We start from the raw sequence: 115,343 nt of genomic DNA, 5'->3' as shown, positions 1-115,343 counted from the left end.
GTCGCTGTCCGGCACGCTCGGCTCACCGGGTCAGGCCAACTACGCGGCGGCGAACGCGTTCCTGGACGCGCTGGCGTGCCACCGGCGGGCCAGGGGGCTTCCGGCGGTGTCGCTCGCGTGGGGGCTGTGGGGCCAGGACGGCGGGATGACCGGCGGGCTGGAGGAGGGCGACCGGCGGCGGATGAGCCGGGCCGGTCTCACCACGCTGACGGCCGGGCAGGGGCTCGCCCTGTTCGACGCGGCACACCGGGCGGACCGGGCCCTGTTGGTGCCCGCCCGGCTGGATCTGCCGGCCGTGTACCAGGAGGCCCGGGTGCGGCCGGTGCCACCGCTGCTGCGCGGTCTGGTGCGGACGGTGACCCGGCGGACGGCGGACCGGGGCGGGGCGTTGGAGCACGGCGGTTCCGCGTTTGTGCGGAGGCTGGCCGCGATGTCGCCCGAGGAGCGGGCCCATACCCTGCTGGAGCTGGTCACCGGGCAGACGGCGGCCGTGGCGGGCCATGGCTCGGCTGGTGCGGTGGCGGCCGAACGCACCTTCCGCGAGATCGGTTTCGACTCGCTCAGCGCGCTGGAGCTGCGCAACCAGCTCGGCGCGGCCACTGGTCTGCGGCTGCCGCCCACCCTGGTCTTCGACCACCCCACGCCGGACGCGCTCGCCCGCCATCTGGACATGGAGGTCATGGGCGCCCCGGTGGCCCCCGTGGCCACCATGGCGGCCGCGGTCGACGAGCCGATCGCCATCATCGGGATGAGCTGCCGCTATCCGGGTGGTGTCGGATCCCCGGAGGAGCTGTGGCGGCTGGTGGACGGCGGGGTCGACGCGATCGGCGGGTTCCCCGAGGACCGGGGCTGGGACGTGGCGAACCTGTACGACCCCGATCCCGACCGGCCGGGCACCTCCACCGTGCGGGAGGGCGGATTCCTGTACGACGCCGCCGACTTCGATCCGGGGTTCTTCGGCATCACCCCGCGTGAGGCGCTGGCGATCGATCCACAGCAGCGGCTGCTGCTGGAGACCACGTGGGAGGCGTTCGAGCGGGCGGGGATCGACCCGGCCGGGATGCGCGGCAGCCGGACCGGTGTGTTCGTCGGTGTGATGTACCACGACTACGCGTCCCGGCTGCACCACCGGATGCCCGAGGGGTTCGAGGGCCATCTCGGGGTCGGCAGCGCCGGCAGTGTGGCGTCCGGCCGGGTGTCCTACACCTTCGGTCTTGAGGGCCCCGCCGTCACGGTCGACACCGCGTGTTCGTCGTCACTGGTGGCACTGCATCTGGCGGCGCAGGCGCTGCGCCGTGGCGAGTGCTCGCTCGCGCTGGCGGGCGGGGTGGCGGTGATGGCGGGCCCGGCTCCGTTCATCGAGTTCAGCAGACAGCGCGGGCTGGCGCCGGACGGCCGGTGCAAGGCGTTCTCCGACGGCGCGGACGGCACCGGCTGGAGCGAGGGCGCCGGAATACTGCTGGTGGAGCGGCTGTCCGACGCGCGCCGCCATGGCCATCCGGTGCTGGCCGTGGTCCGGGGCAGCGCGGTCAACCAGGACGGTACGTCCAACGGTCTGACCGCGCCGAACGGCCCGTCGCAAGCGCGGGTGATCCGGCAGGCGCTCGCCGACGCGGGGCTCACCGAGCACGAGGTGGACGCGGTCGAAGCACACGGCACTGGCACCCGGCTGGGCGATCCCGTCGAGGCCGAGGCGCTGCTGGCCACCTACGGTCGGGAGCGCGATCGCGAACGGCCGCTGTGGCTGGGCTCGTTGAAGTCCAATGTGGGCCATACCCAGGCAGCGGCGGGGGTCGGCGGGATCATCAAGATGGTGATGGCGATGCGGCACGGTGTCCTGCCGCCGACCCTGCACGCCCAGGAGCCGTCATCGCTGGTGGACTGGTCCGCCGGGACGGTGCGGCTGCTGTCCGAGGGGCGGCCGTGGCCTAAGACTTCGCGCCCGCGCCGGGCCGGGGTGTCCTCGTTCGGGGTAAGCGGTACCAACGCCCATGTCGTCGTGGAGCAGGACGCACCGGCCGAACCGGTGCGGTCCGCCGCGCCGCTGCCACCGGCGCCATGGGTGCTTTCCGGGCACTCGGCTGCCGCGCTGCGCGGCCAGGCCGAACGGCTCCATGCGCATCTGCTGGCCCGGCCCGGACTCGACACGGCCGAGGTGGGCCATGCGCTGATCACCGGCCGGGCCACCCTGAACCACCGGGCCGTGGTGGTGGCCGACGGCCGTGAGGCGATGCTGGGCGGACTGGCCGCGCTGGCGCGGGACGAGCAGCTGCCGTCCGTGGTGCGCGGGGTGGCGGGGCCGGATCCACGACCGGTGTTCGTCTTCCCCGGCCAAGGCTCCCAATGGGTCGGCATGGGCCGTGAACTCCTCGACACCGAACCTGTGTTCGCCACGCGAATGGCGGAGTGCGCCGCCGCGCTGGCACCCCATACGGACTGGTCGCTGCTCGATGTGGTGCGGGGCGCGCCCGGCGCTCCGGGGCTGGACCGAGTGGATGTGGTGCAGCCCGCTCTGTGGGCGGTGATGGTGTCGCTGGCCGAGGTGTGGCGTGCCCACGGTGTCACCCCGACCGCGGTGGTGGGCCACTCCCAGGGGGAGATCGCCGCCGCGTGTGTGGCCGGTGCGCTGTCGCTCCAGGACGCCGCTCTGGTGGTGGCGCTGCGCTCCCGCGCCCTGCGCGTCCTTGCCGGGCACGGCGGGATGGTCTCGCTGGTGGCGTCCGCGGAGGACACCGCGCGCCGGATCGCCCGCTGGGCCGACCGGCTGTCGGTCGCGGCCGTCAACGGACCGCGGACCGTGGTGGTGTCCGGGGAACCGGCAGCGCTGGAGGAGTTGTTGGCCTCGGCCGAACAGGATGGGGTGCGGGCCCGCCGGGTGGCGGTCGACTACGCCTCCCACTCGGCGCAGGTGGCGGCGGTCGAGGACGACCTCACCGAGGCGCTGGGCGGTATCCGGCCGCGGGTGCCGCGGGTGCCGTACTACTCGGCGCTGACGGGCGAACGGGTGGACACCGCCGGTCTGGACGCCGGTTACTGGTACCGCAGTCTGCGGCACACCGTCGACTTCGAGCGTGCCACCCGGGCTCTGGCGGATGCCGGACACCGGGTGTTCATCGAGGTCAGTCCGCATCCGACACTGTCCCTGCCGATGCAGGACACACTGCGGGACACCGATGGCGTGACCCTGGGCACACTGCGCCGCGACGACGGAGGCCGCGGACGGTTCCGGCTGTCGCTGGCCGAGGCGTATGTCCGGGGCGTGGCGGTGGTCTGGGCGGAGCCTGTGTCCGGGGACCGGCCGGTGGTGGAGTTGCCCACGTATGCCTTCCAGCGGCAGCGCTACTGGCTGGAGGCGCCCCGGGTGGCGGTCGGCGAGGCCGCCGTGACGGAGCTGGGGCTCACCGCCGCCGCGCATCCGCTGCTCGGCGCCGCGCTGGAACTGGCCGACGGGCAGGGACTGGTCTGCACCGCCCGGCTGTCGACGGCCGACCACCCCTGGCTCGCCGATCACACGGTCGGTGACAGCACGCTGCTGCCGGGTACCGCGTTTGTGGAACTGACGCTGACCGCAGGTGAGTTGACCGGCTGTGACACTTTGGAGGAGCTGACGCTCACCGCGCCGCTGGTGCTGCCCGAGCACGGCGGGGTGCGGTTGCGGCTCACCGTGGCCGGGGACGATGGTTCCGGGCGCCGCACGGTCACCGTGGACTCACGCCCGGACGGCCCGGAGAGCCCGTCCGACGAGGACGGGGCGGACGGCATGGACGGCGCCGAGGAGTGGACCCGGCACGCGGTCGGTGTGCTCACCGTGGGCGGCGGTACGGCACCGGACTCCGTTCCGGTCTGGCCACCGGCCGGGGCGGAGCCGCTGGACGTGGCCGGGGTGTACCGGACGATGGCCGCCGCGGGGCTCGGTTACGGCCCGGCGTTCCAGGGGCTGCGCGCGGCGTGGCGGCACGGGGACGAGGTGCTGGCCGAGGTGGAACTCGCCGAGGAGCAGCGGACCGAGGCCGACGCCTACGGGGTGCATCCCGCGCTGCTCGATGCCTGTCTGCACGCGATCGACCTCGGCGGACTCCTGGACGACGCGGGCCGGGCCCGGCTGCCGTTCTCCTGGCGCGGGGTGCGGCGCCATGCCGTCGGCGCCGCCGTGGTGCGGGTGCGGCTGAGCCCGGCCGGACCGGACGCGGTCGCCCTGTCGCTGACGGACCCCGCGGGTGAACCGGTGGCCACCGTCGAGTCGCTGGTGCTGCGGCCGGTCGATACCGACCGGCTCGGAACGGACCATGGCGCACACGCCGATGCGCTCTTCCGGCTGGACTGGGTGGCCCGGCCGCGGCCATCCGCCCCGGCCACGGCTCTCCGCTGGGTGGTGGCCGGTCCCGACCACCTCGGGCTGGGGGCCGCGTGCGCGGCCGGGGGCGGCAGTGTCACCCACCGCGCCGATCTGGCCTCGGCCCTCGGCGCGGCGGACGGACCACCCGACGCGGTGCTGGTGTCATTCGGCGATGTGTCCGGCGCTGATCCGGCGGACAACGCCGGACAGGCCACGCTGGAGGCGCTGCGCCATGCCCAGGAGTGGCTGTCCGACGAGCGGTTCGCGGGCGTTCCGCTGGTGCTGGTCACCCGGCGAGCGGTGGCGACCGGTGAGGAGGAGGACGTTTCCGATCTGGCGCGAAGCGCGGTGTGGGGGCTGATCCGCTCCGCGCAGACCGAGAACCCGGGCCGGCTCGTCCTGCTCGACCTCGACGGATCCGCCGCCTCGTACACGACCCTGCCGACGGCGCTGGCCGAAGCGGTGGCCGGTGGCGAACCCCAACTCGCCCTGCGCGAGGGCGAGGTACGGGTGCCACGGCTCACCCGGGCCGGTGCCGCCCGCACCACCGGCGCCGACGTGGTCCGCTTCGCGCCCGGTGGCACCGTACTGGTCACCGGCGCCACCGGAACCCTCGGTGCCCTCGTCGCCCGCCATTTGGTGACCGCCTACGGAGTGGACCGGTTGCTGCTGGTCAGCCGGAGCGGGCCGGCGGCACCGGGCGCCGAGGAGCTGTGCGCCGAACTGATCGCGCTGGGTGCGGAGGTGACGCTCACCGCCTGCGATGTGTCCGACCGTGCCGCGCTGGCCGCGCTGCTGGCCGCCGTGCCCGCGGCGCATCCGCTCACCGGGGTCGTGCACACGGCCGGGCTGCTCGACGACGGGGTGATCGGCGCCCTCGACGCGGAGCGGGTGCGACGGGTGCTGCGACCCAAGGCCGATGCGGCCTGGCTGCTGCATGAACTCACCCTCGACCGGGAGCTGTCGGCCTTTGTGCTGTTCTCGTCGGCGGCGGGTACGCTCGGCGGCCCCGGCCAGGGCAACTACGCGGCGGCCAATGCCTTCCTGGACGGGCTGGCCCGGCACCGCCGGGCGGCGGGCCTGTCCGCGGTGTCCCTGGCCTGGGGGCTGTGGGCGGACAGCAGCGGTATGACGAGAGGGATGTCGGCAGCCGATGTGTCCCGGCTCTCCCGGTCGGGTGTGGCCGCGCTGTCCGCGGCCGAGGGGCTGGCCCTGTTCGACCTGGGCCTGGAGTCACCGACGTCGGTGGTGGTGCCGATGCGGCTGAACACCGGTGCGCTGCGCGCCGCCCCGGACGCCGTGCCGGTGATGCTCCGCGGGTTGGTGCGGGCACCGGTGAAGCGGGCGGCTCGGGCGGCGGCGACGGCCATGGGTGAGGACACCGCCACCCGGCTGGCCGGACTGCCGGAGGGCGAGCGCGAGCGGGTGCTGAGGGAGGTGGTGCGCGACCACGCGGCCGCCGTCCTCGGCTACGCCTCGCCCGACGAGTTCGATATGACCGACGTCCGGGGGCAGTGGAGCTTCGACTCGCTGACCGCGCTGGAGCTGCGCAACCGGCTGGCGGAGGCCACCGGGCTGAGCCTGGCCGCCACCATCGCCTTCGACCACCCCAGCGGAGAGGCGTTGTGCGCCCATCTGTGCGCCGAACTCGCCCTCGGCGACGAGGCTTCGGCCATCGCCCCCGAGGACACCCTGCGCGGGCTGTATCTCCAGGCGTGTCGCCTCGGTCTGTGGGTGGAGAGTGTGGAACTGCTGCGGGCGGCCGCGGTTCTGCGGCCCACGTTCACCGCGGCGGCCGAGGTGGCCACCCCTCCGCCACCGGTGCGGCTGGCCACTGGCAGCGCCCCCGAACTGCTCTGCTTCCCCCCGCTGGTGGCGCCGTCCGGTCCGCACTTCTACACCCGCTTCGCCACGGTGTTCGGCGGCCACCGGAAGGTGACCGTACTGCCCTATCCAGGCTTCCGCACCGGGGAGCCGCTGCCCGCCGGGGTGGAGCAGGCGGTGGACTTCCAGGCGGAGGCGGTGCGCGCCCACACCGGCGGCGCTCCGTTCGCCCTGGCCGGTTACTCCTCGGGCGGTCTGATGGCCAACGCGGTGGCGGCGCGCCTGGAACAGTGGGGTGTCCCGGTGAGCGCGGTGGTGTTGCTGGACACCTACCCGGTGACCGACAGGTTTGACGACCAGCTGTGGCCCGAGATCGTGGCTCGGGTCAATGCCGCGTCCCCGGAGGAGCTCGAGCTGCTGACCGGCGCCCAACTCACCGCCGAAGGCTGCTACTTGCGCGCGTTCGAGAACTGGAGTCCGGTGCCGGTCACCGCGCCCACCCTGCTGGTGCGCGCGGCCTATCCACCCGGCGGATCCACCGCCGCGACCCCCGTCGAGGCGGCCGAGGGCGCCTGGCAGGCGACATGGCCGCTGCCGCATGTCCCCGTCGATGTGTCAGGAGACCACTTCACCATCATGGAGGACCACTCCGAGGCGACCGGCCGGGCCGTCCAGGAATGGCTTGTCGCACACGGGGACACGCTCCGGTGACCACGATCACAACGCGGCCTCCCTCCGCGCGGCCGCCGGCAGGCGATGATCGGGCCATGACCGAAGTTGTCCTGATGTCAGATCCGAGAGTCACATCCATCCCCGTGGTGGACTGCGGTGAACCGCTCCTCGACGTCCGGCTCCATGCGTCGTTGGCCACCGCCCCCGACAGAGCGGACGCCGAGGGAGCGTTCGCCTGGCTGCGGGAAGGGGTGCTGACCCGGCTGTTGGAGGCGCGGGCGCTGCTGCCGGACGGCATCGGCCTGCTCATCATCGAGGGCTACCGGACGCCCGCCCTGCAACGGCAGTACTTCCAGAGTTACGCCGACGAACTGCGCGCGTCCCATCCCGGCTGGTCCGCCGAGGAGGTCCACCGCGCCGCGAGCCGCTATGTGTCCCCGCCCGAGATCGCTCCGCACAGCGCCGGCGCCGCGGTCGACCTCACCCTCGCCACCACGGCCGACGGGCGGGAACTCGACATGGGGACACCGATGAACGCCAGCCCGGAGGAGAGCGACGGCGCCTGCTACACCGACGCTCCCGGTATCAGCGCACAGGCCCGCGCCAACCGGCGGTTGCTCGCCGACGCGCTGACGGCGGTGGGGATGGTCAACTACCCCACCGAATGGTGGCACTGGTCCTACGGCGACCGGTACTGGGCCCTGGCCACCGGCCAGGACCAGGCGCTCTACGGGCCCCGGGAGCGGACACCCGGCTGAACGCGCGCCTCGCGGTCGGCACCGTTCGGGGCCGGTCCTGTTCCCGTCACGGAAACGCGGACCGGCCCCGTCCTTCGGGGCCCCGACGGGGCGCTGAACCGCCGTGCCACAATGCTCCGATGCAGAGCTGGCCGCGGCGCGGCGTACCGGAACGGCCGTGCACCCTCGTTGTCTGCCGGGACTGTTGCTGCGGCGACGCGGCCAAGCACCCGCGTACGGATCACCAGGGTCAGCTGGACCGGCTGCGGGCGGCGGTGGACGCCGCACCGGGGTGTCTGGCGGTCCGGACGACCGACTGTCTGGGCCCGTGCGGTCAGGCCAATGTGGTGGTGGTCCAGCCCTCCGCCACCGGACGCCGCTCCGGTGGCCGGCCGACCTGGGTCGGCTGGGCGCTGGACGACGAGAGCACCGACGATCTGCTCGCCTGGGCGCTCGCGGGCGGGCCGGGTGTGGCAGAGCCACCGGCCACACTGGAGCTACAGTTCATCCGCCCGCCCGGCGAGGCGCGGGCACGGGCACGAGCGGCCGGGACCGACGGCTGAGCGTCGGCCCCGGCCGGTGTGCACGGGTGCCGTGTGCGGTGCCCGTTGGCGGCCGGGCGCCGCGGGGCGAAGTGGCCGAGTGGGTCAGCGGGCGGTGGCGAAGTCCTGGGTCCAGTAGTGGCCGGGCTGCGCGTGGCCGACGCCGATCTCCTTGAAGTTGCAGTTCAGGATGTTGGCCTTGTGGCCGGAGCTGTTCATCCAGCCCTGCATGACGCTCTCGGGCGAGCTGTAGCCGTAGGCCACGTTCTCGCCGTAGGTGCTCCAGGAGTATCCGGCCCGCTCGATGCGGTCGTCGGGGGATGATCCGTCGGACCCGGTGTGCGACATGTTGCTGTGTGCCGCCATGTCCTCACTGTGAGCCTGGGCGGCCTTGGTCAGCTTGGCGTCGACGGTCACCGGCTTGCAGCCGACCTTGGCGCGCTCCTTGTTGACCAGCGCGACGATCTGGTCCTGGAGGGACGAGCCGGAGCTCTTGGTGGCGGTGCTCGACGCGGGGGCCTTGGAGGACGGCGAGGCGGCCTTGGTGGTGGCCTTGGCCGGAGCGGTGCGGGTGGAGGCGGCGGTGGACGGTGCCGCGGAGGAGGGGCGAGCGGACGGGGTGTGACGCGGCGAGGCCGACCGCGATGCGCTCGGGGTGGGCTTGGACCGGTCGGCGCGGTGCTTCCACCGGTGGTCTTTCTCCTTGTCCGAGTCGCTGTGGCCACGGTGGCGGGCGGTCGTGGTCCATTCGCCACGGGCCTCGGAGCCCTTGTTGTCCTGCCCGTCCAGACAGGCCATGGCAACGGAAGGCACACCCACGGCGGCGACGGCCACGGCCGCCACGGCTATCTTCCGGTGGTGCGTCTTGTTGCTGCGGTGCTTGCTCATACATGACCTCACTCGGTAATCGCGGCACGCCCTCTCCCCCCTGGTCCGGCGGGGTTCCGCACGATGTCGCGCATGAGCCGCCGGGGCGCCTTGCGGGCCGCCATTCTTAGATCCGCCGGAGGTGCGGGGCAACAAGTGTTCGGTCCTATGCGGCTTCGTAGTGGTACACGTGGCTTGCACTCCTCGGCGATGCGTGCTGGTGCGGCTTCACAGCTTCGCCACCGCACTGCCACACCGTCAGAACACCTGGTTCCGGCACGACTGTGCACCATGACGCTCCGGCCCGGACGGCATCGCGCGCCGGAGCACACATGTCCACCAGAGCGGAAAAACCCTCTTATGTCGCCTAGGAGATATCGACCTTCGCGTACCTTTTGCTCCACGGATTGTTGTGACAGATCTCATGGCATCTCATGGCATGGTGCGGTGCCGTCGCCACGGATTTGCTCCCGCCCAGGGGCGGTGTGCCAGAGTGGTCGGCCGCCTCCCCCATACCCCCTCCCCGTGGCTCCTCAGCCGTCCTTCCTTGTCCTTCCTCATGTCTTCGTGTGAGTAGCGATGCAGGCAACGACTGTCCTCCCCCGCCCCGCGGACCTGTTCGACCAGGGCCTGGAACAACGGCCCGGCTCCGCCCTGCTGAGATTCGGCGCCGCACGACAACGCCCGACCGACCGGATCAGCTGGACCGCCGACGGCGCCGCGGCCTGGCTGGACGACACCCGTGGCCATGTGTGGAGCGTCGGTGAGCCGGTGGCCGCCGCAGCCCTCGTGCTGCGGGCGGCGCAGCGCCATCCCGACCGGGTGCGTGAGTTCACCGGGCCACGTGGGACCGACACCCTGGTGGCCCGCCATCTGCCGGTGACCGATGTGGTCGAGTGGATCTTCCGCTGGACACTGGAGGAGCCACCGGTCCAGCGCGGCGAGGAGCGGGTGGTCGAGTTCGGCGAGCGTCACCACGACGAGTTGCTGGCGTTCCTCAACGAGCACAGCCCGGCCCACTCCACCGGCCCCGGGTCCGCCGGTGTCAGCCTGTGGGCAGGGATCCGGGACGACGACGGCAGGATGGTGGCGTGCGGCGCCCTGAGCACGCTGCGGGACAGCGGGGCGCCGCTGATGGCGTCGGTGGCCACCGACGCCCGGATGCGCGGCCAGGGCCTCGGCGCGGCGCTGACCTCGTGGCTGACCCGGTACGCGGTACGCCGCCACGGGTTCTGCACCCTGTGGCAGCTGGCCGACAACGCCCCCGCGGACCGGCTGTACAACCGTCTCGGCTACCGCAACGAGGACCCCTGCGTGGCCGCGCGGATCCCGGCCCGCTGACGTAAACCGCGACTGCCCCGCGCCACCCGTGGCGGAGCACCCGCGCCTGCACCGAGGATGCCCGCGCGGAGTTCCGCGACATCGCCGACCACCGCCCAGCGGCGCCGCCGCAGGAACTGACCGGCTGAGCGGCTGACCGCCTCCTCGGCGGAGCTGCGGAATCCCCTCCGACCGGGCATCGTGGAGGTCGACCGTCGGCACGGTGCACACCGTGCCGACGCCGGACCGGACCGGAATCAGGGGTGAGGTGGCGTTCGTGGCGGACACCGGTGGCGGGGCCGAGCCCGTGCCCGTGAGGCGGCGGGACTCCGTGCCCGACCGGGCCCTGCTGTGGGAGCCCAGCGAGCGCTGGGTGCGTGGCACCAAGGGCGGGATCACAGTGGTGGACAGCCACCGTCCGATCCTGGTGTGGGAACCGGGGCACCCGGTCCCGCTGTACGCGTTTCCCCGTGCGGACGTCCGGATGGATCTGCTGCGCGAGAGCGCACCGCCCGCCAACTCGACACCAGGGGCTACCCACTACGACCTGGACACCGGCGAGGGGATCGTCCCGGACGCGGCCTGGACCTACCCCGGTGAGGAGTTGGCGGGATACCTCTCCTTCGCCTGGTTCGGGCGGGAGGTGCTGGACCACTGGTACGAAGAGGAGGAGGAGATCTTCGTGCATCCCCGCGACCCCCACAAGCGCGTGGACGCACTGCCCAGCACCCGCCATGTCCAGGTCTCGATCGAGGGGACGGTGGTGGCGGACTCGCACTCCCCGGTGCTGCTCTTCGAGACCCATCTGCCCGTCCGCTACTACCTCCCGCGCGAGGACGTCCGGCTGGATCTGCTCACCCCGGCCGAGCTGACCACCCGCTGCCCGTACAAGGGGGTGGCCACCGCGTACTGGTCCTGGGCGGGCGGCGGCGAGGTGCCACCCGGCATCGCCTGGAGCTATCCGGATCCGCTGGCGGCCGTGGCGGTCATCAGGGACCGGGTGGCGTTTTACAACGAGGCGGTCGACATCACGGTGGACGGTGTACGCCAAGAGCGCCCGGTCACCGGTTTCCTCACGCCTCCGGAGCGGTGAGCCTCCCCTCCCCCGGCATCCCCTTCCCCGGCATCCCCTTCCCCGGCTCGTGGCCCGCCGTGGGACGATCCGCCTCAAGGCCGTCCAGACCCGTCGGCAGCGGTCCGGTGTGCACCACGCCCAGCCGCTGGGTGGCCCGGGTGAGCGCCACGTAGAGGTCGCTCGTCCCGAACTCCGCCGGTTCGGCCACGATCACGGTGTCGAACTCCAGCCCCTTGGCCTGCCGTGGGTCGAGCAGGACCACCGGGCGGGTCAGGTCCGGAGTGCGTCCGGCGGAGGCATCCGGCAGGGCGGCGCGGAGGGCAGCCAGGCGGTCGCGCGGCGCGATCACCGCGATCCGGCCCTCCTCCCGCGTCTCCCGTGCCACGGCCCCGGCCACCGCGCCCGGCAGATCGGCGGTGTGCCGGGCCCAGGGGCGTACTCCGGTGGCGCGGACGGAGCTGGGCGGTTCGAAGGCGGGGTCCGCGGACCGGGCCACCTCCGCGGCGATGGCCATGATCTCGGCCGGGGTGCGGTAGTTGACACCGAGCCGGGTGTGCTCGAAGCGGTCCTCGACATACGGGGCGAGGATCTCCGACCAGGAGCCGCAGCCACCGGGCTCCGCGGTCTGCGCGGGGTCGCCCACCAGGGTCATCGAACGGGTCGGGCTGCGCCGCATCAGCAGCCGCCACGCCATCGTGGACAGCTCCTGCGCCTCGTCCACGATGATGTGGCCGAAGGCCCAGGTGCGGTCGGCCGCGGCGCGCTCGGCGGCGCTGCGGTGGTCGGCCTCCTCGTTCCGCTCCGCCAGCCGCTCGGCGTCGATCAGGTCATGGGCGGCCAGCACCTCCGAGTCCTCGTCTTCGCGGTCCTCGAACTCCAGGGTGCGGGAGCCGTAGGAGAGGTCGAGCACACCCTGCGCATAGGCGATGCGCTGCTGTCGTCGGCCCTCGGCGGCGGCGCGGGCGGCGGAGTCGTCCTCGCCGAGGAGCTCGGCGGCCTCGTCGAGCAGCGGAACGTCGGCGGGGGTCCACGCACCGCCGGTGCGGCGGATCGCCTCAGCGTCGGCCTCGGGGAGGTGGACCGGCTCGCTGAGGAAGTCCGCGACCAACTGCCGCGGGGTGAGGTGGGGCCACAGCTCCTCGATGGCGGCGTGCACCTCGGAACTGGTGGCGATCGCCTTGCCGAGCTGCGCGATGTCATCGGGGCCCAGCAGATTGGGGCCGCCGTAGGGGTCGGCGCCGATGCGGTCGGTCAACTGGTCGGTCAGCGCGTCGATGACGGAGAACGCGAAATGCGGACGGGCGAGGTTGTGCGGCAGCCGCGTGCCACGCGCCAGCCAGCGGGCGTCGGACGCGATGTCCGCGTCCAGCACCAGGTCACCGTCCTCATGGGCGATGACGATCGCCGGGTCGGGCAGGGACTGCTTGTCCCGTACGAACTGGGCCAGCGCGTCGGCCATCGTGGCGCGGCCCTTGGCCTCCGCGGCGGCGGGGGTGTCGATACCGGTGGCGGTCACCCCGGGGAACAGTTCACCGAGGGTGGCGAGCATGACCCCCGTCTCGCCGAGCGAGGGCAGCACCTCCCCGATGTACCCGAGGAACGCCGGGTTGGGGCCGACGATCAGCACCGCGCGGCGGGCCAGCAACTCCCGCTGCGCGTAGAGCAGATACGCGGCACGGTGCAGGGCGACGGCAGTCTTCCCGGTGCCGGGGCCGCCCTCGACGACCAGGACACCGGTGTGCGGGGCGCGGATGATCCGGTCCTGTTCGGCCTGGATGGTCTGCACGATGTCGTGCATCCGGCCGGTGCGGGCGGTGTCCAGGGCGGCGAGCAGCACGGCGTCCGCGTCGCTGCCCTCATGACCGGTCCGTATGGTGTCGGACAGGTCCAGGATCTCGTCGTGGAGGGCGGTGACCCGTGGGCCTTCGGTGCTGATGTGCCGTCTGCGGCGCAGCCCCATGGGGGTGTGTCCGGTGGCGAGGTAGAACGGGCGCGCCACCTCGGCCCGCCAGTCGACGACCAGCGGGGTGCGCTCGGCGTCGTCGCGCCGCATACCGATGCGCCCGATGTGGTGGTCACGGCCGTCGCGGAACATCAGCCGGCCGAAACACAGCCCGCGCTCCCCCGCGTCGAACGCGGCGAGGAGACCGGACCGCTCGGCGACCAGTACATCCCGCTCCAGCCGCCCCTGGGCGGTGGTGTCGCCCAGGGTCAGGGCCTCGGACACGGCCCGCTCCGCTTCATCTCTCAGCTCGGCGAGACGTCCGTAGAGCATGTCAAGAAATTGTTGCTCTCGGCGCAATTCCTCGTTTGACAATTCGACTCCCGCCGGGTATTATCACTGCATCGGACTTAACCATGCCTGGAATTCATGAGGGCATGCAAATCCCCAATATACGCAGAGAAACACCCCGGCCTCAAGGCGACCGGGGTGTTTCCGCTTTTCCGACGACTACGGAAGAGCGGCCGCGCGACGGCGGCCCGCACGGCGGATCAACACCGCCGCGACAATCATCAACAACCCCGCCCCCGCAGCACCGAGACCAATGGTGAGCACTTCGGTCTCCATCGGCGGATGCTCCGTTTTGGGGGTGCCGTCCGGTTCCGCGAGGAATTTCTTGCCTGTGTACTTCACCGGCACCGTCCCATCGGCGGGCGGCTTCGCCGAGGACCGTACCGCCGCGGCGGCATTGATCGGGCCGTATCCGACCAGGGCGTTGCGCCCGCCGGACGGATGCGTGGCCGTCTTGGTCAGCACCGCGCGCACCTGCGCCGGTGTCAGCTTGTTGTTGTGGGAGAGCATCAGCGCCACCACACCGGAGGTCAACGCCGCGGCGGGTGAGGTGCCGTCGACCGGTGCATAGCCACCGGTGTGCTTCGCGCTCATGATGCCCACGCCCGGCGCGGCCACCGCGTTGTAGGTCCGCACCGTGGAGAATTCGGCGCGGGTGCCGCCCTTCTGGGTCGCGGCGACGGCGACCACTCCCGGATAACCGGCGGGGAAAGAGGCTTCGTTGAACATGTCCCCCTCATTACCCGCGGACGCGATCACCGGAATGCCCTTCTGCGCGGCCCGGGCCAGGGCGTTGACCTCGGTGTCGTCGTAACTGTCGCCCCACATCTCACCGCCGAGCGACATCGAGATCACATCGGCGCCGTGGTCGACCGCGTAGTCGATGCCCTGACCGACCGGACTGGGCCCGGACGGACCCTCGTCGAAGTCGTGCTCATGCTTGTCGTCGATCACCCGCACCGACAGGATGTCCGCCTTCGGGGCCACTTTGAGCACATCCGAGGCCATCGCCGTACCGTGCCGTCCCCAGCGCGGATTGCCGGGCTGGAGCCCGTCGCGGTAGAAGTCGGGGCCCGTGGTCACCTTGCCGCGGAGCGCCGGATGGTTTGTCATCACCCCGCTGTCCAGCACGGCGACCTTGATGCCCGCGCCCTGGGCGATCCGCTGTGCCGCGGGCAGGCCGAGCGCCTGGGACTCCCAGCTTGCCGGGGTGGGGACGGGGGCGGCGGACGCGGACGTGGCGGGCAGCACGGCCAGCAGCGCGCCGAGCGCGGCCGCGGTCACCGCCGTGGCGTTGCGCCGGACACTCATGAGGTCTCCTCCAACAGCAGAGCACCGAGGTGCTGGTCGAGTGCGCCCGCCAGGCTGTCGGCGGCGCCCCGCCACGGCGCGCGGTCCTGCTTCGCGTCAATACTGGAACCGCCCCACTGACCGGGCAGCGGACCCGCCTTGCGGCCGTCGACCGCACCCGCGGAGGCCACGAGGGCGTAGGGAATGCTGAGTTCGGTGACCGACCTCCCGGCTGAGCCGTTACTGCGCTGATCGCTCCACCGGGCGCCGGCGGTGCCCGGCACCGCGTACGCCTTCACTCCCGGCGATGGGTTGCGCTTCTCCTTCTCGGCGTCGAAGAACGTGCTCATCGCCGTCTTCACGGCATCGCCCTTGGGGAAGACGATCAGGCCGGCGGTGGCCACGGTGTTACCGGTCGGATCGACATAGGTGGCGCGCAGCACGGCCTTGCAGCCCAGCTTCTTCGCCTCGGCCGCGGTGGCGCCCGCCAACCCCTCGTCGCAGCCGGTCTGTTCGGAGATGCCGATCCGGTGCCACATGGCCCGGGTACGGTCGGTGGACTGGGACTGGGCGTTCTCGCGGACGGCGAGGGTCTCCGGGAACAGCGTGTCCGCCGGTTCGTTCCGCCACATCGTGGGGCCGTACGCGGTGCGGTTGGGGGTGGTCTGGCTGTGGTTGGAGAAGGCGTGGGCGGTCAGCCCGCCACCGCCGAGCAGCGCCAGCACACCGACGACGCTGAGGCCGACGGTGAGACAGGTGCGCCCCGCGTTCTTCTGCGCGGCCGGGTGCTGGGGCGGAACGGGCATACCGCCGGGCGGCATTCCCTGCGACGCCCACGGACCGGCGGGCGGCTGACCCGGGTGGCCGGGGTGGCCCGGGTGAGGGGATATCGGGCCCGGCTGCTGGGGTGCGCCCTGCCATCCCGGCGGTGCCTGGGACGGTGGTGGCGGTGGTGGCGGTGGCATGGGCGATGGCATCGGTGGTGGCGCGGCCCCGCCCTGGCCCTGGCCCGGTGGCTGACCCTGGCCCTGCGGCCAAGCCCCCTGCGGCTGTTGGCCGTAGGCCCCGGCGTTGCCCGGATACTCGGGCGGCCCTGGGTACGACATGGCTCCCCTCCTCGGTGTCGGCGTCCAATGAGCGGGCGCAGAACAGCAGGAAGACAGCACTCCTCCAGCACACGCCCCCGCACGTGCGAGCCACGACACTATCGATCACCTCGGACAACGTGCCACCGGGCCCCCTTCCTGCCACTCCGCGACCCGACGTCGCGTCATCCGCCGTCGTCCACCGGCGCGGAGGGTGGAATGGTCGGCGGGCGATCCGGGTCCGGGATCCGGTCGGTAAAGCCGCCGGGCACCGTACGGCCCTGCTGCTCACGGAAGCGGACCGGTGCCGTGCCCACCCGGCGGGCGAACAGCCTGCTGAAGTAGGCGGGGTCGTCGTAGCCGACACGGCGGGCGACGGCGGCCACTGGCAGTTCGGTGCCGACGAGAAGCTCCTTGGCACGGCCCAGCCGGATCCCGAGCAGGTAGTCCTTGGGGCTGCACCCCGCGCCGCGCCGTACCGCGGTGCGCAGTTCGGCCGGTGTCATGCCGTGCCGGGCGGCGTGCTCGGCCACCGACAGCGGCTGGAAGGCGTCCCGCGCCAGCGCCTGGAGCACCGGATGTCCGTCGGCGCCGGTGTCGGCGCGCACGCGGCGCAGGGCGACGAGGAGTTCATGGACGGCGGCGGCGGTCTCGACCTCCAGGAACGGATTGCCCTGGCGGGCGGCGCGGACGATCCGGCCGATGGCCGTACGGGCGGTGGCGGTGTCGATGAGCGCGACCACCGGCTCGTCCGGGTCGATATAGCCCAGGTCGGTGTAGGCGGCGGTGGCCGGTCCGGTGAAGTCGACGAACGCCTCGTCCCATCCGGTGTCCGGGTCCGGGGCGTAGTGATGGGTGACACCGGGCGTGAGCCAGAGCAGTGCGGGCGCGGTGACGGTACGGCGCCGGCCGTCCGCACCGCGGAACCACCCGCCGCCCGCGCTGATGACCACCGCCACATGGTGGCCGAGGACGCGCGGGCCGACGACGGGCAGGGCGCCGTGCTGGAGGCCGACGCCCAGGCACACCAGGCCGAGCCGGTGATGGACCGGGCTGGGCGTGAAGTACCGCATCCAGGTGTGATACATCCGCGCTCCCGTCCTGCCGGTGGTGTGGTCCGGGGTGCGGTGGCGCCGGTGCCGCCACCGCACCCCGTCGGCTGCGTCACAGCCGCGTCTCAGCTACGTCCAATCAATCGCCGATCTTTGTCCATGGACCGCCCGCCCGCCAGGGGGAAAGGGTGACCCGGTCGGAGCGGATGGACGAGAGCGGACGCACGAGAGGCGGGGCCGGGCTGTGCCGGAGTTCGTGGTCGGGGCTGAGCATTTCGAGCTGGACGGGCGGCCGGTCCGGCTGCTGTCGGGGGCGTTGCACTACTTCCGGGTGGCCGAGGACCACTGGGAACACCGGCTCGCGATGCTGCGCGCGATGGGGCTGAACTGTGTGGAGACCTATGTGCCGTGGAATCTGCACCAACCCTCACCGGGCCGGTTCGAGGATGTGGAAGCGCTCGGGCGGTTCCTGGACACGGTGCGGGAGGCCGGGCTGTGGGCGATCGTGCGCCCCGGGCCGTACATCTGCGCGGAGTGGGAGAACGGCGGACTGCCGCACTGGCTGACCGGACCGGTGGGCCGCCGGGTACGGACCTCGGACGCGGAGTATCTGGCGGCGGTGGAGAGGTGGTTCGAGCGGCTGATGGCCGAGGTGGTGCCACGCCAGATCACGGCCCCGGTGACGCCGGGATCCGGGTCCGGACACGGCGGTCCGGTGCTCATGGTGCAGGTGGAGAACGAGTACGGCTCCTACGGTTCGGACCGGGGATATCTGCGACGGCTGGCCCGGTGCTTGCGGCAACTGGGCGTCACCATACCGCTGTTCACCTCCGACGGACCGGAGGACCATATGCTCACCGGTGGTTCTCTGCCGGGCGTCCTGGCCACCGTCAACTTCGGATCCGGGGCGCGGGACGCCTTCGCCGCGCTGCGTCGCCACCGGCCCTCGGGGCCGCTGATGTGCATGGAGTTCTGGTGCGGCTGGTTCGGCCACTGGGGTGCGGAAAGTCCGGTCCGGGACGCGGCGGACGCCGCGGCGGCGCTGCGCGAGATCCTGGAGTGCGGCGCGTCGGTCAACGTCTACATGGCACACGGCGGAACGAACACCGGCGGCTGGGCGGGGGCGAACCGCGCCGGTGAGGACCACCTCGGCGCGCTGCGGCCGGTGGTGACCTCGTACGACTACGACGCCCCGGTGGACGAACGAGGCCGGCCCACGGAGAAGTTCTGGCGGTTCCGCGAGGTGCTGGCGGAGTACGCGGACCTGCCGCTGCCGGATGTGCCGCCACCGCCTCCCGTCCTCCCGGCGGCGGTGCGGATCGCCCTGACGCAGTGGGCGCCGCTAAGCGATGTGCTGGGGACGCTGGGCGATGAGGAGGTGGTGGCGCCGATGCCACCGACCTTCGAGGAACTGGATGTGGACCGGGGTGTGGTCCGCTACCGCCTCGACGTACCGGGCCCGCGCGGCCCGTATCCGCTGCGGGTGACCGGCCTGCGGGACCGCGCGGTGTGCTCGGTGGACGGGGAGCGCCGCGCCGTGCTGGACGAGACGGACGCGGTGGTCGAGGGGGTGACCGGGCCGGCCGCGGTGGAGCTGTGGGTGGAGTCGCTGGGCCGGGTCGGCTACGGGCCGCGGCTGGCCGAGCCGAAGGGCATCACCGGCGGGGTGCTCCACGAGCGCCAGTATCTGCACGGGGTACGGGCGCGGCCACTGCGGCTCGGCGCGCTGGCGGACATGGACGCGGTGGCCCGGGTGCCGTTCCGGGACTTGGCGGAGGAGGGCCCGGAAGGCCCGGGTGAGGGGCTTTACCGGGGGTGGTTCACGGTGTCCGCCGTGGGGGACGCGACCCTCGAACTGCCCGGCTGGACCCGTGGTTTTGTCCTCGTCAACGGCCACTGTCTGGGCCGCTACTGGTCGGTGGGCCCGCAGCGAACCTTGTACGTCCCCGGCCCGTTGCTGCGGGCCGGGGACAACACGGTGCTGGTGCTGGAGCTGGAGGGCGCGGGTGAGCGGGAGGTGTTCCTGCGCTGACGCCCCCGCTCCCCCTTCTCAGTCCAGCTCCTCCACGGTGAAGGAGTCGAGGGTGAACTCCGCGGTTCCGCTGTCACCGGTCTTCCGCAGCCCGACCCACATCTCGCCGTCCGCGGGCGCGGTGACGGTGTAGGTGTGGGTGGCCCGTCCGGTGGCGGCGGGCAGCGGGGTGCGCTCCAGCTCCCGTGCCGAGGGCTCGTCCACGGCGGTGATCCACGCGTACTGACCGGCCGCCTCGTTGGCGTAGGTCAGGCTCACCCGGTAACGCCGTCCGGGGCGGAAGCGGGTGGTATGCGGCACTGTGCGGTAGACCAGCCCGGCGTTCTCACCGCGTGACTTCAGCGACTGGCCGCCCTCGAGCACATCGTCGATCACCTTGCCGTTCCATCCGGCCTGGGTGAACGGGGCGTGCCGCTGGGCGATATGGGTGCGGGGGTCGGTGACACCGCCCGCGTCGCCCTTGACGAACGGGCCCCAGCCCTGCGGCACCCGCTCGAAGTCCTCGTACACCAGAGTGCCGGGCTTCTCGGTGCGCTGAGCGCGTACCACCCGCAGCCGGTCGAAGCGGACCCTGGCCCGGCCCTCGGCCACCGCCAGGGTGAGGGTGACCGGTCCGCCGCCGTCGGGGACGGTGAAGAAGGTGAACATCCGCTGGAAACGGGTGCCGTGCTTGCGGTCGGCGGCCATGTGGTTGGCGGCCGTCGAGGTCTCGGTCCAGTTCTCCGCGGTGACACCGTCGGAGGTGTGCACCCGCAGCGCTGCCCGCCGTCGTTCACCGGCCTTCGCTCCCACTTCCACCTGTACGGAGGCGACATAGCCGCCGGGGGCGAGCCGGCCGAGCCGCTGGCCGACGGTGGCGGCCGCGCCCTCGCCGATGACCAGTTCGTAGTCGCCCAGTTCACTGCGTTCGACGGTCGCCGGACCGGTGGTCTGCCATCCGCGCAGCGAGCCGGAGTGGAATGCCGGGTCGTACAGCGGGGTGCCCTCGCCCCAGCCGGGTGCCGCCTGAGCACGGCCGCGGGAGCGCAGCACCACATAGGGGACACCGGCGTCGGCGGTGATGCTGACGCCGCCGTCGCGCACCGGCAGGGTGACGGGCTCGGCGCGCCCCTGGTCGGTCAGTCGGTGGAGCACCACGGAGCGCTGCCCCGACCAGCCGCGGGGCACTCGCCAACGGGTGGTGCCGCCCTCCGGGTTGTAGTGGTAGAGCTTGGTCGGGTCGGTGGCCTCGCGCGGTTCCCAGGGGAGCAGATAGCCGCCGCCGTCGTAGACCAGCTGTCCGTCGGTGGTGATACGGCGGATGCCCCCGGTGTCGGTGACCGCGGTGCGGCCGGGCCCCTCGAAGGTGATCTCGTGGTCGCCCCAGGTGCGGATGGGGTACGCCTGGAGGTATTTGGCCGGGAGGCTGTGGGTCCAGATGAGCTCGTAGAAGGCGGTCCAGTCGGTCTTGCCGGTCCAGCCCTCGAAGTTGCCCATCCGGGGGATGCCGAGCAGAGTGGGCCACTTGTCGGCGAAGACGTCCTTCTGGTGGTTGCGGATGAAGCGGATGAGCCGGGAGTTGATACCGCGCGAGGAGTCCGGACCGTAGTCGGTCTCGGTGGCCCAGTGCGACCACAGTGAGGAACGCTCCAGGCCGTGGCCCCATTCGGTGGTGATGTGCCAGCCCTGGTCGCGCAGGGCCCGCTGGAGCCGGTCGGAGTTCCAGCCGGACTCGCGGAACACATCGATGTAGAGGGCGCTGAGGGCCGGGTCGGTGTCGTTCCGCAGGTCCTGGAAGCGCCGGATGATGTCACCGGAGACCAGGTCGCGCCGGGGGTCGATGCGGTAGGACTGGTCGAGCCAGTCCCACTGCTTGTCGTTTTTGTCGACGAGCGTCTCGGAGAAGGCGTTGGCCACCGGATAGGACTCGGTGGCGTTGACGTGCACCGCGAAGTCGCTGTTCCAGCGGCGTCCGGCGCGCAGCAGGGTGTTGAGGTCGGCCAGGCCGCCGGCGCGGGTGTTGTAGTTGCCCGCGTAGTCGGGGTGGGCGGAGTCATGGCCTTCCGACTGATAGCCCTTGAGCAGGGTGTACTGCCGCAGCCCGTCAGTGGCCAGCGCGATGCGCTTGACGTTGTCGAGGGTGTCGAGGAAGGGGTTGGTGGCCTGGCTCGCGAAGTTGAACGGGATATGCGGGACGACCCGCAGATGCTGCTCATCGGCGCCGAGCGGATTGACCATGATGTCGCGGAAGGCGATGGCGGCGTCCTGCCAGTCGACCACACCGTCACCGTTGCGGTCCCGGGTGAGGACCACGGTGGCCCAGGGCAGCGGCTCGGTGGCGCCGACGGTGGCGGTGGCGGCCCGGTGGGTCCACTCACCGCAGGTGAGGCGGACGGTGATCTGGCCGTCCTCCCGCACGGTCTGCCGACGGAGCCGTCCGTTCTCCCAGGCGGTGCCCGGGGCGGAAGAGGGCTTGTCCCACACCGTGTTGGTCTCGACGGCGGCGGCCAGCCGGTCGGTATGGACAACGGCGTAGGCGCAGCCGACCGGTTCGCTGTCGGTGGGGGTGTCGGCCGCGGGGCGGACGACGGTGTCACCGCTCGTGGCCTGGTCGAGTTCGATCCGGGCGGCCAGCAGGGTGGCGCCCGGCTGGTCGGCGCGGACGCTGAGGAACGCCAGACCGGGGATGCGCAGGGTGCCCACGCGCAGCGCCTTGGTGTCCGCGATCCGGGTGACCCGCCACTCGGCCTGCCATCCGCTGACCCGGATCCGGATGTCGATCTCGGCGTCCGGGGCGGAGGTGTCCGCGCCGAAGGCGAGGGTGTAGGTGATGTGGTCCGGGCCGCCGGTGACGGCGGTGGTGCGGGGGGTGCGTTCGGTGCCGTCGATGAGCACCGACCGCACCGGCTCCCGCTGTCCGTACAGCACCGCGCCGCTGTCGCGGTCGGTGTAGGCGATGATGCGCGGGAAGTCGGGGTCCACCCGGACCTCCAGCCGCTTCGACCGCAGGGTGCGCTCGGCGGCGCGGGCGTGTGCGGTGTCACGGGCGTGTGCGGTGCCGCCGCCCGCGCCGATGGCCGTTCCGATTCCGGCCAGTGTGGTGGTGACCACGACCGCTCTGCGGCCGGGACGCCCCTCCTCGGGCCGCCTCTCCTCTGTGTGAGTCAACGCGCCGGCTCCTCCGCCTCGCTGGTGGGAACAGTGCTCCACCCTGGAACCGCGGCGGGCCGGGCGCCCATGGACAAGTGCGCGGGAGTGTTGGACTAACGGGCCGAGTCTCCCGCGCCGGTCACCACAGGCGGTCGATCTCGCCGGGGTACAGCTCGATGCGGGCGGACACGAAGTCGGCGCGGTGGCGCCGGGCCGCGGCGGAGAAGAAGTCCGCCATGGTGACCTTGTCGAAGGAGGGCCGGTCGCTGGGGAAGGGGGTCTCGGGGGTGCCTCCGATGAGCACCGTACCGGGCAGCGGCTGCCATCCCGCGCCCGTGTAGAAGTCTTGCAGCTCCCGGTCGCAGGTGAAGACGCCCAGGTCAAGACCGGAGGCGGCCATGGCCCGGTGGGCGGCGGCGACGAGGCGGGCGCCGTGTCCCCGGCCGCGTACCGCCCGCCGGGTCACCACGGTGCTCAGGCCCCCGGCCCGGTAGGAACGGCCCGCGTGGGTGATCGTCTTGGTGAGGATGTCCAGGGCGGCCAGCACCGTGCCGCCCTCCGCGCCACCGCTCTGTTCGCCACCGCTCTGTTCGCCACCGCTCTGTTCGCCACCGTCGCGGGTGTCGTAGGTACCGTCGCCGCTGTCCACGAGCAGCATCGTCAGCGGTCGCAGGGCGGGGTCGTGGACGGGCCGGGGTTCGCCCTCGGCACCGGGTTCCACCGGGGGCCACGCCTCCTGCTGGAGCTCCCACACCTGGGCGCGGAGCAAGGGCGGGGTCTCGGCCTCGGGGAAGGACAGGATCTGCACCCGACGATTGTCGCCCATGGCGGTGAGGCCCAGGGCCTAAGAGGGTTCTAAGAGCGCGTTCTGCCAGGGTAGGGACTGACCTGTGCCCATCGGAAAGGCCCTGTGATGTCCGCTGCCGCGTCCTCCCCGTCCGGCCGGGGAAAGCCCACCGACCCCCGGACGGCGGCCGTGCTGGTGGTGGACGACGATCCGGAGGTGCGCGCCGCCCTCGTGGACGGGCTGGCCGTGGAGGGGTACGAGGTGCGGGTGGCCGGGGACGGTCTGGCGGCGCTCAGCGCGGTCGCCGCCGAACCGCCGGACGCCATCGTGCTGGACCTGGGCATGCCGGTGATGGACGGGCTGGCGGTGTGCCGCAGACTGCGCGGGCTCGGCGACCGTACGCCCGTCCTGGTGCTCACCGCCCGGGACGAGATCAGCGAGCGGGTGGCGGGCCTGGACGCGGGTGCCGACGACTATCTGGTCAAGCCGTTCGCGCTGGACGAGCTGCTGGCCCGGCTGCGGGCGCTGCTGCGCCGTGCCGCACCCGCCGGGCCCCTCGACGAGAACGTGTCCGGGGCGCTGTCCTTCGCCGATCTGACCGTCGATCCGGAGAGCCGCACCGGAGTGCGCGGCGGACGGCGGATGGAGTTCACCCGTACCGAGTTCGCGCTGCTGGAGGTGTTCCTCCGCCATCCGGGCCAGGTGCTGCCGCGGGAGCTGATCCAGGAGCTGGTGTGGGGCACCGAGTTCGCCTCGGACTCCAACTCGCTGGCGGTGTACATCGGTTATCTGCGCCGCAAACTGGAGGGGGACGGCGCCCCGCGGCTGGTCCACACGGTGCACGGCACCGGCTACGAACTGGCCGAGCGATGAGCGCCGCCCACCGGACCGGAGGCCGTCCGGCGGGCCGTCTGACGGGCCGTCTGCCACTGCGCGCCCGGATGGCGCTGATCACCTCGGTCGCGGTGGCGCTGGTCACGGTCGGGGTGTGCACGGCCGCGTACGTGGTCATCCGCTACGAGCTGGTGCGTCAGCTCGACCTCCAGCTCACCCAGCAGGCCACCCTGCTGGCCCAGGACCGGCGCGACGAGGGCACCGGGACGCTGTACGGGGAATGCCACTGGCTCGCCGCGCCCGCCTGCGCGCAGGTCGTCACCCAGAAGACCGGCACCCCGGGACACCCGGTGGGCAAGGACCTGGTGGTCCCGGTCACCGACGCCACCCGGCAGGTGGCCGCGGGCTCCCGCGGCGCGTACCACAGCGACGTCACCGTGCGCGGACACCGGATGCGGACGCTGACCACCCCGCTGCGCGGTCATCGCGCACTCCAGCTCGCCCTGCGCTCCGACACCGTGGAGCAGGGCGAACGCCAGGCCGCGCGGCTGCTCGCCGCTATCGGCGCGGCGGGCGCGCTGCTCGCCGCCGGGCTCGGCTATCTGGCCTCGCGCCGGGCGCTGGCGCCCGTCACCCGGCTCACCGCCACCGCCGAACGGATCGCCGCCACCCGCGACCCGGCCCATCGCATCGAGCTGCCGCCGGAGGAGTTGCGGCGCGGGGACGAGATCACCCGGCTGGCCGGGAGCTTCAACACCATGCTCGGGGAGCTCGAGGAGTCGGTGGCCGCCCAGCGCCGTCTGGTGGCCGACGCCTCCCACGAGCTGCGCACCCCGCTGACCGCACTGCGTACCAATGCCGAGCTGCTGGCCCGTGCCGACCGGCTCTCGCCCGCCCAGCGGGACCGGGCCGCGTCGGCGCTCGGCGGCCAGTTGCGCGAAGTGACCGGCCTGGTCAACGATCTGATCGAGCTGGCGCGGGACGAGGAACCGCAGCCGCTGGTGGAGCCGGTGCGGCTGGATCTGCTGGCCGCGCGCTGTGTCGCGGAGGCGCGCTCGCACTGGGCACACACCGCGTTCACCGCGGAGCTTGCCGAGGTCACCGTGGACGGGGTGCCCGCGCGGCTGGCCCGGCTGCTGACCAATCTGCTGGACAACGCGGCCAAGTTCAGCCCGCCCGGCGCCGAGGTGGAGGTGCGGCTCACCTCGGGCGAACACGCCATCGACCTCATCGTCCGTGACCACGGGCCCGGTATCGCAGCCGAGGACCTGCCGTATGTCTTCGACCGCTTCTACCGCTCCCGACAGGCCCGTGCCCTGCCCGGTTCGGGGCTGGGGCTCGCCATGGCCCGGCAGATCGCCCGAGCCCATGGCGCCGCGCTCACCGCGGAGGCGGCCGACGGCGGCGGTGCGCTCTTCCGGCTGCGTATCCCGCGCCACCGGTCCGGCCGTGCGGACCCGGAGGTTTAAGAACCGGCCCTTCCAGGAGCCGGTTTCGGCGGTCCGCCGGAGCCGTTCTTAGAAGCCCTCTTATATCGGCTCGTTATCAACGTCCCATGAAACGCACGCACTTCACCCGGTCGCGGGTGACCGTCGCAGTGGCGCTGGCGGGCGCGGTGTCCTGTCTCGCCCTCGCCACGACCACCCTCGCCTCCACCACCCACTCCGGGAAGCAGGACGCGCCACGCCCGGTCGTGGTCGGTGGCCATCGTGTGGAAGTCCCGGTGCGAGGCGGCACCGCCACCGTGGACACCACCTCGCTGCGGGTCACGGCCCGTACCGGCCAGGGCACCGTGGAGCTGTCCGCGCCCGCCGCGACCGCTCCGGGGAAGCCTGGCTCCGTGACCACCTCGCCGGGCACCGCCCGCTGGAGCTATCCGGACACCGGTCTGGACGTCACCGCCCGCGCCGGTGACAACGGCCGTCTGGTGCTGTCGGTCACGGCCACCGGCAAGGCCGCCGACCAGCCCGCCCGGCAACTGTCGTGGCCGGTGACCGGCACCGACCGGCGCGCCTCGGCCGTACAACTGCCGCGTGGTGAAGGGCTGTCACTGCCGGTGGCTGACCGATTCTGGAACTCCTCCCGGGCCGATCTGGTCGGCACCGACATCGCCATGGAGTCGGATCTGTCGATGCCGCTGTGGGGCTATACGCTCGGCGACCGGCAGGGGGTGAGCTATCTCGTACCCAGCGACATCGGAACCGCGCTGCGGGTCACCTCCGACGGGGGCAAGCTGCGCACCGCCGCCACCCACCGCTTCTCGCGCGCCGACGGCACCACGCGGTACACCGTGGCCTTCTCGCTCACCGACGGCTCGCCCGTGGCCGCTGCCCGCGACTACCGCTCCTGGCTCGGTGAGCACGGGCAGCTGAGGAGCCTGCGGGAGAAGATCCGGGAGACACCGGCCACCAGGAAACTACTCGGCGCCTTCCACGCCTATCTGTGGGGCGACGCCCGCAAGGCCGACTTCATGGGCAAGCTGCGCGGCCTCGGCGTGGACCGTATGTGGCTCGGCTACGACGCCGACGACCGGCCCATGGACGCCGCCGCCACCGCGGCCGCGAAGAAGGCGGGTTATCTCGTCGGCCCGTACGACTCGTTCGCCAACGGCCAGGACCCGGCCACTTCCGACGCGCCGACGTCCACCTGGCCGGGCGGGGTGTACCCGGACTTCTGTGTCCGGAACGCCGACGGCAAGCCCGTCCCCGGTTTCCACGACCGCGGCTGCTACCTCAGCTCCGAGGCGTTCGAGAAGGCCGAGCCGCGCCACCACTACCTCGCCGACCGCACCCGCGAGATGACCAAGGCGGGCGCCGACAGCTACTTCCTCGACGTGGACGCGGCCGGTGAGCTGTTCCGCGACCACAGCACCGCCCACCCCATGACCAAGGCGAAGGACCGTGCCAACCGGCTGGCCCGGATGAAGCGGCTGTCCGACCATGGCCTGGTGCTGGGCTCGGAGTCCGCGGGGGCCTGGGCCAACAAGGAGCTGGCCTTCGACCACGGCTCGGGCACCCCGGTGGCGGGCGGTCTGTGGACGGCGCAGCGGGACAGGGAGACATGGGGCGGCTACGCGCCCGCCGACGCCCCGGGCATCTTCTTCAAGCCCGCGGAGCTGCCGACCGATGTGGCGAAGGCGATGTACGACCCGGTCTACCGGGTACCGCTGTACGAGACCGCGCTGCATGACTCCCTGGTGAACACCGAGCGCTGGGAGCTGTCGTACTCCAAGCTGCCGCGGCAGAAGACCGACCGCGCGCTGCTCGCCATGCTCTACAACACCCCGCTCAACTTCGTGCTCACCGGTGACTCGCTGGAGAAGAACGGCGGTGAACTCGCGGCCCTCCAGAAGTACTTCGCGCCCCTGCACAAGGCGGCTGGTACCGAGCCGCTGACCGACTTCCGTGCGCTGACCGCCGATCGCACCGTCCAGCGGACCGTCTTCGGGGGCGGGACCCTCACCGTCACCGCCAACTTCGGCAGCGCACCGCACAAGGGCCTGCCCGGTGGATGTGTGGACGCCAAGCTCCGCGGCGACAACGCGCCACGGCGGCTGTGTCCGGCCACGGTGGCAGGCGGGTCCTGAGAACGTCCCGAGACGTCCTGAGACGTCCTGAGACGTCCTGAGAATGCGCACACCCCGCCCGGTCACCGGCGGTAAAGGGTGATGGAGTGGCCGACCTCGTCGACCGGTGTGCTGCTGTCGAGGAGGTCGGCCAGCCGTCCCCGGGCCAGGGCGGCCGAGGAGTCCGACACCGCGAGCAGACCGTGGACCCGGTCCGGGTCCACCCTGCGCGGGTCGGACGCCTCGATGCCGTACGCGGACGGCACCCCGGCGCCCTTGTAGACCAGCCAGACCCTTTCCCGCGGATAGCGGGTGCGGAGCCGGTCGGCGAGCCGTCCCAGGTCCTGGCCCCAGTCGACATTGGAGTCATGGAGATAGCGGTGGGTGCGCGCCGGTCCGCCGAACGCCTCGTTGGCGTACGGCAGATAGCAGGGGTACGTCCGCAGTGAGCTGACCGCGACCCACACCACGAGCGCCGCCGCCACGGCGTGACTCCAGCGCCATCGCACGGCCGTCACACAGCTGGCCCCGACCGCCAGGAACATCGGCAGGAAGACCACGTAGCGGACCCCGAAGTCACGGGCCCCGTCCATGGCCGCGAGCAGCAGCACGGCCGACGGCACGAGGACGTACGGCGCCGCGGGGCGGAAACGGCGGACCGCCACCAGTGTCACGGCCCCGGCCGCCCACAGGGCCAGCATGCCCAGCGGTGTCTTCACCAGCAGCGCCACGGGCAGGTAGTACCAGAGCGAGCCGACATAGTGGCGGCCGAAGAGAAAGCCGTGGTAGCGCTGGTACTCAAAGCCGAACTGGATGCGCATACCGTCCCGATAGGGCTCGGGGAACGGCAGCCACTCGATGGCGAGTTCACGCAGGCCCCGGAGGTCCGGCACCTGCGGCGGAGTGGTCCAGCGCAGCCGAGGATCGACGGCGAGGTAGCTCGCCCACACCACGGCCAGCGCTACGAGCGCCACCCCCGCCGCCGCCATGAGACCGCGCACCAGCAGCCGCGCCACCCCACGGACATCGAGAGGTTCGGGGTTCCGCGCCCGGCGGGCACACCAGACCGACAGCACCGCCAGCGGCAGCAGAACGGGCACCGCGGCCAGCGCGCTCATCTTGGTGGCCACCGCGGCGCCGAGCGCCGCCCCGGCGAGGGGGAGATGGCGGCGCGGGCGCCGCCTGGCCCGCCACAGCAGCCACACCGACGTCAGCAGAAATCCGGCCATGGGGACGTCGAGAGTGGCCAGTGAGCCGTGGGCGATGACATCGGGTGAGAACGTGTACAGGGCGAGCGCGGTCAACGCGCCCGCGCGGCCCGTGAGATCGCGGGTGAACGCCAGCACCACAAGACCGAACAACAGCGTCAGCACGATCACCGGCAGCCGGGCGCAGAGCATCAGCCGCCAGGGGTCGTTGCCCGACTCGTACAGCAGATGCCGCCCCAGCGCCGTCTGGTCACCGGAGAAACCGGGGTCCGGCCGGACATCGGTGAACAGCGTCCCGGCCCCGATGACCAGCTTGCCCAGGGGTGGATGTTCGGGGTTGTACCGCAGGCTGTGCTCCCGCACGTTGACCACCCCGGCGCCCACGTACACCGGCTCGTCGATGGTCGGGGTCTGCTCCACCGCCGTGGTGACCATCGCCACCGCCATCTGGACCAGCAGCGCCACCACGGCGAGCGCGAACAGCGGACGGCGGTGCCGTCTCAGCGTCCGGAGCGCGGCCCGCGTCCGGGGCCGGTCCGGTCGCCCTCCGGTGACGGCCCGGGTCGCACCGCCGATGACACCAGCCCATTGCATAGCGACAGACGCTAACCCGTCCTCCCGCCGGTCCAGGGCCCGCCATCAGAAACTGATCAGGAGTTGCGCACTTCGGAGCAGTGGCGGTGCTGATCCCCCAAGGAGCCGTTCGCCCAGGACCGGCCGTCGGCGTCCGCTACTGACAGTGGGCGCCGGGGTTGGTTCAATGCCACAAGCGCTTTCCATCCGAATCCTCGCGAGCGTTGGAGCGTATCCCGTGTCTCTCTCACGTCGTGATCTGCTGTCCCTGGCCCCCGCCGTGTCCCTGGTGGCACTCGCCCAGCCACCGCGCGCACGGGCGGCGGGGCGTCCGGCCGCCTCAGCCCGCAACGCGTCCGCCGCCCACGCCAGACTGATCGACAACACGATCGCCGTCCTCGCCGGTACCCCCGACTCCAACGCCCGGCCCGAAGTCGCCGCCAGGCTCACGGCCATCGCCACCACCGCCCGCTCCCGGCTCACCGCGATGGACGGCGCCGGGGACGGTGAACTCTTCGAGGGGCTGCCGCTGGGCACCAGTGACCCCCATCTGATGACCTCGTACCAGTACCTGTACGAGATCGCCCTCGCCACCCGCGTGCCCGGCGGTCCGCCGTCCGGGCTCCGCGGCGACACGACCGTCCAGCGACGGGTCATCGACGGTCTGATGTGGCTTCATGAGCACTACTACGGCGACCAGTCGAAGGGTTACTACGGCAACTGGTTCACCTGGGAGATCGGTATCTCCTCCCACGTCAGCAGGACACTGGCGCTGCTCCGGGACGAGCTCGCGTCCCACCGGCCGGACCTCACCGCCACCTACATCGCCTCGATGGACGCCTATCTACGCAACGGCAAGGACGGGGACGTCGATCTCGACTCCCGCTTCCACACCGGCGCCAACCTCGCGGACATCACCACCAACCGGATGCTCCAGGGCGCGGTACTGAAGGACGACGCCCGGGTGAGCAAGGCCGTCGCCGACCAGCTGACCGTGCTGGCCACCATCGATCCCTACCATCTGCGGCACGGTGTCACCGACGGCTTCTACGCGGACGGTTCCTTCCTCCAGCACGCGTCCGTGGCCTACACCGGCTCCTACGGCAAGGGGCTGCTCACCCGGGTGGTGCAGACCGTCAAGATGCTCGACGGCACCGGATATGTGAGCGGTGAGGATCTCGTGCGCACCGCGCACCGGTGGGTCGTGGACGGCTTCGCCCCGCTGATCTTCGAGGGCTGGATGATGGAGATCGTCAAGGGGCGCGGGGTGTCCCGGACCACCACCGGCTACACCGATGTCACCCAGGTCGTCGAGGCCGTCGTCGACCTCTCCGGCCATGCCACCGGTGCGGACGCCACGGCGCTCAAGGGCTATGTGGCGTTCGTCCGCAAGACCTCCAAGGCCGCCCTCGACCCGTCGGCGTTCGTCTCCCCGATGAGCATCGCCCGCTACGCGGATATCCTCGCCGATCCGTCGGCCCCGGCGAAGGACCTCACTCCGGCCGCACACCACATCGCGTTCAACGCCATGGACAAGACGGTCCACCGGCGCCCCGGGTACGCCTTCGCCCTGGCCCGGAGCTCGGCCAGGGTCAGCAAGTACGAGTACATGAGCGGCGAGAACCTGATGCCGTGGTTCCAGGGCGATGGCGCCCACTATCTCTATCTCTCCGGTCAGGACCAGACCCGGTCGTTCGGCGTCGACTACTTCACCACGGTCCCGCCCTACCGCCTGGCCGGTGTCACCGCCCCCGTGCAGACCCGGCGTACCGTCCCCGAGCTGTACGGAACGCTGTGGTACGACAACCCCGAGCGTGGCTTCACCTCCTCGTCCGAGGCGCAGAACACCTATGTGTACTTCCCGCGCGGCACCCATGCGTTCTCCGGTGGCGCCACCCTCGGCGCGTACGGTGCGGCCGGGCTGGTGCAGTCGGCCGATGTGGCCTACGCGGCGAAGCGGGACGGCGAACTGCCGGACGACTTCGTGGTGTACCGCAACGCCGACGCCACCAAGTCGTGGTTCATGTTCGACGACGAGATCGTTGTTCTCGCCGCCGGGGTGGGTGACTCCGCCGGGCGCGCGGTGACCACGACCGTCGACAGCCGGATCGCCCCTCCCGCCGACAGCCTCACCGTGACCGGGCAGCTCCGTGACGGCACCCCGTGGTCCGGCACCGGCACGGCCCCGCTGGCCTGGCTGCGCTACGCCAACACCACCCGCTCCGCCTCCGTCGGCTATGTCTTCCTCGACACACCACGGCCCACCGTCGCCCTCGACACCGTCACCCGCAGCCGCCGCGCGGTACGTCTGTCCAACCCCGACACCCCGGTGACCACTCGGGTCTTCTCGGTCTCGGTGGAGCAGCGGGCCGGTGTACCGCATCGCTCGATGGCCTACGCCCTCGTGCCGCACGCCTCGGCGCAACGGCTGCGGTCCTACCCGGACGGGCCGCTGTCGGTCCTGGTCAACACCACCCGCGCGCAGGCCGTCCGCCACCAGGGCCTGGGTCTTGTCGCCCTCAACACCTTCACCCGGGGCACCCACCGCACTGGGCCGCTGTCGATCGACGGACCGGGCTCGGTGATCCTGCGCACGGCACACGGCGACGCACCGCACGACCGCACGGTGTCACTCGCCGTGGCGGACCCGACCACCGCGCGGGACACGGTCTCGGTGCTGGTCAGGGGACGGAGGATGCGGGCGATCACGGCGGACGAGGGGGTCCGGGTCACCCGCGTGCCCGGCGGCACCCGGATCGACGTCACCACCCGCCACGCCTACGGGCGCAGCTTCACCGCGAAGCTGCGCTGAGCTTCAGACGTCGCGTCGGCGTACCGCTCCCCAGCCGGCCAGGAGCGCAGCCGCCGTCCACAGTGCCGTCACCGCGAGACCCGTCCAGGGGCCGACGGCTCCCTCCGGGTCCTGGTGCAGTACTTGCTGTCCGGCATGATCCGGCAGATAGTCGGCGGCTGCCCCCGCGATGTCCCCGATCATGAAAGACATGATCAGGATGAACGGGATGAGCAGGCTCAGCACCGCGGTGGCGCTGCGCAGCAGGAAAGTGAGTCCCGCGGCGAACAAGGCCATCAGGGCGAGATAGATCCCGGCGCCCACGCAGGCCCGCAACCCTCCCGGTTCGCCGAGGCCGATGGCTTCCCCGCCCAGGAGCGCCTGGCCCGCGAAGAAGGTGGCGAAGGCGGTCGTGAGCCCCACGCAGAGAGCGGTGACGGCCACGACCGCCGTCTTGGCCGCGTAGAACAGACCCCGTCGCGGCACGGCCGACAGCGAGATCCGCAGGGCACCGCCCGCGTACTCGGACGAGACGGCGGTGGCCCCGAAGGCGATGGCGGCGATCTGCGCGAAGTTGATCGCGTAGAAGGCTCCGAAGACGGGGTCCCCGTGGTTGTACACCTCCGCTCGGTCGACGGTGGCGAAGACCAGGAGGGTGATGGTCAGCATGGTGGCGAAGACCGCGAGCAGCGATCCGAGGCTCGCCCGGACGGACCTCACCTTGATCCACTCTGAGTGCAGCACCGCGGTGACGGACATGGTCAGACCTCCTGCGAGGGGTTCGGGGATGCTGGGACGGCGGCCGCGAACTCCGCCTTGTCCGCGGTGAGAGCGAGATACGCCTGCTCCAGGGAGGCACGTTCATCGGCGAGTTCAAGAACGGGAATGCCCTCGCGGGCGGCGACGGCTCCGATCTGCTCGGCGCTTGCCCCTTCGACCACACAACGGCCGTCATCACCTCCCGTCACGGCATATCCGTGGACCAGCAGGGTGGTCCGCAGCCGGTCGGGGTCGCCCGTGCGGACGCGTACCCGCGCCTGGCTGTGCTGTGCGATGAATTCACCCATGGCGACATCGGCGAGGAGTCGGCCCCCGGCAAGGACGACGAGGTGGTCGGCGAAGGTCGCGGTCTCGTTCATCAGGTGGCTGGAGACCAGGACGGTGCGACCCTCGCGGGCGAGTCGGCGCAGCAACTGGCGGATCCAGACGATCCCTTCCGGGTCGAGGCCGTTGGCGGGCTCGTCCAGCAGGAGAACGGACGGGTCCCCGAGAAGTGCCGCGGCGATACCGAGCCGCTGGCGCATGCCGAGCGAGAAGGTCTTGATGCGGCGGTGTGCCACGGTGACGAGACCGGTGTCCTGAAGAACCTCGTCCACACGGCGGCCCGGAATGCGATTGCTGACGGCGAGGCAGCGCAGATGGTCACGGGCGGTGCGGGAACCGTGGGCCGCCTGCGGGTCCAGCAGGGCGCCCACGGTGCGCAGGGGTTCGCGCAGCGTCGGGTAGGGGCGGCCGCCGATCGTGGCGGTACCGGAGGTGGGGTGGTCGAGGCCGAGAACGAGGCGCATGGTGGTGGATTTGCCGACACCGTTGGGCCCCAGGAACCCGGTGACCCGGCCCGGTTCGATGCGGCAGGTCAGACGGTCGACGGCCCGGGTCGTCCGGTATTCCTTGGTGAGGTCTGTGACCTGGATGCTGGTCATGGCTTCAGCCTGGCTGGAGCGGCGGGGGCGGACATCCCCCGTCGGAGGAGACCGTCTCCCCCGCGCGGGGGAGACACTGGTCGCGCCCGTCCTGACAGGATGACGGGATGCCAGGTCTTCTGTCGCCGCTGGCCCGTGCGGTCACGTACACCCGCTGGCTACACCTGCTGATGGGGTCGATCGTGCCGTTCGTCTGCGGCGCGATCTATCCGAGCCTGACCCGCCCCTCTCCGGCCGACTGGGGGCTGATCGCGGTGCTGCCGGTCCCCCTGGTCCTGGCCGCGGCCATGGTGCCCGAGGTGCGCCGTGCCGAGGGGTTGCAGGCGCGGCTGATGCTGTTTCCCGGTCCGCAGGCACGTGTGCGGAGTGACGAGGATCCGGGTGTCTCCGCCGTTCCGTCCGCTTCGTGGAGCGATCGGGCCAGAACCGGTGTCTGGCTGGTGCTCCGTCTGGAAGTGGGGCTGGCCGTCGTGCTGGTGTCGGGGCAGCTGGCGGCACTGGCGCTGGTGTTCGCCGGGGTACCCGTCGGCAATCTCGGCGTGATCGAGCCGCTGGTGCGGATGTCCGGTGCGGGCGGGGCGTACGCCCTGCTGGCACCGGTGCGTGGTGGTGATGATCGCGGTCACCGCTGGGGCGAGCGACCTCATGGTGGCGGCGGCTCGGCGACTGCTCGGGCCTTCGGCCAAGGAGCGGCTGGCCGAGTTGGAGGAGCGCTCCGAGCGGTTGCTGGAACGCGACCGCATCGCCCGGGAGTTGCACGACTCCCTCGGTCACGCTCTGACGCTGGCTGTGGTGCAGGCGGGAGCCGCCCGGGCGGCCGCCGACCCGGACTTCACCGATCAGGCGTTGGAGACCATCGAGGAGACGGGGCGGGCAGCGCTGGAGGACCTGGACCGGGTCCTGATGGTGCTGCGTGAACCGGGGCGACCGGCCGCCACCCGACCGGGGCTCGGCGAGGCGGACCGGCTGCTGGACTCCGCCCGGTCCTCGGGGGCGCGGATCGACGCCGAGGTGACCGGCCCGTTGGAGGATGTTCCGGGTCCGGTGTCCCGCGAGGGGTACCGGATGCTCCAGGAGGCGCTGACCAACGTGCTGCGGCATGCGGGTCCCGTCCCGGTCCGGGTACGCATCGCCGTGGAGGAGGCGCGGCTGCGGCTCGAGGTGCGCAATCCACTGTCCCTCGCGGCCACGGTGACCGCCATGGGCGGTGGCAGCGGCCTGCGTGGCATCCGTGAGCGTGCCGCGCTGCTGGGAGGCGAGGCCCGGGCGGGGCGGGACGGCGGGCAGTGGCTGATCCAAGTCGACCTGCCGCTGCGGTGATCTAAGCTGGTCCGATGCCGCTCACCGTTCTCCTGGTCGACGACGAGCCGATGGTACGGGCGGGCCTGCGCGCCGTGCTGGAGGCCCAGCCGGACATCGAGGTGGTGGGCGAGGCGGCCGACGGAGCCGCCGTGATCCCCCTCGTACGGCAACTGCGCCCCGATGTCGTGGCCATGGATGTACGGATGCCGCTCATGGACGGCATCGAGGCCACCCGGGCCGTAATACGGACGGTGCCGGACCCACCGAAGATCGTCGTGGTGACGACCTTCGAGAACGACGAGTATGTGTACGGGGCACTGCGCGCGGGCGCCGATGGGTTCCTGCTCAAGCGGGCCCGTCCGGCCGAGATCGTGCACGCCGTGCGGCTGGTGGCGGAAGGCGACTCACTGCTGTTTCCGGCCGCGGTACGGAAGTTGGCCGCCTCGTACGGTGAGGACCACGGCGGCGCCGCGGGCCGGGCGGCGCCGGCGTGCGCCGCGCTGACCGAGCGGGAGGGGGAAGTGCTGCGTCTGATGGCACGCGGCCTGTTGAACGCGGAGATCGCCACGCATCTGGTGGTGGGTACCGAGACCGTCAAATCCCACGTGAGTGCCGTCCTGGCGAAACTCGGGGCACGGGATCGCACACAGGCGGTCATTACGGCGTACGAGTCCGGCTTTGTCTCTCCAGGCTGATCACTGGTGGCGGGCGGCGACGGACGGCGGTGCCGCGCCCGCGGGGGCGTGAGGCGGCCGACCCGCCAGGAGGGCGGCGCCGTGCTTGAGTATGTCCGGCTCCCGGACCACGCTGGGGCTCCATGCCTCCGCGACGATGGACCGGTTGCGCACCGCCCTGCGCACCCTCGCCGAAGTCGACCTGGCACCCGAGGAGTTGCTGACCCAGCTGGACGACCTGGTGGCGCGGCGGGACGACGCCCCGGAGCTGGAGTCGGGCGAGGCTACGCCGGGTGAGTTCGGCGCCACCTGCCTGTACGCCGTGTACGACCCGGTGTCGGGCCGGTGCAGTCTCGCCCGCGCCGGACATCCGGCCCCCGCGGTGGTCCGGCCGGACAGCCCCGCGGCCTATCTCGACCTGCCGGCGGGGCCTCCGCTGGAGCTGGGCGGGCTGCCCTTCGAGGCGCTGGAGGTGGAGTTGCCGGAGGGCAGTCTGCTCGCGTTCTACACCAACGGGCTGGTGGACTCCCGCAGCCGCGGTATGGACGCCGGGCTGGACACCCTGTGCCACGCTCTGACGCTGCCCGCCCAGGGGCTGGAGGCGCTGTGCGACCGGGTCGTCGGGACGATGCTGCCCGGCCGTCACGGCGACGACGCGGCACTGCTGCTGGCCCGGCTCCGACGGCTGGAGGCGGACCGGGTCGAGGTCTGGGACGTGCCCGCGGACCCCGCCGCGGTGGGCGAGGTGCGGGCGGACGCGGTGCGCTGGCTGACGGAACGGGGCCTGGAGGAGACGGCCGTGGTCACCGAACTGGTCGTCAGCGAACTGGTCAAGAACGCGATCCGGTACGGCGCCGCCCCCATCCGGCTGCGGCTCATCCACGACCGCGCGCTGGTCTGCGAGGTGTCCGACGCCAGCCGCACCGCCCCGCACGCGCGCCGGGCCCAGGTCCTCGATGAGGGCGGCCGGGGCCTGCTGCTCGTCGCACAGCTCACCCAGCGCTGGGGCACCCGGCCCACCGCGACCGGCAAGGTCATCTGGTGCGAACAGACACTCCCGGTGCGCTGATTGCGGAGGGTCGTCTAGATTGGGCGGTATGCGGGGGCGCAACGGCTGTATCAGCGACGCTATTTGATGGAAGGCTCGGGTGTGACCGACTACGAGGCAACCTACGACTCCGCCGCACAGGTCGCCGACCGGATCGACACGACAAAACCGCATACCGCCAGGATCTGGAACTACTGGCTCGGCGGTAAGGACAACTACGTCGTCGACCAGCAGGCGGGCGACCAGATCCGCCGACTGCACCCCGGAATCGGCGACTACGCCCAGGCCGACCGGGGGTTCCTGGGCCGTGCGGTGCGGTATCTGACCGCCGAGCGGGGGATCCGTCAGTTCCTGGACATCGGGACGGGGTTACCCACCGCCGACAACACCCATGAGGTCGCGCAGCGCATCGCACCCGAGTCCCGGGTGGTCTACGTCGACAACGACCCCCTGGTGCTGGCCCATGCGCGCACCCTGCTGACCAGCGCTCCCGAGGGGGTCACCGACTATCTCGACGCGGATCTGCGGGATGTCGGCACCATCCTCGAACGCGCCCGGAAGACCCTGGACTTCACCCGGCCCATCGCGCTGATGCTGCTCGGTGTGGTGATCTTCATCGGTGATGACGAGGACCCGTACGGCATCGTCCGCCGGCTGGTGGACGCCCTGCCCTCCGGCAGCCACCTCGTGCTGTCCCACACCATCTCCAGCCCGTCGATGCCGGATGTGGACGAGGCGGTCGCGTTCTGGAACGAGAACGGCATCCCGAAGCTGGTCCAGCGCACCCCGGACGGGGTCGCCCGGTTCTTCGACGGTACGGAGCTGCTGGAGCCGGGCGTGGTCTCGTGCTCGCGGTGGCGGCTGGAGGACACCTCCGGCGACGAGCCCGACGAGGTGGCGATGTTCGGCGGCGTCGGCCGGAAGCCGTAAGGCTCCGGACTACAGGTCCTCGCAGAGGTCACGCGCCTGGCCCAGGTCCTTCTTCACCTTCGCGGTGAACCCCAGCTCCTGGGCGTAGCGGTTCTGTGTGCGGTTGATGGCCTCGGCGAGGGGCTTGTAGCGCTTGTCGCCCGCGGCGGCCGCGTTGGCGAGGATGCCCGCGGCGGAGAAACGGTTGATGGCGATGTCGCCTTCCTTGCCCTCGGTTCCCCACTTCGTCTCGTCGAATCCGTCGAAGGCCGCGCAGGCGGCGTGTGCGTCGCCCGCCGGGCCGGATCCGGGGGTGTCGGTGTCCTCGCCGGTGAGAGCCCAGGGCGCGCCCACTCCCCCGGCGCCGAGCAGCAGCCCGGCCACGAGCGCGGCGGCCCGGGGGCCGAAGGGGCGGCGGGACGGCGGCGCGGACGGTGTGCACATCCGCGTCCCGCCGCGTGCCGCTCCGGACAACTCGCGGACGACGCTGAACGGCTCGTGGATCACGTTCGTACTGTCGTTACGTGGACGAGTGCGTGACGCCCGGCCCCGCGCCCGGCTGGGCGTCGCGCGAACTGTTGACCCTGGTGAGGGCGATGGCGCCGCATCCAGCCGCCGTGGTGGACCGGCGCTGGGACCTGCTGGCGTGGAACGACGCCTACACGGCGCTGTTCACCGACCCCGCGTGGCTTCTGCCCGAGCAGCGCAATCTGCTCTGGCTGCTCTTCCGCTGGCCTCCGTCCCGCCTTCTGCTGGCCGACTGGGAGTGGGAGGCCCGCGCGCTGCTGGCCGCGTTCCACGACCGGGCCGCGGAGCATCCGGGGGACCCCCGGATCGTGGCGCTGGTGGACGAGTTGATGGCCGATCCGTACGCGGCCCAGTGGTACGGGCGGCCGGAGGCGGCCGCTTCGCCGCCCCCGCTGCGCCGCCTTCACCACCCGGTCGCCGGTGAGCTGCGGCTGCGGCCGGTGACCCTGGCCGTGGTCGGCGAGCCCGGCCACCAGGTCGTGGCCCAGGTGCCGGACGACCGGGTGTCGCAGGAGGCGCTGCGGCAGCTGTGTGCTCCGGAGCACGGCAGCATCCGGTGACGGAATCCTCAGCGCATCCGCTGACGGCGCGCTCAGCGCATCTGCCGCCGCACCAACTCGTAGAGCTTTCCGCCCGGGTTGGCCATCAGCTCGACGGGTGCGCCCTGTTCGACGATCCGCCCGTCCTCCATCACCAGCACCCGGTCGGCGTCCATGACGGTCGACAGCCGGTGTGCGATGACCAGGCGGCTGGCGTTGAGGCGGCGGGTGCTGTCGATGACCACCCGCTGGGTCTCGTTGTCCAGGGCGCTGGTGGCCTCGTCGAAGAAGAGGATGCGCGGACGGCGGATCAGGGCCTGGGCGATCATCAGCCGCTGCCGCTGACCGCCGGAGATGGCACCGCTGCCGGAGATCATCGTGTGCAGCCCCATGGGCATCCGGCGGATGTCCTCGGCCAGACCCGCCAGTTCGGCGGCGGCCATGGCCTCCTCGGGGGTGTACGGCTCGGCGCCGCGGATGCAGTCGAGCACGGTGCCGTTGAGGGGCTGGGCGTTCTGGAGAACCACCCCGCACTGGCGGCGTACGGCGGCCTGGTCGAGGGCGGCGAGGTCCTGGCCGTCGTAGAGCACACTGCCGGACACCGGCCGTTCGAAGCCGATGAGCAGCCGCAGCAGCGTGGACTTGCCACAACCGCTGGGCCCGACGACGGCCACGAACTCCCCCGGCCAGATCTCCAGCGAGACATCATCGAGGACCAGCGGTGCGTCGTCGGCGTAGCGGAAGGTGAGGTTGCGGGCGCGCAGATCGCCGGTGAGCGCCCCGGGCTGGGCGCTGCCGCCACGGACCTCGGGCGACTCGTCCAGGATCGGTTTGACCTGCTCGAACATCGGCAGTACCGCCACCACCGAGACCAGGGCGTTGGTGAGCTGGGTGACCGAGGTGAGCAGCATGGTGACGGAGGTGTTGAACGTCAGGAACGCCCCCGCCGACATGCTCCCCCGCGCCGGACCGGCCAGCAGCATGAACACGATGAGCGAGCACAGCGGGAGGTAGACCGCGTCGAGCACCTGTGTGAGGTTCTTGATCCGGCCAGTGCGCTGATGGAGTTCGCGGGAGTGGGCGAAGCCACGGGCCCAGGCCGCGTAGGCGAAGTTCTCGGCCGCGGCGACACGCAGTTTGGGCAGTCCGCGCAGGGTCTGGAACGCCTGGTTGTTGAGCTTGTTCTCGCTCTCCACCAGCCGCCGCTGCCAGCGCACCTGCCACAGTCCCATCCCGAGGAACACCCCGGAGATGACCACCAGCATGGCCATCACGGCGAGCGCCAGCTTCGCGCTGAAGTACAGCAGGAGCGCGAGGTTCATCGCGCCGACGGTGCCGGCCTGGAGGACCACCGGCGCGACACCGGACAGCACCCGGCGCATGGTGCTGACGCCCATCGCCGCACTGGCCAGTTCGCCGGTGGAGCGTTCGGCGAAGAAGCGGGTCGGCAGCCGCAGCAACCGGTCCCAGACCGCGGGCTGGAGCGTGCTCTCCAGCCGCCCCTCAAGACGCAGCAGGGTCAGGTTCTGGAGCAGCATGAAGGCCGCCGAGACCACGCTCGCCACCATCAGGGCCAGGGAGATCTGGACGATGGGGCTCTTCTCGGCCCGGGGGACGAAACCACCGAGCACCTGACCGGTCGCCACCGGCACCAGGGCACCCAGAGCCACCGTCACCAGCCCACCGACCACGAGGTTGCGCAGATCGGGCGCCACCCCGCGGGCGCTGAACCGCAGCAGCCGCCACGCCGTCATCGGGCGGTCGGGCAGGGGCCGGTAGAACATCACGGCGCGTGGTTCGAACTCGTCGGCGTTGCCCCCGCCGATCCGCAGCCGCAGCCCGGAGGCGGGATTGACCGCCTCGTAGCGGCCACGCCGCCACAGCAGCGCCACCGGGGCGCCGGACAGGGCGCGGTAGCCCACCAGCGGTCCGGCGTCCTCACGCCACCACTCGCCCTCCAGCCGGACGGCGCGGGTGCGGATCCGGGAGGCGACGGCGATCCGCTCCACCGGGCTGACGCGGTCGTCCGCGGCGGCGCCCCGCGGCGGATCGGCCAGGGTGATTCCGGCGGCCTCGGCCACCGTGCGGCACACCGCGTGAACGGTGTCGTCGGTGGTGTCCTCCGCCGCCCGCGACGCCTGCCGCGGGCCGCCGATGGAAGCGATCAGCGCTTGGTCGGCGCGGGAGCGGACGGCCTCACCGGCCCGGATCCCGGCCGCCGTGCGATCGGCGTGGGTGCGTTCCAGCGCCTCGATCCAACGGTCCACGGCAGTGCCCAACCGGTACTGCTGATTGACCATCCGCTGCCACAGCGCACCGTCGATCAGCAGGTCCCCGGCGGCTTGGGCGCTGTACTCGGCGCCGTAGCGGACACTTCCGGGGGGCACCGGGAGCCAGAGCAGATCCTCGTCGGCCGCCTCGCCCTCGGCCGCCGGTCCGCCGCCGTCCAGCGGGGCCTGGAACAGCACGCCCAGACTGCGGCTGACCCCGAGCGCCACCGCGTGTTCCAGCGGGGTGGGCGGGACGTCGCCGTACGGTTCACCGTCCCAGCCGGTGGCGTAGGTGTCGAACTGCTCGGGCCGGTACAGCTCGCGCAGCGGGATCCGGCGCATCGCGCAGTCCTGCGAGGGCCTGCCGACCAGGGTGTGGCGCGGTCCCTCGACGGGGCCGGGTAGTGCGGCGCCCGGCTCCAGCCGACCGAGGAAGTGCCAGTGTCCCTCCTCGGCGGCGTCGACCGCGAAGAGGTCCAGGGCGCCGCCAGTGACGAGCCAGAGCACCTGCGGACCTGCCAGCGGAAGGCTGCGCAGCCCGGTGCGGTCGACGGGGGTGCCGAGGGCGCCCAGCGCCTGGATCACCGCGTCGCCGCCGTCCGCGGCCACGTCGGCGGCCACGTCGGCGGACGGGTGAACGGAGGCCATCTCAGTGCTCCTTCATCAGCTGGGCGTACGGTCCCCCGGCCGCGGCGAGGTCCTCGTGGCGGCCGCGTTCCACGACCGTGCCCTGGTTCAGGACGAGGATCTCGTCGCTGTCCCGCACGGTGCTGAGCCGGTGTGCGATCACCACGCACGCACAGCCGCGGCGGCGCAGGTTGTCCATGACGGTGCGTTCGGTCCGCGCGTCCAGGGCGCTGGTGACCTCGTCCAGCACCAGCACACTGGGGCGGCGGACCAGGGCGCGGGCGATCTCCAGCCGCTGCCGCTGGCCGCCGGAGAAGTTGCGGCCGTCCTGCTCCACGCGGCCGTGGATGCCTTCGGGGCGGCGGGCGATGACGTCGTCGTAGAGGGCGGCGTCCTTCAGCGCGGCCACCACCGCCTCGTCCGGGATCGAGGGGTCCCACAGCGCCACGTTGTCCCGCACGGTTCCCTCGAAGAGGAACACGTCCTGGTCGACGAAGGACACCGAGGCGGCGAGCGCGCCGCGGGGGATGTCCTCCAGGCGCTGTCCGTCGATGCGGATGGCCCCCTCCCACGGGCTGTAGAGGCCGGAGACGAGCCGCGACACGGTGGACTTGCCACTGCCGGAGCCACCGACCAGCGCCACTTGGCGGCCGGGGCCGACGGAGAGCGAGATGCCGCGCAGCAGCGGTTCGTCCAGCGGGTTGTAGCCGAAGGTGACGTTCTCCAGCGTCACATGGCCGGTGAGCCGACGGGTGTCGGGCTCCGGCTGGTCGCGGGTGTAGAGGGTGTCCAGCGGGAAGTTCTCCACGTCCTTCAGCCGCGCCACGTCGGCGGAGAAGTCCTGGATGCGCCCGGCCACACCATTGAGCCGGGTGATGGGCGCGGTGAACCGGGCCACCAGCGCCTGGAAGGCCACCAGAAGTCCGACCGACACATGGCCCTCGACGGCGCGCAGTCCGCCGATCCACAGGATGAGCGCGCTGTTGAGGGTGGCGAGGGTGGGCGCCACCACGGCCAGGGCCGCGCTCGGCACCCCAAGGCGCTGCTGTTCCTCGAGGGTGATGGCGTGCTGGCCCGCCCAGCGGCGGAAGTATCCGTTCTCGCCGCCGGTGGCCTTCATCGTCTCGATGAGCTGGAGCCCGGTGTACGAGGTGGTGGTCAGCCGTGCGGTGTCGGCCCGCAGCTTCTGGGTGCGGGTGGCGCGCAGCCGCACCACGATCCGCATGGCGACCACGTTGAGCAGCGCGAGGCCCACACCGACCAGGGTGAGTTGGGGGTCGTAGGTCCACAGCAGCAGTGCGTAGAGCACCACCACGACCCCGTCGACCGCGGCGGCGGCCAGGTCGCGGGCGAGGGTTTCCGCCACGGTGTCGTTGGACCGCAGCCGCTGGACGAGGTCGGCCGGGCTGCGCTGGGCGAAGAACGTGACGGGCAGCCGCAGCAGATGGCGCAGGAAACGGGCGCTGCTGAGGGTGGAGGAGATGATCCGGCCGCGCAGCAGATTGGCCTGCTGCACTCCGGTGAGCACGGCGGTCAGCAGCACCGCCACGGCCATCGAGGCGAACAGCGGCCCGAGGGTGGAGGTTTCCCCGCCGATCAGGAAGGTGTCGATGAAGGTGCGGCTGAGCGCGGGGACCGCGGCGCCCACCGCCACCAGCAGCAGACTGGCGAGCAGGGAGGCCAGCAGGGTGCCGGTGGTCCCGCGCATCCGGGCGGGCAGGGCGCCCAGCACCCCGGGGCGGCGTCCGCCGCGGCGGAAGGACGCCTCGGGTTCGAAGACCAGGACCACTCCGGTGAAGCTGGTGTCGAACTCCTCTGCGGGGACGAACCGGCGCCCCTTGTCCGGGTCGTTGATGTACACCCCGCGCTTGCCGAACCGGCGCCCCATGCCGTCGTAGACGACGTAGTGGTTGAACTCCCAGAAGAGGATGGCCGGTGCCCGGAGCTCGGCCAGGCTCTCCGGCTCCATCTGCATGCCCTTGGCGCTCAGCCCGTAACTGCGCGCGGCGCGCAGCAGATTGCTCGCTCGGGAGCCGTCCCGGGAGACTCCGCAGGCGATCCGCAGCTCCTCCAGCGGCACATGGCGTCCGTAGTGTGCGAGCACCATCGCGAGGGAGGCGGCGCCGCACTCCAGCGCCTCCATCTGGAGCACGGTGGGGGTGCGCACGGTGCGGCGCCGCGGCCGCTGGGGCCCGGCCGCGCGCCGCGGGGCCCGCCGCCGTCCCCGGGTGGGCTCGGGGCGGCGGCGTCCGCTGCTTCCGGCGGGTGCCGGGCGGGGCGGTCCGCCGTCGTGGGTGGTGGTCACGGGAGCAGCCATTCGATCGGGTGCCGGTCGGCCAGACGGACCGTGCCGGTGGCCAGGGTCATGGAGTCGGGGGTGAACGGCGGGCCCTTCGGGGAGGACCAGCGGTAGCCGGAGCGGGTGGTGGCGGAGCGGTCCAGCCGGACCAGCACCGCCACCGGCGGGCCGTGCCGGGAGAACTCCTCGCCGAGTTGGTCGCTGCCGAGCTGGGAGCCGATCTGCTGGCGCGACTGGGCGGTCCGGCCGACCGCCCGGACATGGCCGCGCAGAGTTCCGTAGGTCTGGCTGGGCACCGACTGCACACCGAGGTCGACCGGTGCGCCGACCGGTACCGACGCGGCCCGTCCGGCCGGTACGTAGAGGGTGGCGGTCAGCGGGTCGCCGGAGTGGCGGACGCGTTCGACGGAGGCGACGTCGGCGCCGGTGGTGAGGACGGAGCCGATCGAGACGGCCAAGGTGGTGAGCCGGCCCGCGGCGAGGGTGCGGACGACGCTGCTGCCGCGCGGGGTGCGGATCTTCAGCAGCGGGGCGCCCGCGCGCAGGGGGCTGCCTTCCTTGGCGAGTACGGCGGTGACCTGTCCGGCGACGGGGCTCTGGAGGATGTAACTGCCCTGTCCGTGGCTGAGGATGCCGGGGGCGGCCAGCGTGCTGGACACGGTGCCGGTCACGGACCAGACGGCGGCCGCGGCCATGACGACGAGGGTGACCGCCAGGGCGAGCCACCCTTGCGGGCGGGCGTAGCGCACCGGCAGATCGATGTCCTCTGCCGACTGCGCCTTGGTAAGGGCCTGCTGGCGGAACTGCACGAGAGTCTTTCCTCAACCGCGGGAACGGATGGAGTGCGCGGCTTCGCATGGTGGCGCCGCGGCGGTCCGGGCGCCGGGCCCCATGGACCGCCGAATGCCCCGGACCAGGCGGGCCCGGGGCACGGGGCCGGTCGTACGGCGGGGCCGTCCGACCGGTGGTGCCGCGCTCGGCGGCACCGGGAGGCGAAGTGAGATCGCCTCAGAGGTGAGATCGCCTCAGGGTGAGGGGTGCCTCAGAGGGCACCGACGGTGCCGATGACACCGGAGGTGTTCAGGCCGGTGGCGCCGTCCACCGTGCCGGTGGCGGTGCCGACAACGCCCGTGACCGGGGCGGCAACGGCGTCGACGGTGCCGAGGGTGTCGGTGACCGTCGCACCCAGCCCGCCGGCCACGTTGTCCAGTTCAGCGTCGGAGATCTCCTGGGTCGCGACCTTGGGTGCGTTGTTCATTATTGCGTCTCCCTTGGATAAATATCTCGAATGAGGCTTCACCGCCCGCGGTTGCCGAATGGACCAACACCCGCAGAACAAACGCAGGATTCGGGGGGACCGGATCCTGAGAACGCCTCAGTGGGAAAGGATGTAATCACGCCAACTCGGTGGGCTGCGAATCAGACATCGCGCGGAACGGCGCATTCCGTCACCTTCCGATCACCGGGCACGCACATATGGCCACGCGATGCCCGGATCCTCTTCACAAGCCCGTCACTCTTGCCCCGCGCACTCGCGTCGACCTTGTCGGACAACCCCGCGATCACGGGCGAAGCCCCCATGCGCGGGCCCGATCCGGCGCCCGGTCCGGGCCGCACACACGGCGCCTGTGGAATAGGTGTGCCGATCGCTTGAAGACTGGACGACTGGTACTCGAATTCCCCATCCCGCACACATCGGGAATGCGACATGTACGACCGGGCACCGATAACGCTGCCGAATTCAGTCCATCCCGCCGATCGGCGTGCGCTATGACAACTGCGCCATCGGGCCGTTGCTCAGCTGAAAGGCCGGGAATTCCCCCGGAATGGACATAGAGCGCATGAGTACGACAGAGGTCATGACTTCGGACGGGGCGTGAAGGCACGCCCCGCCACGGCTCGGTGGTGGGTCAGTCCGCCGTCGAGGCGTTGTGGGCCAGGGAGTTGACCACATCGGACGCGGTCAGCAGACGCACCGCCGCCGCGTCCAGCCCGGCAGGGTGGAGCGCGTACACCGGGCAGCCGGCGGGCAGCGGGAGATCCCCGCGGACGAGGAACGCCGCGCCGATCCGGGCGGGATCCCGAATCCCCCTTGTCCGACGGCCACCGCCGACGGGCACCCGAGGCGGGGAACGGGGACCCGGGGCGGGCCTGTCGGTGCCGGTGGTCACCATGGTGCGTATGGACACCCCTGAGAACACCGCTCCCGATGCCCTGCACACACTGGCCCGCACCCACCTGCCCCCCGACATGGCCGACCGCTGGACGGGGCTGCTGCGCCCCGCGGCCCACCTCCGGGCGGCCGGTCCGGGCGATCCCGTGGTCGGCCGGCTCGGCGGTCTGCCCCGGCTGCCGGAGCACATCGAGTGGCCCGTCTGGGAAGGCTACGGCCCGCTGTCGTTCGTGGCCGAGGTCGACTGTACCGCGCTCCCCGTCGACGAGCTGGACATCCCGCTGCGTCCCGAGGGCCGGCTGGCCTTCTTCTATCTCGAGGACGAGGAGTGCGAGGCGGTGGTGGACACCTGCGATCCGGACACCTGGGCCGGTGCGCGGCTGCTGCATCTGCCGCCCGAGTCCGCCGATGTGCCCGAGCGGCCCGCGCCCGAAGGGCTCACCCCGTACCCGGCCGTACCGCTGACCGCCCGGGTGGCGCCGAGCGCTCCGGACGCCGAATCGACCGTGCTGAGCGCCGAGTTCGGGCTCGGCTCACTGTCCGTCATGGAGCGCTACGCCCATCCGGTGCGGTGTGACACCTTCATGGAGGCACTGTGGGACCACCAGAGGGGCGCCGCGCACCAGATCGGCGGACACGCGCAGTGTGTCCAGGACGCCGTGGAGATCACGGTCGCCAAGGCGGTGCTGGGCGACGACGTCGACTGGGAGGATCCGCGCATCGAGGAAGAGGCGGCACGGTGGGTGCTGCTGGCCCAGTTCGACTCCGACGAGGACACCGGGATGATGTGGGCCGACGCGGGTGTCCTGTACTGGCTCATCCGCCCCGAGGACCTCGCCGCGGGCCGTTTCGACAAGGCCATGTTCACCTGGCAGTGCGGCTGACACTCCCCTGGGCCGCGGTGGCGCCCCGCTGACGTGCGCGGTCGTTACGCCGGGGCCACCTTACCGGACACGGGGTGCCCCCGCGGGGGCTGAGATCACACCCGTCGTAGCCGAAGCGATTCGAGGCCCCGGTATGTCACCGAGCGGGCGGCGACCTCATGAGCGGCTCACTGAGCCCCTCGCCCGGGGCACGGCCGGTGGATCTGTCGGTGTATCCGGTCACCGACACCGCCCCGTGTGCCGCCCGCGCGGCCGGAACGTGGCCGAGACCGTGGCCCGCGCCGTGGCCAGGCGCGTCACCGCGGTGCAGGTACGGGAGAAGAACGCGGGCGGACCGGACTTCCCGTACACGGTGCTGGAGGTGGCTGCGGTCCTTCCGGAGCCGGTGGCGCTGATCGTCAACGACCGTCTCGATGTGTTCCTGGCCGCGCGGCCCGCCGGAGCACGGGTGACGGGTGTCCATGCGGGACGGTCGGACCAGCCCGCTTCCGCCGTACGGGAGTTCACCGGCGAGGAGGCGGTGCCCGGGCTCAGCGCGGCCACGCGACACAAGGTGCGGACGGCCGCCGAGGACACCGCCTGTACCGACCACGTGGGCATCGGGGGCCCGCACGCCACCCGTGCCAAGGCGGACGGGCCACCCGCACTCGGCCACGACGGCTTCGTCCGGCTCGTGCGGCTCAACCCGCTGCCCGCCGTCGTCATCGGCGTCACCCCGCCGATCTGCCCCCGGCTGCGGGCCGCCGGTGCGGCGGGCACGGCGTGGTCTCCGGAGTGTGTGTGGCCGAAGACCCCCATTCGGCCGCCGCGGCGCCCACGCGTGGCGGAACACCACATCGATTGGGCCACAGGGGGTACGGGGGCGACACCACATCGATTGGGCCAAAGGGGTACGGGGGCGACACGGACACCGCGTGAGCGGGCATCTCTCCTGATGCGACGGGTCGTCGGACAGTACTCCGTCGAAGGTGTCGCATGTGGCGGACCGCCTGATACGGCTGCCGCCACCGGGCCGCGTCAGGAGAGGAACCACCATGCACCGCACCGCGGGAGAACGGAGCCAGGCCGCCGCCGAGGACTCGGAGGTGCCCGCGCCCGGAAGCGGCGGCCGATGAGGACAGTCAGCGGACGCACCGACCATGTCGTGGTGGTCGGCGCGGGCCTGTCCGGGCTCGCGGCCGCACTCCATCTGCTGGGCGCCGGACGCCGGGTGACCGTCGTGGAACAGGCCGCCCTGCCCGGCGGGCGGGCCGGACGGGCCGAACGCGGCGGCTACCGCATGGACACCGGCCCGACCGTGCTGACCATGCCGCATCTGATCGAGGAGGCGCTCGCCGCCGTCGGCGACCGGCTCCGCGACCGGCTGGACCTGATCGCGCTGCACCCGGCCTACCGCGCCCGCTTCGCCGACGGTGAGCACCTCGACGTCCACACCCGCGCCGCTGCGATGGAGGAGGAGGTCCGCCGGTTCGCGGGCGCCGGCGAGGCGCTGGGCTACCGGCGGCTGCGGGCCTGGCTGGAGCGGCTCTACACGGTCCAGATGCGCCGTTTCATCGACACCAACTACGACTCCCCGTTCCAGCTCCTCCACCCCGATCTGGCACGGCTCGCCGCCCTCGGCGGTTTCGGACGGCTCGACGCACGGCTCGGCCGCTTCCTCGGCGACGAGCGGGTGCGCCGCGTGTTCAGCTTCCAGGCACTGTACGTCGGGGTGCCGCCCGCGCGGGCGCTGGCCGCGTACGCCGTCATCGCGTACATGGACACCGTGGCCGGGGTGTACTTCCCGCGCGGCGGAATGCACGCCCTGCCGCACGCGCTGGCCGACGCGGCCGCCGACGCCGGTGCCGAACTGCGCTACCGGCACCGGGTCACCCGGCTGGAACGCACCGGGGACCGCATCACCGCCGTCCTCACCGACCAGGGCCGCGTCCCCTGCGACGCGGTGGTCCTCACTCCCGATCTGCCGGTCTCCTACCGGCTGTTGGGACGGCGGCCGCGCCGCCCGCTGCGGCTGCGCCACGCACCGTCGGCAGTGGTGCTGCACGCGGGGACCGACCGCACCTGGCCCCAGCTGTCGCACCACACCCTCTCCTTCGGCGCGGCCTGGCGGAGCACGTTCGACGAACTCACCCGCGCCGGGCGGCCGATGACCGACCCGTCCCTGTTGATCACCCGCCCGACCACGCACGATCCCGGGCTCGCCCCGCCCGGCCGCCATCTGCACTACATCCTCGCGCCCTGCCCCAACACCGATATCGGGCCCGGTCCGCGCGCGTGGCGGGAGCTGGCACCCCGGTACCGCGACGGTCTGCTGACCGAGCTGGAGCGCCGGGGCCTTGCCGGGCTCGGCGCCGCCATCGAGGAGGAGTGCCTGGTCACCCCGGCCGACTGGGCGGCCGAGGGGCATGCGGCGGGCACCCCGTTCTCCGCAGCGCACACCTTCGCGCAGACCGGCCCGTTCCGGCCCCGCAATCTGGTGCGCGGAGTGGCCAACGCGGTGCTGGCCGGATGCGGCACCACACCCGGTGTCGGGGTGCCCACGGTGCTGCTCTCCGGAAAGCTGGCCGCGCTCCGGATCACCGGGCAGCCGTCGGGCACCAGGAGGCCGCCATCGTGTGCCGTCGCGCGGCCGCCCGCCCTGACGGGAGCGCACATCACCGGGAAGGGCGGCGGCGCATGACCGGCCGGGAGCTGAACGCCGCGGGCATCACCGACCCGGCGCTGCGCACCGCGTACACCCGGTGCCGGGCGCTCAACGCACGCCATGGCAAGACATATTTCCTGGCCACCCGGCTGCTGCCGGTGGCCCGCAGACCCGCGGTGCATGCCCTGTACGGCTTCGCCCGCTGGGCCGACGACATCGTGGACGACCTGGTGAGCGACGCCGGTCCCACCGAGCGGGGCGCGGCGCTCGACGCGCTCCAGACCCGACTGACCACCGGGCTGCGCACCGGCACCAGCGACGATCCCGTGGTACGGGCACTGGCGCACACCGCCGCCGTGTACGGCATCGACCACCAGCACTTCACCGACTTCATGGCCTCCATGCGCAGCGATCTGGAGGTCACCGACTACCCCACCTACGACGATCTGCGCGCCTATATGCACGGCTCCGCGGCCGTCATCGGGTTGCAGATGCTGCCGGTGCTCGGCACCGTCGTACCGCGCGCGGAAGCCGCACCGCATGCCGCCAGCCTCGGTGTCGCCTTCCAGCTCACCAACTTCCTGCGGGACGTGGGCGAGGACCTGGAGCGCGGCCGGGTCTATCTGCCCGGCGACCTGCTGGCCGCGCACGGTGTGGACCGGGCGCTGCTGGAGTGGAGCCACGCCACCGGTGTCCACGATCCGCGGATCGTGGCCGCGCTGCGGGCCGCCGCCGATCTCACGCGCGGGGTGTACCGCGAGGCGGCGCCCGGTCTGGCGATACTCGATCCGGTGTCCCGGCCGTGCATCCGCACCGCCTATGTGCTCTACGGCGGCATCCTGGACGCCATCGCCGAGGACGGCTACCGCGTGGTGCACCGGCGCTCCGTCGTCCCGCGCCGCCGCCGTGCCGCGGTCGCGCTGGACGGCCTGGGGCGGGTCACGGCCGCCCGGCTGCGGGCCCGCACCGGCCGGACCGGGGGCCAGACGCCCGGAGCGCCACCTTCGACGTATGGGCGGGAGGACGTCGTATGACCTTCGTTCACGCACGGCGCGGGCGCTACGCCCTGCGGCTGCGCCGCAGCCCCGTGCCGTGGGAACGGCAGCCGCCCACCTGGCGCGAGGCCCGCCCCGCGCTCATCGCCGACGCGCTGGAGCGCGCCCGGGGCAGACCCAGCGGCAACTGGTTCGTTCTGGCCGCCGCGCGTGACGTCCGGCCGGGGCGACCGTTCGGCCGGACTGTCGCCGGTGTCGAGGTGGTGGCGTGGCGGGGCGCCGACGGGAGCTTGCGGGCCGGGCCCGGGACGTGTCCGCACCTCGGCGCCCCGCTCAAGGACAGCCCGGTGCGCTGCGGCATCCTGATCTGCCGCTGGCACGGACTCGCCCTCGACGGCGGGGCGTTCGCGGGCTGGAAGCCCTTCCCGGTGTACGACGACGGTGTGCTGGCCTGGGTGCGGCTGGACCAGGCCGGTGGCGAAAACCCGCTGGAGCGGCCGGTCATCCCGGTCAGACCGCATCCCGCCCGCGCAGTGAGCGCCGTCTACACCGGTGTCGGCCGCTGCGAACCGCAGGACGTGGTGGCCAACCGGCTCGACCCGTGGCACGGCGCGTGGCTCCACCCATACTCGTTCGTCGATCTGACGGTGGTGAAGACACCCGCCGGGGACCACTCGGCGGACCCGGACGGCGACGGATTCACGGTCGAGGTCGCGTTCAAGGTGGCCGGGCGGGCCACCGTCCCGGTCCGGGCGGTGTTCACCGCGCCTGGTCCCCGTACGGTCGTGATGCGCATCGTGGCCGGCAAAGGGCAGGGCTCCGTCGTGGAAACACATGCCACACCCCTGGGGCCCGACGCGGCGGGACGGCCCCGGACGGCGGTGATCGAGGCGGTGGTCGCGGTCTCGGACCGGCCGGGCTTCGCCGTGGCGCGCGCCGCGGCTCCCGTGCTCCGCCCGCTGATCCGTGCGGCGGCAGCCCGGCTGTGGCGTGACGATCTGGCGTACGCGGAACGGCGCTGGGCGCTGCGCGGCACGGGCAGGTTCCCGGGCTGACGCTCAGACGGACTGCCGCCCGTCGGACGCCGCCAGCCCGGCCAGCGCGCGCAGGGCGGCCGAACGGCCCTTCCGCGGCACCGTCCACAGGGTCTGGCCCCGCACACCCCAGCGTTCCAGCAGGGCGTTCGCGGCAAGGAAACCAGTGGTCGCCGCGCGTTCCATGAGCGCCACCGGCAGGGTGGTACGCACCAGGTCGCCCGCGAGCACCACGGCCGGATCGGGGGTGCGCACCGCCGGACGCGCACCGAACTCACCGACCGGGAACAGCGGGCAGTCCGCCCGCCACTCATGGCGGTGGCCGACGATCCGCGCGTCCCGTGTCTCCGGATAGACACGGTGCAACTGCGCCAGCAGCCCTGCCTGTTCGGCCTCGTGGTCGGCGCCCGCAGCGACCGCGTAGGCGTGCAGTTCGACCACCGAGCCGCCGGTGCGGGCGGCCCAGCGGGTGGCCTCGCCCTCCCACCGCTCCAGCACACTGACGTTGTCCAGCGGTCCGTAGCCGCTTGTACCGAGGAATGCGGGACGGTCCGTGCGCACCGGCCGGTCCAGCCACAGCCGGGACACCAGGAACGGCGGCGCGGTGCGCAGCCGGTCGATCCCGGCCCGCCACCGGCCGGTGCCCAGGCGCGGCGAGTCCGCCACCACCCGGCGCAGCCCGTCGGTGTCCAGCGCCAGTACGGCCGCGTCGTGGTGGCGGGTGACACCGCCCGCCGTGAACCGCACCCCGCCGTCGGGGCGAGGCTCCAGGCTCTCCACCGGGCTCGCCGTCCGCAGTCGCACACCGTGGCCCGTCAGATAGCGGCCCAGCGGCTCCCACAGGGCCCGCGGGAACGGCTCCCGGGGCACATCGAAGAGCAGGCCCTCGGCGGAGCCGAGGAAGTAGATGTGGAACATCAACGCCAGCTCAGCGGCGGAGAGTTCACGCGGGTCGGCGAAGAAGCTGCGTGAGAACACCTCGAAGGCGAGATGCCGCGCGGCCTCGGGGAAGCGGATCCGGTTGAGGAAGTCCTGTGCGCTGATGCCGTCCAGCCGCTCGTACACCTCCGGCACCCGGACGTCCAGCAGCGGCAGCGCCGCGGCCGGACGCATCCTCAGCAGGTCCCGCAGCCCGAAGCTGGGGCTGAGCGCCACAAAGCCCAGGGCGCTGAACGGCGGGGTGCGGGGCACCCGGGCGAAGCTGTCGTACAGCCCGCGGCTGTGCCGCAGCGGGTAGTCCGGCAGCCCGGTGAGCATGCGCAGCCCGGGGTCGGTGCGCCGCAGCAGACCGCGGAGGTTGTAGTACTGCCGGAAGAAGGCGTGGAAGCCACGGCTCATGGTGACCTGTGAACCGTCCTCCAGCCGCACCGGCCAGCCCGCGAGCCGCCCGCCGAGTTGTGCCTCCCGCTCGTACAGCGTGACGTGTACGCCCCGTTCGGCCAGGCAGGTGGCCGCCGCGAGTCCGGCGATCCCGCCACCGGCAACCGCCACGCTCGGCGCGGGCCCGGTGATACGAGGCCGTCCGGCCGGTGGCGGCAGCACCCGGGCGCGGCGGTCGCGGCCCCGCCGGGGTACGGCGGCGTCCACCGCTCCGGGCCGCCCGGCGGCCGTCACCGGATGACCCGCCGGTCCGGTGCGGCGGTGGCCGCGCTGCCCAGGACGGTGTGCACCACACCGGTCTGCCAGCCGGGCATGGGCAACACCCTCACCTGGGTGAAGCCCGCCCGCCGCATCCGATCGCGGAAGGTGTCCGCGGTGTCGAACTCCTCGACGCTGCGGCGGAGACGGCGGTAGCGGGCCCGGTCCCCGGCGAGTGTCCCGGCGGGCTGGACGATGGCACTGCACACCGCCGTCCACACCGCCCGGTGCAGGCGGTTGCCACTGAGGAGGTAGTCGTGCACCGCCAGCCGCCCGTGGGGCACGAGCACCCCGCGGACGGTGGTGAGCAGCGCGTCCGGATCGGTCACCTTACGAAAGAGATAGGCGGCGAAGACCGCGTCGAACGACCCCGCGCCCCAGGTGGCGGACAGGCGTTCCGCCGGTGCGTGTACAAAACGCACCCGGGGCGGCCAGCGCTTGGCGGTGGCCCGCTCCAGCATGCCCCACGACGCGTCCAGGGCCACGATCTCCGCCTCTGGCGCCACTCTGAGCAGTGCGGCGGTGGACGCACCGGTGCCGCAGCCGAGGTCGAGCAGCCGCAGCCCGGCCCCGTGTGCGGGCAGCCCCAGGCGCCGGGCGGAGCGGCGCAGATGGGCGTGGTAGCCGGGGTTGAGTGCCACCAGCCGGTCGTAGCCGGTCGCGGCGTGGTCGAAGGCGGCGGCCAGCTCCGCGTCGCGCAGTAGGGTCATCCGCGGATCCCTTCGCCGGGTGTTCTGACGCGATGCCTGAGGTGATGTCATACCGCCTCCGCAGGGGCCGGGCTGCGCCGTCGGAGCCAGGGCAGCTCGGCGACGGTGCGCAGCATGGCGGGTACGGGGGTGCGCAGTCCGATGGCGATGTCCTCGGCCACCCGGGTGCGTCCGTCGAGGAAGCGCAGCAGCCGCTCCATCGGCACCTGGCGGAACAGGCCGGTGAAGAACGCCGCGCCGTCCACCCGCCCGGCCGCCAGCGCCCGCAGGAGCACCGCGTCCATCGCCCGCGCACGCACCGGATGCGGCCGGGGCGGCACCGGGGGCCGCCCGCACCGCCATGCCTCCGCGACCGCCCGGCTCTGCCGTTGCACGGCGGCGAAGGTGTAGCCGGTGGACGGGCGGGTGGCGCCACCGGCCGTGCCGATGCAGCACACCGCGGCACCGGTCCGCCGGGGGAAGCGGGCGTCGGTCATCGGGATCACACCCTGCTCGACGGCCGTCACCTCCCAGCGCTCCAGGCCGAGCACCTGGCGTGCGTAGTGGGTGAGCGCCCGGTTGTATCCGGTGTCGTCGAGCACCGCCGGGGAGAACTCGGTGTACTCCACGAGCGCTTCGCGGGAGCTGAACGGCAGGACGTAGCCGAAGGACAGTCCGCGCGACGGCTGTGGGGTGCGGAAGTCCATGAGGTCCGCCACGGCCGGGTCGAAGTGTGGCCGCGGGGTGCGGACGAACCAGCCGCGGAAGTGCTGGAGGAGGGTGGTGCGGGCCGGTGGCAGCGGCCGTGGCGGCCGGGAGTCGAACGCCCAGCGGGCCCGCAGCACGACGGGCTCGCCCGTGGGATCCGCTCCCCGTACCTCGGCACCGCCCGGCGCATCGCCCACGGTGTGCACGGTGGCCGCCACCCGCCGGAATCCGGAACACCGCTCGGTGCACCGGGCCACGAACGCCTCGAAGTCACCGGATCGGAGCATCTTGTACCGCAGGCCGACCGGCAGTCCCACCACCGGCTCCCCGCCGGGGCCGCGTACCCGCAACCGGTCCCAGGAAGCGGTGAGCACCTCGTCGAACTCACCGCCCGGCGGCTCCCAGTAGCACCAGGTGCGCTCCGGCGGGCGCAGCGGACCGGGCGGGGCGTCGACCAGGGTGACACGAGGCGGCCGCGCGTTCGGTGGTCCCGTGCACAGCCGGTAGGCGAGCGAGAGCCCGGCCGCGCCCGCGCCCACGATGACGATGTCCTCGTCCCGCACGGCGGTGCCTCCTTCCGCGCCCAGGGGCCTGGACCGCGGCGTTCCGGGGCGTTCGCCCCGCATCACCGCGGGTCCACTGTTCCCTATGCGCGGCCGGTACGGAGGTACGGCGGTGGACGTGTCGCCGGGTCCACCGCAGGCACCGCCCCATCAGCGGGTCACCGTCCCGCCTCACGAGGCGTCAGAGCAGGCCGACGATGCGTGGTGGCGCGAAGAGATGGCGCGCCCGGTGCTCGAGGACCAGCAGCTCCGGAAGGTGCCGTCGCACATCGGACATGCACCGCTCGCACGCCTCGTCGGCGTCGGGAAGGAACTCCTCGTGCTCGACGGCGATATGCCGGGCCAGCCGGATCTGCGTCGTCACCACACTGTCACTGGGATCGCAGTCCACCCCCGGCCCGAATTCCTCCAGCGCCGCCTCCACGACCTCGGGAGCCAGCTTCATCGCCTTGTACAGCTCGATGCACTCCCCGCAGCCCCACATCCAGGAAGGAGGGAGGGGCCATTCGTCATCGGGGTGCTCGTTCCCGGCATCCATGGGCCTCACAGTAGCGACAGTCGGGAGGCACCGAGGGCATAACGGCCACATCCGTCTGTTCCACCGGTAATCAGCCGATGGCGCCCCGGCGGATCCGGTCCCCGGTCACCGGCCTCGGCGTCCGAACTCCCCCGCGCCGCACCCATGTCTGCGAGGATGGCGGAGTGGCAGGCATGGACAACACCGGCCGTCCGTCCGACGGTTTCGAGGCGGCCACCGGCGACGGAGGGATCCCGGCCGACAGCGGCCGGGAAGCCGCGGTCCGGGTCGCGTTCGAGGGACTGTTGCAGATCCGCCGGCTGATGAACACCGGGGCCACCGACCCCGAAGCGGTGCCCGCCGCCTGGGAGGGACACCAGCCGGTGCGCGCCGTGTCGCTCGCCCTCGAGGCCGCCGGTGTCCGGCCGTCGGCGGTGGACACGGAGGGACACCGCGTCGCGACCGGGTACCGCGTGAGCGCGGCCGACCGGTCCGGAGTGGTGCGGGTCGAGTGGCTGGGCCCACCGGGGAGCGGGGCCGGGCACGCCGCCCAGGAGGCCCTGCGCGAGTGCGCCGCGGTCCTGGGGCGGCTGGGCTGGGAGGCCCTGGAGTACCGGGGGCCGCGTGGCCGCCGGTTTCTCGAGGTCGAAGCCCTGCCCTGACCCATCCCGGCCCCGGGCCACGGGCCCGTGGTTTGCATGGCCACGGCCACCGTCGCACGCTGGACACATGGCCGAGCATCCACCCTTCGCTGTCCTTCCGGCCTCCCCGCACGGTAGGCGGCCGGCACTGGGGAGCCGTCCATGACCACACCTCGAGACCTGCTGATCATCGCCATGGACACGGCGGCCACGCACTCCGTCGACCGCGGCGATCTGTCGCTCGCGCTGGCCGGCGCCGAGGCCATCGATCTCCTGGACGCCGAGGTCATCGAGCTGGACGGCGAGCGCATCGTGCCGGGCCCGCCACTGCCCCTGGCCGACCGGTTGCTGGACCAGGCCGCGTCGTCCGTCACCCGTGAGCCGCCGTACGAACCGGTCGGCGACTGGCTCTGGCGCCGGGGCCGCGGGCTGCCCGGGGCCTATCTGGACACCCTGGAGGCGGAGGGGGACGCCGTCCGGGAACGCCACCGCCGATGGCTGCTGTTCCACACCAGTGAGCTGGTGCTCGTCGACTCCTCCGCGCGCCGCCGCGCGGCGTACCGGCTGCGCTCGGACGAGCCCGTCCTCGCGACGCTCGCCGCGGCGGTCGGGATCAGCGCCCCGGGCGCACCGGAGTCGCCCACGGTGACCCGGGTGGACGACGTGGCGACGGCCACCGTGCTCACCGCCGTGGACGACGCGCTGGGCGAGCTGGCGGTCGAACGGCAGCGCCGGGCGCAGCGACGCGACGACGCCACCGCCGACAACGTGCGGCGCGGCTACTGACACCGCCGGACAGGTCCTATGTCCGGTCCGGCGCCGCGAGCAGCTCGCCCACCTCCTCCGCGGTGGTGTCCTGGAGCTCCTCCCCGAGGAGCAGCCAGCGGGTGATGCCCACAGACTCCAGGAAGGGCAGGTCGTGGGAGGCGATGAGCAGGGCGCCCCGGTAGGCGTCGAGTGCGCTGGTCAGCCGACGCACCGTGGCCATGTCGAGATTGTTGGTGGGCTCGTCCAGCATCAGCAGCTGCGGGGCCGGGGTGGCGAGCATGGTGGCCGCGAGGGCGGCACGGAAGCGTTCCCCGCCGGACAGGGTGCCCGCGGGCTGTTCGGCCCGCGCCCCTTTGAACAGGAACCGCGCCAGCTGGGCCCGGATGTGCTGGTCCGTCGCCCCGGGCGCCGCCTCGGCCACATTGGCCGCCACGCTCAGCTCCTCGTCCAGGACATCGAGGCGCTGCGGCAGGAAGCGCACCGGCACCCACGTCCTGGCCTCGCCGGACAGCGGGGCGAGCTCCCCGGTGAGGGTGCGCAGCAGGGTGGTCTTGCCCGCTCCGTTGCGTCCGACCAGGGCGATGCGTTCGGGGCCGTGCACCTGGAGGGTGGCCTCGCGCAGCCGGCCGAAGCGGGGGCGCATATCGCGCAGGCTCAGCACGGTGCGTCCGGCGGGTACGGCGGTGTGCGGCAGGGAGACCCGGATCTCGGCGTCGTCGCGAATCGCGTCCGCGGCCTCCTCACGGCGCTCGTACGCCTCGCCCAGCCGGTCCTCCTGGAGTCCGCGGAGTTTGGCGCCCGACTCCTGCGCCGACCGCTTGCGTTCACCGGCCACGATCCTCGAGGCCCTGCGCTGGGCGTCCATCTTCTTGTTGTGGCGCTGACGGCGGGCCAGTTTGATCTGGGTCTCCTCCAGTTCGCGCTTCTGGCGCCGTACATCGGCCTCGGCGGCGCGCAGGGTGCGGGCGGCCGCCTCCTGCTGGGTGGCCAGCGCCTCCTGGTAGGCGGACCAGCCGCCGCCGTACCAGCTCACCGCGCCGGACCGCAGTTCGGCGACGCGGTCCACCCGCTCCAGCAGTTCGCGGTCGTGGCTGACCACCACCAGCACACCGGAGCGCCAGGAGCCGACGGCCTCGTGGAGGCGGCGGCGCGCGAACAGGTCGAGGTTGTTGGTCGGTTCGTCGAGCAGCAGCACATCGGGGCGCTCCAGCAGCAGCGCCGCCAGGCGCAGCAGTACGGTCTCCCCGCCGGACATCTCGCCGACGGCGCGGTCGAGTCCGAGGCCGTCGAGCCCGAGGGAGCTCAGTGTCGCGAGGGCGCGTTCCTCGACGTCCCAGTCGTCGCCGACGGTGTCGAAGTGTTCCTCGTCCACCTCCCCGGCCTCGATGGCGCGCAGCGCGGCGCGCCGCCGGTCGATGCCGAGGGCCTGGTCGACGCGGAGTGCGGTGTCGAGGGTGAGGTTCTGCGGGAGGTAGGCGAGGGTGCCGCCGACGGTCACCGACCCCTGCGCGGGCCGCAGCCGCCCCGCGAGCAGCCGTAGCAGGGTGGACTTGCCGGTGCCGTTGTGGCCGACGAGTCCGGTGCGGCCGCGGCCGATGGTGAGGGAGAGATCGTCGAAGACGGGGGTGCCGTCCGGCCAGTGGAAGCTCAGTCCGGAGCAGGTCACGGAGGTGCCGGGCACGGTGGAATGGGCCATGAATGGTTCTCGCAAGTCTCGGCGCAAGGGATGGGGGCTTCGTATGCGAGCACCACGCGGCTGCCGAGCCGTGGGAAGGTTGCTGCTCCGCGGAGGTGCTGCTCCGCGGAGGGCGGGGACGGCTCATGCATCGAGGTCGGATCCACGCGTAGGTCACGGGCCGGAAGAACCGGCCGCGGGGTGACGGGCGTACGGCCGATGCCGTACCGCGCGGTGATCGCGGACCTCAGATGCGCAACGTCCACCTCTATCGGAGACAACAGGACCCGGCCACTGTACCGCAGCCGGACTCACGGTGAGGTGCGGTGTGCGGTCCGGAAGCGCGGCCAGCGCCGCGCCGCGGGGCGTGCGCGGCGGGGCGCCCGGTGCAGCCGGGCCAGGACCAGCACGGTGTCGTCGGCCGGATCCCCGGGCACCAGGTGGTTCAGGATGCGGTCGGCGGCGGCTTCCAACGCCTCGGGCGCGAGGTGCAGTTCGGAGCGGAGCGCGTCGATGCCCTTCTCGACGTCGTGGGTGCGGCCCTCGATCAGCCCGTCGGTGTACAGGACGAGGACGGAGTCCTCGGGCAGCTCGGCGTCGGCCGTACGGAAGCGGCAGCCACCGATGCCCAGCGGTACGCCCAGCACCTCGTCCAGCGGCTCGACCCGGCCGTCCGGGCAGAGCACCAGCGGCGGGGGGTGTCCGGCGCTGGCGATGCGGAGGTGTCCGGTGGTGGGGTCGTAGACCGCGTACAGACAGGTGGCCAGTTCGATGCCGGAGTCACGGGCGAACTGGTCGAGTTCGTCCAGGAGTTCGTCCGGTTCCGGGTCGTGCCGGGCGAGCGCGCTGGCGGTGATGCGCAGCCGCCCCATGGCGGTGGCGGCAGGGATGCCGTGGCCCATGACATCGCCCACCACGAGGGCGATGCGATGGGCGGGCAGACCGATCACGTCGTACCAGTCGCCGCCCACCTCGGTGATACGCCCGCCGGGCAGATAGCGGTGGGCGAGCTGCATATACGGGCTGCCGGCCAGGGAGTTGGGCAGCAGCGCGCGCTGGAGTCTGAGGGCGATGTCCCGCTCCTGGTTGTACAGCCGGGCGTTGTCCAGACACAGCGCGGCCCGGGAGGCCAGTTCCCCGCCGAGACCGCGGTCCTGCTCGGTGAAGACCGGCCGGGCCGCGGACCGCCCGAACACCGCGATGCCCTGGACGGTCTTGCGGGCGATGAGGGGCGCGAACAGCAGACTGGTCAGGCCGCTGGCGCTCAGCAACCGGGCGCGCTCCTCGACGAGCACGGTGTGGGTCAGGAAGTCCTCGTCCACCCGGGCCAGCGTGGCCCGTCCGGTCCGCAGCACCTCATGGATGATGGAGCCGGGCGGATACGTCACCACCTCCTTCCCGCCGACGAGTTCGGTGGCGGGCGGCGGCAGGATGGTCTCGGCGGCGATCCGGCGGGTGACCAGGGGCCGGTCCGGGTCGAAGGTCAGCCCCTCCTCCGGGGACCGCATCACCTCCACCACGGCGCCGTCGCAGAAGTCCGGGACGGTGACGTCGACCACCTCCTGCGCGGTGATCGTGGTGTCCAGGGTGGTGCCGATCCGGGCGGTCGCCCGGTCGAGCAGGGCCAGTCGCTGACGGGCGGCGGACGCCTCGACGAGAGCCTGCTCCCGGTCCGTCACATCGACCATCACCCCGCCGACGCCGAAGAAGCGGATACCACCGGGGCGCGAGAGGGGGAACAGGCTCACCGACCACACCTGGTCGGTATCGGGGTGCCCCTTGGTACGCACCCCGACCAGCGTGCCCACGATGGGCCGCCCCACCTCGGCCACGGCGCTCAGCATGGCCGCGTACTCACCGTTGTCCGACGCGATGACCACCTCGTCGACATGGCGTCCGAGGTGGGCTTCGACGGAAAGTCCGTCCATGTCGGCGAGGGTCTGGTTGACATGGGCGTAGCGCAGGTCCTCGTCGAACATGACCAGGCCGATCGGGCAGCTCTGGAAGAGCACGTCGAGGAAGGCCAGATTGGTCTTCACCCGGTCCAGTTCATCGCCCCGGCTGCCGAGGACCAGCACCACCACCCGGCCACCGACCCCGACCACCGGGAAGACCCGGAACGCCGCGTCGAGCGAGCTGCCGTCCCGGTGGCGGGCCCGCGCCCGGCCGCGCCAGTACCCCTCGACGCGGCCCCGCTCCACCAGCCGGGACCACGCTCCCGCGGATCCGTCGTCCGGGCCGACGAAGAGCATCTCGCCGGGCTGGGACAGCGCCTCCCGGGAGCGGTAGCCGAAGAGGTCCTGCGCACCGGGCCCCCAGTAGCAGATCCGGTCGGTCTCGTCGACGGCGAACACGGCGACCGCCACGCGCTCCAGCAGCGTCCCCGGCTCTGACCAGAGCGGCCCTGGCCCCGCCTCGTCGCTCCGCCGGTCTGCTGGCACCGGTCATCCCTCCGCGCTCACGAAACGCAGTGACCTGGTCGCCCTCGAAGAGGGGTCCTCCCGATCCAGTCTGCACTTTTCGGCCACGCGCCGAAAGGGATCACGGAAGGTGCCCGGACGCCTACGCGCTGGCGCCAATAGCTGGGCCGATGGACCTCGTACACGCCCTCGTGTCCGGCGGGCAAGGAGACGGCGTCGTCTGCCGGGCCCCGGCTGGTGCACCGGCCCTGGCTACGGCCGCCGCTCCTCCGCCGCGCGGCCGTGCCGAGCGCCGCCAGGAACAGGCGCTCGCGGCGGCCGATGTGCTGAGCGCCCTGGAACGCGGACGTGTTCAGCGGGCCCCGGCCGGAAGCGGGGTGGTCAGGACGCGGTGGCGGACGGCTCCGCATGACATCTCGGCACCGGGGTACGCGGACCGTTGCCCGACATGGTCGACAGGAAGGACCGCAACGTGCTGATGGCCCACCCCGTCGTGCTTCACCGGCTCATCGAGAGTTACGAAACCCTCCGGGTGCTGCACGCCGAACACGGCGGCGCCGAAGTGCGTCAGCGGATGGACGACCTCGCGTACACCCTGTGTGTCTCCACCGGCACCCGGGACGTGGACACCGCACTGATCGCGGCCCGCCACCAATTGCCCGGGGCCCGGGCGGAGGACGACTCCGCCGTCGACTCCGCGGTCGTCATCTAGGTCCTGTCCTGTCGATCTTCGTGGATCAGCCCGCGGCGTCTGATGAGGGGGCACCTCCCAGCGGTAGCTGGGGGAGGATCGCAGGAGGGTCGTCCGCGTACTGGGCGTACTCGGAAGATCCCGACAACGGCGAGGCGCGGTGCCAGGCGTCGCGGGCCCGCGAAGATCGGCAGGACAGGGCCTACGCGGATCGCGGGCGTCCGCGGGGCTCAGATCGCGTTGGCGGGGCCACGGGCCGTGACACCCGCGAACCGCTTGGCACACTATTCTTCGCCGCACCCGCCACGCCACCGGGAGTGTCATAGCCTGGGATTCCAGAGGTGCAGGCGGTACGGGATGGAGGTGAAGCCTCCCTTGCGGAACACCGGGCACGGCGTGGGCGCCGGTTGCCCGCGGATCGAGGATGCCCGCTATCTCACTGGTCACGGGCGGTTTCTCGCCGATGTACGGCTTCCCGGGACACGGGATGTGGCGGTGGTACGCAGCCCCGTGCCGCACGGCAGACTACGGTCGGTACGTGCCCCGGACGGGGTGTCCGCCACGGACGTGTGGACCGCAGCCGATCTGGCTCCACTGGCGCGGCAGCTCGTGGCCACCTCCGAGCTGCCCGGATACCGGGCCGCGGCGCTGCCGAACCTCGCCGTGGACACCGTGCGCTACGTCGGTGAGCCGATCGCGCTGGCCATCGGCGACAACCGGGCCGAGGCGGAGGATCTCGCCGGGCGGATCGCCGTGGACATCGAGGAGCTGCCCGCGGTCGTCGGCCACCGCGCCGCGCTGGCCGACGGTGCGCCACGGGTGCACCGGGAGTGGCCGGACAACATCTACGCGACCACCTCCGGCAGCGTCGGGGACGTGGACGCCGCGGCGCGGCGGGCGGCGGTCTCGGTCACCCGGGAGTACACCGTGGGCCGGCAGTCGCCGCTGCCGCTGGAGACCCGCGGTGTGATCGCGCACTACGACCGCGCGGACGATCAGTTGGTGGTGTGGACGTCCACCCAGACCCCGCACCTGATCCATGACACGATCGCCGAGCTGCTCGGAATGCCGGGCAACCGGGTGCGGGTCATCGCGCCGGACGTCGGCGGCGGGTTCGGGGCGAAGTGCACGGTGTACCCCGAGGAGATCGCGCTCGCGGCCGTCGCGACCCGGCTGGACCATCCGGTGCGCTGGATCGAGGACCGGGCGGAGGCGATGGTGGCCACCACCCAGGGCCGTGACCACCACTACCGGCTCACCGGACACGCGGCGGCCGACGGCGAACTGCTGGCGCTCGAGGCCGACATCGTGGTCGACGCGGGTGCGTACTCGGTGCACCCCTGGACGGCCACCATGGACGCCTCGATGGCCTCGGCGATGCTTCCCGGGCCCTACCGGGTGCGCAACTACCGCTACACGGCGCGCAGTGTGGCCAGCAACACCACACCCCTGGGGCCCTGCCGCGGGGTGGCCCGGCCGGCCGCCTGCTTCGGCATCGAGCGCCTGATCGACGATCTGGCCCATGAACTGGGGATCGAGCCGTACGCGATGCGGATGCGCGCGATGGTCGGCCCGGAGTCCATGCCGTACACCTCCGTCGCCCACAAGGTGTACGACAGCGGCGACTACCCCGAGGCGGTGCGGCGGGTGAGCGAACTCATCGGCCACCGCGGGGTGCGCGCACGGCAGCGGGCCATGGATCCGCACGCACGCACCCGGATCGGTGTGGGATACGGCTCGTTCACCGAGCAGACGGCGCACGGCTGTCTCGAATGGGCTTCCCGCGGTCTCGCGGTCACCTTCGGTGTCGAGGGCGCCCGGCTGGTCATGGACGCCACGGGCAGTCTGACGCTGAGCGTCGGTGTCCAGAGCCAGGGTCAGGGGCATGAGACCACACTCGCGCAGGTGGTGGCCGAGGTGTTCGACATCGCCCCGGACCGGGTCGCGGTGCGCCACGGCGACACCGCGTACACACCGCGCGGGGACGGCACCTTCGCTTCGCGCACGATGGTGATGGCGGGCGGGGCCGCGTACGGGGCCGCCAACCTGCTGGCGGAGCGGGTCCGTAGCATCGCGGCGGTGCTGCTCGACGAGCCGCCCGGGCAGCTGCGACTGGCGCACGGCTCGGTGGTCGGACACCACGGGGAGCGCACCCTCCCGGACGTGGCACGGGAGTTCTGTCTGACACCCGACCATGTCCCGGGCGTCGAAGGCGGTCTGGACGTCACCTACTACTACCGTCCCGAGGTGCAGACGGGTGCGTTCGCCTACGGTACGCACGCGGCCGTGGTCCAAGTCGACCTGGACACCGGTGAGGTGGAGCTGCTCGACTACGCGGTCGTCGAGGACTGCGGCACGGTGGTCAATCCGCTGATCGTCGACGGTCAGATCATCGGCGGCACCGTGCAGGGGATCGGCACCGCGCTGATGGAGGAGATCCCCCATGACACCAGCGGCAGGCCGACCGTCACCGCACTCGGCGGCTATCCGTTGCCCAGAGCGATCGACGTCCCCGAGATCAGGGTCGGACACCTTCGCACCCCGTCGCCGCACACCGTCCTCGGGATGAAGGGCGTGGGAGAGAGCGGCGCCATCCCTCCCCCCGCCGCGATCGGCAACGCGATCACCGACGCGCTGCGGGAGTTCGGCGCGTGGATCGACCGGACGCCCATGACGGCCGCCCGGGTGTGGGCCGCGCTCGACCGCGCGTCGGCGCCCGGTCCCCCGCACGCGCCCGTGGACACCGGGGCCGGTGGCCGGGCGGGGGCGGCCGGGACCGGTGGTGGCCGGGCGGGGGCGCCGTGAAACCCGCGGAGCTCACGTATCACCGGCCGGGCGGAGTGTCCGCGGCGGTGGCGCTGCTGGCCGGTCTGGGCGACGGCGCCCAGGTACTGGGGGGCGGGCAGAGCCTGGTGCCGGAGCTGAACGCCCGCCGGACCACCCCGGAGCACCTGGTGGACATCACCGGCATCAACACCCTGCGGGGCGCCCGGAGGGTGGCCGGGGGTGTGCGCTACGGAGCGACCACCACCCATCAGATGGTCGAGGACGGACTGGTCCCCGACGCGGGAGGGGGTCTGCTCACACGGGCCGCCGCGGGTATCGGTCACCGAGCCGTCCGTACCCGCGGCACGCTGGGCGGGAGCCTGGCCCACGCGGATCCGGCGGCGGAGTGGCCCACGGTGTTCGCCGCCCTGGACGCGACCGTGGAGGTGTGCGGGGCACGCGGTGTCCGCTCGCTTCCCGCCCGTGAGCTGCCGCGGGGCGCGTTCCGCAGCGCTCTGGCGGCCGATGAGATCGTCGTCGCCGTCGAGGTGCGCGGACTGCCGCCAGGGCGCTGGTGGGGATTGCACAAAACGGCCGGTGCCGGAGGTTCCTTCGCCGCGTCGCTCGCGGTGGTCCTGTTCGACACCGACGCGCGGGGCGGACTGTGCGAGGTGGCGCTGTGGCTCGGTGCGGCACACGACACACCGGTACGGCTGCCCGCCACCGAGCTGCTGCTCACCGGCCGACGGCCCGCGGCGGGGCTGGACGTGGCGGCGGTGCTGCCCGGTGTCGCCCAGGATCTCGGCACCGTCGACGGGGCGTTGGACAACACCGCCCGCCACACGCTGCGCATCCACGCGGCCACGGTGTGCCGGGCGCTGCACCGCGCCGAACGGGTGGGCCGGGCCACGGGCACGGAGGGGGTCGGGGCGCCATGAACCAGGTATCACTGCGGCTGAGGGTGAACGGTACGGAGCACACCGTGACCGTTCCCGCGCGGACCAGTCTCGCCGATCTGCTGCGTGACCGCCTCGGGCTGACCGGCACCCACCTCGGCTGTGAGGAGGGGGTGTGCGGGGCGTGCACCGTCCTGGTCGACGAGCTGCCCGTACGCGGCTGTCTGGCCCTGGCGGCGACCTGCGACGGTGCGGAGGTGGTCACGGTCGAGGGCCTGGCCGGAGCCGACGCCGACCGGCTGCGGGCGGCGTTCTCCCGCGAAGGAGCCCTCCAGTGCGGTTTCTGCACACCGGGCATGCTGATCACCGCGTACGACCTGGTGCGCCGCCACGCTGCGGGCTCGCCGGAGGACATCCGCGCCGCGCTCTCCGGCAATCTGTGCCGCTGCACCGGGTACCAGGCCATCGTGCGCGCCGTCGCCTCGGCCGCCCGGGAGACCGGGGCTCACGAGGCCCGGGGCCCATGAAGTGCCCGGGGCCGGTGGGGAGACCGGGGCCGGTGGGGAGACCGGGGCCGCACCAGGAGCGGCGAGAGGGCCATCTCCCGCCCACGACGACCGGTGACCCGCTGTATACCTGTATAGAGGGCATTTTTCGCAGGGAAACCCGCTAGGAAACGTCGAGTGCCACGATGCAGGAGCGCAACCACAGCCGACCAGAGGCGACGGGTTCCGACACCGGTCGCGTCACGTCGGTGTTCGCCCAGGCACTCCAGCAGGCGGCCCGTGAGCTGAGGGCCACCGCGGCGATCGTGGTGGTCCCCGTCGATGACGGGCGCAATCTGGCCTCGGCGGTGGTGGTGGGCCGCCCCCTGTCGATCTTCACCACCATCGAGCGCATGCCGGTGACGGCGCGCCTGGCGTCCGCCACCGCCCACCGCACCGGCCGCCAGTACGTGTCCACCTTCACCGAGTTCGACAATGCGGCGCCGTCCCGCTTCGACGTCACGATGCCCTTTCCGTACACGGTGGCCTCCACCCCGATCCGGACCTCGGGACGCGAATACGGGGTGCTGACCGTCATCTGGGCTCCACCGCTCGGGCCGCGGGCGCTGCAACCCGATGAACTGGACCGCTGCGAGAAGATCGCCAAGGATCTGGCCCAGGAGCTGGTGCAGTCCGGGATCCCCTCCCCGCCGCACACCACCCTGCCGATGCCGCAGTTCCTCCAGGCCGTACCGGACCGGGTGGGTCAGGAGTGGGCGGCGGAGTCCGCCAACATCACCTTCCTCTACCAGATCTACAAGCTGGCCTCCTGGCTCAACCGCGCGGTGCGCGGTCAGGAGGTGCTGGATGTGGTGGCGTCGCGGATCATGGGGCCCTTCGGCGCCCGTGGCATGGCGGTTTCCGTCCAGCAGGAGGGCCAGGCCGCCCTGCTGGGCTACAGCGGCTATCCGCAGGATGTCGCCCACGCCCTCGCGGGGGCTCCACCGGCCTCTCCCGACGACCACACACCCGGGATGCCACCGCTGTCCGTGGACGCCCCCACGTTCCTGGAGTCCGAACGGATGCTGGCCGAGGCCCGGTTCGACGGCGCATCCCAGGAGATCCGGGCGTGTGCCCTGCTCCCCCTGATCAGCGGTGGTCTGCGGACGGGCACTCTGGCGCTCGGCTTCGACGGCCCCCGCCACTTCTCGGCCGAGGAGCGGTCGACGCTGGTCACCATGGCCGATCTGGTGGCCCCGGCCGTGGCGCGTGCGCTCCACTTCGAGAACGAGCACCGGCTCGCTCGCGAACTGCAACAGGGGCTGCTGCCCGCCCGGCTTCCGCACCGCGAGGATCTGGACATCGCCACCCGGTACGTCACGGCCACCGCGGGCACGGAGGTGGGCGGCGACTGGTACGACGTACTGACCCTCCCCGACGGCAACGTGGGGCTGGTCATGGGCGATGTCGAGGGCCACAACCCCAACGCGGCGGCCTGTATGGGCCAGTTGCGCAGCGCGGTGCGCGCGTACGCGGCGGAAGGACACCGCCCCGCGGCGCTGCTGGAGCGCACCAACCGGATCCTCGCCGAACTGGACACCGAGCTGTTCGCCACCTGTTGCTGTGTCTGGCTCGACCTGGACGTCGGTACGGCCGAGATCTCCAGCGCGGGCCATCCGGCGCCGCTGCTGTGCCACCCGGACCACCACGTGGTCGTCCCCAAGATGTCGGTGGGACTGCCACTCGGGGTCGCGCCCGACACCGTCTACCCGTCCATGGAGCAACCACTGCCGGACGGCACGGTGCTGGCGCTGTACACCGACGGCCTGGTGCACTCCCAGGCCGTGGACCTCGGCACCGCCGGCGACCTGCTCGGCGAGGCCATGGCGGCCACCCGGGACGAGCGGCTCGAGGACCTGGCCACCCGCATCATCGAGAGCACCGAGCCCCAGCGGGCCCGCGGCGACGACGCGGCGCTGCTGCTGGCCCGCTACGCCGGAGTGCTGCCCGGTTCACGCCAGCACGTCAGCCGGGTTTTCGTCCAGCGGCACGACCTCCGCTCCGTCAAGGACATCCGGGAGTTCGTGCGCCACTACACCCGCACCAGGGGCTGGGACGAGATCTCCCACGATCTCGAGCTGATCACCACCGAGGTGGTGACCAATGCCCTGATGCACGCGGACAGCGAGGTGGACGTACGGCTGCGCGAGTACCCCGACCGGCTGCGGGTGGAGGTCCTGGACTCCGACCCCCGCCCGCCGATGCCCGCGCCGATCACCGTCTCGGACTCGGTGCAGGACAACTCCGAGCACGGACGCGGCCTCATCATCGTGGAGGCCCTGGCCGCCGCGTGGGGCAACAGCCCCAGCGGCCGCGGCAAGTCGGTGTGGTTCGAGCTGCCCCTCCCCGAGGAGGCGGGCTCGCGGACCGAGGGGTAGGGCCCTAACGGGCATCGGTGCGGTGTTCCCGGATCAGCCGCGGCTGCCGAAGTTCTGGGTCCACCACGGTCCTCCGGTGCCGAACTCGACGCCCACACCGAGCTCTTGGAAATCGCAGTCGAGGATGTTGGCCCGGTGTTCGGGGCTGCTCATCCACGTGCGCATGACGGCCGAGGGTGTGGTCTGGCCGGAGGCGATGTTCTCCCCGGAGGCGGTCCACTCGTAGCCGACCGCGGTGATCCGGTCCCCCGGCTCGGCGCCGTCGGGATTGACGTGGTCGAAGAAGTCGCGCTGCTCCATATCGGCGGAATGCCGCTGAGCGGCCTTCTGGAGGGCCGTGTTGAACCGGAGCGGGGCGCATCCGTGGTGCACACGGGCGAAGTTGACCGTGCGGATGATCTGGCGGACATACCGCGCCCGCTTGGCGTCGACGGCGGGGGATCCCGTGTTCGCCGCGCGTCCGGGGGCCGCCCGGGCGGAGTCCGGCGCGGACGTGGGTGCGGCCGACGCCGTACCGGCACCCAGCGCGCCCATGACGATGCCGCCGGTCACGGCGACCGCGACAACAGCGGAACGGCCGGCCGACGCCGGTCCCCGGTTCGCGCCGGACGGGCCGCGCCCCTGTACCTGTGCTGTGGCTGAACACTTCATTGGGCTCATGGTGGCGGGATCGCTCACGGGACGTCGGCGGCTCGGGCCGTGACACACGAACGAGGGTACGGGGGCGACCCGTTCGGACGATTCCCATGACGTGGCGTTCGGCCGGGGCCGACAGACCGGTCGTACGGACCGGTCCGCCAGGCCCTGTCCGGTGGGTCTTTGAGGAGCAGCCCGCGGTGTCTGGTGCAGGGGGCACGTCCCAGCGTTGGCTGGGGGCGCGGTGCCAGGCGTCGCGGGCCCGATAAGATCCACCGGACAGGGCCTGGGGTCCGTCGTCGAAGGGGCTTCCGGCCGCGAGCGGGCCTCGGCCCGGCGTTGTCGTCGGTTGCCGATGCGAGGGAGGGGCGATGTCCGGGGAGCGGATGCCGTACGAGCGGCGACGGGCCGCCGTCGCGGACCGGGTGCTGCGGGAATGGGGTCTCACCCTGCCCGAGTCGTTCTTCCGGTTCTGGACCTTCCTCGAGGGACTCGGGCCCGTTGAGCGGCAGGCGCTCGCGGACATGGACGTGGCCGTGGCCGGAGTGGCCGACCTGTGCGCCGATCCGGGGCTCCCGGTGCGCGACGGCGTCGACGTGCGGGCGCACGGGCGCTACTACCGCGACCCTCCGGAGTTCCTCACCTTCCTGCACGGCGGCTCCGACGGCCTGCACTACGGACTGTGGTTCGACGACGGCCGCACCTGCGACGGCGTCGCCTCCTACTACACCCATGACGGCGGTGGGCTCGACCGGAGGTGGCGGACACCTCTGGAGGCGTTGCGCGCCAAGCTCGAGCGCCACTGGCGGGACCTCGCGGACGATGACGCGGACGCGGCGTACCTGGCCACGCGGATGTCGGGGCTGGAGCGGCTGCGCCAGGCGTTGACCGCTCTCGAGACCGGGGACCGCACGGAGGTGGGCCTCGCCTACAGCAACACCTACGAGACGGGTCTCCCGCCGGAGGACCCGGACCGGATCACCACACTGGATGCCGGGGGCGCGCTGGTGGCAGGCCGGACGGCACTGGACCGGCCGCCGCACCAGGGCGCCGACGAGTACCGGTTCGCGCAGTACATGTACGGGCTGTTCGATGACACCGGGGCCGTGGAGGCCGGTGTGGCGGACGCCCTGCGGTGGTGTGCGGACGGCGATCCGGCGGAGGCTCTGGTGCTGGGACGTGATCTGCACTGGGCCTCGGCCGGGGACAAGACCCGGGAGGCCCAGGCGAACACCCTCCTCGTGGCGGCGTACCGGGCGCTGGGCCGCACCTCACTGGTGGAGATCGCCGAAGCACACCACCGGCACCGGGACCTGCCCCGGGTCGATGTGCTGGACACCGGCGGGGTGTGAGGGCGCGGCGTCGTGCGCCGCGCGGGAGACGGCGGCTTCGGCCACCCGGCTCAGGGGCGGGCAGGGCCGTGCCCGGTCGCCGTCCGCCCCATGGTCAGCGCCAGCTGCCGGACCCGCCGCCAGTCCATCGGGGGTTTGCGGGTCGGGGCGCCGGGGCGGTGGCGGGGCAGCCGCAGGCGCAGGGCACGGGGCGCGATCCGGCACCGCACGGGTGTGGGCAGGGTCAGTGCCTCGCCGTCCACCCCGACCTGGACTGCGGCCGTGTCGGCGTCCACGACCACATCGTGGGCGGTGAGCGAGGTCAGCCCGGGAGCCTGGCGGCCACGGAGCATTCCGGCCGCCTGCGCGGCGTTGTCGACGGTGACGGCCAGCACCCCCAGGACACCACGGTCCAGCTGTTCCCGGCGCCCCAGCCCCGCCGGATCGCCCATCCGATACGGGTTGTTGCTCACCAGCACGGCCTGCGGCCCGTCGACAACACGGTCCCGGACCCGGACGGTCAGCCGTGGTCCGGTGTGATGGGTGAGAAAGTCCGGCAGCAGATCGAGGGTGGTACGGAGCTTGTCGTCGCGGTAGGCGGGGCTCTGGACGACGGAGGCGTAGGCGCCGAAGGAAGCGTTGTTCACGAACGGGCGCTCACCGATGTAGCCCAGGTCGACCCGGAGTTCCACCCCGTCGGTGAGTGCCTCCAGACAAGTGGCGGGGTCGTCCCGGTCCAGGCCGAGGTCCATGGCGAAGTGGTTGCGGGTTCCGGCGGAGATCACCATGAAGGGGAGTCCGCGTTCGGCCGCCACGCCCGCGACCAGGGCCTGTGTTCCGTCACCGGCCGCCACTCCGAGCAGATCGGCACCCTCGTCGGCGGCCTGCCGCGCCAGTGCGGCTACGTCCCGCGGCCGGCCCGGGTCCAGGACCACGACATCCGCGCCGAGTGCCTTCGCCTTCTCCACCAGGTGGAAGGCCCCGACCTTCCCGCCGCCCGAGCGCGGATTCATGATCAGGAACGGCTGCCGCGGTGGGGTGGCCGGGCGTTCCGCGGGGCGCGCCGGTCCGATGTCCGCGGCCAGCGCGGTCCGGCCGGTGGACACGGCCAGCGCCCACAGGGCGAGCACGAGGAGGACCACCCACAGCAGTCCGGCGAGCGCGTACAGCACGATGACCGCCACGGGCGCCGCGATGGCCAGGGCGAGGGCAAGCACTCTGATCAGGGCCCGGTGCACCAGCGCCCACCAGACGCCCGCAGCCGTGAGCACCATCCCGGCCATGCCCACCGCCACCAGGTACACACCGCGGAGCCCGGCGAACAGCAGGAGGACCAGCACTGCCGCCGCTCCCGCCAGCACCGCCAGTCGTGCGCTCCAGCGAGGGGCCGCGGGACCTCCCACGCCCAGAGCCGTGCCCATCGGACCTCCCACGGCGGCCCACCCCGGCACGATCCGGTCCGGGGCCGTACACGAGGTACGCGCCGTACGCGAGGTACCCGCCGTGCGCGTCGTACGCGCGGAAAGCCGAGGTGCCGCCGATCCCAGCACACACCCGGCACCCGGGACGCGCATCATTTCGGCTTCGGAGCGCATCCTGATGGGGACGGCATCCGGGTGTGCGTGGCGGCACGGGTGAATCCGGTGAGCGGGGTCCCGCTGCCTGCGGGGCGCATCACGGTGCTCGGACGAGCGCCCCTTACGAAAGGACGGGTATGGGGGATCGATTCCGGTTGGAGCCAGGGGACGCCGACGAGCCCGGGGCGGATGACACGTTCCGTCGCCGGGAGCTGGCGGCGGAGAACACTTACGTCTCCGCCCTGTACCGGAGGCTCGACACCCTGCGGGACCGGGCCGGTGACCAACTCAGGGAAACCCAGCGGCAGGACGCCAGTGGCACCCACCAGGGACGGTCCGAGCGCGACGCGATGGAAACGCACCATGCGCGCCAGCTGACCCAGTTGTCCGCCGCCGAGCACGGGCTCTGCTTCGGACGGCTGGACACGGAGGACGGCGAGCGGCTCTACGTCGGCCGGATCGGACTCTCCGACGAGGAGCACGAACCCATCCTGCTCGACTGGCGCGCGCCCGCCGCACAGGGCTTCTACCGCGCCACACCGGCCAGTCCGCAGGGTGTGGTACGGCGTCGGCAGTTGAGGACGAAGGGGCGGCGGGTCGTCGCCCTCGACGACGATGTGTTCGACCGGGAGACGCTCAGCGACGCCCGGCGCTCCACCCTCAACGGCGAGGCGGCGCTGCTGGCTTCTCTCGACGCCAAGCGCACCGGGCGGATGGGCGACATCGTGGCCACCATCCAGGGCGAGCAGGACCGGATCATCCGGGCCGATCTGCCGGGTGTCATGGTGGTGCAGGGCGGGCCGGGTACCGGCAAGACCGTGGTGGCCCTGCACCGGGCCGCCTATCTCCTCTACACCTACCGCGAACGGCTGGCCAAGCGCGGTGTGCTGGTGGTCGGGCCCAACCCCACGTTCCTGCGGTACATCGACGAGGTGCTGCCCTCGCTCGGTGAGAACGACGTACTGCTCTCCAGTGTCGGCCGGCTCTTCCCCGGTGTGGACGCGGTGGCCCATGAGCGGCCGGAGACAGCCGTGGTCAAGGGGGATTTACGGATGGTGGAGGTGCTGGCCGAGGCGGTGCGGGAGCGGCAGCGGCTTCCGGAGACCACCTGGGAGCTGACCGTCAGGGAAGGCACCGTGCACGAGGAGGTGCTGCGGCTGGACCCCGCCCTGGTCGAGAAGGCCAGGGCAGCCGCGCGGGAGCAGCGCCGGCCGCACAACGAGGCCCGGTCGGTGTTCGTCCACGAGGTCATCGGCGCACTGACCCGGCGGATGGCCGGCCGGCTGGGCCAGGGGCTGCTGCGGGACGAGGACGTGGCGGACATCGCCCGCGAGTTGCGGGCCGAACCGCAGGTGCGGGCAGCGCTGCGGCGGCTGTGGCCACTGCTGACACCGCATCAGCTGCTGGTGGATCTGTTCGCCTCGCCCGAGCGGCTGGCGGCGGTGGCGCCCGGTCTGGCCGAGGCTGAGCGTACGGCGCTGCTGCGCGAGCCGCCGGGTCCGCCCCCGCACACCGAGCCGTACTGGACGCCCGGGGACGTACCCCTGCTCGACGAGGCCGCCGAGCTGCTGGGACCGGTGGAGACCGCCGCCGAACGGCTCGCCGCGCGGGCCGCGTCCGAGGAGCGGGCCGAGGAACTGGCGTACGCCAAGCGGGTCCTCACCGAGATGGGCATCGGCATGGTCGATCCGGAGGCGCTGATCGACCAGCACCACGGCGGGACGCTGTACCGGCCGGTGGCGGACCGGGCGCGCATGGACCGCACCTGGGCGTTCGGCCACATCATCGTGGACGAGGCGCAGGAGCTGTCCCCGATGGCGTGGCGGGTGCTGATGCGCCGGTGTCCCAGCCGCTCGATGACGGTGGTCGGCGATATCGCGCAGACCGGTGCGGAGGCCGGGTTCACCTCCTGGGAGGAGGTGCTGAACGCCCACGCCGGGGACCGGTGGCGCAAGGAGGAACTGACCGTCAACTACCGCACTCCGGCGGAGATCATGGACATCACCACGGATGTGCTGCACAGCATCGACACCCGGCTCCAGCCGCCACTGGCCGTCCGCAGAACGGGAGTGCCACCGTGGAGTCTGCGGATCGAACCCACCGCCCTCGCCGGTGAGCTGCCGCGACTGGTGGAGCGGGAGATCGGCGGGACCGGCGACGGCCGGCTCGCCGTCATCGTGCCCAGGTCCGGGATGGACGACCTGGGCGGCGCCCTGGCCGCGTTGCGGGACGTGGCGCTCGCCGACGATCCGGAGGCGCTGGACATGCCCGGTGTGGTGCTGGCGGTGGAGCAGGCCAAGGGGCTGGAGTTCGACACGGTCCTGGTGGTGGAGCCGGAGGAGATCCTGCACGAGTCGCCCAACGGCATCCGGGATCTGTATGTGGCGCTCACCCGGGCCACCCAGCGGCTGGGCCTTGTGCACAGCCGCGAGCTGCCCGCGATGCTGGCGGGTGTGCGGGATACCGGGGAGCGGGGGTACGCCGATGTCCCCTGAGCGTGCGCCCGAGGCCGCGGACACGCACGTCGGCGCCGCGGCCTAGAGTTCGGCCATGACGAGGACCACTCCGCCACGCCCGCTCGACGTCGAGAAGCTGTACCCCGGACTGGCCGCCCACCGTGGTACGACGACCCGGCTGCATCCGCGGCCGGGTGCGCCGCGGGTGTCGGAGAGTTCCGTGGGCGGGCCGCTGTTGTGGCCGGTGGACGAGGTCTGGCCGGTGTGCACCGAACCGCACGGCCGGGGACGTGGCAGGCGTCCGGCGGACATCCGCCGCGCGCGGCGGATCCTGGACGACGCGTGGCTGCGCGATCCCTCCTCCGGTCCCACGGACGAGGAGCGGGAGTTGCTGACGGAGCTGCGCCGTGAACACCACGTCGCGGGGATCGCCGACACCGACCCGCTGCCGCTGCTGGGAGTGGCCCAGCTGTACCGACGGGACGTCCCCGATCTGCGTCCGGGGCCGGAGGACTGCGATCTGCTCCAGGTGTTCTGGTGTCCCTTCGACCGCCACGGCCGTACCGGATACGGCATGTCGGTGCGGCTGCTGTGGCGCCGGTCGTGGGAGGTCACCGAGGTGCTGGGCACACCGCCCCAGCCGGAGGTGGTCGGTTTCGAGGGCTATGTGGCCGAGCCCTGTGTGCTGCACCCGGAGCAGGTGGTCACCTATCCGTTCGCCGGGACGCTGCCGGAGGAGCTGTGCGCGCGGATCGACGACGCGGAGGACGCCCTCGAGGAGGCGGCGGAGGCCGTTTACGAGGCGACCGGCGAGGAACCGGCCGATGAGCCTGCCTACCAGTACGACCTGTCGATACCGCCCGGCTGGCGGGCCGGAGGGTTCGCGTCCTGGCATGTGACCGACCCCGCGCGGATGGACTGCGCGTCGTGTGCGACACCGATGGAGTTGCTGCTGACCGTCGCCAGCTCGGAGTGGGACGGCGGCAGCGGGAGCTGGATCCCGGTGGAGGAGCGCGATCTGCCCAGGAATCTGCGGTCGCCCACGCCCACCAAGGTGACCGTGAGCCGGTGGGGTCAGCTGAACATCTTCGCCTGCCCCGCCGATCCCGGCCATCCGCACCGCTGGAGCCTCCAGTAGGGGTGCTGGCCCGTGGCGCCGGGCGGTCAGCGGGAGACGGCCGGGTAGTCCTCGGGGTAGCTCTCGCTGGACGAACTCGGGGAACGTGGTCTCGCCCGCCTGGCCGGTGCGGTCACACCGCCGGTCCCGAGGACATCGCGGGCGCCGCCGTCCTCAGGTGTTCGGCGCCCGAGCGCACCGCCCAGAGGAACACGGCGAATGCGAGGGCGGCCACCGCCAGGGAGTCGTACGGCGCCGGAAGCCGCCCGGAGCCGCCGAAGGTGCCGAGCCACGACAGCAGGGTCAGTACGGCCAGATGCAGCACCAGCCAGGCGCCGTACCGCAGTTCGTCCCGGACCGGGACCCCGTCCGCGGTGCGCCGTTGCAGCAGGAACAGCGGCACACCGGCCAGGACGAGCGGCAGCGCGAGCCGCAGATCGTGCCAGCCCGACCAGTAGATGAACTCGCTGGCCACGATGAAGCCGACGGGGGCGATCCAGCGCACCCCGGGCACCTGCCCCTCGGCGCGTGACACACCACGCTCCCGGTCATGCGCGCGGAAGGCGGCGACGGCCACCGCCGAGGCCGCGTAGATGAGCAGATACATATCTCCCATCACACTCACGATGTCCTGCCAGCCGCCGAACGGCAGCATGAACACCACGATGACCACAAGGTTGAGCACCAGGGCCCGGTGCGCCATGCCGGACCGGGGGTCGATGCGCATGAAGAAGCGGGGCAGCAGGCCGTTCTTGGCCAGGGCGTAGGTGTGCCGGGCGTCGATGGCCACTCCCACATAGGCCGAACCACCTGGTGAGACAACGGCGTCCGCGTACAGCAGAGTGGCCAGCCAGTGCAGATTGAGGACCAGGGCGAGCTGACCGAACGGCGACTCGAAGTTGACACCCTTCCAACCGTGGTCCAGCAGGGATTCGGGCACCGTGAAGAGAAACACCAACTGGAGCCCGAGATACACCACTACGGCGAGGCCGATCCCGGTGAGCACCGCGGCCGGTACGGTACGCCGCGGGTTGCGGGCCTCTCCGGAGAAGTCCAGCGGAGCCTGGAAGCCGTTGACGGAGTACACGATGCCGCCGCCGGCGAGCGCGGTCAGACACGCCGCATAGCCGTACGGCGCGAAGCCACCGTGCTCGGTGAGGCGTCCGCCGTGGGTGCCGGACAGGAACAGCGCGACGACGGTGACGACGGGGACGACCACCTTGAAGACCGACACCAGGTTGTTCATCCGGGCGAATATCCGCACCGTGAACCAGTTGAGCGCCGTCAGCAGCACACTCAGCGCGACGGCCACGCCGAGGCCGGAGGCGGTGAGCCTGCCGTGGTCGTAGAGCCCCGGCACATAGTGGGCGGCGTACTGCATGATGGCGCTGATCTCGGCCGCCGTACCGCCCACCGAGAGCACCACGGACCAGCCGATCATCGTGCCGACCAGCCGTCCGCTGGCGTACAGCGGCCAGCGCACGGTGCCGCCGCCCTCCGGGCGGGTGGCCCCCAGCTCCACCATGACCAGGGCGATCAGGGCACACAGCACACCCGCCGCCACCCAGGACAGCAAGGCGGCGGGTCCGGCGGCCTGGGCGGCGTACATGGCCGCGAACAGCCAGCCGGAGCCGAGGATGTTGGAGAAGCCGATCGCGGTCAGCCCCCAGAATCCGAGGTCCTTCCGGAGTCTGCGCTCCTCGGCGAGCGCCGCCGGGGCGGCGAAGGACTCCGCCGGCTGATTCTGCGGCACGTGGCACATCTCCTCGGGTGGTGCGGAACTTGCGCGCACCAGCGTGCCACGCGAAGCAACGCACCCCTTCGAAGGGATCCCGTCTGACGTGCGGATTCCACGGAAACGTCCCGCTGTGTCCGGGTCCGGTGGGCGGAGATCCCGGGGGCGGTGCACATCCGGTGGCCGGGCAGCGCGGGCCCGGCCACCGGATGCAGGTTTCCGGTCGCCGCTACCCGTGCCGGTGGCGGTGGACGACCGGGCTATTGATCATGCACCTGTCATGCATAGGTGTAGAACCTGGTGTGATCCAGCAGATCGGCCGGGGTGACGTCGTTCCACGGCTTCATGGTGTCGTTCAGGCCGACGACCTCCTCGGTGCCGTCGGTCGGCAGATACCCCGACCGCGGGTGCAACCGCTGCCAGTCGGCCCAGAGCTTGTCGATGAAGCAGTGGTGCAGCCAGAACACCGGATCGTTGGGCGAGGCCCCGGTGACCATCTGGCCACCGACCCACACATGCACCCGGTTGTGCAGATTGGGGCCGCGCCAGCCCTCCACGTAGTTGCGGAAGCCGTCCGAGGAACTGTTCCACGGGGCGGTGTCATAGGTGGTCAGGGCGAGCACCCGGTCCACCTCCGCACGGGTGGGCAGCTCGCGGACCCCCGCGCCGAGTTCCCGGCGCAGGAAGGTGCGGCCGTCCACCCGTATGTTCATCGGCCACTTGCCACTGCCGAAGGCGAACTGCCCGGTGGTCACCCGGCCGTCACCGCTGCGCCCGTCGCCGCCGAGGAAGTCGTCGGCCCACAGGGAGCTGCGGGGCGAACGGTCCACCGTCCAGTCCCAGTAGGGCAGGGTGACCGATGGTGTGATGCTCTGAAGGGCCGCCTCGAACTCCAACAGGAACTTGCGGTGCCAGGGCAGGAAGGACGGCGAACGATGACCGGTCCGCTCCCCGTTGTCGGTGTCGGAGATGATGAAGGCGTTGTGGGTGTTGATGTACTCGTCGTAGCGGCCGGTGCGCTTGAGTTCGAGCACCGCGTCGACGAAGTTGCGCTTCTCGGTGGCGGTGAGGTTCGCCTGGTTCTTCCGGACTGCCATATGTCGGGGACTCCTCGGGGGTGGGGGACGCCGGACGGTGGGCCTCAGCCGGTCACCACGGGGACCAGATCGGCGCCGTTGAGTTCACGTACGGCCGCCCGCGCCACACCGCGCGGCGCGGGGAAGGTCTCGTAGTGGTTCACCAGACTCACCCAGGTGCCGTCCGCGTTCCGCATGACATGCAGATCGTCGTTGTCGATCCGGACGACGAACTCCATGCCCTCGTGCGGACCGCCGTGGCCGCCGTGACCGCCGTGGTCTCCCTCCTCCGGCCAGCCCTCGATATGGCGGCCCTGGTACATCTCGTCGAAGGGCTCCGGCATCTCGTCGTCCGCGGGACGCCGGGGTGCCTTCGCGTGTTCGGTGCCGGCGGTGGAACGGGGGGCGGCGAAGGCGTCCGGTGTGGCGGCCGCCGCAACCGGTCCGGCGAGCACCGCTCCGGCCAGACCCGCGACACCACGGTGCAGCACCCGGCGCCGGGTGGGACACGACATGGTCGACTCCATTCGTTCGCTGGGGGTTCGGGCCGTGATCCGGCCCGCGCCGCCACATGCTGGCAGGGTCGAACGGATCATCAAGTCGAGGCGATGAACGAAGCAACGAACGAGACAACACCTGTCGGACGGTGCAGGATTCAACGGCGGATGATCACAGCGCCACTGGTCACCCGCCGTTATGGAACGGGATATTCCGCGCCTGGGATCGCTCCCGACCGCTGATCCTCTTCTCGCACCGCCGTAACCGTGAATCACCCCACGGTCACAACTCGGCGCGATCGCCGGGGCTTCCGGGCACCCCGGGGTTTGGTTCCGCACGCCCCGGCAAGAGGGTCACAGGAGGGTCAGCCGCGGTCCGGCGGTACCGCCTGCTCGGTCCAGATGGTCTTGCCACGACGGCTGTAGCGGCTGCCCCACCGACTGGACATCTGGGCCACCAGGAACAGCCCACGGCCGCCCTCGTCGGTGTCCCCGGCCCTGCGCAGCCGGGGCTGGGTGCCGCTGGGGTCGGTGACCTCGCAGATGAGGTGGTTCTCCCGGATCAGCCGCACCCCGATCGGCCCGCCCGCGTACCGGACCGCGTTGGTGACCAGCTCGCTGACGATCAGTTCCGTGGTGAACGCCAGCTCCTCCAGCCCCCAGGTGGCGAGCTGGTCGGTGGTCGCCCTTCTCGCGCGGGCCACCGAGGCGGGGTCCGCGGGGAACTCCCAGCTCGCGACGGTCCACAGCGGGGAGGTGCGGGTGCGGGCGAGCAGCAGGGCGGTGTCGTCGGTCTGCCGCTCGTCGTCGGCACCGTCCAGCAGTGCGGCGCTGATCTCGTCCAGGGGCCGGTGCGGGCGGCACTGCGCGGCCAGTTCACTCCGCAGCCACTCCATCCCCGTCTCCAGATCGGCCCGGTCACGGCGGACCAGGCCGTCCGTGTACAGCGCGAGGACGCCGCCCGGCGGCAACTCGATGGTGAGGGGTTCGAACGGCATCCCGCCGACACCGAGCGGCGGGCCGGGCGAGAGGTCGACGAAGCGGGTGGTGCCGTCGGGGGCCACCACCACCGGTGGCGGATGTCCCGCGCTCGCCAGGGTGCACTGGCGGTCCACCGGGTCGTAGACACCGATCAGACAGGTGGCGCCGACCGCGTCCCGCTGTTCCTGCGGGGCCTCGGCGGCGAGTTGCTCGACCAGGTCCTCCACCCGGGACAGCAGGTCGTCCGGATCCATCTCCAGGGCGGCGAGGGTCTGGATGGCGGTGCGCAGCCTGCCCATGGCCGCGGTGGCCGGAAGTCCGTGGCCGATGACGTCCCCGACCACGAACGCCACCCGCAGACAGGGCAGGGGGATGACATCGAACCAGTCGCCGCTGATGCCCGCTCCGCCACTGGCGGGCAGATAGCTTCCCGCCGTCTCCGCCGCCAGGGTGTCGGTCACCGCCCGCGGCAGCAGCCGCTGCTGCAAGGCCACCGCCGCCCGGTGCTCCCGGGTGAAACACCGTGCGTTGTCGATGCCGAGCGCGGCCCGGGAGCAGATCTCCGTCAGCAGCACGCGCTCGTCCTCGGCGAACGCCTCGGGGTGGTCGGTGCGCCATACGGCCACCAGACCCAGCACCAGACCGCGCGCTCGCAGCGGGGCGACCGCCAGCGCATGGCCGCCGTCCGGGATGAACAGACGCTCCTGCTCCGGGCCGACGGCCCGGATGGCACCCGCGCGGTCCGTGATGATGGCGGCGCCGCCCTGGACCGTGCGCAGCTCGTCGTTGTCCGGCAGCGTCGGACAGCTGGTGCCGGTGGTGAGCAGTCCATCGGGCCAGTCCCCGGCGGTGGTGGCGCCCGCCACCCGGACCAGATGCTGCTTTCCGCCACCGAACATCCTCGGCGGTTCGTCACCGGCGAGCACGGACTCGTGCAGGTCCACCGTCGCGAGATCACCCAGAGCCGGGACGAGCACGTCCACCAGATCCTCGGCGACACGGACCACATCGAGCGAGGCGCTGATCCGGGAGGCGGAGTCGCGGAGCAGTTCGAGGTGGTCGCGCACCCGCTTCTGCTCGGTGGTGTCCCGGAAGAGGCTCATCACCCCGGTCGGCACACCGTGCGCGTCGTCCAGGCGGAACGCACACTGGGCCACCTCGCGGTCCCCGTCCGGTGTACTCAGGGGCTGCTCACGGTCGATGACCGCGTGGCCGGTGTCCAACACCTCGCGCAGAACGGCCCGGAAGGACGGCGCACCCGGCCCCTCCACCACCTCGGCCAGCCGACCGCGGACCGCGTCCGCGCCCGGCAGCCGCCCGGAGGGGGCATGGACGCTGAGGACGTTCAGATCCGTGTCGTGGACGGCCACCCCGACGCCGTCCTGGGCGAACAGCGCCCGCAGCAGCGCCACACCCTGCCCCCACTCGGCCGCGGTGTCCGCGGGGGCGGCGAGCAGCACGGAGCCACCGCCGTCCAGCGGTGTCGTACGGAAGACGATGTCCACCGGTCCACGCGTGGTGTGCCGCAACCGGGCCCGGCCGCTCGCGGGACGCTCCGGGACACCTCGTGCCTCCTGGCACTCTGCGAACAGTTCGGTGATGTGACGCCCCACGGCATCCGCGGCGGACAGCCCGAGGAGGTCCGCCGCGGCGGCGGACCAGTGCGTGACCGTACCCGCGCCATCCAGGACCACGGACACCACACGAGCGAGGCAGAAGCCACGATCGCCCGCACTGTCGGTGGTGGTGTCCATCTGCGGCTGTCCTCACTGTTCCAGGGGCCCGGGGCGGGGCTCGGCGGTCCGGTGGCACGGTCGCCCGTCGCCGGGGTGGCTCGGGTGCCCACGTCCGGCGTCGACGGTGGCGTGGCTGGTGCGGTGGCGCGGTTGCGTGCGCGTCCGCGGGCGGGAGGTGATCCGCGGTGGCCTTGCGGGAGAGGCCCTTGAGCGGGCGCAGCCGGCTCGCCGTCGCGTCCCTGTCCTGTGGGGCATGCTCCGCGACGGAGCGGTGCCACCGGGCCGTGCCATCGGTCGCGGAAGCGGCGTGGTGGCCTCTGGGGAAGCTCCGTCTATCCGGTCGGCCTCACCAGAATGCGTGCTCCACTATGCCGTAGTTTGTAAAGCGTTCAAATGGGTGCGGTCGACATTGCGATCCTGCGTTCGAATTGCGTTCGAATTTCGCTGGACCACGCCATTGACCAGCGATGACATCGGTCAGGCGATCCAGTGCGACTGCCGTGCGGTGGACGGCGGCCGCAGCCCACCCGCAAGCGCGGTGGCCATCCGCTGTACCGCCTCCCGCAGGGTCTCGGGCGGGAGGGCATACGGGATGCGCAGCCGCTGCTCGAAGACACCGGGATGAGCGGCGAAGCGGCCACCGCCCTCGATCCGCACCCCGCACTCCTCCGCGCGCTCCGCCAGCGGTGAGGCAAGCGGCTCCCCGAGGTCCACCCAGAGGGACAGCCCGCCGGGCGGAATCCGCCAGCTCCACTCCGGAAGGTGCTCGGTGAGGGCTTCGGCCAGGGCGGCGCGCCGGGTGCGCAGTTGCTCGAGGCGGGGCGGCAGCAGTTCGTCCTCCCGGGCCAGAAGGTGGAGGGCCAGCAGCTGATCCACCACTGAGCCGCCCATGTCGTTGGCCACCCGCTGCCCGGCGAGTTCGGTCACCAGCCGGGCGGGGGCGCGTAGCCAGCCGATGCGCAGACCGCCCCAGTGGGTCTTGCTCATCGAGCCGATCGTGAGGACCTGGCCACCGCCACCGGGCCCGGTGTGGGAGGCGAAGGGCGGCGGGACGGGCACATCGAGGGCGATGTCGGTCAGGGTCTCGTCGACGATCAGCCAGGTGCCGGAGCGTTCGACGGCGCGCAGCACCCGCGCGCGTTCCTCCTGGGGCATCAGAGCACCGGTGGGGTTGTGGAAGTCCGGTATCAGATAGGCCAGTTGGGGCACGACCTGGTGCAGGGTCGATTCCATGATGCCGATGTCCCAGCCGGTGTCGGCCACCGGTACGGACACGGTGCGCAGCCGGGCCCGGCGCAGGGCCTCCAGGGCATTGGGGTACGACGGGTTCTCCACCATGACGCGGTCACCGGACCCGCAGAGCACTCCCACGATCAGAGTGAGGGCGTGCTGGGCGCCGGAGGTCACCAGGATCTGTTCGGGCCGGGTGGCCAGGCCGCGGCGGGTGAACCGGTCGGCGACGGCGGCCCGGAGCTCGGGGAGGCCGTAGGGGTGGTAGCCGGGGGTCTCCGCGTGGTCGGCCAGTTGCGGAGCGATGTGGACGAGCGCGTCGGACAGGATCCGCTCCGGCAGCACGGGGGCGGCCCTGGCCAGGTCGATGGCGATGTCCGGAGGTGCCAGCACCCGGGCCACGCCGTGCGGCGTACGGCCTTCCGGCAGCGCCGTCCAGGTACCGGCGCCCTGGCGGCTGTAGGCGTAGCCGCTCGTCCGCAGCAGGTCGTACCCGGCGGTGACGGTGGCCCGGCTGGTGTTCAGGGCGGCGGCCAGTTCCCGTTCGGCCGGGAGCCGTACGTGCAGGGCGATCCGCCCGTCGAGGATGAGTGCGCTGATCTCCCGCGCCAGATGGCGGAAGGCCGGCGTCGCGCCCGCCGGGTCGGGCAGCATCGCGGCCAGTTGCCCGCTTCCCAGTGTTCCGCCGGTCCTCCCGGCCCGGTCTCCGCTCCGCCGCCGGTGCAGTGCGTCCATTCCCGCCACTCCCCCGAGATTGGCTGTGTTGTGCAGGCCAATCACTGTACAGACTCACCGTCCATGGCCTCGAAACCCCCGCCTCCCCTCGGCTACTTGACACTCGGCGAGCGTCCGCTGCGCCGCCTCCTCCAGCTCTTCACCGGACTGGCGCTGTACGGCTTCAGCCTGTCGCTCATGGTCCGTTCCTCGCTGGGGGTGAATCCCTGGAGCGTGCTGTACGAGGGGGTGTCCGGGCACACCGGACTGAGCTTCGGCGCGGTCAACGCCGTGCTCGGTGCGCTGGTACTGCTGCTGTGGATCCCGCTGAAGCAGCGGCCGCGCTTCGGCACGGTGGCCAACATCGCCGTCCTAGCGGGTACGTCGGATCTCGGCCTGGCGCTGATCCCGCCGGATCTCGGCCTCTCCGCCCGGGTACCGCTGCTCATCGGCGGAGTGCTGCTCAACGGGGTGTCGGTGGCGGTGTACGTCGGCGCCCGGTTGGGGCCGGGGCCGCGCGACGGGCTGATGACGGGCGCGTCCGCCGCCACCGGACGTTCCCTGCGATTCGTCCGCACCCTGATAGAGATCACGGTGCTCGCGCTCGGCTGGCTGCTCGGCGGGACGGTGGGCATGGGAACGGTGCTTTACGCGGCCACCGTCGGCCCGGTCACCCAGGCGCTGCTGCCGCGGTTCACCTACCGCTCGACGGCCCCGTCCAGTCGGCCGCCACATGACCGATGCGCACCCGCTGCGGATGGTCCCCGACCTGCACGGACGTGACCTTCTCACCGGTGGCGAAGTCAATCGCGGTGACCCGGTCGGCGCCGCTCTCGGAGATGACACAGGACCGGCCGTCGCCGCTCACCGTGGCCCAGTACGGCTTCGACGCGGTCACCAGGGGGCCTTCGCGGAGCGTGGCGCGGTCGACGACGGTGGCGTAGTCGTCCATCGTCCCCGCGACGCACAGCTTGGCGCCGTCCGGGCTCATGGACAGACCGTGGTGGCGGGAGTCATTGACCCAGGTGGTGCGGTCCTCGCTGGTGTCCGGGTTCTTCGGGAGGGTCTTGGAGCGGGTGATGCGGTCGGAGGCCACGTCGTACTCCAGGAAGCCGTTGAAGAAGGACACCTGGAAGTAGAGCTTGGACTCATCGGGGGTGAAGGCCACCGGCCGGACGGCGTCGGACAGGTCCTTGCGGCCGAAGGCGTCGAGCCGTTCGCGCATGTCGATGACCTTGACCTGCTTGAAGGTGTGCGCGTCCACCACGGTGATGCGCCGGTCGCCCTTCGTCCAGTCCAACCATGGTTCGTCCAGCGCGGTGTTGACCTCGCCGATGGACATGTTCCACACGTACTTTCCGCCGTCCGTGAAGACGTTCTCATGGGGCTTGTCGCCCGTGGCGAACGATCCGAGCTGCTTGCCCGTCTCGATGTCGAGCATATGCACGGTGTTGGACGTCGAGGCCGACACCGCCACACGTTTGCCGTCGGGCGACACCGCCATGTGGTCCGAGCGGAATCCCGATACCGGGAAGCGCCACTTGAGGGCGCCGGTCTTGAGGTCGATGGAGACCACGTCGGCGAAGCTGGGCCGGGAGACGACGATGGCGGAGCCGTCCGGGGTGGAGTACATGTCGTCGACGAACTGGTCGTGCCCCTCCCCCGGCCCTTGCCGGATGCCCAGGAAGAACGCCAGTTTGATGGGGTTGAGATAGATCTCCCTGAGTCGCTCTTCCTTGTCCGGGATGACGTTGACACGGCCGATTTTGCCGAAGTCGCCCTTGGAGGCGATGACATCGGCGGTGCCGTCCCAGTTGTTGCCCACGAACATCACCTCACGCGGCCCTGCCGGTACCGACGCGGGCTGTGCGGCGGCGGTGACGGTGGCCGTCGCGGATCCGGTCACCGCCAGCACCGTGACGGCGGCGAGACAGACGAGCGTGCGCAGAGACCTACGGCTGCGCCGGACCGCGCGAACAGACATGACCACTCCTCCAGTTGGGCCGCGACACACCGGGGCCTACCGGAAAGTAATGAGCGAAGGCGGCTGCCACAAGAGCCTGGACAGAAAAAGTGACATTGACTCACCTTCGCCGGATGGTCCCGGGTGGACCCCGCCGCCCCCGCATCACGGTCCGGGAGCGGCCGGGCGGCCGCTCGGGGTCACCGGGACACGGGGTGAACCGGCCGCGCGGTCAGCGCTCGGGCACCGGCGCGGACAGATAGGGGAACGCGTCACGCGGCGCCCCCGCGGCGGCGCTCGCGCCCAGCGCCATCCCGACGGGTACGCCCAGCACCAGCCGGAACATCACCTCGAGGACACAGTCCGTCAGGGCACGTCCGTTGCGTACCTCAACACCGAACCGGGCCTCGCTGCCCACCTCGACCGCAGGATGTCCGGCAGCAGCAGATCGCGCAGCCGGGCGGCGTACGCGGCCGGGTCGGGCGGTCGCTCGGCCGGATGTGGCCGTGCCGACGAGGGGGACGCACCGTGCGAGGGCGGGGGTAACGCCCGTGTCCGTCATGGGAGCTGAGACGGAAGGCAGGGTGCGGTCGCCGTAGTTCGCTCAGGACACCAGGCACCGGTGACACGGACGGCGAGGAGAGAAGTGCACAGTGACGGCGCTCCCCGGTTGACCTTCGAACGATGAACGGGCCCGTGTGATGCGGCGCAAGGCGCTGGTGGGCGCCACCCCGCGGCGGGGCGTGGCGCCCTCGCACCCCGGGCGCGGGCTCACGCCCCGGGCGCGGGCTCACACTCCCGGCGCGGGCCGCACGGTGATGCCGTTGCGTGCGAACAACGCGGCCGTCACGCCGTCGCCCGGTGCCAGCTCCCCGGAGAACGACCCGTCGTACACCGCGCCCTGGCCGCACGACGGGCTGCGCGGCATCAGCAGGGCCTCGGTGCAGCCTCCCCGCCGGGCCGCCTCGAGAGCGCGCCGGGCGCCGTCCACGAACGCGGCGGTGACATCACGGCCGGTGTCGTCGACCACCTGTGCCGTACCGTCGAGGACATCGTGGCCATCACCGCCCACCAGCTCCGCGGGCCGTCGCGGGGTGGTGAGCCCGCCCGCCACCTCCGGGCAGAAGGACACCACATCGCGCCCGGCCACCGCCTCGTCCAGCTCCGACACCGCCTTGTGACGCCCGTCGTACCGGCAGGGCACCCCGCGCAGACACGCGCTGACCAAGATTGCTGTCATTCCGCCAAGGCTAGCCCTGACGCCGCGGGCATGGGCAGGATGGACGTGGACGTGTGGCGTCACACAGGTCGTCCGCGATCCACGGCCGCACCGGACTCCGGAAGGAATCGACGAGATCATGCGTTTCACCTCGCCCCATGCACAGACCGGCCCGGCGGGGGCGACCCGATGACGGCGGCCGACGACGAGCAGGTGCGCTTGCACATCGAGGGACACACGGCCCATCTCACGCTCAACCGGCCGAAATCCCTCAACGCCCTGACACACGCCATGGTGACCCGTATCGACCGGGCGCTCGCCGCCTGGGAGAGTGATCCGGCCGTGAAGACAGTGGTCATCACGGGTGCGGGCGAGCGCGGGCTGTGCGCGGGTGGTGACATCGTGGCGGTCCACGCGGATGCCCGCGCCGGAGGGACGGCGTCCGCGGCCTTCTGGGCCGACGAGTACCGGCTCAACGCCCGGATCGCCCGTTTCCCGAAGCCCTATGTCGCGGTCATGGACGGCATCGTGATGGGCGGCGGCGTCGGGGTCTCCGCGCACGGGAGCGTGCGGATCGTGACCGAGCGCTCCCGGGTCGCCATGCCCGAGACCATTATCGGCTTCGTCCCCGATGTCGGCGGCACCTATCTGCTCAGTCGCGCCCCCGGTGAGCTCGGCACCCATCTGGCCCTGACGGGCCGGGCGGTGGGCGCGGCGGACGCCCTGCTGTGCGGGCTCGCGGACCACTTCGTACCGTCGGAGCTGGTGCCCCGGCTGCTGGCGGACCTCGCCCGTTCCTCCGTGGATGAGGTGCTGCCCCGCTATGCGCACCGGCCACCGCCCGGTGAACTGGACGGCGGGCGCGACTGGATCGACGAGGCGTATGCGGGCGGGACGGTCGAGGAGATCGTGGACCGGCTGTACGCCCTGTCCGTCACCGCGGCGAAGGAGACGGCCGAGACTCTGCTCACCCGGTCCCCCACCGCGCTGAAGGTGACCCTGGAGGCGCTGCGCCGGGCCCGGACCCTCGGTCCGCTGGAGCGGGTGCTGGAGCAGGAGTACCGCGTCTCGTGTGCCGCGCTGTCCAGCCCGGACCTGGTGGAGGGGATCCGCGCGCAGGTGGTCGACAAGGACCGCTGCCCGCGGTGGTCGCCCGCCACCCTCGCCGGGGTGACAGACGAGGACGTGGCGGCCTTCTTCGCGCCGCTGGGCGAGGGCGAGTTGCGCCTCGCGGCCACCGACTCCCCTTGACGGGAGGGGGTGTTTCGGACACGCCGGCGCGGATTGTCGATTCCGCTCGGCGCGGTCGCATGGGACGGGATGATCACTGAGGTGGGCGGATGTCCCGGCGCCGGACGGCGTCGGTGCCGCCCAGCTCGTCCAGCACCTCGGTGAGCAGCGCCCGGTGCTCGGCGAGGCGCCGGTCGCCGAAGCGCTCGGCCGGCCGCTCGTCGAGCACCGCCCGCGCCCGCCGGGCGGCTCCGCCACCGCCTGACCGACACCCCTCAGACCGTCGCGTCCAGGTCCTGCGCGTATGTCTCGACGGCCCGTCGGTAGCTCCGGACCGACGGATCGTCACTGGTGGTGGCGAGCAGGGTGAGCAGCAGCCGCATGGCCTCGTGGTGGTCACCGGTGTTGTACAGGGCCATGGCCAGGAAGGCCGGGAACGCGCCGTCCTCCGGGAACTCCTCCGCGCCACAGCGCAGCGTGTCGACCGCTTTGCTGTACTGCCCGAGTACGCGGTAGGTGCTGCCGAGCCCGAGGAGCGCGCCACGGCGATCCTCGGCCGACAACCCCGGTGCGCCGAGGCTGCGTTCGTAGAACGGGACCGCCTCGGCCTCCAGTCCCAGCACATCGTGGGCCCAGGCCGTCTGGTACGCGATCTCGGTGTCCTCGGGATACGCGGCGGAGAGCGCCACCAGCCGCTGCCGCGCCTGCTCGCGGTCTCCCTGCGCACGCAACCGCACAGCCTCGGCCAGCCGTCCGTCTCGTGTGCCCTTGTGTGCGCCCTTGTCGCTCATGGCGGACATCTTCGCACCCGGACCGGCCGGACGATCACCGGTTGGTGGCGTTGAAGCGACGCACATAGCGGTGCTGCCACGGTGTTTCGACGGCGTGCTTGTCGTAGTGCTGCCGTACGAAGGCCACCGCCTCGGCGGGCGGAACCCCGTCGAGGACGGCGATGCAGGCCAGAGCCGTGCCCGTGCGGCCACGGCCGCCTCCGCAGGCGACCTCGACCCGCTCGTGCGCCGCGCGGCGCCACACGTCCCCGAGCAGGGTGGCGGCGCGGTCCCGGTCGCTGGGGAGACGGAAGTCCGGCCAGCGGAGCCAGTCGGAATCCCAGGCCACCTCCGGCGGTTGCTTGCCGAGCAGATACACCGCGTAGGCGGGCGACGGGCCGGTGGGCAGGGGGTTGCGCAACCCCCTGCCACGTACCAGGCGGCCGGAGGGCAGGTGAAGGACCCCAGGGGCCTCGGGGTCCCAGAGGGGCGCGTCCGGCGCCTGCTCCGGCTCCGTTCCGCTGTCCGTCACGGCGGTGTTCTCCTGCCCGTTGTCCGATCGGCTCGACGACATCGTGCCCCCTTGATGTGCTGCGGTGTGGTCCCTTCGAGGCCAACGTAGCCGATGGCTAGGTCCTGTCCTGTCGATCTTCATGGATCAGCCCGCGGCGTCTGGTGAGGGGGCACCTCCCAGCGGTAGCTGGGGGAGGATCGCAGGAGGGTCGCCCTCGTACTGGGCGTACTCGGACGATCCCGACAACGCGGCGAGGCGCGGTGCCAGGCGTCGTGGGCCCGCGAAGATCGGCAGGACAGGGCCTAGGGGCGTTACCACGGCTTTCCTCCCCTCTGGTGGCGCAGTGCGGCGCCGAGTGCCGCGATGCCTTCCTCGATGTCGCCCGGCGTGGACGCCGCGTAGCCGAGGACCACTCCAGGTCGCAACTGCCGCTGGCCGTACCAGGACAGCGGATGCACTTTGACACCCCTCGCGAACGCCGCGGCGGCGAGGCCGGCATCATCCACCCCGGGCTGGAGCGTGATCGTGAGGTGCAGACCGGCCGCCGCCCCGTGGACCACCGTGCCGGGCAGCTGACCGGCGATGGCCTCGATCATGACGTCCCGGCGGTGCACATGGCGTCGGCGCAGCAGACGCAACTGGCGCTCCAGCTCTCCGGAGTCCAGCAGTTCGGCCAGCACCAGCTGCGGCAGTACCGCGTTGCCGAGATCGCTGTTGCGTTTGGCCAGGACGAGGTCGTCGCGGTAGCGCGTCGGCGCGAGCAGCCATCCCAGCCGCATGGCGGGGGCGAGGAGTTTGGAGATGGATCCGGTGTAGAAGACGTGTTCCGGCAGCGCGGCGCGCAGCGCCGAGACGGGAGGGCGGTCATAGCGGTGCTCGGCGTCGTAGTCGTCCTCGATGATCAGTCCGCCCCCCTCGGCCCACTGGGCCAGCCGGCGGCGCCGCTCGCCGTGGAGCACCACCCCGGTCGGAAACTGGTGTGCGGGGGTGAGCACGACCGCCTGCGCGCCGCTTGCGCTCAGCTCGTCAACACACAGACCGTCGGCGTCGACCCGGACCGGGGGTGTGTCCATGCCCCAGTAGTCCAGATGCTGCCGGATACCGAGTGAGCACGGGTCCTCGACGGCGATGCCGGTGATCCCGTCCTGCCGCAGCACATGGGCGATCAGGGAGAGCGCCTGGGAGACCCCGGCCACGATGATGACCTCGTCCGCGTCGACACGGATACCGCGGTTGAGCGCCAGCCACCTGGCAATGGACCGTCGTACGGCCGGTGTTCCGCCCGGGTCGCTGTAGCCCAACGCGGACGGCTCCAGGGTATTCAGCACGGTGCGTTCGGCGCGGAGCCATACCGCGCGTGGAAAGGCGGCGAGATCGGGCAGGCCGGGTGAGAGATCGATCCGCGCCGGTGTGGTGCGCAGCAGATCGAAGATGTCCGCGCCGGGCGGGACCTGGCCGAACAGCGCCGACGACGGGGGACGTGTCGCGGGCCGCTCGGGACGCGGCAGCGCCGGGGCGGACACCACAGTGGTGCCGCCGCGGCCGTGGCCGCTGACATGGCCCGCTTCCGCCAGCCGCTGATAGGCGTCGGTGACCACCCCGCGGGAGACACCGAGGTCCGCGGCCAGCCGTCGGCTCGCGGGCAGTGTGCTGCCCACCGGGAGACGGCCGTCCGCGATGGCGGTGCGGAGCCGTTCGGCCAGCCACCGCGCGCGGCCGCGTGCGGGCGCGTCACCGATGTCGAGTTGCAGAAAGTCGGCGCCGGGCCCTTTGGACCTGCTGACCGACCCTTCTTTGGCTCTCCTCACCGGACCATTCTCTCAGGCAGGGTGACCGTATGAGCATCGCCTTCCTCCTCACCACGCTCATCGTGGTGGCCACCCCGGGAACCGGCGTCATCTACACCGTGTCCGCCGGGCTGTCGCACGGACGGCGTGCCAGTGTCGCGGCCGCGTTCGGCTGCACACTCGGCATCGTTCCGCACGTGGCGGCCACCCTGCTGGGCCTGGCGGCCGCGCTGCACACGAACGCGGTCGCGTTCCAGGTGCTGAAGTACCTCGGGGTGACCTATCTGCTGTATATGGCGTGGACCACACTGAGGGACCGTCAGATGACCGATGTGGCAACCGGTTCCGGCCCGCGGCCCAGCGGCCGGGTGGTTTCCTCCGCCGTACTGATCAATCTGCTCAACCCCAAGCTGACCATGTTCTTCGTCGCCTTCCTCCCCCAGTTCGTGGCCGCCGACGATCCCCATGCGCTCCCCCACATGGCGGTCCTCAGCGGTGTCTTCATGCTGGCCACGTTTGTGGTCTTCGCCGGGTACGGCGCCTTCGCAGCGGCGGTCCGCGATCAGGTGGTCGCGCGCCCGAAGGTGCTGGCCTGGATCCGCCGGCTGTTCGCCGGTTCGTTCGTCGGTCTGAGCATCAAACTGGCCCTGGTCAACGCTTAAGGACACGCATGCGCTTTCTGTACTCGCCCGCGATCGGGGCCACATACCCGGAGCTGGTCTCCGGAGCCGTCCACGTCACCGGGATCACCACCGATGTCCCTGTCGCTACGATCGCCTCGGCCGTCACCCGGCACACCGCCGTCGCGGAAGAGCGTCTCGCCGACGGCACCGAAGGGGAATTCGCCGAAATCCAGGCGTGGCGGCGGGCGTTCAGCCGGATGGGAGTGAAACCCACGCAGTACCGGAACGCGGCCGAGGCGCTGCTGCGGCGCTACCGCAAGGAGCGATCGCTGCCTTCGGTCCATCCGCTGGTGGATCTGTGCAATGCGATCTCGGTCGCGTACGCCATCCCGGTGGGAGTGTTCGATACGGCCTGCGTCACGGGGCCGTTGGAGGTCCGGCATGCCGTGGGCGACGAGGTGTTCCTGTCGTTCTCCGGCGGGACGGAACATCCGGAACCCGGCGAGGTGATCTTCGCCGACGCCTCCGGCCGTGCGCATGCGCGTCGCTGGACCCACCGGCAGAGCAGCCACTCCGTCGTCCGGGACACCACGACCTCGGCCCTGATCGTCTCCGAGGGCCTGCATGACAGCGCTCCCGCGGACGTCGGCAAGCTCATCGCCACGGTGGCCGCCGAGCTGACGGAGATCTGGAAGGTGACACCCACGACGGTGACACTCACGCCCACCGACGGCCCGGTCGATCTGCCGGAGTGAGCCGCATAAGGGTCCGCGGCTCGTCCTGTCCGGACGACGGGTCAGTCGGTACGCACCGCGTGCCGCATCCACACATTGGGTTCCACGTAGACGGCGTAGCCATGCGCGGTGTCGCACCGCACCGGGACCAGCGCGCCCGGCACCTCGGTGTCGCCGTCGCGGTCGAAGGGCAGACCGGTCCACTGGCGCCACTGGGCCAGGGATCCGCTCACCGTCATGGATGCCGGGGCGACCTTCTCGATGGTGCCACCCGCCTTGACGTGCACCCGTAGCCACGGGTCGCTCGGCAGACCGTCGTCGCGGAACCGGCCGATGTACTCGGCCATGGGCAGCCGGGGTCGCAGGTGCTTGGCGTTCGGGCGGACCGGTGCCAGCAGGGCGTGGTGGCCCTGCCGCGCGACGGCGTCCCGCAGCGCCCGCAGCATGCGGTGGGACAGACCGCGGCCGAGGTACGCGGAGTCGATGGTGATCTCGAGCGCGCTGGCCACGGTGGCCGGGCGTCCGTGGTGCCGGTCGCGGAACGCCCACACCAGCACCTGGTCCCAGCCCCGGTCGGGCATCTCCTCACGCCCGTCGAGCTCGGCGTTGAACGGCACGCTCAGCCCGCGGGCCACCACCCGGTCGCCGTCGGTGGCCACCACGCAGTACTGCGGGAAGTCCTCCACCACCCGGCCGAGCAGCGCATTCGCCGCCGGTTCATGCGCGATGAAGGCGGGCCATGTCTCGGCGATCTCATAGACCCGGGGGATCAGCGACGGACGGTCGCTGAGCGGGCTGATCTCGACGGTGTCGATGTCGGTGTGGCTGTGGGTGCCGGTGTCTGTCACAAGGAGGAACAGTGTCAGAGACGGTGTGATCCGGCCACTTGGTTTGCCGTCCCGGCCACGCCCCGGGTGGCGAGGAAGTGCTCGGCGTCGCCCGCCAGATGGTCTTCCAGCTCGGGCAGTCCGGACACGACGGCCAGCAGTTCGCCCGCGACGTCGGGAAGCACGGCCCAGACCGCGGGGTCGCACCGCAGCACCACGGAGAGCAGATCGCCCTCGTAGTACCGGGCCTCGGCCAGCGGATCGTCCCGCAGCACCTCGAGCGCCAGCGGCAGCAGGAAGGGCAGACCGACGTTCTGGGCGATCAGGGTGCGCAGGTCCTCGACGGTGAGCGCGCCGAGTCTGCGCTGCCGTAGGGCGTGCACGGTCCGTACCAGTCCGGTGGCGTTGTCGGGCGGGTCCGGCCAGCGGACGCCGTCCAGTTCTTCCAGGGTGCGGTCGCGGTGGAGCAGTCGGCTCATCCGGGAAGGGTAGCGCCATGGAGTACCGGGAGTACCCAGTGGTGTTCTGAGTACGCGCACTCAGGTCAGCAGGGCTCGGGGCCTTCTAGCGTGACCCCCATGAGCAGCCAGGACACCCTTGACCACACCGACTCCGGCCAGGACACGGCCACCGCCCGTGGCCGGGACGCCAAGGGCCCCTCGAGGAAGACGGCGGGGTGTGCCGTGGCGACGGTCGTGCTCGGCTGTCTGGCGCTCCTGGGCATGGCGGGCCTCTCCGAGCTGGAGAAGGGGCTGGACGGATACGGCCAGTTGGAGGGCGGTCAGGAGGATCTGGGGCCCGGTGCCACGGCCGAGTACGAGGACGGGTTGCGCGTGACCGTCAGCGAGCCGGTCCGTGAGCCGGGCAGTCGGGTCTACGCGTTCACCATCACCTACGAGAACGGCACCGATTCGGCGTTGCGCCCCATCGGCACGGGATCGGACGCCTATGTGTCCGACATCGCCGGCTCCGACACCCCGCTGATCGTTCGCGCCGGGGACCCCTACGACTACGACGGGCCCGACGACGGCAAGGACGTCGAGTGGCTCAACGACGACGAGGCCAATCGCAGACTCCGGCCGTCGCTGGGTGAGGGCGAGAGTGTGCGGGTGCCGGTGCGGGTGCGGGCCCGTGCCAAGGAGACGCCGGTCACCGTCGAGGTCCAGCCGCCGGGCGACGACTTCCGGGACACCGCCCAGTGGGCGCTGACCCTGGACTGACGGTGGCCACCGCGCCTCCGGTCCGGTGGCCGACGGTCAGTTGAAGATCACCGTGCGATTGCCGTGCAGCAGCACCCGCCCCTGGCAGTGCCAGTTGACGGCGCGGGCCAGCGCCAGCCGTTCGGCGTCGCGGCCGACGGTGACCAGGTCCTCCGGGGTGGCGCGGTGGTCCACCCGGATCACCTCCTGCTCGATGATCGGCCCTTCGTCGAGGTCGGCCGTGACGTAGTGGGCCGTCGCGCCCACGAACTTCACCCCGCGCCGGTACGCCTGGTGGTAGGGCTTGGCCCCGGCGAAACTCGGCAGGAAGGAGTGGTGGATGTTGATGGCGCGGCCCTCCAGCCGCTTGCACAGGTCGTCCGACAGCACCTGCATATAGCGGGCGAGGACCACCAGATCGACGCGGTGTTCCTCGATCAGCTCCAGCAGCCGGGCCTCGGCCCGTGGCTTGGTGTCGGGGGTGACCGGTACATGTGCGTACGGCACACCGGCGGCCTCCGCCGTACCGGCGAGGTCGGGGTGGTTGGACACCACCAGCACCAGTTCCGCGGCCAGGGCGCCGCTGCGCCAGCGGTAGAGCAGATCCGCCAGACAGTGGTCGAACCTGGACACCATCACCAGCACCCGGGGCCTGGCCCCGGCGTCCCACAGCTGCCACTCCATGCCGAAGGACGCCGCCACCGGCGCGAAGGCGGTGTGCAGCCGGTCGAGGGTGAGCTCCGCGTCGTGCGCGGTGAACGCGGTGCGCAGAAAGACACTTCCGTGCTCGGTGTCGTCGTACTGCTGATGCTCGGTGATGTCACAGCCGTGCCGCATCAGGAACGAGGTCACGGCATGGACGACGCCGGGGCGTTCGGAGCAGGTGAGGGTGAGCAGATAGCGACCGGTCATGAGCCACCCCGGTATTCCGTGCAGGCGTCGACGAGCCAGGTGGCGACATAGGAGGCGAAGGACGAACGGACCAGCAGCCAGACGCTGGACGCCCCGGCTCCCCTGACCACGAGCGTCACCCCGGCCTGTGCCAGCAGGGTGGTCACACAGGAGCCGACCGGGGTCACCCGCGCGTCCAGGTCGATGGCGCAGCCACGGGCCAGCACCTCACGAGTGAGCTGTCCGGTGAGGGACAGGGTGGTGCGCTGGGCGGAGACATCGGTGACGGTGGCGAACGCGTCGCCGATCGCCGCGCGCAGCCGTCCGGCCAGGTCGTGGCCCTGGTCCGGGGGCGCCACCAGAAGCCATTCGTCCGGCCCCAGCCACAGGGCCTTCACCTCCCCGGACATTTCCGCGCGGGAGGGGCCGGGGAGAGTGAACCCCAGGGTGTCCTCGACGGCTCGGGCCGCCGGGCTGCCGGGCTCCACCCGGAGGGAGAGCTGTGTCAGGAAGGGGAGCTCCCTGATGTCCAGCTCTTCGGGCAGCCGCTCGAAGGTGTTCTGCCATCCGTCCAGCGGGCTGAAGCGTACGGGTGTCTCAACCGTCACGGCGAGCTCCCTCCTTGTCGTAGAGCACGGGCTCGGACACGGTCACCGGGACGGTCTCGCCGTCCAGCGCCACATAGAGGGTTTCTCCGATCCGCCGGGTCCCCGACCGCACGAGCGCCAGCGCAAACGTGCCTCCCAGAGCGCCGCTGCGGTAGCTGGAGGTGACATGTCCGAGCATGGGCACCGGTGGCGCGGGGACGGTGCTGGTGGCGATGATCTGGGCGCCCTCCGGCAGCAGCTTGCGCTCGTCGGCGGGCAGCAGCGCCACCAGCTCCTTGCGGTCGGCGCGCTGGTTCTCCGGCCGGGCGAAGGAGCGCTTGCCCACGAAGTCGGCCTTCTTCTTGGACACCACCCAGGACATACCGAGGTCCTGCGGGGTGACGGTGCCGTCGGTGTCCTGGCCGATGATGGGGTACGCCTTCTCGGCGCGCAGCACATGCATGGTCTCGGTGCCGTAAGGGGTGAGGCCGAACGGGGCGCCCGCCGCGTACAGGGCCCGCCACACCGCGATGCCGTCCCACGCGGGTACGTTGATCTCGTAGGCGAGTTCACCGGAGAAGCTGATCCGGCAGACCCGGGCCGCGGCACCGGCCACGGTGGTGTCGCGCCAGGACATGAACGGGAAGGCGTCGGTGCTGACGTCGAGTTCGGGGGCGACCAGGGCCAGTACCTCCCGGGACCGGGGTCCCACCAGGGGGATGGTCACCCAGTGCTCGGTGACGGAGGTGAGGTGCACCCGCAGCTCCGGCCACTCGGTCTGGAGCCACTCCTCCATCCACTCCAGCACCCTGGCGGCGTTTCCGGTGGTGGTGGTCAGGAGGAACTCCTCCTCCGCGACCCGGATCACGGTGCCGTCGTCCATGGCCATGCCGTCGACCCCGCACATCACGCCGTAGCGGATCCGGCCGGGCTTCAGGGTGCTCATCAGGTTGGTGTAGAGCCGGTCCAGCAGCACACCGGCGTCCGGGCCCTGGACGTTGATCTTGCCGAGGGTCGAGCCGTCCATCATGGCGACGCCCTCGCGCGCCGCCCGGCATTCGCGCAGCACGGCCTCGTCCATGGTCTCGCCCTCGCGGGGGTAGTACCAGGGGCGCTTCCACTGTCCGACGTCCTCGAACAGCGCGCCGTGCTCGAGGTGCCAGGGGTGCAGCGCGGTGACGCGGACGGGGTCGAACAGCTCGCCGCGGTTGCGCCCGGCGAAGGCGGCGAAGGCCACCGGCACGGCGGGCGGCCGGAAGCGGGTGGTGCCCAATTCGGCGATGTCCACGCCCAGCGCCTCGGCGACGATGCCGGAGGTCAGTACGCCCGAGGTGCGGCCCTGGTCATGGGCGGTGCCGATGGTGGTGTAGCGCTTGACGTGCTCCACCGACCGCAGCCCCGCGCCGGTGGCCCGGAACACATCCGTGACCAGGGCGTCGCGCTGGAGGTCGACGAACTGGTGGGACCCGTCGGGTCCGTCCTGCGGACTGGGCACCCGCCACAGCACCCGGCCCGGTGCGTCGGGCGGTGCCGCGGCCGCCGCCGGAGGCGGGGCCGACGTCACGGTGCGGTCCAGCGCCGACAGCGCCTGGGTGGCGGCGTCCACCCCGTCGGCCAGACATCCGGCGAGGGTAGTGGTGCCCCGGGCCGCGCCGGCCGTACGCACGGTCGGCAGCGCGCCCGCGGGGACGAACGCACCTGTCTGCGGGTCGTAGGCCAACGCGCCGCCGGCCTGGCTGAACAGGGCAACCGCCGGGTTCCAGCCGCCGGACACCAGTAGCAGATCACAGTCGACGCCCTGGCGTTCGCCGACCCCGTCATGGCCGAAGCGGGCGACATGGGCGCGGGAGATCCGGTCGATGCCGCTGGTGCCGGTCACCACATGTCCGGCGCGCACCTCGATACCCCGTTCGGCGCAGGCGGCCAGCAGACGGGCGGGCACGCTCTCCCGCGCGTCGACGACCGTGGCGATGCGCACACCGGCGTCGGCCAGGTCGAGGGCGGCGTGGTAGGCGGAGTCGTTGGTGGTGAACACCACGGCCCGCCGCCCGGCCACCACTCCGAAGCGGCCCAGGTAGGTACGGGCCGAACCGGCGAGCATGATGCCGGGGCGGTCGTTGTTGTCGAAGGCCACGGGCCGCTCGTACGCCCCGGTGGCATAGACGACCTGCCGGGCCCGGATCCGCCAGATCCGCTGCCGTGAGACATGGGCGGGCACGGCGGTGCCGAGGTGGTCGGTGCGCTTCTCCAGGGCGAGCACCAGACCGTCGTCGTAGTGGCCGAAGGCGGTGGTGCGGCTGAGCACCGTCACATCGGGGCAGGCGGCCAGCTCGTCCGTGACGGCCGTGGCCCACGCGGTCGCCGGGCCGCCGTCGAGTGTCCGCTGACCGCTGAGCAACGAGCCGCCGGGCCCGGGGAGTTCATCCACAAGGACCACCCGGGCACCGGAGCGGGCGGCGGTGAGCGCCGCCGAGAGTCCGGCCGGTCCGGCGCCCACGACCAGGACGTCGCAGTGGGCGTGCAGGGTGTCGTAGCGGGCCGGGTCCGGCTGGTCGCTCAGTCTGCCCTGGCCGCCCAGCCCCCGCGCGACCAGCCCGTCGTAGAGCTCCACGGTGGTGGCGGTGAGCATGGGCTCGGGGAACGGCGCCTCGATCTGCACCAGTGCGTTGGGCTCCTCGACACCGGCGGCCATGATGCCGCGCGGCCGGCCGTACTTGATACCGGTGGCCACCTTGTGCACCCCGTTGGCCAGCAGGGCCGAGGCGAGGGTGTCCCCCGGGTGCCCGGTGTACGTCACACCGTCGAAGACGAAGGAGAGGGTGGTGCCGCGGTCGATGTGGCCGTGGCCCTCGGTGCGGAACGGATTGCTCATGAGGTGGCCTCCTGGCCCTGCCGCGGCTGTGCGCCGGGGGCGGTGCGGGTGGCGAGGGCGGTGCGGACGGCGGGCGGGGGCGGGTCACCGACGCGGTAGACCGCGAGGAACTCATGGGTGACCGTGTCGCGCACGGCGTTGAACCAGCGGCGGCATCCGGCGGCGTGTGTCCACCGCTCCGCGAAGGGCCCCTTGGGGTTGTCGCGGAAGAACACGTACTGGGCCCACTGCTCGTCGTCCAGGGCGTGCGGGTCCTCGGGGTGGGCGATATGGGCCTGTCCGCCGTAGTGGAACTCGGCTTCCTCACGTGCGCCGCACCAGGGGCACTCGATGAGCTGCATGGGGTCTCCTCGCTCCGGCGGTCGTCAGTGGGCGACGGCGGCGGCGCCGTGTTCGTCGATCAGTGCGCCGGTGGTGAACCGGGACAGGGTGAAGGGCGCGTTGTAGGGGTGGGGTTCACCGGTGGCCACGGTGTGGGCGAAGCACCAGCCGACCCCCGGCGTGGCCTTGAAACCGCCGGTGCCCCAGCCGCAGTTGAGATAGAGGTCCCGGACCGGGGTCAGTCCGACGATGGGTGAGGCGTCCGGGGTGACATCGACGATCCCGGCCCAGGTGCGCAGCATGTGGGCGCGGGCGAACACGGGGAAAAGCTCGAGGGCCGCGGCCATCTGGCGCTCGATGATGTGGAAGGCGCCGCGCTGTCCGTAGCCGTTGTAGGTGTCGATGCCCGCGCCCATGACGAGTTCGCCCTTGTGCGCCTGGGAGACGTAGACATGCACCGCGTTGGACATCACGACCGTGGGGTGCACGGGTTCCAGGAGTTCGGAGACCAGGGCCTGGAGGGGATGGCTCTGCAACGGCAGCCGCAGTCCGGCCATCGCGGCCAGTACGGAGGAGTGTCCGGCGGCGGCGAGCGCCACCTTTCCGGCGGCGATCCGGCCGCGGGTGGTGCGCACCCCCGTCACCCGGCCGTCGCTGATGTCGATGCCGGTGACCTCGCAGTCCTGGATCAGGTCGATGCCCAGGTCATTGGCGCGGCGGGCGAACCCCCAGGCCACGTAGTCGTGTTTGGCGATGCCCGCGCGCGGCTGGTAGGTGGCGCCGTGCACCGGGTAGCGGATGTCGGAGGAGACGTTGACGATAGGGCAGACCTTGGCCACCTCGCCGGGCTCCAACCACTCGGCGTCGATACCGTTGAGCTGGTTGGCATACACCCGGCGCTTGCTGTCCCGGACGTCCTGGAGGCTGTGCGCGAGGTTGAGCACCCCGCGCTGGCTGAACAGGATGGGGTAGTCGAGGTCCTCCTCCAGGGTCTCCCACAGCTTCAGGGAGTGCTCGTAGATGCCGGAGCTCTCGTCCCACAGGTAGTTGGAACGGATGATGGTGGTGTTGCGGGCCATGTTGCCACCGGCCAGCCAGCCCTTCTCCAGCACGGCGATGTTGGTGATGCCGTGGTTCTTCGCCAGGTAGTAGGCGGTGGCCAGACCGTGTCCGCCGCCCCCGACGACCACCACGTCGTAGGAGGGCTTGGGGTCGGGGTTGCGCCACAGGAAGTCGGGGTGGTCGGGGAGAACGTCCCCGGGGGTGGACGGGGTGTTCGCGGCATGCATCACGCGTCGGCCTCCTGGGCGGGCTGGAGCTCCTGGGCGGGGTAGAGGGGGAAGCGGTCGGCGAGGACCTGGACCCGCTTGCGCAGCGCGGCGGACACCTGGTCGTCGAAGCCGGGCAGGAAGGCCGTGGCGATGATGTCCGCCACCTCGTGGAACTCCTCCGTGCCGAAGCCGCGCGCGGCGAGCGCGGGGGTGCCGATCCGGACGCCCGAACTGACCATCGGCGGGCGGGGGTCGAAGGGCACGGCGTTGCGGTTGACGGTGATGCCCACCTGGTGCAGCCGGTCCTCGGCCTGCTGCCCGTCCAGCTCGGAGTGGCGCAGGTCCACCAGGACCAGATGCACATCCGTACCGCCGGTCAGCACGCTCACCCCGGCGTCCCTGGCGTCCTCGGCCAGCAGTCGCGCGGCAAGGATCGAGGCGCCCTCCAGGGTGCGCCGCTGGCGTTCGGCGAACTCGGGCCGGGCGGCCATGCCGAACGCGACCGCCTTGGCCGCGATGACATGCTCCAGCGGGCCACCTTGCTGACCGGGGAAAACCGCCGAGTTGATCTTCTTCGCCAGCTCCCGCGTCGAGAGGATCACACCGCCGCGCGGGCCACCGAGGGTCTTGTGGGTCGTGGTGGTCACCACATGGGCGTGCGGGATCGGCGAGGGGTGCAGCCCGGCCGCCACCAGGCCCGCGAAGTGGGCCATGTCCACCATCAGGTAGGCGCCGACCTCATCGGCGATGGCGCGGAAGGCGGCGAAGTCCAGCCGGCGCGGATACGCGGACCATCCGGCCACGATCAGCTTCGGCCGGTGTTCCCGGGCCACATCGCGGACCCGCTCCATGTCGATGCGGTGGTCGTCCTCACGGACCTGGTACGCGGCCACCGTGTACAGCCGCCCGGAGAAGTTGATCCGCATCCCGTGGGTGAGATGGCCGCCGTGCGCCAGATCGAGTCCCAGGATGGTGTCGCCGGGCTCCAGCAGCGCCGCCATGGCGGCCGCGTTGGCCTGGGCGCCGGAGTGCGGCTGCACATTGGCCGCCTCGGCGCCGAACAGCTCCTTCACCCGGTCGATCGCGAGCCGCTCGATGACGTCCACATGCTCACAGCCGCCGTAGTAGCGGCGGCCGGGGTAGCCCTCGGCGTACTTGTTGGTCAGCACCGAGCCCTGCGCCTGCATGACCGCGAGCGGGGCGAAGTTCTCGCTGGCGATCATCTCCAGGGTCCCGCGCTGACGGGCCAGCTCCGCCCCGATCGCCGCGGCGACCTCGGGGTCGGCGTCGTGGAGCGGCTCGGAGAGCACCGCGGAGCGAGCCGGTCGCTGGTCGGGGATGGCGGCAGTCATAAGAACTCCCTTGGGGACCGACGAGAAAGGCGACTGATATATCAGTTGGCTGTTGAGGTACAGTAGGAGTGCGCTTCCGGGCGCGTCAAGGGAGGGATCCGGGTGACTTCTTCAGCCGTCGCGGGCCAGATCGGCCAGACCCTGGCCGACCGTGCCTACCAGGCGATTTCGGAGCGTCTGGTGACCTTGGGCATCCGCCCCGGCGAGCCCGTCAACGACGAGCGGATCGCCGCCGAGCTCGGCTTCGGCCGCACCCCGGTGCGCGAGGCGCTCAAGCGGCTGGAGACCGAGCGGCTGATCGTCGCCTACCCCCGCCGTGGCACCTTCGCCACCGAGGTCCAGATCGCCGATCTCGGCCATATCTCCGAGGTCCGCCAGCAGCTCGAACCGCTCGCCGCCTCCCTCGCGGCCGAGCGCGCCACCGAGCGCGACCGCGCCGGACTCGGCGAACTGCTGACCCGGCTGGACAGCGAGAGCCAGGTCGCCGCAGGGGGCGGCGCGGATCTGATCCGGCTGGACATGGCCGTGCACCGGGCCCTGTACGCCACCACCCACAACCCGTATCTCCAGGACACCCTGATCCGCTACGACAACCTGGCCACCCGCATCTGGTGCCTGTTCATCGACCGGCTGCCGGGGCTGGCCGGGCATGTGCGGGAGCACGGACCGCTGCTGCGGGCCGTCATCGACGGCGACCCGCAGAAGGCCGCCGCTCTCGCCGCCGGCCATGTGGAAGGCTTCGAAGCGGCCATCCGCGGCATCATCTGACCGCGTCGGCGAAGATCGTCGCGGCGGCGGTGGGTGCCGGCGCAGCGTGGGGTCCTTCCGTGCCCCGCGGCGGCCCGGATGTGAGCGGGCCACCGCGGGGAGAGAACCCGGGCCCGCGGCGTCAGCCGCGACCGCCCTCGGCTCTCTCGGTGATCTCGATATGGCGGGGCTTGGCGGTCTCCGCCTTGGGGACGGTGATCGTCAGCACCCCCTCGGACATGGTGGCCATGACGCCTTCGGTGTTCACTTCGCCCGGGAGCAGCATCCGGTACTCGAAGCGGCCGGTACGGCGGCCACTGCGGCGCAGCACGCCCTTGCGCTCCCGTTCCGCGATCTCGCCTGTGACGGCCACTTCCTGGCCGCTGACCTCGATGTCGACGTCCCTGCGGCTGACACCGGGGAGTTCGAGCTCGATGTGGTACGCGTCGTCGGCCTCGGTCACATCGGCGGACGGCGTCCATATCACCAGTCCGGCGCCGGGTGCCGTGCTCCCGACCGTGGATTCGAGCAACCCGCCCATCTGGTTGAGCAGTTCGTCGAATTCCGCCAGCGGATTCCGGGTCCACCGGGGGCGTTCCATCGCTCCCTGGCCCCGCTGTCGTCTCACCGGCATGCTCATCGTCCATCACCTCCGGTTGTGCCACTCATGAGCGGCTGTGTGCGATCGCCGTCCGGCTCGGCGGCCGGGCGGAGCGTGGATGTCATCAGGCCAGGGCCTCATGGGCGTAGCACCATCGCCACTCCTCCCCCGGCTCCATGGGCTCCACGATGGGGTGCTGTTCGGCGTAGGCGTGCGCGCGGGCGTGTTTCAGCGGTGAGGAGTCGCAGCAGCCGACGTGTCCGCAGGTGAGGCAGAGCCGCAGATGGACCCAGGGGGAGCCCATGCGCAGGCATTCCTCGCATCCTTCGGGGGTGCGCGGGGTGACCTCGCGCACCATGCTCAGATGTGGATCGGGTTCGATGGCCATGGCGCGTTCACCTCTTCTGGCAGTCCAGCAGGCCGGTCATCACCAGGTCGACCCAGGCGCGCAGGGTTGCCGCGGGGGCCGCGCCCGCGCGGCGGGCGACCGTCTCGCCCCGGTCGAGGATCAGCTGGGTCGGCACGGCCTGGATGCCGAACCGCTCGGCGAGTCGTGGGTTGCGGTCGAGGTCGACCGTGACGAGTTTGATGGTTCCGGCGAGTTCCCGGGCGACGTGTTCCAGTGCGGGGCTGGAGATCCGGCAGGGTCCGCACCAGGCAGCCCAGAAGTCCACCACGACCAGTGGGGCGGCATGCTCGGCGACATCGGCGAAGGTGCTGTCACCCGCCTCGGCGATCCACGGCAGCGGCTCCTCGCAGTGGCCGCAGCGCGGGCGCCCCTCGGCCACGGCGGGCACCTGGTCGACGTGTCCGCAGTGGGCGCAGGTCACGGTCCGGAACGACATGGTTCTCACCCGGCCTTCCCCGCCCCCGCGGTCTCGGGTCGCTCGTAGCTGACCACGAGTTCACCGTGCTGGGCGTCGACCCGTACGACCGCGCCGTCCTGGACGTCACCGCGCAGCAGGGCGCGTCCGATGCGGGTTTCGACCTCGTGGGAGATGAAGCGGCGCAGTGGCCGGGCGCCGTACACCGGGTCGTAGCCCTCGTGGGCGATCACCTCGCGGCCGGCCGGGGTGAGTTCGACGGTGATCCGGCGGTCGGCCAGCCGGGTGCGCAACTCGTCGAACTGGAGCTCCACGATGCGTTCGATCTGGGGTTCACCGAGCGGCTTGAAGAGCACGATGTCGTCGACCCGGTTGAGGAACTCGGGGCGGAAGTGGGCGCGCAGGTCGCTCATGACCAGGCTGCGGGCGTCCGGTTTGAGCTCGCCTTGGGAGGTGACGCCGTCCAAGAGGTGTTCGGAGCCGATGTTGGAGGTCATGATGATCACGGTGTTGCGGAAGTCGACCAGACGCCCCTGGGCGTCGGTGATCCGCCCGTCGTCGAGCACCTGCAAGAGCGTGTTGAACACATCGGTGTGCGCCTTCTCGATCTCGTCGAAGAGCACCACGGAGTACGGCTTGCGCCGTACCGCCTCGGTGAGCTGGCCGCCCTCCTCGAAGCCGATGTATCCGGGTGGCGCGCCGAGCATCCGGCTGACGGTGTGGCGCTCCTGGTACTCGCTCATATCCAGCCGGATCATGTTCTCCTCGGAGTCGAACAGCGCCGCGGCGAGGGTTTTGGCCAGTTCGGTCTTTCCGACGCCGGTGGGGCCGAGGAAGATGAACGAGCCGATCGGGCGGCGCGGGTCGCGGATACCCGAACGGGCCCGGATGATGGCGTCGGTGACGAGTTGGACGGCCTCGTCCTGGCCGATGACCCGCTCGCTCAGGATCTCGTCCAGCCGCAGCAGCTTCTCCCGTTCGCCCTCCTGGAGGCGGGAGACGGGGATACCGGTCCACGAGGCGACGATCTCGGCGATCTCGTCCTCGGTGACCACCTCGCGCAGCAGCCGGTGTTCACCCTGTTTGGCGGCGAGCTGTTCCTCCTCGGCGCCGAGTCTGCGCTCCAGCTCCTGGAGCCGTCCGTAGCGCAGTTCGGCGGCGCGGTCGAGGTCGTAGGCGCGTTCGGCCTCCTCGGCCTCGAGGCGGACCCGCTCCAGTTCCTGGCGCAGCTCCTGCACCCGGCGGATGCACTGCCGTTCGGCCTCCCACTGGGCGTGTGCGGCATCGGCCTCGGCCCGCAGATCGGCCACTTCCCTGCGCAGTTCCGCCAGCCGTGCCTGGCCGGCCGGGTCGGTCTCCTTGGACAGCGCCGCCTCCTCGATCTCCCGCCGGGTGACCCGGCGAGTGATCTCGTCCAGTTCGGCGGGCATGGAGTCGATCTCGGTGCGCAGCCGGGCGCATGCCTCGTCCACCAGGTCGATGGCCTTGTCCGGCAGGAACCGGTCGCTGATGTAGCGGTGGCTGAGGGTGGCGGCGGAGACCAGAGCGGTGTCCTGGATCTTCACACCGTGGAACACCTCGAGGCGTTCCCGCAACCCGCGCAGGATGGAGATGGTGTCCTCCACACTCGGCTCGTCCACCAGGACCAGCTGGAAGCGGCGCTCCAGGGCGGCGTCCTTCTCGATGTGCTTGCGGTACTCGTCGAGGGTGGTGGCGCCGATCATGTGCAGTTCGCCGCGGGCCAGCATGGGCTTGAGCATGTTCCCGGCGTCCATGGCACCCTCGGCGGCTCCGGCGCCGACCACGGTGTGCAGTTCGTCGATGAAGAGCAGGATCCGCCCCGAGCCGGCCTTGACCTCGCCGAGCACGGCCTTCAGCCGTTCCTCGAACTCACCGCGGTACTTGGCCCCGGCCACCAGGGAGCCCATGTCAAGGGCGAACACGGTCTTGTCGTGCAGCCCTTCGGGGACGTCGCCGCGGACGATGCGCTGGGCCAGGCCCTCGACGATGGCGGTCTTGCCGACGCCGGGGTCACCGATGAGCACGGGGTTGTTCTTGGACTTGCGGCTGAGGATCTGGATCACCCGGCGGATCTCGGCATCCCGGCCGATGACCGGGTCGAGGGTGCCGGAACGGGCTTGGAGCACCAGGTCGCGGCCGTACTTCTCGAGCGCCTCGTAGGCCCCTTCGGGGTTGGCGGAGACGACGCGCTGGCTGCCGCGGACATGGGTGAGGGCGGAGAGGAACGCCTCCGTGGTGACGCCGTGCTCCTTGAGCACCCGTCCGGCGGCGGTGGCGGAGCCCTCGTCGGCGAGTGCGAGGACGAGGTGTTCCACCGATACGTACTCGTCCTTGAGCCGCCTGGCCTCCCGCTCCGCGGTGTCCAGCACCTGGGCCAGCCGCTGAGTGAGGAAGACCTGACCCGGGGCGGCGCCGGGGCCGGTGACCTTCGGTCTGCGGGCCACCTCCGACTCCAGCATGGTGCGCAGCGCGGTGGGGTCGGCGCCCACCTGGTCGATCAGCCGGGGCACCAGGCCCTCGGGCTGGTCGAGCAGGGCGAGGAGCAGGTGCTCTCCGTCGACCTCGGTCTGGCCGAGCCGTGCGGCCGTGGACTGGGCGTCCTGGAGGGCTTCCTGAGACCTCTGGGTGAGCCGGTTCATGTCCATGGTGGTTGATCACTCCTCGTGCCGCTGTAGCGCAGCGCCGCTTCGAGCCGGTCGATGCGGTCGAGCAGATCGAGCACCAGACCGATGGATGCGTAGTTCAGGCACAGTCCGGCACGCAGCCGCTGGACGCGGGCGAGGGTCGCCGGAGCGCCGGGGTCGAACACCAGCCGCCCCGCGGCGTCCCGTTCGGCGTCGACGAGCCCGAGGGCGACGAAGCGCCGCACCAGATCGGGGTGGAGTCCGGACCGGCGGGCCACGGTCTCCAGCGAGAGCCTGCGGGCGGGCACCAGGGCGAAGCGGGCGGTGGCGACGGGCGCAGTGGCCCGTGCGGATGTCTCCGGCCCGGTGGCATGGGGGCTCATGACGCCCTCCTGGGGTCGAACGAGGAGGCGGCGGCGAGCTTCTCCAGCAGCTCGCGCTCCCGGTCGTCGGGATGGGGCGGCACCTTGACGCTGATCTCGGCGTAGAGATCGCCGTCCGCGCCGCGGGGGTTGGGCATCCCCTCGCCTCGCAGCCGCAGCCGCCGTCCGCTGGAGGATCCGGCCGGGACGGTGACCTTGGCGGTGCCACCGGGGGTGGGCACGGGAACGGTCGCGCCGAGGGCGGCCTCCCAGGGCGTGACCGGAAGCCGGACGTGGATGTTCCGGCCGTCCAGGCGGAACCGCGGATGCGGCTGGATCCGCACCCGCAGATACAGATCGCCGGAGGGGGCGTCACCGCTTCCCCGGCCGCCCTGTCCGGCCAGCCGGATGCGCTGCCCGTCGGTGACCCCGGGCGGGACGTCGACCCCGTAGCCGCGCTGTCCCCCGGCTCCGGCGAGGGTGACGCCGCGGCGTCCACCGCGGTACGCCTCCTCGACGGTGAGCGGCAGTTCGGCCTCCTGGTCGGCCCCGGGGACGTCCCCGCGTACGCCACCGCCACCGGCGCCGAAGAACGATCCGAAGAGGTCCTCGAAGCCGACGCCCGCTCCTTGGGCGTCGTCACCGAAGCCGCGGACCACCCTGACCCGGTGGCCGCCGTTGCCCGAGGTGGTCCAGCCGCGGAAGCCACCGCCGCCTCCGGCACCGGCTCCGACCCGTTCCTCCCAGTCCTCGGGGATCTTGCGGAAGTCCTCGCCGAACCGGTCGTAGCGGGCGCGGGTCCTGGGGTCGGAGAGCACGCTGTACGCCTCGTTGAGCTCCTTGAAGCGCTCCTCGGCCCGCGGGTCCTTGTTGACGTCCGGGTGATGTTTGCGGGCCAGGTTGCGGTACGCCTGCTGGATCTCGTCGGCGCTCGCGCCCCGCGAGACTCCGAGGACGTCGTACAAGTCCCGTGCCACGGCCGGTCACTCCCGCTTGGCCACGACCACGGCCACCGGGCGGAGCTGGTGGCCCGCGGCACCGTAGCCGGGACGGAGGACCTCGACCACCGTGCCCGGTTCGGCGTCGGGGTCCACCACCACACTGACCACCTCGTGCCGGGCCGGGTCGAACGGCACCCCGGTCTCGGAGTGGCGTTCGTAGCCGAGGTAGGCGAAGGCGTCCACGGCCTGGTCACGCACGGCCTTGACGCCTTGCACGATCGCCCCGGGGGCGGCCTCGGCATGGGCCAGGGCGAGTTCGAGGTTGTCGATGACAGGCAGCAGGGCCGCGGCCGTACGGGCGCGCTCCGCGGCCCGCTCCCGTTCCAGCTCCCGGGCCTGGCGCTTGCGGAGGTTGTCCAGATCGGCCAGGGCGCGCCGCCAGCGGTCCTCCATCTCGGCCAGGGCCCGTGCGGCGTCGTCCTGCTCGGCTCCGTCGGGACCTGCGGCCGCGTCCGGGCCGGGCTCGGGCTCCGGCGGCGGCTCGGCCCGCTCCCGCTCCTCGGGGGCCGGCAGCTCCTGCGCGGGGTCCGGTACGGCGCCTTCGGGCACCGGATCCGGCCGCTGTGGGCGGGTGGACATGGGGCACCGCCTCAGCCCTTGTCGAAGTCGGCGTCGATGACGTCGTCGTCGCCCGCACCGGCCGTGCCCGGTCCGGTGTCCCGCGCTCCGGCGGTACCGGCGCCGCCCGCGGCACCGCCGGCCGCCGCCGCGACGTGGGAGGCGAGTCCGGCCTGGATCTGCTGGAGCTCGGAGATCAGCGGCCTGGTTCGGTCGACCCCCGCCTCGTCCTTGACGGCCTGGCGGGCCTCGGACACCAGCAGCTCGGCGCGCGCCTTCTCGTGGGAGGGCGCCGATGCGCCCAGCTCGGTCAGCCGTTTCTCGACCTCGTAGGCGTTGGCGTCCAGCTCGTTGCGGACGTCCACGGCCTCGCGCAGCGCCTGGTCCTCGCCGCGGTTGCGCTCGGCCTCGGAGACCATCCGCGCCACCTCGCTGCGGTCCAGGTTGGAGCTCTCGGTGATCTGGATGGACTGCTCCTTGTTGGTGTCCCGGTCCCGCGCGGTGACATTGAGGATGCCGTTGGCGTCGATGTCGAAGGTGACCTCGATCTGCGGTTCGCCGCGCGGCGCCGGACGGATGTCGGTCAGCTGGAAGCGACCGAGCACCCGGTTGTCGGCGGCCCGCTCGCGCTCGCCCTGGAGGACCACGACATCGACGGCGGGCTGATGGTCCTCGGCGGTGGAGAAGGTCTCGGTCCGGCGCACCGGGATGGTGGTGTTCCGCTCGATGATCTTCGTCATCACACCGCCGCGGGTCTCCACACCCAGCGACAGCGGGGTGACATCCAGCAGCAGCACGTCCTTGACCTCGCCCTTGAGCACCCCGGCCTGGATCGCGGCGCCCAGCGCCACCACCTCGTCGGGGTTGACGCTCATATTGGGCTCCTTGCCGCCGGTCAGCCGGCGGACCAGGGCCTGTACGGCGGGGATCCGGGTGGAGCCGCCGACCAGGATCACCTCGTCGATGTCGTTCTCGCCCACCTTGGCGTCGGCCATGGCCTGCTCGACCGGACCGAGGCAGCGCTCCACGAGATCGGCGGTGAGCTGGTCGAAGGTGGAGCGCATCACCGACTGGGTCAGATGTTTCGGGCCGGAGGCGTCGGCGGTGATGAACGGCAGGCTGACCTGGGTCCGGGTCACCGTGCTGAGCTCGGTCTTGGCCTTCTCCGCGGCTTCGAAGAGCCGCTGGAGCGCCTGCGGGTCCTGCCGCAGGTCGATGCCGTTCTCCTGCTGGAAGGAGTCGGCGAGGTGGTCCACCAGACGGCGGTCGAAATCATCGCCGCCCAGGTGGCTGTCGCCCGCGGTGGAGCGCACCTCCACCACTCCGTCCCCGACATCGAGGATGGACACGTCGAAGGTGCCGCCACCGAGGTCGAAGACGAGCACCGTCTCGTGTTCCTTCTTGTCCATGCCGTACGCCAGGGCGGCCGCGGTCGGCTCGTTGATGATCCGCAGCACCTCGAGACCGGCGATCCGGCCCGCGTCCTTGGTGGCGGTGCGCTGTGCGTCGTTGAAGTACGCGGGCACGGTGATGACGGCTTCGGTCACCCGCTCGCCCAGCTGCTTCCCGGCGTCGTCGGCCAGTTTGCGCAGCACCAGGGCGCTGATCTCCTCCGGTGCGTACAGCTTGTCGCCCACCTCGAAGCGCGCGACACCGCCCTCGCCCGCCACGACGTCGTAGGCGACCGCCCTCGCCTCATCGGGGATCTCGTCGTACATCCGGCCGATGAACCTCTTGGCCGAGTAGAGGGTGCCCTTGGGATTGAGGATCGCCTGGCGCCGGGCCAGCCGGCCCACCAGGCGCTCACCGCTGTCGGTGAACGCCACGACGGACGGGGTGGTGCGACTGCCTTCGGCGCTGGTGACGACCGAGGCTTCACCGCCCTCCCACACAGCGATCACCGAGTTGGTGGTGCCCAGGTCGATTCCCACTGCCTTGGCCATGGCTACTCCTTCCAGGGCGCCAGCGGTCACCCGGCCCGGTGTGGGCGGTGAATCCGGGCGGGGCGTGCGCGAAAGACCTACACCTTCACCGTCGCAAGGCCCGGGCCCGGTGTGCCTGCGCCTGCGGGGTCGAATCTCGGCGCCCGTGTCCTCCCGGGAGGACACACGGCAGGACGTGGCACCATGATCGCTCCGGTGGGGTGCACACCACCCGGGCGGCGCACACGCGAACGCACCTGTCCGCGCAGCCGCACACTCCTCGCCCGTCAGGTACCGGGCGGATGCCATTCGACCATCAAGATCGTGGCGTCGTCGGTGAGTTCGTCGTGCTGGTGGTCCAGGACGGCGTGGATGAGCAGCCGCAGCACCTCGGTGGCGTTCTGCCCGGCCGCCGTGGAGCGGATGATGTAGTCGGCGAAGCGCTCAAGGCCGAACGGCTCGCCCGTCTCGTCGCGGGATTCCACCACACCGTCGGTGTAGAGCAGGAACCGGTCACCGGGCTCCAGGGTCGTCTCGTACACATGCCGGGCCTCCCCCGCCGGCCCCACGGGCAGGCCGAGCGGTGGCTCCGCGGCCCGCTCCAGCGCATGGTCCAGAAGCCGGTGGCGGCGGATGAGCAGCGGTGGCGGATGGCCGCAGTTGGCCCAGCGCAGCACACCGGTGGGCATGTGCAGCCGGGCGAAGATACCGGTGCAGAAGCGGTCCGGAAGCCATCGCGCGAGCGCCTTGTCCACCGTGGCGACCAGCTCGGCCAGGTCGGCGCCGGTACGGCGGGCGTTGCGGCACCCGGCCATGGCCACCGAGGTGGTGAGCCCGGAGGCCAGGTCATGGCCCATGGCGTCCAGGATGGTGGTGTGCAGGACGTCCTCGGTGAAGGAGTGGTCGTAGGCGTCGCCGCCCAGCTCGTACGCGGGCTCCAGGGCCGCCGTGGACACCACCCGGCCGGTGCCGATCGACCGCGGCGGGAGAAACGCCCGCAACATCTCGGTGTGCAGTTGCATGGGCCGGGTGCGGGTGCGCTGGGCGAAGGTGTCGATGCATGAGCGCTTCGACGTGATGATCGGGGCGAGCAGCGAGGCCAGCGCCCGGCAGCGCCACAGCCGCAGCCCGTCCAGGGTGTCCATGCGCAGGCACAGCACCCCCAGCCGTTCGGCGCCGTCCACCAGCGGCAGCCACACCAGCAGCCCGCCGGTGTCATCCGCCCCGACCCGCAGCGCGTCCGTGCGGTAGGCCCAGCCCGCGAGCGAGGCGTCGAGGTCGAGGCCCGGTTCGTCCTCGGCCAGCGGCAGCAGCCGCCGCTGCTGGAGATCGGTGAGGTAGACGACGGCGCGGCCCATGCCCATGGCCGCCGCATAACCGTTCAGCACCTCCGGCAGCTCCGCGGAGGACGCCGCCTGGGCGGTCCTGACCAGCTCTTCCAGCAGCCGTTCCGCCGCCCCGGCCGACGGCGGCGGGTCGGTGTCCTGCGGTGGCGGGTCCGCGTCCACCATAGGGTCCACATTACGGCGGCGGGATCCCACCGCGACCTTCCGGCAGCGGTCCGCCGAGGATGGCCGTGAGCGGCCGTGAGGGGCCGGAAGGGCGCCGCAAGCGGCCGACGTGGCCACCGAGCGCCCGAAGCACGGCCGGGTCGGTAGCCTGGATGAAGGATCGAGAGACGGTCTCTCCACTTCAACGCGCTGGGACCCCGACCATGACCGCCACGCCGGGCGGAAGCGCTCCGTCCCGACCGGACACCTGGGGCCGGGAGCACGTGGCCAATCTCTACAGCCTGTCCGTGCTCTCGATGATCATGAATGCCCGGGAGGACGAGGCGGAGATCCTGCGGCTTGCGATGACCTCCGTGGGTGCACTCGGCCCCTGCCGGGCCGAGGCGGGTGTCGCCGTCCTCGGTGCGGCTCCCGTGTATCCGTCCGCCGGCGGCCACGGCGTGGACGGACTCGCCGATCAACTGCGCCTGCTGCGCGGCCGGGAAGGGCAGGTCCGGGTGCCGGGCCGGGAGTGGGTCCTGGCGGTCCCCCTCCAGCACACCCGGGACGGCGCCGGTGGCTATCTGGTGGTCAGCGCACCCGCTCCCCCGGGCGACGGCGACGTCTTCCTGATCCATGTCCTGGCGCAGCAGACGGCGGCGGCGCTGGCGATCGCCGTCGCACGGCGGCTGGACCGCGATCACGCCCGTGAACTGCGGCAGCTGAACGAGGACCGGGCGGCCGTGAACACCCGGCTGGCCACCTCCGTCGCCACGCTGGAGCATCAGCGCAATGTCCATGAGCTGCTCGCCCAGGCCGCGGCCGCCGGTGGCGGTGTGGCAGACATCGCCACGGCCGTGCACCGGCTCACCGGCCGCCCAGTCGCCGTCGAGGACCGCTTCGGCAACCTCCGGGCCTGGGCGGGACCCGAGCGCCCCACGCGCTATCCGAAACCGGACGCGACCCGGCACGAGGAGCTTCTCCAGGAAGCGGCCCGCCGGGCGCATCCGGTGCGGGTGGGCAAGCGGCTGATCGCCCCGGCCACCCACCGCGGTGAGGTGCTTGGTGCCATGGCCCTGCTCGATCCGGACGGAAGCGCCGGGGACGAGGAGGTCTTCGTCCTCGACCACGCCTGCGCGACCCTCGCCGTGGAGTTGGCCCATGTGCGCAGCCTCGCCGAGGTCGAGCTGCGGCTGCGCCGTGAGCTGGTGGACGACCTGATCACCGGTACCGATGACGAGAGCGCCTACGCGCGGGCCGCCGCGGTGGGCCACGATCTGCGCGGCGCACACCATCTCGCCGTGGCGCAGTGGTCGGACCGGGCGGCCGACGACGCGTTCATGCAGGCGGTCGGCCGGGCTGCCGCGGGGCTGCGCACCCGGTCGCTGGTGGCCAGACGGCCGGGCATGGCAGTGCTGGTGTGCGAGGGGCCACCGCGGGGGAACGCGCTGTACCAGGCACTTGTCCGTGAACTGGGTTCCCCCGACGGCGCGATCGGCGTCAGCGGTCGCTGTGACACCCCGGGCGGGATACCGCGCGCGCACCGGGAGGCCCTGCGCGCCCTGGAGGTACGCAGGCGGTCCCGTACTCCGCACGGCGCCACCACCTTCGACGACCTGGGCCTGTACCGACTGCTCGGACCGGGCAGCGACCACCGGGAGATCCAGCGGTTCGTCCGGGTGTGGCTGGGCCCGCTGCTGGACTACGACGCGGCGCACCACGCGGATCTGACGCAGACCCTCTCCCAGTACTTCGAGTGCGGTGGCAACTACGACGCCACCGCCGCCGCCCTGGGGATCCACCGCAGCACCCTGCGCTACCGGCTCCGGCGGATCCGCGATGTCAGCGGCAGCGATCTGGCGAACGTCGACAACCGATTGAATCTGCACGTCGCCACCCGGGTGTGGAAGGTCCTGGACGGAGCGTCCTGAACGGAGAGGATCGATGGCTCAGCACACGGCGGCAACCGGCCCGGAGACCGCGGTCTCCTGGGACGGGACCCCTGTTGCTCCGGGCGACCATCTGTGCGCGCTCTACCGGGGACCCGCCGAACGGGACGAGCTGATCCGCCCGTTCCTCGCCGACGGTCTGCGCGCCGGGCACATCTGTCTGCTGCTGGCCGCGCCGGACGACGCCGCGTCGTTCCGCGAGACACTGGCCGGGGACGAGGCGCCCTCCGGTGACGGCCCCTCCGGCCGCCTCCAGATCCAGCTGCCGCAGGACGGCTACCTGGAGGACGGGGCTTTCGACTGCGATCGGATGCTGCGTCAGATGGCCGACTGGTCGGCCGAGATGTTCCACGGGTGCGACGGCACCGTGGCCCGTCTGGCCGCCGATATGAGCTGGGCCGGGTCGCTGCTCCGGCCCGCCTTCACCCGTGGTCTGATCCGGTACGAGATGCGGGTGGACCCGTGGCTGAGGTCGTATCCCCAAGTGAGCGTCTGCATGTACGACTTGGACGTGTTCGGCGGCGATCTGATCATCCCGCTGGTCAAGGCCCACGCGAAGATCTGGGTCGAGGGCAGGCTGGTGGAGAACCCCTACCATCTCGTCGGCTGACCCCGAACTCCTCGATCCGGTCGTCTGACGTTTCGTCCGGCGGCTGTGGCCAGGCCCTGCCCGGTGGGTCTTTGAGGAGCAGCCCGCGGCGTCTGGTGCAGGGGGCACCTCCCAGCGTTGGCTGGGGGCGCGGTGCCAGGCGCCGCGAGCGGGCCCGATGAGATCCGCCGGACAGGGCCTACGGGTTCTCCTGGAGGGTGAGCCCGTAGTAGTCGACGTGGTAGTCCCCGACCCGCTGCGCATGGTCCGTCAGACTCAGCTCCTTCGGGGAGGCGACGCCCAGGTCGCGCAGGGTGTCGACGACCATTCGGCCCAGTGCGCGGCCGTCCACCTCGCCGATACCGAAGTCCCCCGAGTGGTACGGGCAGTCGAGCCAGTGGTCCAGGGCCGCCGGGCGGGTGGCGGCCGGGATCCAGCCGAAGGAGGTCGGATCGGTGGGGGCGGTGTCGAGCGCCTCGGGATCGTAGACGACCTCCAGCCGCTCAGCGCAGCTGAGGTGGAACAGGACCGGGCCGTAGGTGCCGGGCACCAACGCATGGATGCCCAGGTCGAGTTCGATGCCCAGGGCGGTGGTCTCGGCAGGCAGGGTGGTGAGGAAGTCGCCCAGCGCGCCGGCGAAGACGTCCCAGTCGTCGGTGCGCCAGCGCCCCGGTATGCCGAGGCCCGCGTTGGCCGCGTCGCGGCGGGTGCCGAAGAAACCGCCGATGGCGTAGTGCTCGCCGTGGCCCTGCCGCCAGAACCAGTTCTCCACCGGATCGGTGGGCTGGAGCAGCAGCTCCGGGCCACCTCCACCGGCGTGCAGTTCCAAGGTGTCCTCGCGGCCGCGCCAGCGCAGGAACGGACTGCCCCACA

Annotated in this window: 90 protein-coding genes and 2 pseudogenes (2 of these 92 only partly in view); 38 read left to right on the top strand and 54 right to left on the bottom strand. The window is 71.9% G+C overall.

Annotation, left to right across the window (positions count from 1 at the left end):
- The 3 genes from AC4BEG_RS33195 to AC4BEG_RS33185 all read left to right on the top strand — a co-directional run.
- A protein-coding gene (locus AC4BEG_RS33195; RefSeq protein WP_490703363.1) for a type I polyketide synthase crosses the window boundary here: on the top strand, positions 1–6,871 show its 3' portion. It extends 4,562 nt beyond the left edge of the window; only the last 6,871 of its 11,433 coding nucleotides appear in the window; its start codon lies off the left edge, out of view; the stop codon is at positions 6,869–6,871.
- A gap of 56 nt (positions 6,872–6,927) precedes the next feature.
- Positions 6,928–7,590 (top strand): M15 family metallopeptidase, encoded by a 663-nt coding sequence (locus AC4BEG_RS33190; RefSeq protein ID WP_490703362.1) that lies wholly within the window; start codon positions 6,928–6,930, stop codon positions 7,588–7,590.
- A 119-nt stretch (positions 7,591–7,709) separates the two neighbouring features.
- Complete coding sequence (locus tag AC4BEG_RS33185) at positions 7,710–8,132, top strand: (2Fe-2S) ferredoxin domain-containing protein (protein ID WP_490703361.1); 423 nt, start codon at positions 7,710–7,712, stop codon at positions 8,130–8,132.
- An 84-nt stretch (positions 8,133–8,216) separates the two neighbouring features.
- Here the strand turns inward: AC4BEG_RS33185 and AC4BEG_RS33180 are convergent, their stop codons facing one another.
- On the bottom strand, positions 8,217–8,999 hold the full coding sequence (locus tag AC4BEG_RS33180) for a CAP domain-containing protein (RefSeq protein ID WP_490703360.1): 783 nt from the start codon (positions 8,997–8,999) through the stop codon (positions 8,217–8,219).
- Between the two features lie 558 nt (positions 9,000–9,557).
- Between AC4BEG_RS33180 and AC4BEG_RS33175 the strand changes: the two genes are divergently transcribed.
- Entirely contained in the window at positions 9,558–10,319 is a 762-nt protein-coding gene (locus AC4BEG_RS33175) for a GNAT family N-acetyltransferase (RefSeq protein WP_490703359.1), read from the top strand.
- Between the two features lie 286 nt (positions 10,320–10,605).
- Entirely contained in the window at positions 10,606–11,391 is a 786-nt protein-coding gene (locus AC4BEG_RS33170) for a DUF427 domain-containing protein (RefSeq protein ID WP_490707289.1), read from the top strand.
- Here AC4BEG_RS33170 and AC4BEG_RS33165 read toward each other — a convergent pair.
- From AC4BEG_RS33165 to AC4BEG_RS33150, 4 genes are all read right to left on the bottom strand, one after another.
- Positions 11,372–13,648, bottom strand: coding sequence for a HelD family protein (locus tag AC4BEG_RS33165; protein ID WP_490703358.1), 2,277 nt, complete (start codon positions 13,646–13,648; stop codon positions 11,372–11,374). The two genes, AC4BEG_RS33170 and AC4BEG_RS33165, sit on opposite strands and share 20 nt — an antisense overlap.
- A gap of 177 nt (positions 13,649–13,825) precedes the next feature.
- A complete protein-coding gene (locus tag AC4BEG_RS33160; protein ID WP_490703357.1) occupies positions 13,826–14,977 on the bottom strand; it encodes a S8 family peptidase in 1,152 nt (383 codons plus the stop codon).
- The gene (locus AC4BEG_RS33155) at positions 14,974–15,762 is read right to left on the bottom strand and encodes a hypothetical protein (protein WP_490703356.1); all 789 of its coding nucleotides are present in this window, start codon (positions 15,760–15,762) and stop codon (positions 14,974–14,976) included. Before AC4BEG_RS33155 ends, AC4BEG_RS33160 begins: the two co-directional genes overlap by 4 nt.
- Positions 15,763–16,226: 464 nt before the next feature.
- Positions 16,227–17,129 carry a helix-turn-helix domain-containing protein gene (locus tag AC4BEG_RS33150; protein ID WP_490703355.1) on the bottom strand — a complete coding sequence of 301 codons (903 nt, stop codon included), beginning with the start codon at positions 17,127–17,129 and terminating at the stop codon, positions 16,227–16,229.
- 208 nt (positions 17,130–17,337) lie between these two features.
- On the opposite strand from AC4BEG_RS33150, the gene AC4BEG_RS33145 reads away from it, so the two are divergent.
- Entirely contained in the window at positions 17,338–19,125 is a 1,788-nt protein-coding gene (locus AC4BEG_RS33145) for a glycoside hydrolase family 35 protein (protein WP_490703354.1), read from the top strand.
- 18 nt (positions 19,126–19,143) lie between these two features.
- Here AC4BEG_RS33145 and AC4BEG_RS33140 read toward each other — a convergent pair whose 3' ends face one another.
- Both AC4BEG_RS33140 and AC4BEG_RS33135 read right to left on the bottom strand, forming a co-directional pair.
- Positions 19,144–22,272: an endo-alpha-N-acetylgalactosaminidase family protein gene (locus tag AC4BEG_RS33140; RefSeq protein WP_490703353.1), complete on the bottom strand. Its 3,129-nt coding sequence runs from the start codon at positions 22,270–22,272 to the stop codon at positions 19,144–19,146.
- A gap of 121 nt (positions 22,273–22,393) precedes the next feature.
- The gene (locus tag AC4BEG_RS33135; RefSeq protein WP_490703352.1) at positions 22,394–23,080 is read right to left on the bottom strand and encodes a GNAT family N-acetyltransferase; all 687 of its coding nucleotides are present in this window, start codon (positions 23,078–23,080) and stop codon (positions 22,394–22,396) included.
- 87 nt (positions 23,081–23,167) lie between these two features.
- Between AC4BEG_RS33135 and AC4BEG_RS33130 the strand changes: the two genes are divergently transcribed.
- The 3 genes from AC4BEG_RS33130 (at position 23,168) to AC4BEG_RS33120 (ending at position 27,461) form a co-directional block, all read left to right on the top strand.
- The gene (locus AC4BEG_RS33130; protein ID WP_490703351.1) at positions 23,168–23,914 is read left to right on the top strand and encodes a response regulator transcription factor; all 747 of its coding nucleotides are present in this window, start codon (positions 23,168–23,170) and stop codon (positions 23,912–23,914) included.
- Positions 23,911–25,344, top strand: a complete 1,434-nt coding sequence (locus AC4BEG_RS33125) for a sensor histidine kinase (protein ID WP_490703350.1) — start codon at positions 23,911–23,913, stop codon at positions 25,342–25,344. Before AC4BEG_RS33130 ends, AC4BEG_RS33125 begins: the two co-directional genes overlap by 4 nt.
- An 86-nt stretch (positions 25,345–25,430) precedes the next feature.
- Entirely contained in the window at positions 25,431–27,461 is a 2,031-nt protein-coding gene (locus AC4BEG_RS33120) for a glycoside hydrolase (protein WP_490703349.1), read from the top strand.
- Positions 27,462–27,523: 62 nt separating this feature from the next.
- Here AC4BEG_RS33120 and AC4BEG_RS33115 read toward each other — a convergent pair whose 3' ends face one another.
- Positions 27,524–29,242 carry a glycosyltransferase family 39 protein gene (locus tag AC4BEG_RS33115; protein WP_490703348.1) on the bottom strand — a complete coding sequence of 573 codons (1,719 nt, stop codon included), beginning with the start codon at positions 29,240–29,242 and terminating at the stop codon, positions 27,524–27,526.
- A 217-nt stretch (positions 29,243–29,459) separates the two neighbouring features.
- On the opposite strand from AC4BEG_RS33115, the gene AC4BEG_RS33110 reads away from it, so the two are divergent.
- A complete protein-coding gene (locus AC4BEG_RS33110) occupies positions 29,460–32,033 on the top strand; it encodes a polysaccharide lyase family 8 super-sandwich domain-containing protein (protein ID WP_490703347.1) in 2,574 nt (857 codons plus the stop codon).
- A 3-nt stretch (positions 32,034–32,036) separates the two neighbouring features.
- Here the strand turns inward: AC4BEG_RS33110 and AC4BEG_RS33105 are convergent, their stop codons facing one another.
- Positions 32,037–32,771: an ABC transporter permease gene (locus tag AC4BEG_RS33105; RefSeq protein WP_490703346.1), complete on the bottom strand. Its 735-nt coding sequence runs from the start codon at positions 32,769–32,771 to the stop codon at positions 32,037–32,039.
- A gap of 2 nt (positions 32,772–32,773) precedes the next feature.
- On the bottom strand, positions 32,774–33,715 hold the full coding sequence (locus AC4BEG_RS33100; RefSeq protein WP_490703345.1) for an ATP-binding cassette domain-containing protein: 942 nt from the start codon (positions 33,713–33,715) through the stop codon (positions 32,774–32,776).
- Between the two features lie 107 nt (positions 33,716–33,822).
- On the opposite strand from AC4BEG_RS33100, the pseudogene AC4BEG_RS33095 reads away from it, so the two are divergent.
- The 4 genes and pseudogenes from AC4BEG_RS33095 to AC4BEG_RS33080 all read left to right on the top strand — a co-directional run bounded on the left by AC4BEG_RS33095 (position 33,823) and on the right by AC4BEG_RS33080 (position 37,669).
- Positions 33,823–35,035, top strand: a pseudogene (locus tag AC4BEG_RS33095) (sensor histidine kinase).
- Between the two features lie 14 nt (positions 35,036–35,049).
- Complete coding sequence (locus AC4BEG_RS33090) at positions 35,050–35,712, top strand: response regulator transcription factor (RefSeq protein ID WP_490703344.1); 663 nt, start codon at positions 35,050–35,052, stop codon at positions 35,710–35,712.
- Positions 35,713–35,803: 91 nt separating this feature from the next.
- The gene (locus AC4BEG_RS33085) at positions 35,804–36,760 is read left to right on the top strand and encodes a SpoIIE family protein phosphatase (RefSeq protein ID WP_490703343.1); all 957 of its coding nucleotides are present in this window, start codon (positions 35,804–35,806) and stop codon (positions 36,758–36,760) included.
- 81 nt (positions 36,761–36,841) lie between these two features.
- Positions 36,842–37,669, top strand: a complete 828-nt coding sequence (locus tag AC4BEG_RS33080) for an SAM-dependent methyltransferase (RefSeq protein WP_490703342.1) — start codon at positions 36,842–36,844, stop codon at positions 37,667–37,669.
- A gap of 9 nt (positions 37,670–37,678) precedes the next feature.
- Here AC4BEG_RS33080 and AC4BEG_RS33075 read toward each other — a convergent pair whose 3' ends face one another.
- The gene (locus AC4BEG_RS33075) at positions 37,679–38,155 is read right to left on the bottom strand and encodes a hypothetical protein (RefSeq protein WP_490703341.1); all 477 of its coding nucleotides are present in this window, start codon (positions 38,153–38,155) and stop codon (positions 37,679–37,681) included.
- A 17-nt stretch (positions 38,156–38,172) separates the two neighbouring features.
- On the opposite strand from AC4BEG_RS33075, the gene AC4BEG_RS33070 reads away from it, so the two are divergent.
- Positions 38,173–38,736, top strand: coding sequence for an MmyB family transcriptional regulator (locus AC4BEG_RS33070; RefSeq protein ID WP_490703340.1), 564 nt, complete (start codon positions 38,173–38,175; stop codon positions 38,734–38,736).
- 32 nt (positions 38,737–38,768) lie between these two features.
- On the opposite strand, the gene AC4BEG_RS33065 is transcribed toward AC4BEG_RS33070, so the two are convergent.
- The 5 genes from AC4BEG_RS33065 to AC4BEG_RS33045 all read right to left on the bottom strand — a co-directional run bounded on the left by AC4BEG_RS33065 (position 38,769) and on the right by AC4BEG_RS33045 (position 46,100).
- Entirely contained in the window at positions 38,769–41,633 is a 2,865-nt protein-coding gene (locus AC4BEG_RS33065) for an NHLP bacteriocin export ABC transporter permease/ATPase subunit (RefSeq protein WP_490703339.1), read from the bottom strand.
- A gap of 1 nt (position 41,634) precedes the next feature.
- A complete protein-coding gene (locus AC4BEG_RS33060) occupies positions 41,635–43,929 on the bottom strand; it encodes an NHLP family bacteriocin export ABC transporter peptidase/permease/ATPase subunit (protein WP_490703338.1) in 2,295 nt (764 codons plus the stop codon).
- Complete coding sequence (locus tag AC4BEG_RS33055; protein WP_490703337.1) at positions 43,914–44,720, bottom strand: hypothetical protein; 807 nt, start codon at positions 44,718–44,720, stop codon at positions 43,914–43,916. Before AC4BEG_RS33055 ends, AC4BEG_RS33060 begins: the two co-directional genes overlap by 16 nt.
- A 233-nt stretch (positions 44,721–44,953) precedes the next feature.
- Positions 44,954–45,169: a type A2 lanthipeptide gene (locus tag AC4BEG_RS33050; RefSeq protein WP_490703336.1), complete on the bottom strand. Its 216-nt coding sequence runs from the start codon at positions 45,167–45,169 to the stop codon at positions 44,954–44,956.
- A 652-nt stretch (positions 45,170–45,821) separates the two neighbouring features.
- Positions 45,822–46,100 (bottom strand): hypothetical protein, encoded by a 279-nt coding sequence (locus AC4BEG_RS33045; RefSeq protein WP_490703335.1) that lies wholly within the window; start codon positions 46,098–46,100, stop codon positions 45,822–45,824.
- On the opposite strand from AC4BEG_RS33045, the gene AC4BEG_RS33040 reads away from it, so the two are divergent.
- The 5 genes and pseudogenes from AC4BEG_RS33040 (at position 46,093) to AC4BEG_RS33020 (ending at position 51,662) form a co-directional block, all read left to right on the top strand.
- Positions 46,093–46,968: a YwqG family protein gene (locus AC4BEG_RS33040; RefSeq protein ID WP_490703334.1), complete on the top strand. Its 876-nt coding sequence runs from the start codon at positions 46,093–46,095 to the stop codon at positions 46,966–46,968. The genes AC4BEG_RS33045 and AC4BEG_RS33040 overlap by 8 nt on opposite strands.
- A gap of 133 nt (positions 46,969–47,101) precedes the next feature.
- Positions 47,102–47,671: pseudogene (locus tag AC4BEG_RS33035) on the top strand (thiamine phosphate synthase); the annotation flags it as partial.
- A 408-nt stretch (positions 47,672–48,079) separates the two neighbouring features.
- The gene (crtI, locus tag AC4BEG_RS33030) at positions 48,080–49,648 is read left to right on the top strand and encodes a phytoene desaturase family protein (protein WP_490707288.1); all 1,569 of its coding nucleotides are present in this window, start codon (positions 48,080–48,082) and stop codon (positions 49,646–49,648) included.
- Positions 49,645–50,646 (top strand): phytoene/squalene synthase family protein, encoded by a 1,002-nt coding sequence (locus tag AC4BEG_RS33025; RefSeq protein WP_490703333.1) that lies wholly within the window; start codon positions 49,645–49,647, stop codon positions 50,644–50,646. The genes crtI and AC4BEG_RS33025 overlap by 4 nt, the downstream gene beginning before the upstream one ends.
- Positions 50,643–51,662: a Rieske (2Fe-2S) protein gene (locus tag AC4BEG_RS33020; protein ID WP_490703332.1), complete on the top strand. Its 1,020-nt coding sequence runs from the start codon at positions 50,643–50,645 to the stop codon at positions 51,660–51,662. Before AC4BEG_RS33025 ends, AC4BEG_RS33020 begins: the two co-directional genes overlap by 4 nt.
- Positions 51,663–51,665: 3 nt before the next feature.
- Here the strand turns inward: AC4BEG_RS33020 and AC4BEG_RS33015 are convergent, their stop codons facing one another.
- From AC4BEG_RS33015 to AC4BEG_RS33000, 4 genes are all read right to left on the bottom strand, one after another.
- Entirely contained in the window at positions 51,666–53,255 is a 1,590-nt protein-coding gene (locus tag AC4BEG_RS33015; RefSeq protein WP_490703331.1) for an FAD-dependent oxidoreductase, read from the bottom strand.
- Positions 53,252–53,989 (bottom strand): class I SAM-dependent methyltransferase, encoded by a 738-nt coding sequence (locus AC4BEG_RS33010; protein ID WP_490703330.1) that lies wholly within the window; start codon positions 53,987–53,989, stop codon positions 53,252–53,254. The genes AC4BEG_RS33015 and AC4BEG_RS33010 overlap by 4 nt, the downstream gene beginning before the upstream one ends.
- A 47-nt stretch (positions 53,990–54,036) precedes the next feature.
- Positions 54,037–55,239 (bottom strand): lycopene cyclase family protein, encoded by a 1,203-nt coding sequence (locus AC4BEG_RS33005; RefSeq protein WP_490703329.1) that lies wholly within the window; start codon positions 55,237–55,239, stop codon positions 54,037–54,039.
- Positions 55,240–55,420: 181 nt separating this feature from the next.
- On the bottom strand, positions 55,421–55,777 hold the full coding sequence (locus tag AC4BEG_RS33000) for a hypothetical protein (protein ID WP_490703328.1): 357 nt from the start codon (positions 55,775–55,777) through the stop codon (positions 55,421–55,423).
- A 173-nt stretch (positions 55,778–55,950) separates the two neighbouring features.
- Between AC4BEG_RS33000 and AC4BEG_RS32995 the strand changes: the two genes are divergently transcribed.
- Both AC4BEG_RS32995 and AC4BEG_RS32990 read left to right on the top strand, forming a co-directional pair.
- Positions 55,951–56,418 carry a hypothetical protein gene (locus AC4BEG_RS32995; RefSeq protein ID WP_490707287.1) on the top strand — a complete coding sequence of 156 codons (468 nt, stop codon included), beginning with the start codon at positions 55,951–55,953 and terminating at the stop codon, positions 56,416–56,418.
- Positions 56,419–56,559: 141 nt separating this feature from the next.
- Entirely contained in the window at positions 56,560–57,183 is a 624-nt protein-coding gene (locus AC4BEG_RS32990) for a GOLPH3/VPS74 family protein (RefSeq protein ID WP_490703327.1), read from the top strand.
- Between the two features lie 16 nt (positions 57,184–57,199).
- On the opposite strand, the gene AC4BEG_RS32985 is transcribed toward AC4BEG_RS32990, so the two are convergent.
- Together AC4BEG_RS32985 and AC4BEG_RS32980 are read right to left on the bottom strand one after the other, a co-directional pair.
- Positions 57,200–58,861, bottom strand: a complete 1,662-nt coding sequence (locus tag AC4BEG_RS32985; RefSeq protein WP_490703326.1) for an ABC-F family ATP-binding cassette domain-containing protein — start codon at positions 58,859–58,861, stop codon at positions 57,200–57,202.
- A gap of 290 nt (positions 58,862–59,151) precedes the next feature.
- Positions 59,152–61,281, bottom strand: a complete 2,130-nt coding sequence (locus AC4BEG_RS32980; protein ID WP_490703325.1) for a SpoIIE family protein phosphatase — start codon at positions 61,279–61,281, stop codon at positions 59,152–59,154.
- A 451-nt stretch (positions 61,282–61,732) separates the two neighbouring features.
- Between AC4BEG_RS32980 and AC4BEG_RS32975 the strand changes: the two genes are divergently transcribed.
- From AC4BEG_RS32975 to AC4BEG_RS32955, 5 genes are all read left to right on the top strand, one after another.
- A complete protein-coding gene (locus AC4BEG_RS32975; RefSeq protein WP_490707286.1) occupies positions 61,733–61,972 on the top strand; it encodes a DUF5133 domain-containing protein in 240 nt (79 codons plus the stop codon).
- Positions 61,973–62,014: 42 nt separating this feature from the next.
- Positions 62,015–64,756 carry a xanthine dehydrogenase family protein molybdopterin-binding subunit gene (locus AC4BEG_RS32970; protein WP_490703324.1) on the top strand — a complete coding sequence of 914 codons (2,742 nt, stop codon included), beginning with the start codon at positions 62,015–62,017 and terminating at the stop codon, positions 64,754–64,756.
- The gene (locus AC4BEG_RS32965) at positions 64,753–65,655 is read left to right on the top strand and encodes an FAD binding domain-containing protein (RefSeq protein WP_490703323.1); all 903 of its coding nucleotides are present in this window, start codon (positions 64,753–64,755) and stop codon (positions 65,653–65,655) included. Before AC4BEG_RS32970 ends, AC4BEG_RS32965 begins: the two co-directional genes overlap by 4 nt.
- Positions 65,652–66,140 (top strand): (2Fe-2S)-binding protein, encoded by a 489-nt coding sequence (locus AC4BEG_RS32960; protein ID WP_490703322.1) that lies wholly within the window; start codon positions 65,652–65,654, stop codon positions 66,138–66,140. Before AC4BEG_RS32965 ends, AC4BEG_RS32960 begins: the two co-directional genes overlap by 4 nt.
- A 164-nt stretch (positions 66,141–66,304) precedes the next feature.
- The gene (locus AC4BEG_RS32955; RefSeq protein ID WP_490703321.1) at positions 66,305–68,536 is read left to right on the top strand and encodes an ATP-binding SpoIIE family protein phosphatase; all 2,232 of its coding nucleotides are present in this window, start codon (positions 66,305–66,307) and stop codon (positions 68,534–68,536) included.
- 33 nt (positions 68,537–68,569) lie between these two features.
- Here AC4BEG_RS32955 and AC4BEG_RS32950 read toward each other — a convergent pair whose 3' ends face one another.
- Entirely contained in the window at positions 68,570–69,187 is a 618-nt protein-coding gene (locus tag AC4BEG_RS32950) for a CAP domain-containing protein (RefSeq protein ID WP_490703320.1), read from the bottom strand.
- 356 nt (positions 69,188–69,543) lie between these two features.
- Between AC4BEG_RS32950 and AC4BEG_RS32945 the strand changes: the two genes are divergently transcribed.
- On the top strand, positions 69,544–70,524 hold the full coding sequence (locus AC4BEG_RS32945; protein ID WP_490703319.1) for an ADP-ribosylation family protein: 981 nt from the start codon (positions 69,544–69,546) through the stop codon (positions 70,522–70,524).
- Between the two features lie 50 nt (positions 70,525–70,574).
- On the opposite strand, the gene AC4BEG_RS32940 is transcribed toward AC4BEG_RS32945, so the two are convergent.
- Complete coding sequence (locus AC4BEG_RS32940) at positions 70,575–71,924, bottom strand: diacylglycerol/lipid kinase family protein (protein ID WP_490703318.1); 1,350 nt, start codon at positions 71,922–71,924, stop codon at positions 70,575–70,577.
- A gap of 293 nt (positions 71,925–72,217) precedes the next feature.
- On the opposite strand from AC4BEG_RS32940, the gene AC4BEG_RS32935 reads away from it, so the two are divergent.
- On the top strand, positions 72,218–74,575 hold the full coding sequence (locus tag AC4BEG_RS32935; protein ID WP_490703317.1) for a HelD family protein: 2,358 nt from the start codon (positions 72,218–72,220) through the stop codon (positions 74,573–74,575).
- Positions 74,576–74,630: 55 nt separating this feature from the next.
- Positions 74,631–75,674, top strand: a complete 1,044-nt coding sequence (locus tag AC4BEG_RS32930) for a hypothetical protein (protein WP_490703316.1) — start codon at positions 74,631–74,633, stop codon at positions 75,672–75,674.
- A gap of 112 nt (positions 75,675–75,786) precedes the next feature.
- Here AC4BEG_RS32930 and AC4BEG_RS32925 read toward each other — a convergent pair whose 3' ends face one another.
- The 5 genes from AC4BEG_RS32925 to yczR form a co-directional block, all read right to left on the bottom strand.
- The gene (locus AC4BEG_RS32925; protein ID WP_490703315.1) at positions 75,787–77,415 is read right to left on the bottom strand and encodes an APC family permease; all 1,629 of its coding nucleotides are present in this window, start codon (positions 77,413–77,415) and stop codon (positions 75,787–75,789) included.
- A gap of 251 nt (positions 77,416–77,666) precedes the next feature.
- Positions 77,667–78,485 carry a tyrosinase MelC2 gene (gene melC2 / locus AC4BEG_RS32920; RefSeq protein ID WP_490703314.1) on the bottom strand — a complete coding sequence of 273 codons (819 nt, stop codon included), beginning with the start codon at positions 78,483–78,485 and terminating at the stop codon, positions 77,667–77,669.
- Between the two features lie 44 nt (positions 78,486–78,529).
- Positions 78,530–78,979 (bottom strand): apotyrosinase chaperone MelC1, encoded by a 450-nt coding sequence (melC1, locus tag AC4BEG_RS32915; protein ID WP_490703313.1) that lies wholly within the window; start codon positions 78,977–78,979, stop codon positions 78,530–78,532.
- 347 nt (positions 78,980–79,326) lie between these two features.
- Positions 79,327–81,696 carry an ATP-binding SpoIIE family protein phosphatase gene (locus tag AC4BEG_RS32910; protein WP_490703312.1) on the bottom strand — a complete coding sequence of 790 codons (2,370 nt, stop codon included), beginning with the start codon at positions 81,694–81,696 and terminating at the stop codon, positions 79,327–79,329.
- Between the two features lie 459 nt (positions 81,697–82,155).
- Positions 82,156–83,643, bottom strand: a complete 1,488-nt coding sequence (gene yczR, locus AC4BEG_RS32905; RefSeq protein WP_490703311.1) for a MocR-like transcription factor YczR — start codon at positions 83,641–83,643, stop codon at positions 82,156–82,158.
- 63 nt (positions 83,644–83,706) lie between these two features.
- On the opposite strand from yczR, the gene yczE reads away from it, so the two are divergent.
- Positions 83,707–84,405, top strand: coding sequence for a membrane protein YczE (gene yczE / locus AC4BEG_RS32900; RefSeq protein ID WP_490703310.1), 699 nt, complete (start codon positions 83,707–83,709; stop codon positions 84,403–84,405).
- Here the strand turns inward: yczE and AC4BEG_RS32895 are convergent.
- The 3 genes from AC4BEG_RS32895 to AC4BEG_RS32885 all read right to left on the bottom strand — a co-directional run bounded on the left by AC4BEG_RS32895 (position 84,317) and on the right by AC4BEG_RS32885 (position 86,825).
- On the bottom strand, positions 84,317–85,606 hold the full coding sequence (locus AC4BEG_RS32895) for a YncE family protein (RefSeq protein WP_490703309.1): 1,290 nt from the start codon (positions 85,604–85,606) through the stop codon (positions 84,317–84,319). The genes yczE and AC4BEG_RS32895 overlap by 89 nt on opposite strands.
- Before the next feature lie 211 nt (positions 85,607–85,817).
- Complete coding sequence (locus tag AC4BEG_RS32890; protein ID WP_490703308.1) at positions 85,818–86,003, bottom strand: hypothetical protein; 186 nt, start codon at positions 86,001–86,003, stop codon at positions 85,818–85,820.
- A 372-nt stretch (positions 86,004–86,375) separates the two neighbouring features.
- Positions 86,376–86,825, bottom strand: a complete 450-nt coding sequence (locus AC4BEG_RS32885) for a 2-thiouracil desulfurase family protein (RefSeq protein WP_490703307.1) — start codon at positions 86,823–86,825, stop codon at positions 86,376–86,378.
- A gap of 168 nt (positions 86,826–86,993) precedes the next feature.
- On the opposite strand from AC4BEG_RS32885, the gene AC4BEG_RS32880 reads away from it, so the two are divergent.
- Positions 86,994–88,055: an enoyl-CoA hydratase/isomerase family protein gene (locus AC4BEG_RS32880; RefSeq protein ID WP_490703306.1), complete on the top strand. Its 1,062-nt coding sequence runs from the start codon at positions 86,994–86,996 to the stop codon at positions 88,053–88,055.
- A gap of 73 nt (positions 88,056–88,128) precedes the next feature.
- On the opposite strand, the gene AC4BEG_RS32875 is transcribed toward AC4BEG_RS32880, so the two are convergent.
- From AC4BEG_RS32875 to pdxR, 4 genes are all read right to left on the bottom strand, one after another.
- The gene (locus AC4BEG_RS32875) at positions 88,129–88,263 is read right to left on the bottom strand and encodes a hypothetical protein (protein WP_490703305.1); all 135 of its coding nucleotides are present in this window, start codon (positions 88,261–88,263) and stop codon (positions 88,129–88,131) included.
- Between the two features lie 46 nt (positions 88,264–88,309).
- Positions 88,310–88,825, bottom strand: a complete 516-nt coding sequence (locus tag AC4BEG_RS32870; protein ID WP_490703304.1) for a tetratricopeptide repeat protein — start codon at positions 88,823–88,825, stop codon at positions 88,310–88,312.
- Between the two features lie 34 nt (positions 88,826–88,859).
- Positions 88,860–89,378 carry a protein-tyrosine phosphatase family protein gene (locus AC4BEG_RS32865; RefSeq protein ID WP_490703303.1) on the bottom strand — a complete coding sequence of 173 codons (519 nt, stop codon included), beginning with the start codon at positions 89,376–89,378 and terminating at the stop codon, positions 88,860–88,862.
- Between the two features lie 251 nt (positions 89,379–89,629).
- Complete coding sequence (gene pdxR, locus AC4BEG_RS32860; RefSeq protein ID WP_490703302.1) at positions 89,630–91,126, bottom strand: MocR-like pyridoxine biosynthesis transcription factor PdxR; 1,497 nt, start codon at positions 91,124–91,126, stop codon at positions 89,630–89,632.
- A gap of 29 nt (positions 91,127–91,155) precedes the next feature.
- Between pdxR and AC4BEG_RS32855 the strand changes: the two genes are divergently transcribed.
- Both AC4BEG_RS32855 and AC4BEG_RS32850 read left to right on the top strand, forming a co-directional pair.
- Positions 91,156–91,767 carry a LysE family translocator gene (locus AC4BEG_RS32855; protein ID WP_490703301.1) on the top strand — a complete coding sequence of 204 codons (612 nt, stop codon included), beginning with the start codon at positions 91,156–91,158 and terminating at the stop codon, positions 91,765–91,767.
- Positions 91,768–91,775: 8 nt separating this feature from the next.
- Positions 91,776–92,483 (top strand): B3/B4 domain-containing protein, encoded by a 708-nt coding sequence (locus AC4BEG_RS32850; RefSeq protein WP_490703300.1) that lies wholly within the window; start codon positions 91,776–91,778, stop codon positions 92,481–92,483.
- Positions 92,484–92,524: 41 nt separating this feature from the next.
- On the opposite strand, the gene AC4BEG_RS32845 is transcribed toward AC4BEG_RS32850, so the two are convergent.
- Together AC4BEG_RS32845 and AC4BEG_RS32840 are read right to left on the bottom strand one after the other, a co-directional pair.
- On the bottom strand, positions 92,525–93,310 hold the full coding sequence (locus AC4BEG_RS32845; RefSeq protein ID WP_490703299.1) for an N-acetyltransferase: 786 nt from the start codon (positions 93,308–93,310) through the stop codon (positions 92,525–92,527).
- Positions 93,311–93,324: 14 nt separating this feature from the next.
- Positions 93,325–93,768, bottom strand: coding sequence for a contact-dependent growth inhibition system immunity protein (locus AC4BEG_RS32840; protein ID WP_490703298.1), 444 nt, complete (start codon positions 93,766–93,768; stop codon positions 93,325–93,327).
- A 99-nt stretch (positions 93,769–93,867) separates the two neighbouring features.
- Between AC4BEG_RS32840 and AC4BEG_RS32835 the strand changes: the two genes are divergently transcribed.
- Positions 93,868–94,509, top strand: a complete 642-nt coding sequence (locus AC4BEG_RS32835) for a hypothetical protein (protein ID WP_490703297.1) — start codon at positions 93,868–93,870, stop codon at positions 94,507–94,509.
- A 36-nt stretch (positions 94,510–94,545) separates the two neighbouring features.
- On the opposite strand, the gene purU is transcribed toward AC4BEG_RS32835, so the two are convergent.
- The 6 genes from purU to glyA are packed head-to-tail and all read right to left on the bottom strand — an operon-like array spanning position 94,546 to position 101,782.
- On the bottom strand, positions 94,546–95,400 hold the full coding sequence (purU, locus tag AC4BEG_RS32830; protein ID WP_490703296.1) for a formyltetrahydrofolate deformylase: 855 nt from the start codon (positions 95,398–95,400) through the stop codon (positions 94,546–94,548).
- Positions 95,397–95,987, bottom strand: coding sequence for a sarcosine oxidase subunit gamma (locus tag AC4BEG_RS32825; RefSeq protein ID WP_490703295.1), 591 nt, complete (start codon positions 95,985–95,987; stop codon positions 95,397–95,399). Before AC4BEG_RS32825 ends, purU begins: the two co-directional genes overlap by 4 nt.
- The gene (locus AC4BEG_RS32820) at positions 95,977–98,838 is read right to left on the bottom strand and encodes a 2Fe-2S iron-sulfur cluster-binding protein (RefSeq protein ID WP_490703294.1); all 2,862 of its coding nucleotides are present in this window, start codon (positions 98,836–98,838) and stop codon (positions 95,977–95,979) included. Before AC4BEG_RS32820 ends, AC4BEG_RS32825 begins: the two co-directional genes overlap by 11 nt.
- Positions 98,835–99,179 (bottom strand): sarcosine oxidase subunit delta, encoded by a 345-nt coding sequence (locus tag AC4BEG_RS32815; RefSeq protein ID WP_490703293.1) that lies wholly within the window; start codon positions 99,177–99,179, stop codon positions 98,835–98,837. The genes AC4BEG_RS32820 and AC4BEG_RS32815 overlap by 4 nt, the downstream gene beginning before the upstream one ends.
- Before the next feature lie 24 nt (positions 99,180–99,203).
- Positions 99,204–100,448, bottom strand: coding sequence for a sarcosine oxidase subunit beta family protein (locus AC4BEG_RS32810; RefSeq protein ID WP_490707285.1), 1,245 nt, complete (start codon positions 100,446–100,448; stop codon positions 99,204–99,206).
- On the bottom strand, positions 100,448–101,782 hold the full coding sequence (glyA, locus tag AC4BEG_RS32805; RefSeq protein WP_490703292.1) for a serine hydroxymethyltransferase: 1,335 nt from the start codon (positions 101,780–101,782) through the stop codon (positions 100,448–100,450). The genes AC4BEG_RS32810 and glyA overlap by 1 nt, the downstream gene beginning before the upstream one ends.
- Before the next feature lie 102 nt (positions 101,783–101,884).
- Here glyA and AC4BEG_RS32800 point away from each other — a divergent pair, with 102 nt between their 5' ends.
- Positions 101,885–102,550, top strand: coding sequence for a GntR family transcriptional regulator (locus tag AC4BEG_RS32800; RefSeq protein ID WP_490703291.1), 666 nt, complete (start codon positions 101,885–101,887; stop codon positions 102,548–102,550).
- A 121-nt stretch (positions 102,551–102,671) separates the two neighbouring features.
- Here AC4BEG_RS32800 and AC4BEG_RS32795 read toward each other — a convergent pair whose 3' ends face one another.
- From AC4BEG_RS32795 to AC4BEG_RS32755, 9 genes are all read right to left on the bottom strand, one after another.
- Entirely contained in the window at positions 102,672–103,169 is a 498-nt protein-coding gene (locus AC4BEG_RS32795) for an Hsp20/alpha crystallin family protein (protein ID WP_490703290.1), read from the bottom strand.
- 85 nt (positions 103,170–103,254) lie between these two features.
- A complete protein-coding gene (locus tag AC4BEG_RS32790; RefSeq protein ID WP_201874507.1) occupies positions 103,255–103,518 on the bottom strand; it encodes a UBP-type zinc finger domain-containing protein in 264 nt (87 codons plus the stop codon).
- A 7-nt stretch (positions 103,519–103,525) separates the two neighbouring features.
- Positions 103,526–103,984 carry a thioredoxin family protein gene (locus AC4BEG_RS32785; RefSeq protein WP_490703289.1) on the bottom strand — a complete coding sequence of 153 codons (459 nt, stop codon included), beginning with the start codon at positions 103,982–103,984 and terminating at the stop codon, positions 103,526–103,528.
- Positions 103,981–106,620, bottom strand: a complete 2,640-nt coding sequence (clpB, locus tag AC4BEG_RS32780) for an ATP-dependent chaperone ClpB (protein WP_490703288.1) — start codon at positions 106,618–106,620, stop codon at positions 103,981–103,983. Before clpB ends, AC4BEG_RS32785 begins: the two co-directional genes overlap by 4 nt.
- Positions 106,611–106,982 (bottom strand): chaperone modulator CbpM, encoded by a 372-nt coding sequence (locus AC4BEG_RS32775; RefSeq protein ID WP_490703287.1) that lies wholly within the window; start codon positions 106,980–106,982, stop codon positions 106,611–106,613. Before AC4BEG_RS32775 ends, clpB begins: the two co-directional genes overlap by 10 nt.
- Positions 106,979–107,938 carry a DnaJ C-terminal domain-containing protein gene (locus AC4BEG_RS32770; RefSeq protein WP_490703286.1) on the bottom strand — a complete coding sequence of 320 codons (960 nt, stop codon included), beginning with the start codon at positions 107,936–107,938 and terminating at the stop codon, positions 106,979–106,981. The genes AC4BEG_RS32775 and AC4BEG_RS32770 overlap by 4 nt, the downstream gene beginning before the upstream one ends.
- A 6-nt stretch (positions 107,939–107,944) precedes the next feature.
- Positions 107,945–108,541 carry a nucleotide exchange factor GrpE gene (locus AC4BEG_RS32765; RefSeq protein ID WP_490703285.1) on the bottom strand — a complete coding sequence of 199 codons (597 nt, stop codon included), beginning with the start codon at positions 108,539–108,541 and terminating at the stop codon, positions 107,945–107,947.
- Positions 108,542–108,552: 11 nt separating this feature from the next.
- Positions 108,553–110,463 carry a molecular chaperone DnaK gene (gene dnaK, locus AC4BEG_RS32760; RefSeq protein ID WP_490703284.1) on the bottom strand — a complete coding sequence of 637 codons (1,911 nt, stop codon included), beginning with the start codon at positions 110,461–110,463 and terminating at the stop codon, positions 108,553–108,555.
- A 266-nt stretch (positions 110,464–110,729) separates the two neighbouring features.
- A complete protein-coding gene (locus AC4BEG_RS32755) occupies positions 110,730–111,953 on the bottom strand; it encodes a PP2C family protein-serine/threonine phosphatase (RefSeq protein ID WP_490703283.1) in 1,224 nt (407 codons plus the stop codon).
- A gap of 203 nt (positions 111,954–112,156) precedes the next feature.
- On the opposite strand from AC4BEG_RS32755, the gene AC4BEG_RS32750 reads away from it, so the two are divergent.
- Together AC4BEG_RS32750 and AC4BEG_RS32745 are read left to right on the top strand one after the other, a co-directional pair.
- The gene (locus AC4BEG_RS32750) at positions 112,157–113,863 is read left to right on the top strand and encodes a PucR family transcriptional regulator (protein WP_490703282.1); all 1,707 of its coding nucleotides are present in this window, start codon (positions 112,157–112,159) and stop codon (positions 113,861–113,863) included.
- 13 nt (positions 113,864–113,876) lie between these two features.
- On the top strand, positions 113,877–114,491 hold the full coding sequence (locus AC4BEG_RS32745) for an MEDS domain-containing protein (RefSeq protein ID WP_490703281.1): 615 nt from the start codon (positions 113,877–113,879) through the stop codon (positions 114,489–114,491).
- Positions 114,492–114,669: 178 nt separating this feature from the next.
- On the opposite strand, the gene AC4BEG_RS32740 is transcribed toward AC4BEG_RS32745, so the two are convergent.
- Positions 114,670–115,343 carry the 3' portion of a hypothetical protein gene (locus AC4BEG_RS32740; RefSeq protein WP_490703280.1) on the bottom strand. It continues 355 nt past the right edge of the window, so 674 of the gene's 1,029 nt are visible here — the last part of the coding sequence; its start codon lies beyond the right edge, outside the window — the gene reads right to left on this strand; its stop codon occupies positions 114,670–114,672.

This window comes from Streptomyces sp. JLBJ103, assembly GCF_058215575.1.
Note: the sequence above shows the minus strand (reverse complement) of the source record. Positions and strands in the feature narration are given on the sequence as shown.

Coding starts and splice junctions, on each gene's coding strand:
- AC4BEG_RS33190 (WP_490703362.1), top strand. CDS start 6,928: ATGACCGAAGTTGTCCTGATGTCAGATCCGAGAGTCACATCCATCCCC.
- AC4BEG_RS33185 (WP_490703361.1), top strand. CDS start 7,710: ATGCAGAGCTGGCCGCGGCGCGGCGTACCGGAACGGCCGTGCACCCTC.
- AC4BEG_RS33180 (WP_490703360.1), bottom strand. CDS start 8,999: ATGAGCAAGCACCGCAGCAACAAGACGCACCACCGGAAGATAGCCGTG.
- AC4BEG_RS33175 (WP_490703359.1), top strand. CDS start 9,558: ATGCAGGCAACGACTGTCCTCCCCCGCCCCGCGGACCTGTTCGACCAG.
- AC4BEG_RS33165 (WP_490703358.1), bottom strand. CDS start 13,648: ATGCTCTACGGACGTCTCGCCGAGCTGAGAGATGAAGCGGAGCGGGCC.
- AC4BEG_RS33160 (WP_490703357.1), bottom strand. CDS start 14,977: ATGAGTGTCCGGCGCAACGCCACGGCGGTGACCGCGGCCGCGCTCGGC.
- AC4BEG_RS33155 (WP_490703356.1), bottom strand. CDS start 15,762: ATGCCCGTTCCGCCCCAGCACCCGGCCGCGCAGAAGAACGCGGGGCGC.
- AC4BEG_RS33150 (WP_490703355.1), bottom strand. CDS start 17,129: ATGTATCACACCTGGATGCGGTACTTCACGCCCAGCCCGGTCCATCAC.
- AC4BEG_RS33135 (WP_490703352.1), bottom strand. CDS start 23,080: ATGGGCGACAATCGTCGGGTGCAGATCCTGTCCTTCCCCGAGGCCGAG.
- AC4BEG_RS33130 (WP_490703351.1), top strand. CDS start 23,168: ATGTCCGCTGCCGCGTCCTCCCCGTCCGGCCGGGGAAAGCCCACCGAC.
- AC4BEG_RS33125 (WP_490703350.1), top strand. CDS start 23,911: ATGAGCGCCGCCCACCGGACCGGAGGCCGTCCGGCGGGCCGTCTGACG.
- AC4BEG_RS33120 (WP_490703349.1), top strand. CDS start 25,431: ATGAAACGCACGCACTTCACCCGGTCGCGGGTGACCGTCGCAGTGGCG.
- AC4BEG_RS33115 (WP_490703348.1), bottom strand. CDS start 29,242: ATGCAATGGGCTGGTGTCATCGGCGGTGCGACCCGGGCCGTCACCGGA.
- AC4BEG_RS33105 (WP_490703346.1), bottom strand. CDS start 32,771: ATGTCCGTCACCGCGGTGCTGCACTCAGAGTGGATCAAGGTGAGGTCC.
- AC4BEG_RS33100 (WP_490703345.1), bottom strand. CDS start 33,715: ATGACCAGCATCCAGGTCACAGACCTCACCAAGGAATACCGGACGACC.
- AC4BEG_RS33090 (WP_490703344.1), top strand. CDS start 35,050: ATGCCGCTCACCGTTCTCCTGGTCGACGACGAGCCGATGGTACGGGCG.
- AC4BEG_RS33085 (WP_490703343.1), top strand. CDS start 35,804: ATGTCCGGCTCCCGGACCACGCTGGGGCTCCATGCCTCCGCGACGATG.
- AC4BEG_RS33065 (WP_490703339.1), bottom strand. CDS start 41,633: ATGGCCTCCGTTCACCCGTCCGCCGACGTGGCCGCCGACGTGGCCGCG.
- AC4BEG_RS33060 (WP_490703338.1), bottom strand. CDS start 43,929: ATGGCTGCTCCCGTGACCACCACCCACGACGGCGGACCGCCCCGCCCG.
- AC4BEG_RS33050 (WP_490703336.1), bottom strand. CDS start 45,169: ATGAACAACGCACCCAAGGTCGCGACCCAGGAGATCTCCGACGCTGAA.
- AC4BEG_RS33040 (WP_490703334.1), top strand. CDS start 46,093: ATGGACACCCCTGAGAACACCGCTCCCGATGCCCTGCACACACTGGCC.
- crtI (WP_490707288.1), top strand. CDS start 48,080: ATGAGGACAGTCAGCGGACGCACCGACCATGTCGTGGTGGTCGGCGCG.
- AC4BEG_RS33025 (WP_490703333.1), top strand. CDS start 49,645: ATGACCGGCCGGGAGCTGAACGCCGCGGGCATCACCGACCCGGCGCTG.
- AC4BEG_RS33020 (WP_490703332.1), top strand. CDS start 50,643: ATGACCTTCGTTCACGCACGGCGCGGGCGCTACGCCCTGCGGCTGCGC.
- AC4BEG_RS33010 (WP_490703330.1), bottom strand. CDS start 53,989: ATGACCCTACTGCGCGACGCGGAGCTGGCCGCCGCCTTCGACCACGCC.
- AC4BEG_RS33000 (WP_490703328.1), bottom strand. CDS start 55,777: ATGGATGCCGGGAACGAGCACCCCGATGACGAATGGCCCCTCCCTCCT.
- AC4BEG_RS32995 (WP_490707287.1), top strand. CDS start 55,951: ATGGACAACACCGGCCGTCCGTCCGACGGTTTCGAGGCGGCCACCGGC.
- AC4BEG_RS32990 (WP_490703327.1), top strand. CDS start 56,560: ATGACCACACCTCGAGACCTGCTGATCATCGCCATGGACACGGCGGCC.
- AC4BEG_RS32985 (WP_490703326.1), bottom strand. CDS start 58,861: ATGGCCCATTCCACCGTGCCCGGCACCTCCGTGACCTGCTCCGGACTG.
- AC4BEG_RS32970 (WP_490703324.1), top strand. CDS start 62,015: ATGAGGGGGCACCTCCCAGCGGTAGCTGGGGGAGGATCGCAGGAGGGT.
- AC4BEG_RS32960 (WP_490703322.1), top strand. CDS start 65,652: ATGAACCAGGTATCACTGCGGCTGAGGGTGAACGGTACGGAGCACACC.
- AC4BEG_RS32955 (WP_490703321.1), top strand. CDS start 66,305: ATGCAGGAGCGCAACCACAGCCGACCAGAGGCGACGGGTTCCGACACC.
- AC4BEG_RS32950 (WP_490703320.1), bottom strand. CDS start 69,187: ATGAAGTGTTCAGCCACAGCACAGGTACAGGGGCGCGGCCCGTCCGGC.
- AC4BEG_RS32945 (WP_490703319.1), top strand. CDS start 69,544: ATGTCCGGGGAGCGGATGCCGTACGAGCGGCGACGGGCCGCCGTCGCG.
- AC4BEG_RS32940 (WP_490703318.1), bottom strand. CDS start 71,924: ATGGGCACGGCTCTGGGCGTGGGAGGTCCCGCGGCCCCTCGCTGGAGC.
- AC4BEG_RS32935 (WP_490703317.1), top strand. CDS start 72,218: ATGGGGGATCGATTCCGGTTGGAGCCAGGGGACGCCGACGAGCCCGGG.
- AC4BEG_RS32930 (WP_490703316.1), top strand. CDS start 74,631: ATGACGAGGACCACTCCGCCACGCCCGCTCGACGTCGAGAAGCTGTAC.
- AC4BEG_RS32925 (WP_490703315.1), bottom strand. CDS start 77,415: ATGTGCCACGTGCCGCAGAATCAGCCGGCGGAGTCCTTCGCCGCCCCG.
- melC2 (WP_490703314.1), bottom strand. CDS start 78,485: ATGGCAGTCCGGAAGAACCAGGCGAACCTCACCGCCACCGAGAAGCGC.
- melC1 (WP_490703313.1), bottom strand. CDS start 78,979: ATGTCGTGTCCCACCCGGCGCCGGGTGCTGCACCGTGGTGTCGCGGGT.
- AC4BEG_RS32910 (WP_490703312.1), bottom strand. CDS start 81,696: ATGGACACCACCACCGACAGTGCGGGCGATCGTGGCTTCTGCCTCGCT.
- yczR (WP_490703311.1), bottom strand. CDS start 83,643: ATGGACGCACTGCACCGGCGGCGGAGCGGAGACCGGGCCGGGAGGACC.
- yczE (WP_490703310.1), top strand. CDS start 83,707: ATGGCCTCGAAACCCCCGCCTCCCCTCGGCTACTTGACACTCGGCGAG.
- AC4BEG_RS32895 (WP_490703309.1), bottom strand. CDS start 85,606: ATGTCTGTTCGCGCGGTCCGGCGCAGCCGTAGGTCTCTGCGCACGCTC.
- AC4BEG_RS32885 (WP_490703307.1), bottom strand. CDS start 86,825: ATGACAGCAATCTTGGTCAGCGCGTGTCTGCGCGGGGTGCCCTGCCGG.
- AC4BEG_RS32880 (WP_490703306.1), top strand. CDS start 86,994: ATGACGGCGGCCGACGACGAGCAGGTGCGCTTGCACATCGAGGGACAC.
- AC4BEG_RS32870 (WP_490703304.1), bottom strand. CDS start 88,825: ATGAGCGACAAGGGCGCACACAAGGGCACACGAGACGGACGGCTGGCC.
- AC4BEG_RS32865 (WP_490703303.1), bottom strand. CDS start 89,378: ATGTCGTCGAGCCGATCGGACAACGGGCAGGAGAACACCGCCGTGACG.
- AC4BEG_RS32855 (WP_490703301.1), top strand. CDS start 91,156: ATGAGCATCGCCTTCCTCCTCACCACGCTCATCGTGGTGGCCACCCCG.
- AC4BEG_RS32850 (WP_490703300.1), top strand. CDS start 91,776: ATGCGCTTTCTGTACTCGCCCGCGATCGGGGCCACATACCCGGAGCTG.
- AC4BEG_RS32840 (WP_490703298.1), bottom strand. CDS start 93,768: ATGAGCCGACTGCTCCACCGCGACCGCACCCTGGAAGAACTGGACGGC.
- AC4BEG_RS32835 (WP_490703297.1), top strand. CDS start 93,868: ATGAGCAGCCAGGACACCCTTGACCACACCGACTCCGGCCAGGACACG.
- purU (WP_490703296.1), bottom strand. CDS start 95,400: ATGACCGGTCGCTATCTGCTCACCCTCACCTGCTCCGAACGCCCCGGC.
- AC4BEG_RS32820 (WP_490703294.1), bottom strand. CDS start 98,838: ATGAGCAATCCGTTCCGCACCGAGGGCCACGGCCACATCGACCGCGGC.
- AC4BEG_RS32815 (WP_490703293.1), bottom strand. CDS start 99,179: ATGCAGCTCATCGAGTGCCCCTGGTGCGGCGCACGTGAGGAAGCCGAG.
- AC4BEG_RS32810 (WP_490707285.1), bottom strand. CDS start 100,448: ATGCATGCCGCGAACACCCCGTCCACCCCCGGGGACGTTCTCCCCGAC.
- glyA (WP_490703292.1), bottom strand. CDS start 101,782: ATGACTGCCGCCATCCCCGACCAGCGACCGGCTCGCTCCGCGGTGCTC.
- AC4BEG_RS32795 (WP_490703290.1), bottom strand. CDS start 103,169: ATGAGCATGCCGGTGAGACGACAGCGGGGCCAGGGAGCGATGGAACGC.
- AC4BEG_RS32790 (WP_201874507.1), bottom strand. CDS start 103,518: ATGGCCATCGAACCCGATCCACATCTGAGCATGGTGCGCGAGGTCACC.
- clpB (WP_490703288.1), bottom strand. CDS start 106,620: ATGGACATGAACCGGCTCACCCAGAGGTCTCAGGAAGCCCTCCAGGAC.
- AC4BEG_RS32775 (WP_490703287.1), bottom strand. CDS start 106,982: ATGAGCCCCCATGCCACCGGGCCGGAGACATCCGCACGGGCCACTGCG.
- AC4BEG_RS32765 (WP_490703285.1), bottom strand. CDS start 108,541: ATGTCCACCCGCCCACAGCGGCCGGATCCGGTGCCCGAAGGCGCCGTA.
- dnaK (WP_490703284.1), bottom strand. CDS start 110,463: ATGGCCAAGGCAGTGGGAATCGACCTGGGCACCACCAACTCGGTGATC.
- AC4BEG_RS32755 (WP_490703283.1), bottom strand. CDS start 111,953: ATGGTGGACGCGGACCCGCCACCGCAGGACACCGACCCGCCGCCGTCG.
- AC4BEG_RS32750 (WP_490703282.1), top strand. CDS start 112,157: ATGACCGCCACGCCGGGCGGAAGCGCTCCGTCCCGACCGGACACCTGG.
- AC4BEG_RS32745 (WP_490703281.1), top strand. CDS start 113,877: ATGGCTCAGCACACGGCGGCAACCGGCCCGGAGACCGCGGTCTCCTGG.